The 113,184-nt window shown below is 67.5% G+C and carries 100 protein-coding genes and 1 riboswitch (1 of these 101 only partly in view); of the genes, 65 read left to right on the forward strand and 35 right to left on the reverse strand.

Going from position 1 to position 113,184, the window contains the following annotated elements:
* Window positions 1–142: 142 nt before the first annotated feature.
* The 7 genes from ybaL (at window position 143) to yihA (ending at window position 6,631) form a co-directional block, all read left to right on the forward strand.
* Window positions 143–2,083 carry a YbaL family putative K(+) efflux transporter gene (gene ybaL / locus V5F84_RS07165; RefSeq protein WP_394046041.1) on the forward strand — a complete coding sequence of 647 codons (1,941 nt, stop codon included), beginning with the start codon at window positions 143–145 and terminating at the stop codon, window positions 2,081–2,083.
* A 165-nt stretch (window positions 2,084–2,248) separates the two neighbouring features.
* Window positions 2,249–2,383 carry a 50S ribosomal protein L34 gene (rpmH, locus tag V5F84_RS07170; protein ID WP_348846609.1) on the forward strand — a complete coding sequence of 45 codons (135 nt, stop codon included), beginning with the start codon at window positions 2,249–2,251 and terminating at the stop codon, window positions 2,381–2,383.
* Between the two features lie 24 nt (window positions 2,384–2,407).
* On the forward strand, window positions 2,408–2,788 hold the full coding sequence (rnpA, locus tag V5F84_RS07175; protein WP_394046043.1) for a ribonuclease P protein component: 381 nt from the start codon (window positions 2,408–2,410) through the stop codon (window positions 2,786–2,788).
* On the forward strand, window positions 2,785–4,626 hold the full coding sequence (gene yidC / locus V5F84_RS07180; protein ID WP_394046045.1) for a membrane protein insertase YidC: 1,842 nt from the start codon (window positions 2,785–2,787) through the stop codon (window positions 4,624–4,626). Before rnpA ends, yidC begins: the two co-directional genes overlap by 4 nt.
* Before the next feature lie 160 nt (window positions 4,627–4,786).
* On the forward strand, window positions 4,787–5,353 hold the full coding sequence (locus V5F84_RS07185; RefSeq protein ID WP_509277176.1) for a YceI family protein: 567 nt from the start codon (window positions 4,787–4,789) through the stop codon (window positions 5,351–5,353).
* Window positions 5,350–5,919 (forward strand): cytochrome b, encoded by a 570-nt coding sequence (locus tag V5F84_RS07190; protein WP_394046049.1) that lies wholly within the window; start codon window positions 5,350–5,352, stop codon window positions 5,917–5,919. Before V5F84_RS07185 ends, V5F84_RS07190 begins: the two co-directional genes overlap by 4 nt.
* Window positions 5,920–5,974: 55 nt before the next feature.
* Entirely contained in the window at window positions 5,975–6,631 is a 657-nt protein-coding gene (gene yihA, locus V5F84_RS07195) for a ribosome biogenesis GTP-binding protein YihA/YsxC (RefSeq protein ID WP_394046051.1), read from the forward strand.
* Window positions 6,632–6,854: 223 nt separating this feature from the next.
* Here yihA and V5F84_RS07200 read toward each other — a convergent pair whose 3' ends face one another.
* Together V5F84_RS07200 and V5F84_RS07205 are read right to left on the reverse strand one after the other, a co-directional pair.
* Window positions 6,855–7,046: a hypothetical protein gene (locus tag V5F84_RS07200; protein WP_394046053.1), complete on the reverse strand. Its 192-nt coding sequence runs from the start codon at window positions 7,044–7,046 to the stop codon at window positions 6,855–6,857.
* A gap of 100 nt (window positions 7,047–7,146) precedes the next feature.
* Complete coding sequence (locus V5F84_RS07205; protein WP_394014807.1) at window positions 7,147–7,830, reverse strand: cold-shock protein; 684 nt, start codon at window positions 7,828–7,830, stop codon at window positions 7,147–7,149.
* Window positions 7,831–8,238: 408 nt separating this feature from the next.
* Between V5F84_RS07205 and V5F84_RS07210 the strand changes: the two genes are divergently transcribed.
* The gene (locus V5F84_RS07210; protein ID WP_394046055.1) at window positions 8,239–9,930 is read left to right on the forward strand and encodes a SulP family inorganic anion transporter; all 1,692 of its coding nucleotides are present in this window, start codon (window positions 8,239–8,241) and stop codon (window positions 9,928–9,930) included.
* 55 nt (window positions 9,931–9,985) lie between these two features.
* Here the strand turns inward: V5F84_RS07210 and V5F84_RS07215 are convergent, their stop codons facing one another.
* Window positions 9,986–10,888, reverse strand: coding sequence for a LysR family transcriptional regulator (locus V5F84_RS07215; RefSeq protein WP_394046057.1), 903 nt, complete (start codon window positions 10,886–10,888; stop codon window positions 9,986–9,988).
* 186 nt (window positions 10,889–11,074) lie between these two features.
* Here V5F84_RS07215 and wrbA point away from each other — a divergent pair, with 186 nt between their 5' ends.
* The gene (wrbA, locus tag V5F84_RS07220; protein ID WP_394046059.1) at window positions 11,075–11,674 is read left to right on the forward strand and encodes an NAD(P)H:quinone oxidoreductase; all 600 of its coding nucleotides are present in this window, start codon (window positions 11,075–11,077) and stop codon (window positions 11,672–11,674) included.
* Window positions 11,675–11,721: 47 nt separating this feature from the next.
* Here the strand turns inward: wrbA and V5F84_RS07225 are convergent, their stop codons facing one another.
* A complete protein-coding gene (locus V5F84_RS07225; RefSeq protein WP_394046061.1) occupies window positions 11,722–12,702 on the reverse strand; it encodes an aldo/keto reductase in 981 nt (326 codons plus the stop codon).
* A 343-nt stretch (window positions 12,703–13,045) separates the two neighbouring features.
* Window positions 13,046–13,648 carry a CarD family transcriptional regulator gene (locus tag V5F84_RS07230; protein WP_394046063.1) on the reverse strand — a complete coding sequence of 201 codons (603 nt, stop codon included), beginning with the start codon at window positions 13,646–13,648 and terminating at the stop codon, window positions 13,046–13,048.
* A gap of 502 nt (window positions 13,649–14,150) precedes the next feature.
* On the opposite strand from V5F84_RS07230, the gene ahcY reads away from it, so the two are divergent.
* The 3 genes from ahcY to V5F84_RS07245 all read left to right on the forward strand — a co-directional run bounded on the left by ahcY (window position 14,151) and on the right by V5F84_RS07245 (window position 19,070).
* A complete protein-coding gene (gene ahcY, locus V5F84_RS07235) occupies window positions 14,151–15,548 on the forward strand; it encodes an adenosylhomocysteinase (protein WP_394046065.1) in 1,398 nt (465 codons plus the stop codon).
* Between the two features lie 404 nt (window positions 15,549–15,952).
* Window positions 15,953–17,839 carry a potassium transporter Kup gene (locus V5F84_RS07240; protein WP_394046067.1) on the forward strand — a complete coding sequence of 629 codons (1,887 nt, stop codon included), beginning with the start codon at window positions 15,953–15,955 and terminating at the stop codon, window positions 17,837–17,839.
* A gap of 193 nt (window positions 17,840–18,032) precedes the next feature.
* A complete protein-coding gene (locus V5F84_RS07245) occupies window positions 18,033–19,070 on the forward strand; it encodes a putative bifunctional lysylphosphatidylglycerol flippase/synthetase (protein WP_394046069.1) in 1,038 nt (345 codons plus the stop codon).
* A gap of 81 nt (window positions 19,071–19,151) precedes the next feature.
* On the opposite strand, the gene V5F84_RS07250 is transcribed toward V5F84_RS07245, so the two are convergent.
* The gene (locus V5F84_RS07250) at window positions 19,152–19,607 is read right to left on the reverse strand and encodes a hypothetical protein (protein ID WP_394046071.1); all 456 of its coding nucleotides are present in this window, start codon (window positions 19,605–19,607) and stop codon (window positions 19,152–19,154) included.
* 48 nt (window positions 19,608–19,655) lie between these two features.
* A complete protein-coding gene (locus tag V5F84_RS07255) occupies window positions 19,656–20,309 on the reverse strand; it encodes a hypothetical protein (protein WP_394046073.1) in 654 nt (217 codons plus the stop codon).
* Window positions 20,310–20,672: 363 nt separating this feature from the next.
* Between V5F84_RS07255 and V5F84_RS07260 the strand changes: the two genes are divergently transcribed.
* From V5F84_RS07260 to phoB, 7 genes are all read left to right on the forward strand, one after another.
* A complete protein-coding gene (locus V5F84_RS07260) occupies window positions 20,673–22,010 on the forward strand; it encodes an ATP-binding protein (RefSeq protein ID WP_394046075.1) in 1,338 nt (445 codons plus the stop codon).
* Between the two features lie 126 nt (window positions 22,011–22,136).
* Window positions 22,137–23,180 (forward strand): phosphate ABC transporter substrate-binding protein PstS, encoded by a 1,044-nt coding sequence (pstS, locus tag V5F84_RS07265; protein ID WP_394046077.1) that lies wholly within the window; start codon window positions 22,137–22,139, stop codon window positions 23,178–23,180.
* A gap of 574 nt (window positions 23,181–23,754) precedes the next feature.
* Window positions 23,755–24,732, forward strand: coding sequence for a phosphate ABC transporter permease subunit PstC (gene pstC, locus V5F84_RS07270; RefSeq protein WP_394046079.1), 978 nt, complete (start codon window positions 23,755–23,757; stop codon window positions 24,730–24,732).
* A 17-nt stretch (window positions 24,733–24,749) separates the two neighbouring features.
* Window positions 24,750–25,583 carry a phosphate ABC transporter permease PstA gene (gene pstA, locus V5F84_RS07275; RefSeq protein ID WP_394046081.1) on the forward strand — a complete coding sequence of 278 codons (834 nt, stop codon included), beginning with the start codon at window positions 24,750–24,752 and terminating at the stop codon, window positions 25,581–25,583.
* Window positions 25,584–25,683: 100 nt separating this feature from the next.
* Window positions 25,684–26,508, forward strand: a complete 825-nt coding sequence (gene pstB, locus V5F84_RS07280) for a phosphate ABC transporter ATP-binding protein PstB (protein ID WP_394046083.1) — start codon at window positions 25,684–25,686, stop codon at window positions 26,506–26,508.
* 19 nt (window positions 26,509–26,527) lie between these two features.
* Window positions 26,528–27,256, forward strand: a complete 729-nt coding sequence (phoU, locus tag V5F84_RS07285) for a phosphate signaling complex protein PhoU (protein ID WP_394046085.1) — start codon at window positions 26,528–26,530, stop codon at window positions 27,254–27,256.
* A 5-nt stretch (window positions 27,257–27,261) separates the two neighbouring features.
* A complete protein-coding gene (gene phoB, locus V5F84_RS07290) occupies window positions 27,262–27,963 on the forward strand; it encodes a phosphate regulon transcriptional regulator PhoB (RefSeq protein WP_348844464.1) in 702 nt (233 codons plus the stop codon).
* A 521-nt stretch (window positions 27,964–28,484) separates the two neighbouring features.
* On the opposite strand, the gene V5F84_RS07295 is transcribed toward phoB, so the two are convergent.
* Window positions 28,485–28,997, reverse strand: a complete 513-nt coding sequence (locus V5F84_RS07295; RefSeq protein ID WP_394046087.1) for a GcrA family cell cycle regulator — start codon at window positions 28,995–28,997, stop codon at window positions 28,485–28,487.
* A gap of 336 nt (window positions 28,998–29,333) precedes the next feature.
* Between V5F84_RS07295 and V5F84_RS07300 the strand changes: the two genes are divergently transcribed.
* From V5F84_RS07300 to V5F84_RS07310, 3 genes are all read left to right on the forward strand, one after another.
* Complete coding sequence (locus tag V5F84_RS07300; RefSeq protein WP_394046089.1) at window positions 29,334–30,542, forward strand: aspartate aminotransferase family protein; 1,209 nt, start codon at window positions 29,334–29,336, stop codon at window positions 30,540–30,542.
* A complete protein-coding gene (argF, locus tag V5F84_RS07305) occupies window positions 30,539–31,468 on the forward strand; it encodes an ornithine carbamoyltransferase (protein WP_394046091.1) in 930 nt (309 codons plus the stop codon). The genes V5F84_RS07300 and argF overlap by 4 nt, the downstream gene beginning before the upstream one ends.
* Window positions 31,469–31,590: 122 nt before the next feature.
* Window positions 31,591–32,661 carry an Hsp33 family molecular chaperone gene (locus V5F84_RS07310; RefSeq protein ID WP_394046093.1) on the forward strand — a complete coding sequence of 357 codons (1,071 nt, stop codon included), beginning with the start codon at window positions 31,591–31,593 and terminating at the stop codon, window positions 32,659–32,661.
* A gap of 43 nt (window positions 32,662–32,704) precedes the next feature.
* Here V5F84_RS07310 and V5F84_RS07315 read toward each other — a convergent pair whose 3' ends face one another.
* From V5F84_RS07315 to V5F84_RS07325, 3 genes are all read right to left on the reverse strand, one after another.
* Entirely contained in the window at window positions 32,705–34,201 is a 1,497-nt protein-coding gene (locus V5F84_RS07315; RefSeq protein ID WP_394046095.1) for a TrkH family potassium uptake protein, read from the reverse strand.
* Window positions 34,202–34,213: 12 nt separating this feature from the next.
* Window positions 34,214–34,606 carry a Co2+/Mg2+ efflux facilitator ApaG/CorD gene (gene apaG / locus V5F84_RS07320; RefSeq protein ID WP_394046097.1) on the reverse strand — a complete coding sequence of 131 codons (393 nt, stop codon included), beginning with the start codon at window positions 34,604–34,606 and terminating at the stop codon, window positions 34,214–34,216.
* 144 nt (window positions 34,607–34,750) lie between these two features.
* The gene (locus tag V5F84_RS07325) at window positions 34,751–35,947 is read right to left on the reverse strand and encodes an O-succinylhomoserine sulfhydrylase (RefSeq protein ID WP_394046099.1); all 1,197 of its coding nucleotides are present in this window, start codon (window positions 35,945–35,947) and stop codon (window positions 34,751–34,753) included.
* Window positions 35,948–35,999: 52 nt separating this feature from the next.
* Window positions 36,000–36,079, reverse strand: a riboswitch (SAM riboswitch).
* A 78-nt stretch (window positions 36,080–36,157) separates the two neighbouring features.
* Here V5F84_RS07325 and V5F84_RS07330 point away from each other — a divergent pair.
* Window positions 36,158–37,270, forward strand: a complete 1,113-nt coding sequence (locus tag V5F84_RS07330) for a 2'-deoxycytidine 5'-triphosphate deaminase (RefSeq protein ID WP_394046101.1) — start codon at window positions 36,158–36,160, stop codon at window positions 37,268–37,270.
* Between the two features lie 20 nt (window positions 37,271–37,290).
* Window positions 37,291–37,773, forward strand: coding sequence for a DUF6790 family protein (locus tag V5F84_RS07335; RefSeq protein WP_394046103.1), 483 nt, complete (start codon window positions 37,291–37,293; stop codon window positions 37,771–37,773).
* 55 nt (window positions 37,774–37,828) lie between these two features.
* Here the strand turns inward: V5F84_RS07335 and V5F84_RS07340 are convergent, their stop codons facing one another.
* Together V5F84_RS07340 and V5F84_RS07345 are read right to left on the reverse strand one after the other, a co-directional pair.
* Window positions 37,829–40,072, reverse strand: a complete 2,244-nt coding sequence (locus tag V5F84_RS07340; protein WP_394046105.1) for an FUSC family protein — start codon at window positions 40,070–40,072, stop codon at window positions 37,829–37,831.
* Between the two features lie 132 nt (window positions 40,073–40,204).
* A complete protein-coding gene (locus V5F84_RS07345) occupies window positions 40,205–40,513 on the reverse strand; it encodes a hypothetical protein (protein WP_394046107.1) in 309 nt (102 codons plus the stop codon).
* A 318-nt stretch (window positions 40,514–40,831) separates the two neighbouring features.
* Between V5F84_RS07345 and zapE the strand changes: the two genes are divergently transcribed.
* The 9 genes from zapE to lpdA all read left to right on the forward strand — a co-directional run bounded on the left by zapE (window position 40,832) and on the right by lpdA (window position 52,158).
* Window positions 40,832–42,013, forward strand: a complete 1,182-nt coding sequence (gene zapE / locus V5F84_RS07350; RefSeq protein ID WP_394046109.1) for a cell division protein ZapE — start codon at window positions 40,832–40,834, stop codon at window positions 42,011–42,013.
* Window positions 42,014–42,407: 394 nt separating this feature from the next.
* Window positions 42,408–43,373: a malate dehydrogenase gene (mdh, locus tag V5F84_RS07355; protein WP_394046111.1), complete on the forward strand. Its 966-nt coding sequence runs from the start codon at window positions 42,408–42,410 to the stop codon at window positions 43,371–43,373.
* Between the two features lie 131 nt (window positions 43,374–43,504).
* A complete protein-coding gene (sucC, locus tag V5F84_RS07360) occupies window positions 43,505–44,707 on the forward strand; it encodes an ADP-forming succinate--CoA ligase subunit beta (RefSeq protein ID WP_509277177.1) in 1,203 nt (400 codons plus the stop codon).
* Complete coding sequence (gene sucD, locus V5F84_RS07365) at window positions 44,707–45,591, forward strand: succinate--CoA ligase subunit alpha (protein WP_394046902.1); 885 nt, start codon at window positions 44,707–44,709, stop codon at window positions 45,589–45,591. Before sucC ends, sucD begins: the two co-directional genes overlap by 1 nt.
* Before the next feature lie 342 nt (window positions 45,592–45,933).
* Window positions 45,934–48,888 (forward strand): 2-oxoglutarate dehydrogenase E1 component, encoded by a 2,955-nt coding sequence (locus tag V5F84_RS07370; protein WP_394046119.1) that lies wholly within the window; start codon window positions 45,934–45,936, stop codon window positions 48,886–48,888.
* A 51-nt stretch (window positions 48,889–48,939) separates the two neighbouring features.
* Window positions 48,940–50,172 (forward strand): 2-oxoglutarate dehydrogenase complex dihydrolipoyllysine-residue succinyltransferase, encoded by a 1,233-nt coding sequence (gene odhB, locus V5F84_RS07375; RefSeq protein ID WP_394046121.1) that lies wholly within the window; start codon window positions 48,940–48,942, stop codon window positions 50,170–50,172.
* 22 nt (window positions 50,173–50,194) lie between these two features.
* Window positions 50,195–50,446, forward strand: a complete 252-nt coding sequence (locus tag V5F84_RS07380; protein WP_394046123.1) for a DUF4160 domain-containing protein — start codon at window positions 50,195–50,197, stop codon at window positions 50,444–50,446.
* Window positions 50,443–50,733, forward strand: coding sequence for a DUF2442 domain-containing protein (locus tag V5F84_RS07385; protein WP_394046125.1), 291 nt, complete (start codon window positions 50,443–50,445; stop codon window positions 50,731–50,733). The genes V5F84_RS07380 and V5F84_RS07385 overlap by 4 nt, the downstream gene beginning before the upstream one ends.
* Window positions 50,734–50,754: 21 nt before the next feature.
* Window positions 50,755–52,158 (forward strand): dihydrolipoyl dehydrogenase, encoded by a 1,404-nt coding sequence (gene lpdA / locus V5F84_RS07390; protein ID WP_394046127.1) that lies wholly within the window; start codon window positions 50,755–50,757, stop codon window positions 52,156–52,158.
* Between the two features lie 67 nt (window positions 52,159–52,225).
* Here the strand turns inward: lpdA and V5F84_RS07395 are convergent, their stop codons facing one another.
* Together V5F84_RS07395 and V5F84_RS07400 are read right to left on the reverse strand one after the other, a co-directional pair.
* Window positions 52,226–52,408 carry a hypothetical protein gene (locus V5F84_RS07395; RefSeq protein WP_394046129.1) on the reverse strand — a complete coding sequence of 61 codons (183 nt, stop codon included), beginning with the start codon at window positions 52,406–52,408 and terminating at the stop codon, window positions 52,226–52,228.
* Between the two features lie 264 nt (window positions 52,409–52,672).
* Complete coding sequence (locus V5F84_RS07400) at window positions 52,673–53,080, reverse strand: VOC family protein (RefSeq protein WP_394046131.1); 408 nt, start codon at window positions 53,078–53,080, stop codon at window positions 52,673–52,675.
* Between the two features lie 187 nt (window positions 53,081–53,267).
* Here V5F84_RS07400 and V5F84_RS07405 point away from each other — a divergent pair, with 187 nt between their 5' ends.
* Window positions 53,268–53,828: a hypothetical protein gene (locus tag V5F84_RS07405; RefSeq protein ID WP_394046133.1), complete on the forward strand. Its 561-nt coding sequence runs from the start codon at window positions 53,268–53,270 to the stop codon at window positions 53,826–53,828.
* A 4-nt stretch (window positions 53,829–53,832) separates the two neighbouring features.
* Here the strand turns inward: V5F84_RS07405 and V5F84_RS07410 are convergent, their stop codons facing one another.
* Window positions 53,833–54,816, reverse strand: coding sequence for a tyrosine recombinase XerC (locus tag V5F84_RS07410; protein ID WP_394046135.1), 984 nt, complete (start codon window positions 54,814–54,816; stop codon window positions 53,833–53,835).
* 139 nt (window positions 54,817–54,955) lie between these two features.
* On the opposite strand from V5F84_RS07410, the gene V5F84_RS07415 reads away from it, so the two are divergent.
* On the forward strand, window positions 54,956–55,573 hold the full coding sequence (locus V5F84_RS07415; protein WP_394046137.1) for a PadR family transcriptional regulator: 618 nt from the start codon (window positions 54,956–54,958) through the stop codon (window positions 55,571–55,573).
* Between the two features lie 332 nt (window positions 55,574–55,905).
* Here the strand turns inward: V5F84_RS07415 and V5F84_RS07420 are convergent, their stop codons facing one another.
* The gene (locus tag V5F84_RS07420) at window positions 55,906–56,415 is read right to left on the reverse strand and encodes a YaiI/YqxD family protein (RefSeq protein ID WP_394046139.1); all 510 of its coding nucleotides are present in this window, start codon (window positions 56,413–56,415) and stop codon (window positions 55,906–55,908) included.
* A gap of 89 nt (window positions 56,416–56,504) precedes the next feature.
* On the opposite strand from V5F84_RS07420, the gene V5F84_RS07425 reads away from it, so the two are divergent.
* Window positions 56,505–57,305: a phosphatase PAP2 family protein gene (locus V5F84_RS07425; RefSeq protein ID WP_394046141.1), complete on the forward strand. Its 801-nt coding sequence runs from the start codon at window positions 56,505–56,507 to the stop codon at window positions 57,303–57,305.
* A gap of 60 nt (window positions 57,306–57,365) precedes the next feature.
* Here the strand turns inward: V5F84_RS07425 and V5F84_RS07430 are convergent, their stop codons facing one another.
* The 5 genes from V5F84_RS07430 to lgt form a co-directional block, all read right to left on the reverse strand.
* Window positions 57,366–58,298: a ribose-phosphate pyrophosphokinase gene (locus V5F84_RS07430; protein WP_394046143.1), complete on the reverse strand. Its 933-nt coding sequence runs from the start codon at window positions 58,296–58,298 to the stop codon at window positions 57,366–57,368.
* 110 nt (window positions 58,299–58,408) lie between these two features.
* Window positions 58,409–59,086: a hypothetical protein gene (locus tag V5F84_RS07435; RefSeq protein WP_394046145.1), complete on the reverse strand. Its 678-nt coding sequence runs from the start codon at window positions 59,084–59,086 to the stop codon at window positions 58,409–58,411.
* Window positions 59,087–59,194: 108 nt separating this feature from the next.
* Window positions 59,195–59,962, reverse strand: a complete 768-nt coding sequence (gene pgeF, locus V5F84_RS07440; protein ID WP_394046147.1) for a peptidoglycan editing factor PgeF — start codon at window positions 59,960–59,962, stop codon at window positions 59,195–59,197.
* Complete coding sequence (locus V5F84_RS07445) at window positions 59,959–61,098, reverse strand: class I SAM-dependent methyltransferase (protein WP_394046149.1); 1,140 nt, start codon at window positions 61,096–61,098, stop codon at window positions 59,959–59,961. The genes pgeF and V5F84_RS07445 overlap by 4 nt, the downstream gene beginning before the upstream one ends.
* Window positions 61,095–61,934 (reverse strand): prolipoprotein diacylglyceryl transferase, encoded by an 840-nt coding sequence (gene lgt, locus V5F84_RS07450; protein WP_394046151.1) that lies wholly within the window; start codon window positions 61,932–61,934, stop codon window positions 61,095–61,097. Before lgt ends, V5F84_RS07445 begins: the two co-directional genes overlap by 4 nt.
* Before the next feature lie 199 nt (window positions 61,935–62,133).
* On the opposite strand from lgt, the gene V5F84_RS07455 reads away from it, so the two are divergent.
* The 5 genes from V5F84_RS07455 to V5F84_RS07475 all read left to right on the forward strand — a co-directional run bounded on the left by V5F84_RS07455 (window position 62,134) and on the right by V5F84_RS07475 (window position 65,290).
* Window positions 62,134–62,451, forward strand: a complete 318-nt coding sequence (locus tag V5F84_RS07455; protein ID WP_394046153.1) for an accessory factor UbiK family protein — start codon at window positions 62,134–62,136, stop codon at window positions 62,449–62,451.
* A 290-nt stretch (window positions 62,452–62,741) separates the two neighbouring features.
* Entirely contained in the window at window positions 62,742–63,242 is a 501-nt protein-coding gene (locus tag V5F84_RS07460; RefSeq protein WP_394046155.1) for a type III secretion system chaperone family protein, read from the forward strand.
* 64 nt (window positions 63,243–63,306) lie between these two features.
* Window positions 63,307–64,143: a pyrroline-5-carboxylate reductase gene (gene proC, locus V5F84_RS07465; RefSeq protein ID WP_394046157.1), complete on the forward strand. Its 837-nt coding sequence runs from the start codon at window positions 63,307–63,309 to the stop codon at window positions 64,141–64,143.
* A gap of 70 nt (window positions 64,144–64,213) precedes the next feature.
* Window positions 64,214–64,879 carry a TetR/AcrR family transcriptional regulator gene (locus tag V5F84_RS07470; RefSeq protein WP_394046159.1) on the forward strand — a complete coding sequence of 222 codons (666 nt, stop codon included), beginning with the start codon at window positions 64,214–64,216 and terminating at the stop codon, window positions 64,877–64,879.
* A 48-nt stretch (window positions 64,880–64,927) separates the two neighbouring features.
* Window positions 64,928–65,290, forward strand: coding sequence for a tRNA-binding protein (locus V5F84_RS07475; RefSeq protein ID WP_394046161.1), 363 nt, complete (start codon window positions 64,928–64,930; stop codon window positions 65,288–65,290).
* Between the two features lie 52 nt (window positions 65,291–65,342).
* On the opposite strand, the gene fae is transcribed toward V5F84_RS07475, so the two are convergent.
* Entirely contained in the window at window positions 65,343–65,852 is a 510-nt protein-coding gene (gene fae / locus V5F84_RS07480; protein ID WP_394046163.1) for a formaldehyde-activating enzyme, read from the reverse strand.
* Window positions 65,853–66,056: 204 nt separating this feature from the next.
* Window positions 66,057–67,337: a glycoside hydrolase family 2 TIM barrel-domain containing protein gene (locus tag V5F84_RS07485; protein ID WP_394046165.1), complete on the reverse strand. Its 1,281-nt coding sequence runs from the start codon at window positions 67,335–67,337 to the stop codon at window positions 66,057–66,059.
* A 161-nt stretch (window positions 67,338–67,498) separates the two neighbouring features.
* Here V5F84_RS07485 and V5F84_RS07490 point away from each other — a divergent pair, with 161 nt between their 5' ends.
* The 5 genes from V5F84_RS07490 to V5F84_RS07510 all read left to right on the forward strand — a co-directional run bounded on the left by V5F84_RS07490 (window position 67,499) and on the right by V5F84_RS07510 (window position 72,914).
* On the forward strand, window positions 67,499–68,866 hold the full coding sequence (locus V5F84_RS07490) for an NAD(P)H-dependent oxidoreductase (protein WP_394046167.1): 1,368 nt from the start codon (window positions 67,499–67,501) through the stop codon (window positions 68,864–68,866).
* A 97-nt stretch (window positions 68,867–68,963) separates the two neighbouring features.
* Complete coding sequence (locus tag V5F84_RS07495; protein ID WP_394046169.1) at window positions 68,964–69,884, forward strand: metallophosphoesterase family protein; 921 nt, start codon at window positions 68,964–68,966, stop codon at window positions 69,882–69,884.
* A gap of 149 nt (window positions 69,885–70,033) precedes the next feature.
* Complete coding sequence (locus V5F84_RS07500; protein WP_394046171.1) at window positions 70,034–70,603, forward strand: Spy/CpxP family protein refolding chaperone; 570 nt, start codon at window positions 70,034–70,036, stop codon at window positions 70,601–70,603.
* A gap of 367 nt (window positions 70,604–70,970) precedes the next feature.
* A complete protein-coding gene (locus V5F84_RS07505) occupies window positions 70,971–72,281 on the forward strand; it encodes an MFS transporter (protein WP_394046173.1) in 1,311 nt (436 codons plus the stop codon).
* Between the two features lie 360 nt (window positions 72,282–72,641).
* A complete protein-coding gene (locus V5F84_RS07510; RefSeq protein ID WP_394046175.1) occupies window positions 72,642–72,914 on the forward strand; it encodes a hypothetical protein in 273 nt (90 codons plus the stop codon).
* 54 nt (window positions 72,915–72,968) lie between these two features.
* On the opposite strand, the gene V5F84_RS07515 is transcribed toward V5F84_RS07510, so the two are convergent.
* On the reverse strand, window positions 72,969–73,976 hold the full coding sequence (locus tag V5F84_RS07515; RefSeq protein WP_394046177.1) for a LysR family transcriptional regulator: 1,008 nt from the start codon (window positions 73,974–73,976) through the stop codon (window positions 72,969–72,971).
* A gap of 97 nt (window positions 73,977–74,073) precedes the next feature.
* On the opposite strand from V5F84_RS07515, the gene V5F84_RS07520 reads away from it, so the two are divergent.
* The 7 genes from V5F84_RS07520 to V5F84_RS07550 all read left to right on the forward strand — a co-directional run bounded on the left by V5F84_RS07520 (window position 74,074) and on the right by V5F84_RS07550 (window position 85,657).
* Window positions 74,074–74,496 (forward strand): DoxX family protein, encoded by a 423-nt coding sequence (locus tag V5F84_RS07520; protein ID WP_394046179.1) that lies wholly within the window; start codon window positions 74,074–74,076, stop codon window positions 74,494–74,496.
* Window positions 74,497–76,014: 1,518 nt separating this feature from the next.
* Complete coding sequence (locus tag V5F84_RS07525) at window positions 76,015–79,623, forward strand: beta strand repeat-containing protein (RefSeq protein WP_394046181.1); 3,609 nt, start codon at window positions 76,015–76,017, stop codon at window positions 79,621–79,623.
* Window positions 79,624–79,707: 84 nt separating this feature from the next.
* The gene (locus V5F84_RS07530; protein ID WP_394046183.1) at window positions 79,708–80,442 is read left to right on the forward strand and encodes a SapC family protein; all 735 of its coding nucleotides are present in this window, start codon (window positions 79,708–79,710) and stop codon (window positions 80,440–80,442) included.
* Window positions 80,443–80,543: 101 nt separating this feature from the next.
* Window positions 80,544–81,287, forward strand: a complete 744-nt coding sequence (locus V5F84_RS07535; protein ID WP_509277178.1) for a SapC family protein — start codon at window positions 80,544–80,546, stop codon at window positions 81,285–81,287.
* Between the two features lie 2 nt (window positions 81,288–81,289).
* Window positions 81,290–82,531: a glycosyltransferase gene (locus tag V5F84_RS07540; protein WP_394046187.1), complete on the forward strand. Its 1,242-nt coding sequence runs from the start codon at window positions 81,290–81,292 to the stop codon at window positions 82,529–82,531.
* Window positions 82,532–82,571: 40 nt separating this feature from the next.
* On the forward strand, window positions 82,572–84,335 hold the full coding sequence (locus tag V5F84_RS07545; protein WP_394046189.1) for a type I secretion system permease/ATPase: 1,764 nt from the start codon (window positions 82,572–82,574) through the stop codon (window positions 84,333–84,335).
* Window positions 84,335–85,657, forward strand: a complete 1,323-nt coding sequence (locus V5F84_RS07550) for an HlyD family type I secretion periplasmic adaptor subunit (protein ID WP_394046191.1) — start codon at window positions 84,335–84,337, stop codon at window positions 85,655–85,657. The genes V5F84_RS07545 and V5F84_RS07550 overlap by 1 nt, the downstream gene beginning before the upstream one ends.
* Window positions 85,658–85,945: 288 nt before the next feature.
* On the opposite strand, the gene V5F84_RS07555 is transcribed toward V5F84_RS07550, so the two are convergent.
* The 4 genes from V5F84_RS07555 to V5F84_RS07570 form a co-directional block, all read right to left on the reverse strand.
* On the reverse strand, window positions 85,946–88,396 hold the full coding sequence (locus tag V5F84_RS07555) for a hypothetical protein (protein ID WP_394046193.1): 2,451 nt from the start codon (window positions 88,394–88,396) through the stop codon (window positions 85,946–85,948).
* A complete protein-coding gene (locus V5F84_RS07560; RefSeq protein WP_394046195.1) occupies window positions 88,393–90,840 on the reverse strand; it encodes a glycosyltransferase in 2,448 nt (815 codons plus the stop codon). The genes V5F84_RS07555 and V5F84_RS07560 overlap by 4 nt, the downstream gene beginning before the upstream one ends.
* A 35-nt stretch (window positions 90,841–90,875) precedes the next feature.
* Window positions 90,876–91,373, reverse strand: coding sequence for a methyltransferase domain-containing protein (locus V5F84_RS07565; protein ID WP_509277179.1), 498 nt, complete (start codon window positions 91,371–91,373; stop codon window positions 90,876–90,878).
* A 387-nt stretch (window positions 91,374–91,760) separates the two neighbouring features.
* Window positions 91,761–93,602 (reverse strand): tetratricopeptide repeat protein, encoded by a 1,842-nt coding sequence (locus tag V5F84_RS07570; protein WP_394046223.1) that lies wholly within the window; start codon window positions 93,600–93,602, stop codon window positions 91,761–91,763.
* Window positions 93,603–93,816: 214 nt separating this feature from the next.
* Between V5F84_RS07570 and V5F84_RS07575 the strand changes: the two genes are divergently transcribed.
* Both V5F84_RS07575 and V5F84_RS07580 read left to right on the forward strand, forming a co-directional pair.
* On the forward strand, window positions 93,817–94,686 hold the full coding sequence (locus tag V5F84_RS07575) for a 4-(cytidine 5'-diphospho)-2-C-methyl-D-erythritol kinase (RefSeq protein WP_394046199.1): 870 nt from the start codon (window positions 93,817–93,819) through the stop codon (window positions 94,684–94,686).
* On the forward strand, window positions 94,683–95,003 hold the full coding sequence (locus V5F84_RS07580) for a YnfA family protein (RefSeq protein WP_394046201.1): 321 nt from the start codon (window positions 94,683–94,685) through the stop codon (window positions 95,001–95,003). The genes V5F84_RS07575 and V5F84_RS07580 overlap by 4 nt, the downstream gene beginning before the upstream one ends.
* 4 nt (window positions 95,004–95,007) lie before the next feature.
* Here the strand turns inward: V5F84_RS07580 and V5F84_RS07585 are convergent, their stop codons facing one another.
* Together V5F84_RS07585 and V5F84_RS07590 are read right to left on the reverse strand one after the other, a co-directional pair.
* The gene (locus V5F84_RS07585; protein WP_394046203.1) at window positions 95,008–97,971 is read right to left on the reverse strand and encodes a DUF4114 domain-containing protein; all 2,964 of its coding nucleotides are present in this window, start codon (window positions 97,969–97,971) and stop codon (window positions 95,008–95,010) included.
* Window positions 97,972–98,143: 172 nt separating this feature from the next.
* Complete coding sequence (locus tag V5F84_RS07590) at window positions 98,144–99,151, reverse strand: polyprenyl synthetase family protein (RefSeq protein ID WP_394046205.1); 1,008 nt, start codon at window positions 99,149–99,151, stop codon at window positions 98,144–98,146.
* A gap of 113 nt (window positions 99,152–99,264) precedes the next feature.
* Here V5F84_RS07590 and V5F84_RS07595 point away from each other — a divergent pair, with 113 nt between their 5' ends.
* The 8 genes from V5F84_RS07595 to V5F84_RS07630 all read left to right on the forward strand — a co-directional run bounded on the left by V5F84_RS07595 (window position 99,265) and on the right by V5F84_RS07630 (window position 106,629).
* Complete coding sequence (locus V5F84_RS07595; RefSeq protein WP_394046207.1) at window positions 99,265–99,486, forward strand: putative signal transducing protein; 222 nt, start codon at window positions 99,265–99,267, stop codon at window positions 99,484–99,486.
* Between the two features lie 112 nt (window positions 99,487–99,598).
* Window positions 99,599–100,366, forward strand: coding sequence for a tRNA1(Val) (adenine(37)-N6)-methyltransferase (locus tag V5F84_RS07600; RefSeq protein ID WP_394046209.1), 768 nt, complete (start codon window positions 99,599–99,601; stop codon window positions 100,364–100,366).
* Window positions 100,367–100,464: 98 nt separating this feature from the next.
* Window positions 100,465–100,809, forward strand: coding sequence for a hypothetical protein (locus V5F84_RS07605; protein WP_394046211.1), 345 nt, complete (start codon window positions 100,465–100,467; stop codon window positions 100,807–100,809).
* Between the two features lie 8 nt (window positions 100,810–100,817).
* Window positions 100,818–102,044, forward strand: coding sequence for a S1C family serine protease (locus tag V5F84_RS07610; RefSeq protein ID WP_394046213.1), 1,227 nt, complete (start codon window positions 100,818–100,820; stop codon window positions 102,042–102,044).
* Window positions 102,045–102,132: 88 nt separating this feature from the next.
* The gene (locus V5F84_RS07615) at window positions 102,133–103,023 is read left to right on the forward strand and encodes a S49 family peptidase (RefSeq protein ID WP_394046215.1); all 891 of its coding nucleotides are present in this window, start codon (window positions 102,133–102,135) and stop codon (window positions 103,021–103,023) included.
* Between the two features lie 22 nt (window positions 103,024–103,045).
* Complete coding sequence (locus tag V5F84_RS07620) at window positions 103,046–103,258, forward strand: hypothetical protein (protein WP_394046217.1); 213 nt, start codon at window positions 103,046–103,048, stop codon at window positions 103,256–103,258.
* A gap of 120 nt (window positions 103,259–103,378) precedes the next feature.
* Window positions 103,379–104,599 (forward strand): efflux RND transporter periplasmic adaptor subunit, encoded by a 1,221-nt coding sequence (locus tag V5F84_RS07625; protein WP_394046219.1) that lies wholly within the window; start codon window positions 103,379–103,381, stop codon window positions 104,597–104,599.
* A 104-nt stretch (window positions 104,600–104,703) separates the two neighbouring features.
* A complete protein-coding gene (locus tag V5F84_RS07630) occupies window positions 104,704–106,629 on the forward strand; it encodes a MacB family efflux pump subunit (RefSeq protein ID WP_394046221.1) in 1,926 nt (641 codons plus the stop codon).
* A 102-nt stretch (window positions 106,630–106,731) separates the two neighbouring features.
* Here V5F84_RS07630 and V5F84_RS07635 read toward each other — a convergent pair whose 3' ends face one another.
* The 3 genes from V5F84_RS07635 to moaA all read right to left on the reverse strand — a co-directional run bounded on the left by V5F84_RS07635 (window position 106,732) and on the right by moaA (window position 110,337).
* Entirely contained in the window at window positions 106,732–107,691 is a 960-nt protein-coding gene (locus V5F84_RS07635; RefSeq protein ID WP_509277093.1) for an IS110 family RNA-guided transposase, read from the reverse strand.
* Window positions 107,692–107,975: 284 nt separating this feature from the next.
* Window positions 107,976–109,067, reverse strand: coding sequence for a DMT family transporter (locus tag V5F84_RS07640; RefSeq protein WP_394044198.1), 1,092 nt, complete (start codon window positions 109,065–109,067; stop codon window positions 107,976–107,978).
* Between the two features lie 229 nt (window positions 109,068–109,296).
* Entirely contained in the window at window positions 109,297–110,337 is a 1,041-nt protein-coding gene (moaA, locus tag V5F84_RS07645) for a GTP 3',8-cyclase MoaA (RefSeq protein WP_394044197.1), read from the reverse strand.
* A 149-nt stretch (window positions 110,338–110,486) separates the two neighbouring features.
* Between moaA and V5F84_RS07650 the strand changes: the two genes are divergently transcribed.
* Complete coding sequence (locus V5F84_RS07650; protein WP_394044196.1) at window positions 110,487–110,864, forward strand: gamma-butyrobetaine hydroxylase family protein; 378 nt, start codon at window positions 110,487–110,489, stop codon at window positions 110,862–110,864.
* 19 nt (window positions 110,865–110,883) lie between these two features.
* Here V5F84_RS07650 and V5F84_RS07655 read toward each other — a convergent pair whose 3' ends face one another.
* Complete coding sequence (locus V5F84_RS07655; RefSeq protein WP_394044195.1) at window positions 110,884–112,614, reverse strand: formate--tetrahydrofolate ligase; 1,731 nt, start codon at window positions 112,612–112,614, stop codon at window positions 110,884–110,886.
* A 411-nt stretch (window positions 112,615–113,025) separates the two neighbouring features.
* On the opposite strand from V5F84_RS07655, the gene V5F84_RS07660 reads away from it, so the two are divergent.
* A protein-coding gene (locus V5F84_RS07660; protein WP_394044194.1) for a 3-hydroxybutyrate dehydrogenase crosses the window boundary here: on the forward strand, window positions 113,026–113,184 show its beginning. It continues 624 nt past the right edge of the window; the window shows 159 of its 783 coding nt (coding positions 1–159); the start codon lies at window positions 113,026–113,028; the stop codon falls past the right edge of the window.

Below are 113,184 nucleotides of genomic sequence, written 5' to 3' on the forward strand. Positions count from 1 at the left end.
TGCGGTCGAATTTTCATCCCGCTCGTCCCTGTGTCGCCATACCGTTTGGGCTAAGCTGAGGGCGGGTCCTCTCCAGGCCTCCCATCGCCGCCCGTCCGGGCGGTTCCTCGCACCATCAATGCCTTAGCGCCGGAGCCCGAACGTGCCGCACGCCACTCCCCTGATCGCGACCATTGTGATGGCCTTCGTCCTGGCCTTCATCCTGGGGGCGGTGGCGCAACGGCTGCGGGTGTCGCCCCTGGTCGGCTATCTGCTCGCCGGCATCGTCGCGGGTCCGTTCACGCCCGGTTTCGTCGCCGACCAGCATCTGGCGACCGAGCTCGCCGAGATCGGCGTGATCCTGCTGATGTTCGGCGTCGGCCTGCATTTTTCGCTGAAGGACCTGCTGTCGGTGAAGGCCATCGCCATTCCCGGCGCGGTGGTGCAGATCGCGGTGGCGACCATCCTCGGCATGGGGCTGGCGCATCTGATGGGCTGGAGCCTCGGCGGCGGGCTGGTGTTCGGCCTCGCCTTGTCGGTCGCCAGCACGGTGGTGCTGCTGCGGGCGCTCCAGGAACGCCGCCTGCTGGAGAGCGAGCAGGGGCGCATCGCGGTCGGCTGGCTGATCGTGGAGGACCTTGCCATGGTGCTGGCGCTGGTCCTGCTGCCGGCCATGTCCGGCGCGCTCGGCGGGCGCAGCGTGGCCAATGGCGAGGCGCTGGCGCTCTTCGGCTCGTCCGATATCGAATATACGCTCGGCCTGACGATCGGAAAGGTCGCGGCGTTCGTGGTTCTCATGCTGGTGGTGGGCCGGCGGGTCATTCCCTGGATCATGCACTGGGTCGCCCACACCGGGTCGCGCGAACTGTTCCGCCTTGCCGTTCTGGCGATCGCGCTGGGCGTCGCCTATGGGTCGGCTTTGCTGTTCGGGGTGTCGTTCGCGCTCGGCGCCTTCTTCGCCGGCATGGTTCTGAGCGAATCCCCGCTCGCCCATCGCGCGGCGGAAGAAACCCTGCCGCTGCGGGATGCGTTCGCGGTGTTGTTCTTCGTGTCCGTCGGCATGCTGGTGGATCCCACCATCCTGCTGCGCCAGCCGCTGGAATTGCTCGGGACGTTTCTTGTGGTCATCGTCGGCAAATCGGTGGCGGCCTATCTGATCGTGCGGGTGTTCGGCTATGAGAAGCTCACCGCCCTGACGATTTCGGCGAGCCTTGCGCAGATCGGCGAATTCTCCTTCATCCTCGCCGCGCTGGGCGTGGATCTCGGCCTGATGCCGGCGGCGGGCCGCGACCTGATCCTCGCGGCGGCGATTCTCTCCATTCTCATCAATCCGTTCTTCTTCTTGACCCTGGACCGGCTGCGGCCGCGCCTGACGCGCAAGACGGCCGAGCCGGCGGTGGAGCGCCGCCCCAAGGACCAGCCGGCGGCGCTCGTGCCCACGCATCAGAGCGGGCACACGGTGCTGGTCGGCTATGGACGGGTGGGCCGGCTGATCGCCGAGGGGCTGCGCGGCGGCGGCATCCCCTTCCTGGTGATCGAGGACGGCGGAGACGCCGTGGAATCGCTGCGGCGCGCGAACATCGAGGTGCTGCCCGCCAATGCGGCGGCGCCGGAAGCGCTCGCCTCCGCGAATCTGCCGGGCGCCCGGCGGCTGATCCTGGCGATTCCCGATGGCTTCGAGGCCGCGAGCGTCCTGCGCAAGGCGCGCGCGCTCAATCCGGGGCTGGAAATCATCGCCCGCGCCCATTCCGACGCGGAAGTGGAGCATCTGCGCCAGGGCGGGGCCGGCTTTATCATCATGGGCGAACGGGAGGTTGCGCGCGGCATGCTCGCCTATGTGCTGCGCGACGGCACCGACGATGCGCCCTCCAGCATCGGCCCGCTGCCCGGCGGCCCGGTCCCGCCGGACTCAGCCGCGCCCCTTGGTGGCGCAGAAGAAAATGCCGCCGCTGCGGCCGCGCCCACGGCCGAAAGTGGCCCTGCCCCGGTGGCCCAGAATCCCGAGGCGGAGGGCGCGCCGGCCCCCGCCGAGACGCGCGAAACCGCCGTGGATCCGGCATCGCCAACCGGGGACAGTGCCGGGCAACCGTCCCAAGGGCGTTGACGCGCAGCCCTTCGCCGCCTATAAGCCGAGCCCGAACTCGGGCGGCTCCGGCTCCTGGGACCTTGCCTTATACCCGATTGACATCGGGTGGGCGCCAAAGGCTTCGGCCGATGGAAAGGGTTCAGGATAGCGGATGTCGCCGTCAAAACTCCGGAGACAAGAACCGTGAAGCGCACCTACCAACCGAGCAAGCTCGTGCGCAAGCGTCGGCACGGCTTCCGTGCGCGCATGGCGACGATGAATGGCCGCAAGATCATCGCTGCCCGCCGGGCACACGGCCGCAAGCGCCTTTCGGCGTGATCTGCGCCTGCGGAGCTGTTCATCTTGGATCGGCTCCTCAAGCGGCGTGATTTTCTAGCCGCGGCAAAGGCAGAACGTGCCGGTGTCGCGGGCTTCCTGTTGCAGGGGCGTGACCGCAAGGACCAGGGCGAAGCCCGGATCGGCCTGACGGTCACCAAGAAGGTTGGCAATGCCGTCGTGCGCAACCGCATCCGCCGCCGACTGCGGGAAGTGGCGCGGCAGGTGTTGCCGGCAAAGGCCCGCCCGGGCTTCGATTATGTGATGGTGGCGCGCCTGCACGCCTTGCACGCGCCCTTTCCGGATCTGGTGCGCGATCTTGAGCGCGCCGTGTCCCGGCTGCATGGCGCCGGAAAGCCAAGAACCAAAGAAACGTCCGCCCCCGCCGACGGAGCCCGCCCGGCATGACCGACAATCGCAATATGTTCATCGCCATCGGCTTGTCCCTGGCGATCCTCCTCGGCTGGCAATATTTCATCGGCATTCCGCAGGCGGAGAAACAGCGGCAGGCCGCCGAGCAGCAGCGTGTGCTTCAGCAGGCGCAGCAGCAGGCCGAGCAGCAGAGCCAGACCCCGGCCGCCTCCGCGACCCCGGGCCCGGATGGCGTGACGGCGCCGGCGAGCCACGCGGCCGGTGCCCCCGGCCGGGCGCTGACCCGCGAGCAGGCGCTCGCCCTTTCGCCCCGCGTCGCCATCGACACGCCGCGCGTGAAGGGCTCCATCTCGCTGAAGGGCGGCCGCGCGGACGATATCTCGCTGGCCGAGTATCACGAGACCGTGGATCCTACGAGCCCGATCATCGTGCTGCTTTCCCCTTCCGGCGCGCCCAATCCCTTCTATGCGGAATTCGGCTGGACCTCGGCGCCCGGCGCCTCGGTGACGCTGCCCGGTCCCGATACGGTGTGGACCGCCCCCGCCGGCGCGACGCTGACGCCCAATGCGCCCCTCGTGCTGACCTATGACAACGGCCAGGGCCTGATCTTCAAGCGCACGTTCGCGATCGACGAATTCTACATGTTCACGGTGAAGGACGAGGTGGTGAACAATGCCGCCGCCGCCGTGACGCTCTATCCCTACGCTTTGGTGTCGCGCCACGGCATTCCCCACACCCAGGGCTTCTATATCCTGCATGAAGGCCTGATCGGCGTGCTGGGCGATGCCGGCTTGCAGGAAGTCACCTACGCGAAGATGGACGCGGCCAAGCCGAACCTGTTCAAGTCCACCGGCGGCTGGCTCGGCATCACCGACAAATATTGGGCCGCGACCGTCATTCCCGACCAGAGCGTGGCGGTGGATGCGCGCTTCTCCACCTCGACGGTCGGCAATGTGCCCACCTTCCAGGCGGATTATCTCGCTGCCGCCAAGACCATCGAGCCCGGCACCACCGCAGCGTCCGAGTCGCGCCTGTTCGCCGGCGCCAAGGTGGTCGCGGTGGTGGACGGCTATGCCACCCGCTATGGCATCGACCGCTTCGACCGCCTGATCGACTGGGGCTGGTTCTATTTCATCACCAAGCCGCTGTTCCAGGTGATCGACTGGATCTTCCACGTGGTCGGCAATTTCGGCGTCGCCATCCTGATCGTGACGGTGCTGCTGAAGGGGATCTTCTTCCCCCTCGCCAACAAGTCCTACACCTCGATGGCCAAGATGAAGGCCCTGCAGCCCGAGATGGTCGCCATTCGCGAGCGTTTCGCGGATGACAAGGTCAAGCAGCAGCAAGCCACCATGGAGCTGTACAAGAAGGAGAAGATCAATCCGATCGCAGGCTGCCTGCCGATCGTGATCCAGATCCCGGTCTTCTTCGCGCTCTATAAGGTGCTGTTCGTGACCATCGAAATGCGGCACGCGCCGTTCTTCGGCTGGATCCGCGACCTGTCGGCGCCCGATCCGACCACCGTTTTCAACCTGTTCGGCCTGATCCCGTGGGATCCGAGCAGCGTGCCGGTGGTCGGCTCCTATCTGATGCTCGGCGCCTGGCCGCTGATCATGGGCGTGACCATGTGGGTTCAGATGAAGCTGAACCCGGCTCCGCCGGATCCGACCCAGCAGATGATCTTCAACTATATGCCGATCATCTTCACCTTCATGCTGGCCCATTTCGCGGCAGGCTTGGTGATCTACTGGGCGTGGAACAACACCCTCTCAGTGCTCCAGCAGACGGCGATCATGAAGCGCAACGGCGTCAAGATCGAGCTATGGGACAATATCCGGAGCGTCTTCAAGAAGAAGGCGCCAGCCAAAGGATAAGCACCAGATCCTTCCGGCCCTGTTCCGTGTAAGACCTGAAGCGCTCCACCTGGCGGTGGGGCGCTTCACTCATGTTTGATGCCCGCTGCCGCCGATGGCACGCTTACGCCTTAGATCCGCACGCTGGAAAGGTATGGTCCGTCCATCGCGAATGAAGGGCATGATGATGCTGAAGGTTCTCGGATGTATAGGCCTTCTGCTCTGCGCGGCCCCCGCGGCCGCGGCGCCCGTCGCCTTTTCCGTGGATCCGGCGGCGACGCGGATCGGCTTCGAGGTCGGCGCCAAGGGATATCCGGTGACCAAGGGGGTATTCCGCACCTTCTCCGCCGACCTCAACATCGATTTTGACATGCCGGCGCGCAGCAAGGTGATGTTCCGCGTGGGCGCGAACTCGCTGGATACCCAGGCACCGGCGCTGGACGAATATGTGCGCGGACCCGGCTTCCTGGATTCGGCCCGCTTTCCCGACATCACCTTCGTATCCACGCGCGTGCGCAAGCTCGACGACACGACCGTGGAAGTGGTCGGCAATCTCACTTTGCTGGGCGTGACCCGCGAGCAGGCGTTCGACGTGAACGTGGCGCAGCACCACGCCGGCAGTCGCGATGGCTTCGCCTTCCAGGTGGAAGGGGCGATCCATCGCTCGGATTTCGGCATGACCGGCGGCTTGCCGCTGGTGTCGGATGACGTGCGCATCACGGTCTATGCGCAGGCCGCCGCCCGATGAGCGGGCAGGGGGCTTCGGCGGCGATGCCGGAGCGGTGGAGCCTGCCGCTGCGGTGGCTGCATTGGGCGATGGCCGCGCTGCTGATGGCGCTGCTCGGGCTCGGCCTGGCCATGGCCTATGGCACGTTCGATCTCGGCCAGACCTTCGCCTTGTACCAATGGCACAAGTCCCTCGGCGTCCTGATCTTGCCGCTGGTGGCGCTGCGGCTCGCACTGCGCCTCGGAACGAGGGGTCCTCGCGCAGCGCCACGCGGGAGCGGCCGCGCGCGCCTCGAAGCTGCGGCCGCGCGCATGGTGCATACGCTGTTTTATGTGCTGATGGTCGGCGTGCCGCTCACGGGCTGGCTGGTGGTCTCTTCATCGCCGCTGCATCTGCCGACGCGGCCGTTCAATCTTTTCACCTTGCCCGATCTCGTGGCACCGAATGCGGATCTGTACGCGACGGCGAGCCTGCTGCACGCGGTCTTTGCCTATCTGCTGCTGGCGGCGCTCCTCCTGCATGTGGCCGGGGCACTGAAGCATCGGTTCGTGGACCGCGACGCCACCTTGCATCGCATGAGCCTGTGACGGCCATTGCGGCGTGAGGCTTGCGAAACCCGCCGGTCCGGCGGATAAGCCGTGCATGACCGAGCCTTCGACAGACCTGGACGCGCAATTCCTCGAACAGGGGCGGCTGTTGTTCGCCGCCGAATGGAATTTCCTCACCGCCGCGCCGACGGTGGAATTCCTGCCGCCCATGCTGGGCCTCGAGATTGCCTTCGCGGGCCGGTCCAATGTGGGCAAATCCAGCCTCGTCAATGCGCTGACGGGGCGCAAGACCCTGGCGCGCACGTCGGTGACGCCGGGGCGCACGCAGGAGCTGATCTTTTTCCGCGTGGGCCCGCAACTGACCATGGTGGACATGCCGGGCTACGGCTTCGCCAAGGCACCCAAGGAGAAGGTCGAGGCCTGGACGCAGACCATTCTCGACTATCTGCGCGGGCGGGTGAACCTGGCCCGCGTGTTCGTGCTGATCGACGCGCGCCACGGCATCAAGCCGGTGGACGAGGATGTGCTGAACCTGCTGGACAAGGCGGCGGTGTCCTATGCCATCGTGCTCACCAAGGTGGACCAGGTGAAGCCCAGTGCCTTCCCGGAACGCCTCGCCGAGACCGAGGCGAAGATCCGCAAGCGGCCGGCGGCCTATCCGCATGTTTTCGCAACCTCCAGCCATACCGGCGCCGGGCTTCCGGAATTGCGGGCGGCGGTGGCGAAGCTGCTGGTGGAGCGGGCGAGCTGAGGCATCCGCCGGGTCCGGCGCAAGCGTTCCATGGGGCTGGGAAGTGCCGGTACCCGTTCGGCCGAGAGGGGGGCGCTGATGGCGCGCCGTGAGGGACGACCCGCCGCAGGGTCGGCCTCGTCAAATTCGCGGAACATGCCCGCAATCGGCCGGCCCTTTATCGAGCCGGTTGCCGGAGGCACACCACGGGTAAGGTGAGAGTGCCATGCCCGGCGGGTGTCGTTCAACGCCTGGGTGCGGTTTCCTGAAGCAGCGCTTCGGTTGCGGCGATGGCGCCTTCCAATTCGGAAATCTTGCGCAGTGCGCCGTCCGAGGGAAAGGTCGCGGACCGGGCGGCGTTAAGAAGAAGCTCGCGCTGGGCCGTCTTCAATTTATCGAGGAGCCCCTGGAGGTCTGCCTCGGCTTGCTGCGCCATTTTTACGCTGTATCCCTTGCATATGCGATAACGGGCGCGACCTCACAGGTCACGCCCGTCTCGAAAAGCGAGGCGGGAGATCCCGCCTCAAATTCTGTGATCAGTCGGCGACTTCGATGCCGCGGGCTTCGGGGCCCTTGGGGCCCTGACCCACCTGCACCACGACGCGCTGGCCTTCGGCCAGATCGGCCAGGCCGGAGCGGGACACGACGGTCACGTGGACGAACACGTCCTTGCCGCCGCCTTCGACGGCGATGAAGCCGAAGCCCTTATCGGGATTGTACCACTTCACGGTGCCGACGCGCTCTTCCGTGGGGCCGGAGGCCGCACGCGGACCGGCACCGGCGCCAGCGCCGAAGCCGCCCGAACGGGGCGCGCCACCAAAACCGCCCGTGCGTTCACGGCGGGGAGGGGCTGCCTCGGCGGTCGAGGTGTCGACTTCGAGCACTTCGGTGACCTGGCGGCCCTTCTGGCCCTGGCCGACGCGAACGCTCAGCTTGGAGCCCGGAGGAACGCTTTCCTGGCCGGCGGCCTCGAGGGCCCGGGCATGCAGGAACACGTCGCCGGAACCGTCGGAGAGCTCGACGAAGCCGAAGCCCTTCTCAGGGTTGAACCACTTGACGGTGGCGTCGATTGGCGGACCAGACGGAGCCGGAGCACTGAAGCTGCTGCTCGGCGAAGAAAAGGGGCGGTCGCCCCCTCCAAAACTGCTGCGCGGCGGGGCGGCGAAGTCGTCATCAAAGCCACGACGGCGCGGCTCTCGGAAGTCTCGGTTACGGCTCATGTGTATTTCCGTTGAGGTCAGGTCGCCAATACTGGCTAGGGCCATCCACCATTGCTAAACTTGCTGATGCGTGCTGAACACGTTTTGGAACAACTCAAAAGAAGTTTCAAAACACCCTCAAGTCCGCTACCCGTTTCTCGCCTCGCAGCCTAATGGACACAGCCAAATTGCTTCACGGACCGTTCTAGATGCGCGCTACAAATCGGCATTCTAAACACTAACACACTTCTGTGACGATTTGGTACATGAATGTTTACCCCACCGCGCCCAAACTTAGTGCTAGGGAGCCGTGTTCCTGCCTGGGCCGCGCTTCGAGGCCTCGACGGGCATTGATGTTGCCCCGATTTCCCGCCGGCGTGCGCTCGTTTTCTCGCATACCGGCCCCGGGGCCGATATGGGGAACATGAGATGACCGATGTGGCAGGGCCCGTTGCCGGCCAGGGAAGGCGGTCCCAGAGGCAGGGTTTCGTTCCAAAGCTCGTCACCGCGCTGGCGCAGGGATATCGTTTCGCCGACCTGCGGGCCGATGCGGTCTCCGGCCTCACCGTCGCCATCGTCGCGCTGCCGCTGGCCATGGCGCTCGCCATCGCTTCCGGCGCGAGTCCCGACAAGGGCCTGATCACCGTGGTGGTGGCCGGCTTCATCATCTCGGCCTTCGGCGGCAGCCGCTATCAGATCGGCGGCCCCACCGGCGCGTTCGTCGTGGTGGTGGCGAACGTGATCGCCGCCCATGGCTATGACGGGCTCATCATCGCCACCCTCATGGCCGGCATTATCCTGATGGTGGCGGGATTTGCCCGGCTCGGCAATTTCATGCGCTATATCCCCGAGCCGGTGGTCACGGGCTTCACCGCCGGCATCGCGGTCATCATCTTTTCCAGCCAGGTGAAGGATTTCTTCGGCCTCACCATCGCCCATCTGCCGGCGGAGTTCATCGGCCAATGGACCGCGCTGATCACCGCGGCGCCCACGGTTTCGATCGCCACGGCGGCCTTGTCCGTCGCCGCCCTCGCCCTCATCCTCATTCTGCGGCGCGTGGCACCCAAGGCGCCGGGATTCCTCATCGTGGTGCTGCTCGGCTCGCTCGCGGTGATGTTCCTGAAGCTGCCGGTGGACACCATCGGCTCGCGCTTCGGCGGCATTTCCGGCGCGCTGCCGGCGCCGAGCTTCCCGACGATCACGTTTGCGCGCATCGGCGACCTGCTGCCGAGCGCCCTGACCATCGCCTTCCTCGCCGGGGTCGAAAGCCTCCTGTCCGCCGTGGTGGCGGACGGGATGACCGGCGGCCGCCATCGGCCCAATGCGGAGCTGGTCGCCCAGGGCCTCGCGAACACCGCCTCCGCCCTGTTCGGCGGCCTGCCGGCGACGGGGGCCATCGCGCGCACCGCGACCAATATCCGCGCCGGCGCCCGCACCCCGGTGTCCGGCGTGATGCATGCGGTGTTCGTGCTGGCGGTGATGCTGCTGCTGGCGCCGCTCGCGGTCTATGTGCCGCTGGCGAGCCTTGCCGCCATCCTCATGGTGGTGGCCTGGAACATGAGCGAGATCGGCAAGATCCGCCATCTCATGAGCGCCCCCATCGGCGACCGCCTGCTGCTGCTCTCCACGCTCGGGCTGACGGTCGCGGTGGATCTCACGGTGGCGATCGCGGTGGGCGTGGTGCTGGCGGCGGTCATCTTCATGCATCGCATGGCGGAAATGACCCGTGTGGAGGCCTTTTCCGGCGCCGAGGAGGGCGAGGGGGACGTGCGCGCCCTGCTGCCGCCGGGTGTGGAGGCGTTCGATGTCAGCGGCCCGCTGTTCTTCGGCGCGGCGGCGCACCTCTCCGAGGTATTGGACCAGATCGGCCAGATGCCGCGCGCGTTCATCCTGCGCATGGAAGAAGTGCCGATGATCGACGCCACCGGGGTCGGCGCCATCGTCGAGTTCGTCCGCCGCTGCCGGCATGGGGGGACGCAGGTGATCCTGTGCGGACTGGCGCCGCAGACGGAACAGGTGCTGCGCCGCATGGGCCTCGCGCCGGATGGCGACGCCGTGCGCTGGGCGGCGAATTTCGAGGCGGCGCTCGCGATGTCCCAGCCGGTGGCCGCCGCGGCCTGACGGTGCGGAATGATCGCGCCGCCGCACCTGCCCGGCGGCGCGCGTGCACGCGCGTCTAGCCCTGCCGCGCCTGCTGTTCGAACCGGGCGATGAGCCACGCGCCGGCGGGACCCGGCGGCGTATCGGTGCGGTAGATGGCTTGCAGGGCATAAGGCGCGCCCTGGGCGTCGGGCATGTCCAGCTTCACCAGCCGGCCGGATGCCAGATCCTCCCGCACCAGCGGCAAGGGCATGTTGCCCCAGCCGATGCCCTCGCGCAGCAAGGTGTGCTTCGCGCCGAGATCGGCGAGCCGCCACGTGCGGGTGCCGATGACGCCGAGGTCCATGCCCTCCGTCAGGGGGGAGCGGTCGGTCAGCACCAGCTGGACATGGTCCCGCCCGGCGCCCGGCGGATTGTGCCGCGCCTGCGCCAGCGGATGGCCGGGCGCCGCCACCGGCACCAGATCCACCGCGCCGATGCCGATCCGCTCCAGCCCGTCGAGGCCGAAGTCGAGCGGGCCGCTCACCCCGATGCTCGCCTGCCGGGTGAGGACCATCTGCGTCACGGCGCCGAGCGCTTCCACATAGAGGCGCAGCGTCACGGTCGGGAACGTCGCGTTGAAGGCCTTCAATGCATCCACCACCCGCGCGGCGGGAAGCATGACGTCGAGCGCGAGATGGATTTCCGATTCCAGCCCGTGCAGCAAACCCTTCACCTTGGCGCGCAGGGCGTGGACGCCATTGGCCAGCGCACGCGCCTCGCCGAGCACGGTGCGTCCCGCCTCGGTGAGCCTGGGCTTCTTCGTGGTGTCGCGATCGAACAGGGAAACGCCGAGCTGGGCTTCCAGATTGGCGATGGAATAGCTAATGACCGAAGTCGCCCGGCCGAGCTTGCGCGCCGCCCCGGCGAAGCTGCCGGTTTCGACCACGGCGAGGAACACCGCCAGCTGGTCGAAGGTCGGTGTGCCGGGATCGGCCATGGCATGTCCTCGCTCCGGCGTCGCGCATCCTTGCGACGGGCATGGCACGGCCGGGCCGCGACGGGATGCTATTCGAGAATCTCGATCATTATCGTTCAGATTATTCGGCTAGATCCAGAAGTTTGAGAGTGCGAATGTGCGGCCACTTTCCGCGGCACGCGCCGCTTTCCGCCTCTGGAGGCCGAGATGGCTAAGGTTCTGGTTCTCTATTATTCGTCCTACGGCCATATCGAGACCATGGCCCATGCCGTGGCCGAGGGGGCCCGCGCCGCCGGCGCCCAGGTGGACGTGAAGCGCGTTCCGGAGACCGTGCCGGAAGAGATCGCCAAGGGTGCCCATTTCAAGCTGGACCAGGCGGCCCCGGTCGCCGCCGTGGCTGACCTTGAGCATTATGATGCGATCATCATCGGCACCGGCACGCGCTTCGGCCGCATGTCGTCGCAGCTGGCGGCGTTCCTGGATCAGGCGGGCGGCCTGTGGGCGCGCGGCGCGCTGAACGGCAAGGTGGGCGCGGCCTTCGTTTCCACCGCTACCCAGCACGGCGGCCAGGAGACCACCTTGTTCTCCATCATCACCAATCTGCTGCATTTCGGCATGGTGGTGGTTGGCCTGCCCTACAGCCACCAGGGGCAGATGAGCGTCGACGAGATCGTCGGCGGCGCGCCCTACGGCGCCACCACGATCGCCGCCGGCGACGGTTCTCGCCAGCCCTCCGAGATCGATCTTGCCGGCGCCCGCCACCAGGGCGAAATCGTCGCCAAGACCGCCGCCAAGCTGTTCGGCTGATCCGATGCGGGCGGCGGTCGAAACCGGCCGCCGCCCCTTATTCGAGCCTATTGGAAGCCGGCCACCCGGTGCGGCACGTAGGGCGCTTCCAGCGTGGCGATTTCCGCCTCGGTGAGGGCGAGCGACAACGCCGCCACCGCATCCGTGAGGTGGTTGGGCTTGGACGCGCCGATGATGGGCGCGGTCACGCCTTTCTTCTGCGCGAGCCAGGCGAGCGCGACCTGGGCGCGGGGTACGCCGCGCGCCTTGGCGATCGCCTCGACCGCCTCGACCACCTGCCGGTCCGCCTGGGCGGTGTGGGCATAGAGATTCTTGCCGACCGCGTCGCTTTCCTGCCGCTCGCTGGTCTCGTCCCAGGCGCGGGTGAGGCGGCCGCGGGCGAGGGGGCTCCAGGGAATCACCGCGATGCCCTGGTCGGCGCACAGGGGCAGCATTTCGCGCTCCTCCTCCCGGTACAGCAGGTTCAGGTGATCCTGCATGCTGACGAACGGCGTCCAGCCGTTCGCCCGCGCGGTGTAGAGCGCCTTGGAGAATTGCCAGGCATGCATGGAGGAGGCCCCGATATAGCGCGCCTTGCCGGCCTTCACGATGTCATGCAGCGCCTCGAGGGTCTCCTCGATGGGTGTCGTGTAATCCCAGCGGTGGATCTGGTAGAGATCCACGTAATCCGTACCGAGGCGGCGCAGGCTGGCGTCGATCTCGTCGAAGATCGCCTTGCGCGAGAGGCCGGCGCCATTGGGGCCGGGCCGCATGCGATTATAGACCTTGGTGGCGAGCACCACATCCTCGCGCCGCGTGAAATCCTTGATGGCCCGCCCGACGATTTCTTCCGAATGACCGTCGGAATAGGTGTTGGCGGTGTCGAGGAAGGTGATGCCGAGCTCCAGCGCCTGGCGGATGAGCGGGCGGCTCTGCTCTTCATTCATGGTCCAGGCGTGGTTCCCGCGATCGGGCGCGCCATAAGTCATGCAGCCGAGGGCGAGGCGCGAGACCTCAAGTCCCGTGCGTCCGAATTTTACGTAATCCATGGTGCCGCTCCTGTCGCCGCCGTGCTGTCCGAAGCGTAGCGGCGGCGATGCTAATCGATGAGCCACGAAATTCGGGATACCCCTTGAAGGCGCGCCAACAGATCGCCGGCATCGCCGCCACCTGCTGAAACAGAGGATTGGCTCAGCGGAGGTTTTCAGTCCCGACCTGTGATGGGGGTAGGCGAGTGTGAATCGCCGGGGCGCGATTGTCCATTGTGCCGCAGCGGCAAGGCGCATGCATCGAGCCGGGCCCGACGGGCGTCGGCCCAAAAGAAAAGGCCCGGCGGATGCCGGGCCTTGATGTTCGATACGCGGGGCGCGAACGCAAGCGAGGCCGCCGCGCTCAGGCGGCTTCTTCGGCCTCAAGGTCGGTGTCCGCGTCGGCTTCAGCCTCCACGTCGGCTTCCTCGCCCTTGGCAGCGCCGCGGCGGGGGCCCTTCTGGAGATTCTGCTCGATCATCTTCACCGCTTCGGTGTCGGTGATGTTCTCCACCGCCGAAAGCTCGCGCGCCATGCGGTCCAGAGCGGCTTCATAAAGCTGGCGCTCGGAATAGGACTGCTCGGGCTGGGCATCGGAGCGGTAGAGATCGCGCACGACCTCGGAGATGGCCAGGAGATCGCCGGAATTGATCTTCGCTTCATATTCCTGGGCGCGGCGGCTCCACATGGTGCGCTTGACGCGCGCGCGACCCTTGAGAATTTCCAGCGCCTTGGCGACAACGGGAGCCTCGGACAGCTTGCGCATGCCCACCGTGGCCACCTTGGGCACCGGCACGCGGAGCGTCATTTTGTCCTTCTCAAAAGATATGACAAACAGCTCGAGTTTGAAGCCAGCGACTTCCTGCTCCTCGATGGCCATGATACGACCGACGCCGTGCGAGGGGTACACGATGTGCTCGCCCGTCTTGAAACCAAGGCGGGCCTGGGCGCTCTTTTTTGTCGACATGCTCTTGACCACTCCTGACCCGGCCAGCGGCCGGATCGTGTTGGCGCGCGAGCGCTCGTTTCCGGTATGACCCGGGCGATGGCGCACCTTGCGCTGGCGACTGGGCCGCGGCCGGTACGCCCGACGGCCCGCTCATGTCAGTCGATGACTACAACCTCGCGTAAGCACCCAAACCGCCTTCGCGGCCGGATGCCTGATATCTCGCCCCAATGTTCCCGAGAATGCGCTATTAAATGCACGCGCGACGCGGCTGGTTGGAAAAGCAATCGACTGTAAAGGCTTGTATAACACAAAAACCGATGAAATCAAAGCGCTGCGCCGGCTTTCGCGGCCCGCCTCGCGCAAGGCACGCATGCGATGCCTTAAGGCGGTGGCCGATCTGGCTTTTCTCACATATAAGCATTTCTTTATATGTTGATTGCCCATCGGTGGCGCCCGTGCTAGAGGGCTGCCCATAAGATGAGACGCCCTGCACCGGCAGGTCGCAGCACGGAGAGACGACATGACCGCCGATTATGTGGTGAAAGACATCAATCTTGCCGACTGGGGCCGCAAGGAACTGGACATCGCCGAGATCGAGATGCCCGGCCTCATGGCCACCCGCGCCGAATACGGCCCGAGCCAGCCCCTCAAGGGCGCGCGCATCGCCGGCTCGCTGCACATGACCATCCAGACCGGCGTGCTGATCGAGACGCTGAAGGCGCTCGGCGCCGATGTCCGCTGGGCCTCGTGCAACATCTATTCGACCCAGGACCACGCCGCCGCCGCGATCGCCGCCGCCGGCATCCCGGTGTTCGCCGTGAAGGGCGAGAGCCTGGAAGACTATTGGGAATACACCCACCGCATTTTCGAATGGGCCGATGGCGGCGCGCCGAACATGATCCTGGACGACGGCGGCGACGCCACCCTCCTGGTTCACCTCGGCAAGCGCGCGGAAGCGGGCGACACCGCCTTCCTCGACGGCGCCACCAATGAGGAAGAAGAAGTGCTGTTCGCGGCCATCAAGCGCCGCCTCAAGCACAAGCACGGCTGGTACACCCAGCTCGCCAATTCCATCCGCGGCGTGACGGAAGAGACCACCACGGGCGTGCATCGCCTCTATGAGATGCAGAAGAAGGGCACGCTGCTGTGGCCCGCCATCAACGTGAACGACAGCGTCACCAAGTCCAAGTTCGACAATCTCTACGGTTGCCGCGAGAGCCTGGTGGACGGCATCCGCCGCGGCACCGACGTGATGATGGCCGGCAAGGTCGCCATGATCGCCGGCTTCGGCGACGTGGGTAAGGGCTCGGCCGCCTCGCTGCGCAATGCCGGCTGCCGCGTGATGGTCTCCGAGGTCGATCCCATCTGCGCCCTTCAGGCCGCCATGGAAGGCTATGAGGTCACCACGATGGAGGATGCCGCCACGCGCGCCGACATCTTCGTGACCGCCACCGGCAACCTCGACGTGATCACCGTGGACCACATGCGGGCCATGAAGGACCGCGCCATCGTCTGCAACATCGGCCATTTCGACAGTGAAATTCAGGTTGCCGGCCTGAAGAACTTCAAGTGGCACAATGTGAAGCCGCAGGTCGACGAGGTGGAGTTCACCGACGGCAAGCGCATCATCCTGCTGTCCGAGGGCCGCCTCGTGAACCTCGGCAACGCGACCGGCCATCCGAGCTTCGTGATGTCGGCCTCGTTCACCAACCAGACCCTGGCGCAGATCGAGCTGTTCACCAAGCCGGGCGTGTACGACAAGAAGGTCTACACGCTGCCCAAGACCCTGGACGAGAAGGTCGCTTCGCTGCATCTCGAGAAGATCGGCGTGAAGCTCACCAAGCTGTCCGACCAGCAGTCCGCCTATATCGGCGTGCCGCAGGAAGGCCCCTTCAAGCCCGAGACCTATCGCTACTGAGCGCGGTTCGGCCGGCGCCTCGGCGCCGCGCCGCCATGCGTGCGTGATCATGCATGCGTGATTCTGTGCCCCGGTGCTCGCGCGAGCCCCGGGGCACAGGCGTTTCTGGGGCTTGCGCCATCTTGTCGCCGCCGGCCGGCGGGCCGCGCGCGGTGCACCTGCTCCAATTGGGATTTATTCGCAGCCCTTAGGGCAGAGACCCGCATTGTCATCATTCGCGAAGAGAGCTAGGTGTGAAGCGGCTGCGGCTCGCTGCGGTCGCGCGCTGCTGGGGGGCTGCCTTGGACGGTTATGACCATCGATCGCGGCGCGCGGGGTGGCGCCGAAGCGGCTGTTCGGGCTGCTGTCTGCGCCGCTGTTCCCTTCTGTCCCGGCCCCCTCGTTAAGCGCGCGGATCCAGCGACATGTCCCTGAGTGTGAGCCGCGAACGAAAACGTATTCTGCCCTTCGCCGCCGAGATCGGGGCGCTGGGCGTGGTGTTCGGAGACATCGGCACCAGCCCCCTCTACGCCCTCAAGCAGGGCGTTCTGGCCGTGGGCGGCACCAATTTCCTGCCCGACGACGTGCTCGGCCTGCTCTCGCTCATCACCTGGAGCATCATTCTCTCGGTGACCGTCAAATATGTCATGCTGGTGCTGCGCGCGGACAATGACGGGGAAGGCGGCATCCTTGCCCTGGTCACGCTGCTGGACCTGCACCGCAGCGCGCTCGGCCTGCGGTGGTATCTGCTCGCCGCCGGCCTGCTCGGCGCGGCGATGCTGATCGGCGACGGCGTTTTGACCCCGGCCATGTCGGTGCTCTCCGCCATCGAGGGGCTCGGCGTCATCGCCCCGCAACTGAACCAATGGGTGGTGCCGCTGACCGTGGCGGTGCTGCTCGGCGTGTTCCTCTCCCAGCGCGCGGGCACCGACAAGATCGCCAGCTTCTATGGCCCGATCATGCTGATCTGGTTCAGCGCCATCGGCATTCTCGGCATCTATGGCATCGTGCGCGCGCCCGAGGTGCTGGTGGGGCTCGATCCGCGCCACGGCCTGCGGCTGCTGATCGAGCATCCCGGCCTTGCGGGCGTGATCCTCGGGGCGTGCTTTCTCGCCATCACCGGCGGCGAGGCGCTCTATGCCGATCTCGGGCATTTCGGCCGCAAGGTGATCGCGCGGGCCTGGCTGGTGGTCGCCATGCCGGCGCTGCTGCTGAACTATTTCGGCCAGGGCGCGATCCTGCTCACGGATCCGAGCGCGGTGCGCAATCCCTTCTTCGACCTGTGCCCCGACCCGCTCGACATCCCGCTGCTGCTGCTCGCCACGGCGGCGACGGTGATTGCCTCGCAATCCATCATCACCGGCGTGTTCTCGCTGGCGAAGCAGGCGATCGAGCTTGGCTATCTGCCGCCCATGCGCATCCGCTACACCAGCGAGCACAATGAGCAGCACATCTATGTGGGGCGCCTCAACTGGCTGCTGATGATCGCCTGCATCGCCGTGGTGCTGGGCTTCGAGGCGTCCGACCGCCTCGCCTCCGCCTATGGCATCGCGGTCGCCTTCGCCATGGTGACCACCTCGATCCTGTTCATCGCCCAGGTGAGCCGTGCCTGGGGCTGGCCGAAGCCGGCGGTGATCGCGCTCGGCGTCTGCCTGCTCTCCCTGGATGCCGCCTTCGCCACCTCCAACCTCACCAAGCTGCATGACGGCGGCTGGCTGCCGCTGACCATCGCCGGCATCGTGATTTTCGTCATGGTGAGCTGGCGGCGCGGCCTGGAATCCGTGGTCGCCCAGCAGGTCCGCTTCACCGAGCCGCTCGACGGCTTCGTGGCGCGCAAGGAACGCGCGAGCGACGGGGTGAGCCCGCGCACCGCCATCTTCCTGTCCCGCGCGGGCGCCATGACGCCGGTGGCGCTCTCGCGCATGGCGGACGTGATGAAGATCCGCTTCAACCGGGCGGTCGTGGTCTCCGTGTGGATCGTCGCCCGCCCGCGCGTGTCGCTGGAGGAACGGGTGCGCGTGACCCTGCTGGATGGAACCTTCGTGCAGGTGGATCTGCGGTTCGGCTACATGCAGCAGATCGACGTGCCCTCGGTGCTCGGCCCGGCGCTCAGCGCGCGCGGCATCGACCCGGACGAGGCGATCTATGTCATCGGCCACGAGCGCATCATCCCGCCGGACGAGATTTTCCGCCTGCGCGACGTGGTCGCCCATGTGTTCGCGTTTCTCGCCCGCAATGCGGAGCGCTCGGTGGATCGCTTCGGCCTGCCGCGCGGCCGCACCATGGAAATCGGCTATCCCGTAAAATTGTGACCGCAGCCTGGGCTTGCCTTGGACCGGCCGTGTTGCCGGATTAGGAAATGCTTGCCCGCGCTCCAAACTCGGCAACAAGGCATAGCCGCGAAACGCGTTCCGACGTAAGGGAAAGAGGCCTGAAAGAAACGCACCGCGGGCCGGCACCCCGTGGATGCGGAACAAGAAGTGGCCGGCGGGGAAATGGTGTTTCATGCTTCATGTGAAAATCTGGCGTTTCCTTCGGGACAAAGTGGGCCTGCACGGGCTCGGCTTCATCGCGAGCCTTGTGGTCATCGGATTTGCCGCCGTCGTGCTCTACCGGATGCTGCACAAGCTGAAGTTCGATCAGGTCGTGCTGGCGCTGAAGGAGAAGGACCCGCGGTTCGTCTTCGCCGCTTTCGTGCTGGTGGCGTGCGCGTATCTCACCCTGACCCTGTATGATTTCTTCGCCCTGAAGACCATCGGGCGCACGCGCATCCCCTATCGCGTGGCGGCCATGGCGGGCTTCTGTTCCTATTCGGTCGGCCACAATGTGGGCTTCACCGTCTTCACCGGCGGCTCGGTGCGCTACCGCATCTATTCGGCCTGGGGGCTGACGGCGGTCGATGTGGCGAAGATCTGCTTCATCGCCGGGCTCACCTTCTGGCTCGGCAATATCGCGGTGCTCGGCCTCGGCATCCTGATCCATCCCGATGCCGCCACCGCGGTCGATCAATTGCCGCCGCTGGTGAACCGGCTGATCGGCGCGACCGCCCTCATCGGCCTGTTCGGCTACATGTATTGGGTGAGCGCGGCGCCGCGCAAAATCGGCCGCTCCACCTGGTTCGTCACCTTGCCGGCCGGCAAGTCGACCGTGATCCAGGTGGGCATCGGCATTCTCGATCTCACCTTGTGCGCGGCGGCCATGTACATGCTGATGCCGGCCTCGCCTTATATCGATCCGGTTTCGCTGGCGGTGATCTTCATCACCGCGACGCTGCTCGGCTTCGCCAGCCATGCGCCCGGCGGCCTCGGCGTGTTCGACGCGGCGCTGCTGATCGCGCTGCCGCAGTTCGACAAGGAGGAGATGGTGGGCGCCCTGCTGCTGTTCCGCCTCTTCTATTACATCGTGCCGTTCGCCATCGCCCTGACGATTCTCGGCTCGCGGGAATTGTGGCTCGGTGCCTTGCGCCGGCGCCTGCGCCGGGAAGCGGCGGCGGAGCCGGTCCATGGGCGCCTCCCTACCGGACTGGAATCCCGCGACGGCTGAATTGCAGCCGGCGCGCGGCCGCTCGCGCCACGGCCGCGCCTCGCCTCGGCGATGACACGGCCGGATGCCGCGTCACGTCTCTCAGGGCGCGAGCGCGGGTCCGACGCCGGGCGTGGGCAGCAGGCCGCCGCCGTTCGGCATCTTCATCGTGCGCGTGCCCGGGGGCAGGCGGAACAGGTCGGGATCCTGGGGGCCGCGCGTCAGCGAGAGCACCTCGAAGGCGAGGTGGGCCTTGCCCTGGATCTCCACTTCGGTGCGCAGCACGATGCCGTCCTCGGTGATGCAGGCGGTGGCCGGGCCGGTGAGCTGGGCAGCCTTCTCCACCTGCCAGAGGGTGCAGCGTTCTCCCGCGACTTCGGAGGTCCCGCCGCGCGTGCCCTCGCCGGCGAGCGACGCGATCTGGAAATCCGCCGGAAGATCGGTCTCGATCCCCATCTTCGGCAGGCTGGGGGAGACCAGGACCACCTTGCGGGTGTCGACATTGAGGAAGCCGAGCAGAGTTCCCGGCACCGCCGGATTGCTGATCTCCATGCGCATCCGGGCCTCGCCTCGGCGATGACACGGCCGGATGCCGCGTCACGTCTCTCAGGGCGCGAGCGCGGGTCCGACGCCGGGCGTGGGCAGCAGGCCGCCGCCGTTCGGCATCTTCATCGTGCGCGTGCCCGGGGGCAGGCGGAACAGGTCGGGATCCTGGGGGCCGCGCGTCAGCGAGAGCACCTCGAAGGCGAGGTGGGCCTTGCCCTGGATCTCCACTTCGGTGCGCAGCACGATGCCGTCCTCGGTGATGCAGGCGGTGGCCGGGCCGGTGAGCTGGGCAGCCTTCTCCACCTGCCAGAGGGTGCAGCGTTCTCCCGCGACTTCGGAGGTCCCGCCGCGCGTGCCCTCGCCGGCGAGCGACGCGATCTGGAAATCCGCCGGAAGATCGGTCTCGATCCCCATCTTCGGCAGGCTGGGGGAGACCAGGACCACCTTGCGGGTGTCGACATTGAGGAAGCCGAGCAGAGTTCCCGGCACCGCCGGATTGCTGATCTCCATGCGCATCCGGTTGCCCTGGCGGGCCATATCCACCTGCACCCGCCCGCCGAGCCTGGCCTTGAGCGCGAAATCCACGCTGGGGGTCGGAAGGGGCTCCGCCGCGACGGGAGTCCGTCCGGCCAGCATTCCGGCAAGGGCGAGAAGGCTCGCCGCGGCCCAGGTGCGGAGCGACGGGGCGTCGCCGTGCCGCTTGACCAATTTCATAAGAACTCGCCCCTCCTCGATACCGCCTGAATGCACGCGATACCATTCCGCGGCACGTGCGGGAAGGCGCGCGCCGCGCGCGAGCGCATCGATCTGATAAAGCCAAAGAAAAAAGCTGGAGGAATGCGCGCGAAAGCGCGCTGGGGCCTCCGCTGTCTTATTGTCTTCGTGCAGCCGCTACAGCATATGCCACCGGGATCGCTGCGTCGGACCTCAAAATTGTCTTGGGCAAATGTCGCGGGAGGAAACGCGCTTCATGTCTCGCCTGCCACTGCCGAAACGGCACGTGCTCTTCCGTCCCTCGGTGCCGGCGGTTTCCGCCCGGCGCGGCGCGGGGCGGCGGCCCCTGGAACGGTCGGGCTCATGATGCGCGGCGCAAGGCCGGGCCGCGCGGGCGCGGCGTCCTGGTTCACCTCCCTCGGCGTGCTGGTGGCGCTGTGCGCACTGTTCGGCGCCGGAGCGGCCTTCGATCTGATCGCGCCGCCGTTCGCGGCGCTCCTGGTGGTGTTGTTTTCCGCCTGTGCCTTCGTGGCGCTGCGGGCGCGCGCGGCGCCGCCGCCGATGCCCGCGGAGCCGCCGCGGGACGAGCCGCCCGCGCCGCCCCGCGTCGATCCGCGGGTGGAAGCGGTGGTGGCGGCGCTGCCGGAACCGGCGCTTTTGCTCACGCCGGGCGGCGAGATTCTCACCGCGAACCAGCGGGTCGCCCTCTCTGTGGGACCGGCCAAGGTGGGCGATCCCCTGTCGTTCCTGGTGCGCGTGCCCGAGGTGCTGGAGGCGGTGCGCGCGGGGGCGCAGGACGGCATCCCGCGCCGGGTCGAGTTCGGCGAGCGGGTGCCTCTCGACCGCTGGCTGGAGGCCCATGTGGTGCCGCTGCGTCTCGAGCCGGCGCGTCGCGGTCCGACCGCGCGGGACGATCGCACGCCCGATACGGTGCTGCTCACGTTCCGCGATCTGACCCACCAGCGCCGAATCGAGCAGATGCGCGCGGACTTCGTGGCCAATGCCAGCCACGAGCTGCGCACGCCGCTGGCCTCGCTCCTGGGCTTCATCGAGACGCTGCTCGGCCCGGCCCGCAACGATGTTGCGGCGCGGGAGCGTTTCCTCGGCATCATGGCCGCGCAGGCGCGCCGCATGTCGCGCCTGATCGAGGATCTGCTGTCGCTGTCCCGCATCGAGCTGAACGCCCATGTGCGGCCGGAAACCCCGGTGGAGCTGGGCGGCATCGTCGCCCATGTGTGCGACACCCTTGGCCCGCTGGCGCAGGACCGGGACGTGACGATCGAGGTCCGCCGTCCGCCGGAGCCGGTCTATGTCCTTGGCGAACGGGACGAATTGATCCGCCTGTTCGAAAATCTGGTCGAGAATGCGCTGAAGTACGGGGCCAATGGGCACCGCGTGGAAGTGGCCGTGGGCATCGAGCGGGCCGGAGCGCCGGCGGCGGTGGTTTCGGTTCAGGATTTCGGCCCGGGCATCTCGCCCGAGCACCTTCCGCGCCTCACGGAACGCTTCTACCGGGTGGATGTGGCGGTGAGCCGGGACCAGGGCGGAACCGGGCTGGGCCTGGCGATCGTGAAGCATATTGTGGCGCGTCATAGAGGGCGCCTGGGGATCGAGAGCCGGCAAGATGCCGGTGCAACTTTTACGGTCAGGTTCGATCTCGTGGATGTACCCGAAAAAATCGCTGTAAAATCAAAGGTGTGAAGCGTCATCGCGCTGTCACGTTGGGGTCATAGAACCGTGTCGCCGGACCGTTACAGTTAACCGGCCCAATGTTGCGTCGCGGCAGACAGCCGACGGGCGACACCTATTGGTCAAGGAGAGAACCCCGTGAAGCTCACCACCGCTCTTGGCGCAGCGATTGCTGTTGCCAGCTCCCTTTTCGCTGGCGGCGCTTTCGCCATCGATATCAATGGCGCTGGCGCGTCGTTCCCGGCCCCCGTCTACCAGACCTGGGGCGCCAAGTATAAAGAGAAGACCGGCAACGGCCTGAACTATCAGTCCATCGGCTCCGGCGGCGGTCAGAACCAGATCGTCAACCGCACGGTCGATTTCGGCGCTTCGGATGCTCCGATGGCGTCCGACAAGCTCGCTTCCGCGAACCTGCTCCAGTTCCCGGCCGTGATCGGTTCGGTTGTCGCCACCGTCAATCTGGACGGCGTCGAGACCAACCAGCTCAAGCTCACCGGCCCGGTGCTCGCCGACATCTATCTCGGCAAGATCACCAAGTGGGACGACAAGGTCATCGCCGACCTGAACCCCGGCCTGAAGCTGCCCTCCACCGCGATCGTTCCCGTCTATCGTTCGGACGCTTCGGGCACGACCTACATCTTCACCAGCTACCTTTCGGAAGTCTCTCCGGAATGGAAGTCCAAGGTGGGCGCTGCCACCTCGGTTCAGTGGCCCACGGGCGCTGGCGCCAAGGGCAATGAAGGCGTGACCGGCAACGTGAAGAACACCAAGGGTGGCATCGGCTACGTGGAGTTCATCTACGCCGCCGCCAACAAGCTCGTGGTGACCCAGCTGCAGAACAAGGCCGGCAAGTTCCTGTCGCCCGAAGTTCCCGCCTTCATCGAAGCCGCTGCCGCGGCCGACTGGGCCGGTTCCAAGGACTTCGCCGCTTCCATGATCAACACCGCCGGCGCCGGCGCGTGGCCGATCGTGAGCCCGACCTACATCCTTCTGCCGAAGAACCCCACCAATGTGGACGCTTCGCGCGAAGTGATGAAGTTCTTCGACTGGGCCTACGGCAAGGAAGGCAGCGAGATGGCCGAGAAGCTGCACTACATCCCGCTTCCCGAAGCGGTTGTGGAGCGCGTCAAGGCGGCTTGGAAGTCTGAAGTGAAGGCTCCGGACGGCAAGCCCGTTTTCTGATCCCTGATCGCGAGGCCCCCGCCTTTTCCGTGAGGAAGAGGCGGGGGCTTTGCCCGGTTCAAGCTGCCGGTACGGCAGCCTCGGTGAACGGTGCGTAGGATTTCCACTGTTTAGGACGTCCGCCAAGGCGGCCGGGCACCGGTTTCTCGGAAAGCTGCGCCGAAGGCGCGGCCGGCTCGACACGTCGCCTGCTGAAGATTGCCGGCACGAAGATGCTGGTCAGGCGCTCGATGCAGGGCATTTGGCGGGCCGGCGGCATCGGGTGCGGCAATTTTGGTGCGGTAATTTTGGTGCGGTAATTTTGGGTGCGGTAACGCGGGTGTGGGGCGCGGGCGGTTCGGCCCGGTGCGAGCCGCAGGACGGTGCGCCGGGGGCTGGTTCGCGGCGCGTATCCCTGTGACGGGCACAGCCCGGCACAAAGCGAATTCGATCGGGGTCCGGCATCCGGCCGGCATCCTGGAAGTGATGGATTTCGAGGCGATGGTGCGCGCGGCAGCCGTGCGCGTGTCGCCTGCGCGATCTGTTTTCATGAGCGCGAGCTGTGCGGCGCGCGGGATTTGGGGATCATCGGGCGATGGACGCAACGGTCGATAAACTGAGGTCGGACGGGATCATTCCCATCGGCGAGGCGAAGGGCGTCGGGGCAATCGCCGATCGCATCTTCGTCGCCGCCCTGTGGGCGAGCGGGTTCTTCGTCCTGATCCTGCTGGGTCTGATCATCGCCCAATTGTTCGAAGGCGGCCTTCCCGCGCTTCAGCATTTCGGCCTGGAATTCCTCTGGTCGTCCGCCTGGAACCCGGTGACCGAGAATTTCGGCGCCCTGGTGATGATCTACGGCACGATCTTCAGCGCCGTGATCGCGGTCATCGTCGCCCTGCCGCTTTCGTTCGGCATCGCCTTCTTCCTCACCGAGATCGCCCCGCAGCCCCTGAAGCGCCCGATCGGCGTCGCGGTGCAGCTGCTCGCGGCGGTGCCCTCGATCATCTACGGCATGTGGGGCTTCTTCGTGATCGTCCCGCTGGTGGCCGCCTATGTGCAGCCGCCGCTGATCGAATGGCTCGGCCCCCTGCCGGTCATCGGCGCCCTGTTCATGGGGCCGCCGCTCGGCTCGGGCATGCTCACCGCCGGCGTGATCCTGGCCGTGATGATCATCCCCTTCATCACCGCCATGTTCGTCGAGACGCTGGAATCCGTGCCTCCGATGCTCAAGGAATCCGCCTACGGCGTCGGCGGCACCACCTTCGAGGTCTATAAGAACGTCTCGGTGCCCTACGGCAAGACCGCCATGGTCGGCGCCGTGATGCTGGGCCTCGGGCGCGCGCTCGGCGAGACCATGGCCGTCACCTTCGTGATCGGCAATGCGACCCGCCTCTCGGCCTCCCTGTTCGCGCCCGGCGCGACCATCGCCTCCACCATCGCGAACGAGTTCCCCGAAGCGTCGATCGGCTCGCTGAAGCTGACCTCGCTGCTTCAGCTGGGCTTCATCCTGTTCGTGATCTCGTTCATCGTCCTTGCCCTGTCCCGTGCGCTCGTGCGCTCGCGGCTTGATTGATCCGGGAGGCAAACGTCATGGCATCCCTCGCAGCACGCCGCGCCAAGGACTATACGGTCAAGGTCGTCTCCACGGGGTTCGCGGTGTTCGCGATCTTCCTGCTGGCCTGGATCCTGTGGACCCTGATTTCCCGGGGTCTTCCGGCCCTCAACCTCAATGTGTTCACCAAGGTGACGGCGCCTCCCGGCCAGGGCGGCGGCCTGCTGAATGCCATCGTCGGATCGCTGATCCAGATCGGCATCGCGCTGGCCATCGGCGGTCCCATCGGCCTGTTCGCCGGCACCTTCCTTGCCGAGAACGGCAAGGGCACGAAGATCGGCTCCGCCGCCCGCTTCGTGAACGACATCCTGCTCTCGGCGCCTTCGATCCTGGTCGGCCTGTTCATCTACCAGTTCCTGGTGGTGCCGTTCGGCGGCTTCTCCGGCTGGGCGGGTGCCATCGCGCTGGCGATCCTGGTCATTCCCGTGATCGTGCGGACCACCGAGGACATGCTGAACCTGGTTCCGGTGGGCCTGCGCGAAGCGGCGTTCGCGCTCGGGGCGCCGCAATGGAAAGTGGTCATCATGATCACCTGGCGGGCGGCGCGCGCCGGCATCGTCACCGGCATCCTGCTGGCGATCGCGCGCGCGGCCGGTGAAACGGCGCCGCTGCTGTTCACCTCGCTCGGCAATAATTCCTGGTCGACCGATCTCAGCAAGCCCATGGCCAGCTTGCCAATCGCGATCTATCAATATGCCGGAAGCCCGTTCGACGACTGGGTGTCGCTGGCCTGGGCCGGTGCCCTGCTCATCACCGTGGGCGTTCTGGTTCTGAACGTCGTGTCCCGCCTGGTGCTGGCACGCACGCACTGAGCCGGCACCCTGAGATCACCGCCCAGAGGGCGCCCAAGATCACCGCCCGGGCCGGCAGCAGGCCGGCCCACCGGGCGACCAGAGACCGAATGAGGCTGACATGAACTCTGCAGTGGATCCGACCTTCAATATCTCCTCTTCCGTCTCGGCCAAGCCCGATGCGGTCCAGGCGCCGACCAAGATCAAGGTGGAGAAGCTCGATTTCTATTACGGGCAGAACCACGCGCTGAAGAACATCAATTTCGAGATCCCCGAGAAGCGCGTGACCGCGATGATCGGGCCCTCGGGCTGCGGCAAGTCCACCTTGCTGCGCGTGTTCAACCGCATGTACGACCTTTATCCCGGCCAGCGCGCCGAGGGCGGCGTCATGTTCGACGGCGTGAACATCGTCGGCAAGGAGCTGGACCCCACCGTCGTGCGCACGCGCATCGGCATGGTGTTCCAGAAGCCCACGCCGTTCCCCATGTCGATCTATGACAACATCGCCTTCGGCGTGCGCCTGCACGAGAACCTCAACAAGGCGAAGATGGACGAGCGGGTGGAAAGCTGCCTGCGCAAGGCCGCCATCTGGGAAGAAACCAAGGACCGCCTGCACACCTCGGCGCTCGGCATGTCCGGCGGCCAGCAGCAGCGCCTGTGCATCGCCCGCACCATTGCCGTGCAGCCGGAAGTGATCCTGCTGGACGAGCCGACCTCCGCGCTCGACCCGATCTCCACCTCGAAGATCGAGGACCTGATCGACGAGCTGAAGCAGGATTTCACGATCGTCATCGTGACCCACAACATGCAGCAGGCGGCGCGCTGCGCCGATATCACCGCCTTCTTCTACCTGGGTGAGCTGGTCGAGGTCGCGCCGTCCGACGTGATCTTCACCAACCCCAAGCAGATCAAGACCCGCGATTACATCACCGGCCGCTTCGGCTGACCGAGCAAGGATCTGCCAGATGTCCGACCATACCGTCTCGGCCTTCGACGCCGAGCTGAAGGAGATCGGCCGCAAGGTCGTCGAAATGGGTGGCCAGTCGGAGCGCATGGTGGCTGACGCCGTCAATGCCCTGATCCGCCGCGACACCGCTTCCGCCCAGCGGGTGATCCTGCTCGATGCGAGCGTCGATCACCTCCAGCGGGAGATCGAGGAAAAGGCCATCATCTGCATCGCCAAGCGCCAGCCGGTGGCCAGCGACCTGCGCGATGTGGTGGCCTCGATCCGCATCGCCTCCGACCTGGAGCGCATCGGCGACCTCGCGAAGAACGTGGGCAAGCGCGTCCTCGCCATCGAGGGGGAATATCACCCCCAGAAGCTGGTGCGCGGCGTCGAGCACATGTCCGACCTGGTGCTGGAGCAGCTCAAGGAAGTGCTGGACGCCTACGCCAGCCGCGACCAGGCGAAGGCCGTGGACGTGTGGGTGCGCGACAGCGGCATCGACACCATGTACACGTCCCTGTTCCGCGAGCTCCTCACCTATATGATGGAAGATCCGCGCAACATCTCGGTGTGCACGCATCTTCTGTTCTGCGCCAAGAATATCGAGCGCATCGGCGACCACGCGACCAATATCGCGGAAACCATCTATTACATGGTTTCGGGACAGATGTTGTCCGAAGAGCGCCCGAAGGCGGATGTCTCCAGCGAGACGACCGTCGCTTTCCCGGGGCATAGCCTTCAGGGGTAAAATCCGTGCCTGCGCGTATCTTGATTATCGAGGACGAGGAACCGCTGACCCTTCTGCTCCGCTACAATCTGGAGTCGGAAGGCTATTTCGTCGAGAGCGTCGGACGGGGCGATGAGGGCGAGACCCGGTTGCGCGAAAGCGTGCCGGACCTCGTCATCCTCGACTGGATGCTGCCCGGATTGTCGGGCATCGAACTGTGCCGCCGCCTGCGCACGCGCCCGGAAACCGAGCGGCTGCCGGTGATCATGCTCACCGCCCGCGGCGACGAGACGGAACGCGTGCGCGGCCTCGCCACCGGGGCCGACGATTATGTCGTCAAGCCCTTCTCCGTTCCCGAGCTTCTGGCGCGGGTGCGGGCGCTGCTGCGGCGGGCGAAGCCGGAGCATGTGGCGACCCTGCTGCGGGCCGGCGATATCGAGCTGGACCGGGAGACCCACCGGGTCCACCGGTCGGGGCGCGAGGTCCATCTCGGGCCGACGGAATTCCGCCTGCTGGAATTCCTGATGCAGAGCCCCGGACGGGTGTTCTCCCGCGAGCAATTGCTCGACGGCGTCTGGGGACAGGACGTCTATATCGACGAGCGCACGGTGGACGTGCATGTGGGCCGCCTGCGCAAGGCGATCAACCGGGGCCGGCAGTCCGATCCGATCCGCACCGTGCGCGGCGCCGGCTATTCCTTCAACGAGATGTTCGCCCGCGTGCATTGAGCGCCAGGGGCCAGACGCGGCGGGCGCCGGCAGGTCGATCCCTGTCGCGCTCGCACCCCCGGCAAGCCGCCGGATGCTCTGCGGCGCACATCGCCAAGATCATTATTTCGCGAAAAGTGATGGCGCGCAGGCGCCGGCCCACAGGCGGGGGGCAAGGCGCAAATCCTGGCCCGGCCGATGCGCCTGGCCGGCTGTCCGTTTCGTATGATGCGATCTTCGCGCAAATCGGGTCGCTGCGGCTGGTCGCCCATCGCGGCACGCCATCTCGCGCGGCGGGCAGGGCCCCTTTGGCGTTTCAGCAGGGCCCAGCCGGTCGCTGGCAGACCCTAAAATGGCTTCGACGCCCGGGCGAGCGGCGCGCCCTTCTCGAAAGACCCGCTCCGGGAACGCCTTCCCCGATTGGGCCGAGGCCCACGCCGGTCGTTCCCCGCCTCGCATGCCCGGCGATCTGCTCCGGGGTCCTTCCTTGCATGTGCCGGCAAACGCTTGCGCCGGCACATGTCGTTCCCGGTGCGCGCCGCTCAGATGCGGGCGACGCGACGGTCCCGGCGGCGATCCTGCGTGGGCTGGTAGGCCATCCGCGCATGGGTCGTGCAATAAGGCATGCCGGTGAGGCTGCGCCCGCCGCAGAAATAGAAGCTTTCCGTGCCCGGCTCACCGATCGGCCAGCGGCAGGTGCCCTCGGTGAGGTTCATGATGGTGCAGCGCTGGCCCATGGCGACCACATTGCCGGCGGAGGCCGGGCGCGGCGCGGGCTCGGGCGCCACGAAGGCTTCCAGCGCGGGGGCGAGCGCGGTGTTGCCGATGGTCTGCGGCTGAGGCGCGGGCTTGTGTGCGGGCGCTTCCGGCCGCGCCTTGCGCGGGCGAGCCGCGGGAACCGTTGATTTCGCACGGCCGGAGAGGCCGAGGCGGTGCACTTTTCCGATCACCGCATTGCGGGTGATGCCGCCCAGCTCGCCGGCGATCTGGCTTGCGGAAAGCCCTTCGCCCCAGAGCTTCTTCAAGAGTTCGACGCGCTCGTCGTTCCAGCTCATCGCTCTCCTCCTTCGACTCTTCTCCCGCACCCAGGCGCGCCATTGCACGCGGGTTCGCAGGGCCCAACGTCACTTGGGGAACAGGCCTGCACGACATGTCGTGGTCGGCCACGAGCAAACTACAATATGCACGCACCCGCGCACAGAGTCGGAATGCATTCCCGCGCCGTTGTCCCCAAGTCGTTACAATCAGGTTAACGGCTGCGCTCTGTTGACCTCACGCGCGCGATCATTAGAATCCCTTTTTGTCGGGCCGCCCCGCGAGGGCGGCCTTTGGCGTTTCTGATGTCCGGCGAGACGCTGTGCGTTTCGCCCCACCCCAAGAGGAGGGGTTCCGTGATCACCCCCGTTCTGCCGACCTACGCGCGCATCGACCTCGTTTTTGAAAGGGGAGAGGGCTGCTGGCTCGTCACGACGGACGGGCGACGTTTTCTCGATTTCACCGCCGGCATTGCGGTCAACATCCTCGGGCACGCCCATCCCTATCTGGTCTCGGCCCTGACCGAGCAGGCGGGAAAGCTCTGGCACACCTCGAACCTGTTCCGCATCGTCGGTGGCGAGCGCCTGGCCGAGCGGCTGAAGGCCGTGACCTTCGCCGATACCATGTTCTTCACCAATTCCGGTGCGGAAGCGCTGGAGTGCGCCATCAAGATGGCGCGCCGCTACCAATATGTGATCGGCGCTGAGGCGAAGAACCGCATCATCGCGTTCGAGGGCGCGTTCCACGGGCGCACGCTCGCGACCATCGCCGCCGGCGGCAATGCCAAGTATCTGGAAGGCTTCGGCCCCAACATGCCGGGCTTCGACCATGTGCCGTTCGGCGATATCGCGGCGGTGAAGGCCGCCATCGGGCCGGAGACCGGGGCGATCCTGGTGGAGCCGATCCAGGGCGAAGGCGGCGTGCGCGTGCCGCCGGCGGATTTCCTGCCCCAGCTGCGGGCGCTCTGCGACGAGCATGGCCTGCTGCTGATCCTGGACGAGGTGCAGTGCGGGGTCGGGCGCAGCGGCACCCTGTTCGCCTACCAGACCTCCGGCATCCTGCCCGACATCATGGCGGTGGCGAAGGGCATCGGCGGCGGCTTCCCCATGGGGGCGTGCCTCGCCACGGAGAATGCCGCCCGCGGCATGACGCTCGGCACCCACGGCTCCACCTATGGCGGCAATCCGCTCGCCATGGCGGTGGGCAATGCGGTGCTGGACGTGGTGCTGGCGGACGGTTTCCTCGACCGGGTGCAGGCGGTCTCCGCGCTGCTCGTGCGCACCCTGAACGAGATCAAGGACCGTCATCCCGCGGTCATCGCCGAGGTGCGAGGTGAAGGGCTCCTGCTTGGCGTGAGGGCGCAGGGCCCCGCCGCCGAGCTGGTGCTCGCCCTGCGCGACGAGGGCCTGCTGGCCCCCGGCGCCGGAGACAATGTGGTTCGACTTCTGCCGCCTCTCATCCTCAGCGAGGAGGAGATCGCCATTGCCGCCGAGAAAATCGAGGCCGCCTGCCTGCGGATCGAGAACGGCCTTGCACTGGCGTCGGCGAAGGGAGCCGCCGAATGAAGGACAATGGCGTGCGTCATTTTCTCGATCTGTCCGACATCCCCGCGGTGGAGCTGCGGCGGGTGCTCGAATTGTCGAAGGATCTCAAGGCCAAGCGCAAGGCCGGCACGGCGGAGCGGCCGCTTGCCGGCAAGTCTCTTGCGATGGTGTTCGACAAGCCGTCCACGCGCACCCGCGTGTCGTTCGATCTGGCCATGCGCCAGCTCGGCGGCGACACGGTGATGCTCACCGGCGCGGAAATGCAGCTCGGGCGCGGCGAGACCATCGCCGATACCGCCCGCGTCCTGTCGCGCTATGTGGACGCCATCATGATCCGCATCCTCAGCCATGAGGACCTGGTGGAACTGGCGACCCATGCCACCGTGCCGGTCATCAACGGGCTGACCCGGGTCTCCCATCCCTGCCAGGTGATGGCCGACGTGATGACCTTCGAGGAGCACAAGGGCCGCATTGCCGGGCGAAAGGTGGCCTGGACCGGGGACGCGAACAATGTGCTCGCCTCCTGGATCCATGCCGCCCATAGCTTCGATTTCGAGCTGAACGTGGCCACCCCGAAGGAATTGTCGCCGCGCCAGGCGCTGAAGGACTTCGTCAAGAAGACCAAGGCCCGGGTGAAGTTCACCCGCGATCCCGAAGCGGCGGCGGAGGGGGCGGACTGCATCGTCACCGATACCTGGGTCTCCATGGGCGACAAGGAGGCGGAGCGGCGCCACAATCTCCTGAAGCCCTATCAGGTGAACCGCGCCCTGATGGCGCGCGCGGCGCCGGACGCCATCTTCATGCATTGCCTGCCCGCCCATCGCGGGGAGGAAGTGACCAATGAGGTGATGGACGGCCCGCAATCGGTGGTGTTCGACGAGGCCGAGAACCGCCTGCATGCCCAGAAGGGCATTCTGGCCTGGTGCTTCGACACGCCCGCAGCCTGAGTCGCGGTGCCGGGGGAGGGGAAAGCCCTTCTCCCCCGGCCGGGCGCGCGCGGCGCCCGAGAACATCCAAGCGGCGGCGGTCGAAGGCCCGGCCCCTGGCCGGGCGGTGGGAATGAGGGACCATGACCAAGGACACACATCCCGAACCGCGCCTGGAAGCGCCCGACAATTCGGTGCTTCCGTTCCAGGTGGACGCGCTCGATATTCGCGGCCGCGTGGTGCGCGTCGGATCCATGCTCGACGCGGTGCTGGTGCATCACGATTATCCCGATGCGGTGAAGCGCGTGGTCGGCGAGGCCGTGGCCCTGACGGTGCTGCTGGGCTCCTCGTTGAAATTCGAGGGCCGCTTCATCCTCCAGACCCAGACCGACGGTCCGGTGGACATGGTGGTGGTGGATTTCGTCAGCCCCGACAAGGTGCGCGCCTATGCCCGCTTCGATGCCGAGGCGGTGGCGCAGGCGCAGGCCACGAACGCCGCCGCCCCGGCGGTGTTGATCGGCCGCGGGCATCTCGCCATGACCATCGACCAGGGCCTCTCCGCCAATCGCTACCAGGGCGTCGTGGCGCTGGAAGGCGACGGGCTGGAGGCCGCGGCCCATCAATATTTCCAGCAATCCGAGCAGATTCCGACCCGCGTGCGGCTCGCCGTGGGCGAGGAGATGCGGCCCGGCGGAGAGCCTTCGGCGTGGCGCGCGGGCGGCCTGCTGGCGCAATTCCTGCCCGCCGAGGCGGGCCGGGCGGCGCAGGGCGACCTGCATCCCGGCGACGCGCCCGAGGGCACGGAACAGCCGGACGTGCCCCTCGATGATGCCTGGATGGAGGCGCAATCGCTGGTCGGCACGCTGGAGGACGTGGAATTGCTGGACCACGCCCTGCCCAGCGAGGCCCTGCTTTATCGCCTGTTCCACGAACGCGGCGTGCGGGTGTTCGAGCCCCAGCCCATCGTCGCCCATTGCACCTGTTCGCGGGCGCGGGTGTTCGGCGTGCTGTCCTCGTTCAGCCGCGAGGAGCGTGCCGGCATGGTGCAGGAGGACGGGCGGGTCTCGGTCACGTGCGAATTCTGCGGCCGCGCCTATGGGTTCCGCGCCGAGGAAGTGCTGGCAGGAGACGAGGCCGCCGGCGCGCCGTCCCCCGGTGAAGCATCCCCCGGTGAATCATCCTCCGGCGCTGCTTCGGACGACCTCGCGTCCTGATCCGGCGCCGGCCCCGCGCCGCGGGCGGCATCGCCCTGCGCGGTCAGCGCACCCAGAAGCGCGGCAGCAGCAGCACCAGGACGGTGAGGATTTCAAGCCGGCCGAGCAGCATGGTCGCGGTCAGCAGCACCACCGCGCTTTCCGGCAGGCTGGAATAATTGCCCGTGGGGCCGACGATCGGGCCGAGCCCCGGCCCCACATTGGCGAGGCACGCCACGGTGGCGGAAAGCGCCGTGCGCACATCGAGGCCGATGCAGTTCAAGGTCGCCGCGACGATGATGAAGGTCGCGAAATAGAGGAAGACGAAGCCGAGCACCGAGGCGACGATATCGTCCGCCACCGGCGCGCCGCCATAGCGCAGGGGAAACAGCCCGTTCGGATAGGAAATCCGCTTGAGATGCTGCCGCACCGCCTTCGCCGTGATGGCGATGCGCAGCGCCTTCAGCCCGCCGGAAGTGGAGCCGGTGCATCCGCCCACGAACATCAGCACCAGGAACAGGGCGTCGGAGAGCGATCCCCAATTGGTATAGTCCACGGCCATGAAGCCGGTGGTGGAGATCAGCGAGGCGACCGTGAACAGGGCGCCGCGAAACGCCGTCTCCCCATGGGCCACGCCCTGGAAGGTCTGCTGGGCGAAGGAGGCGAGGGTGAACACCGCGACGACGCCCAGGAACAGGCGCACCTCGGGATTGGTGAACAGCCGCGTCGGATCGCCGGAAAGCGCGCGGATGTAGAGCGGGAAGGGCAGGCTCGCCAGCAGCATGAAGACGACCGCCACATAATCCACCGCCGGGTCGGCGAACACGACCAGCGAGGAATCGGAATTGGCGAAGCCGCCGCTCGACATGGTGGACATGCCGATGGTGAAGGAATCGAACAGATCGAGGCCCGCCATCTTGTAGCTGGCGATGCACAGGATGGTCAGCAGCACATAGGCCAGCAGCAGGCCCTTGGCCACGGCGCCGGCGCGCGGCAGGAATTTCTCCGATTTGTCGGAGGATTCCATGCGGAACAATTGCATGCCGCCGACGCTCAGCATGGGCAGCACGGCGATGGCGATCACCACGATGCCCACTCCGCCGAACCAGTGCAGCAAGGCCCGCCACAGCAGGATGCCCGGCGTCTGCGCATCGAGCCCGGTCATCACCGTCGCGCCGGTGGTGGTGAGGCCGGACATGGCCTCGAACATGGCGTGGACCGGCGTCAGCCCGGCCTTGCCCCACATGAAGGGCAGGGCGGCGAAGATGGTCAGCACGATCCAGACCGAGGTGGTCAGCAGGAAGGCCTGGCGCAGGTCCAGCCGGCGGAAGTTGGCGCCGCGCCCGATGACGCACAGCAGAACCCCGACGAAGATGGTGACGGCCGAGGTGCCGACGAACACGTCCTGCTCGCCCGAGCGCACCGCATAATCCACCAGGGCGGGCAGCAGCATGGCCGCGCCGAGGATCACCACCACCGCGCCGAGCGCCGCGGCGATCGGCCGGGCGTCGAGCGGCTGGCCGGCTTCGGCGTGGATGGCGGGTGCCTTGGCCGCTTGCATGGGGGCTGCCACTCAGTTGAGAACGCGGCGCATGTCCGGCGTATCGAGGGAGAATGCGGGGATTTCCACCGAGAAGGATTCGCCCGTCTCGGTCAACATCTCGTAGTGCCCGCTCATAATGCCCATGGCGGTCGCGAGCGGCACGCCGGAGGTGTATTCAAACCGCCCGCCGGGGGGAAGCACCGGCTCCTCGCCCACCACGCCGGGCCCGCGCACTTCCTCCACATGGCCGTGGGCGTCGGTGATGACCCAGTGGCGCGCCTTGAGCTGCACGACATCGCCGCCCAGGTTCACCACCTCGATGGTGTAGGCCCAGAAGAAATTGCCCTGGTCCGGGTCCGAGCGCTCCGCCACATAGCGCGGCGTCGCCGTCACCTGGATCTGGCGCGTCGTCGCCCGATACATCCGATCCCCCTTATATTTCACTGCCTGCGCACACAGTGAACCCGCGATGCGGGCACGGCGCAATGGGGTCCCGGCGAGAACCGTCGCGCTGCGGCGTCGCGGGTGGGGCGAAGGCGCGCCGCGGTCCGGCGGCGCGCCTTGCGCTCACACCTTTTCCAGCGCCTGGGTGAGGTCGGCGATCAGGTCGCCGGCATGTTCCAGGCCGACGGAAAGGCGCACCAGCCCGTCGGAAATCCCCATCTCGGCCCGCGCCTCGGGGGTGAAGCGCTGATGGGTGGTGGTCGCGGGATGGGTCAGCAGGCTCTTGGAATCGCCGAGATTGTTGGAGATGCGGATCAGCCGCAGCGCATTGGCGAAGCGGAACGCGCCGTCCTTGCCGCCGCCCACAACGAACGTGGTCAGCGTGCCGCCGCCCTTCATCTGCCGGCGCGCGAGCGCCGCCTGGGGATGATCGGCACGGAACGGATAGATCACCTTTTCCACCTTGGGGGAGGCCGCGAGGGCATCGGCGATGGCGGCCGCGCTCGCCTGCTGGCGCTCCACGCGCAGCGCCAGGGTTTCCATGCCCTTCAGCAGCACCCAGGCGTTGAAGGGCGAGATGGAGGGGCCGGTCTGGCGCAGATAGGTTTGCAGGCCCTCGGTGATGAAGGCGTCCGAGGCGAGGATCACCCCGCCGAGGCACCGGCCCTGCCCATCGATATGCTTGGTGGCCGAATAGACCACCACGTCGGCGCCGAGTTCGAACGGCTTCTGCAGCAGCGGGGTGGCGAACACATTGTCCACCACCAGCCGCGCGCCGGCCGAATGAGCGATCTTCGCCACCGCGGCGATGTCGATGATTTCCAGCGTCGGGTTGGTGGGGCTCTCCAGGAATAGCACCTTGGTGTTGCCCTTCACCGCCGCCTGCCAGGCCTCGAGGTTCGTGCCGTCGACGAGCGTCGTCTCGACGCCGAAGCGGGGCAGGAAATCCTCGATGATCCAGCGGCAGGAGCCGAACAGGGCGCGCGCCGCCACCACATGGTCGCCCGCCTTGAGCTGGCAGATCAGCGCCGCATTCACCGCCGCCATGCCGGAGGCGGTGGCGCGGGCGGCCTGCGCGCCTTCCAGCAGGGCCATGCGGCTTTCGAACATGGCGGTGGTGGGATTGCCGTAGCGCGAATAGATGAAGCCCGGATCCTCGCCCTTGAACCGCGCCTCGCAGGATTCCGCGTCGTCATAGACGAAGCCCTGGGTGAGATAGAGCGCCTCCGCAGTCTCCCCATAAGGCGAACGGGTGGTGCCGCCCTGCACGAGCAGGGTATCGGGATGGAGGGTGGAGAAATCCGGGGGGATGTGCGCCAAGGTCTTCGAGCCTCAAATGAGGCCGAGGACGCGTAGGAAGGGGCGCGCATGCCCCGTACGATCCCCGGCCTTTTAGCGATTTATTTAGCGTGGCAGCAAGCCGGCCGGCTCAAATTCACCACGGAACGGCTCAGTTAAAGCGCGTGGCACACTTGGCGTCAAGGGATGCGTCCGTTAAACCGAACGGTGGGACAGGGAGGCGGAGTGCAGGTGGACCAGCTGAAACCGGGCATCTTGCCGTCACAGGCCATTGCCGCGCTGCACGAGGCCGGCGGCATCGTCACGAAGCGGGCGTTCGACGACGACCAGATCCAGCCGGCCAGCCTCGATCTGCGGCTCGGGCGCACGGCCTGGCGCATCCGCGCCAGCTTCCTGCCGGGTGCCGGCACAAGCGTGAAGCAGCGGCTGGAGGATCTCGCCCTCCACAAGCTCGACCTGGCCGATGGCGCCGTGCTGGAAACCGGCTGCGTCTATCTGGTGCAATTGTTCGAGAAGCTCAGGCTTCCGGCGGATGTCTCCGCCGCCACCAATCCGAAAAGCTCCACCGGCCGGCTCGATGTGTTCACCCGCGTGATCACCGACGGCGCGCGCGCCTTCGATGCCATCCCCGCCGGCTACGAGGGGCCGCTGTTCCTGGAAATCTCGCCCCGCACCTTCCCGATCCTGGCGCGCACCGGCTCGCGCCTGTCGCAGGTGCGGTTCCGGCGCGGCGTCTCGCGCCTGTCCGATCTCGAACTGCTGACCCTCCAGAGCGCCGAGCAATTGGTGAATGCGCAAAAGCCCGACGTGGTGGGCGGCGGCATCGCGGTCGGGGTCGATCTGGCGGGCGAGGCCTGGGGCGGGCTCCTGGGTTTCCGGGCCAAGCGGCACACCGGGGTGGTCGACGTGGATCGCCGCAACGCGCTCGATGTCGAGGATTTCTGGGAGCCGATCCGGGCGCGCGGGCGCACCAGCCTCGTGCTGGACCCCGACGCCTTCTACATCCTCGCCTCCCGCGAGGCGGTGCAGGTGCCGCCGGCCTTCGCCGCCGAAATGGTGCCGTTCGACCCGCTGGTGGGCGAATTCCGCGTGCATTACGCGGGTTTCTTCGATCCCGGCTTCGGCCATGCGGCGGCCGGCGGCAGCGGTGCGCGCGCGGTGCTCGAAGTGCGCTCGCGCGAGGTGCCGTTCATCCTCGAACACGGCCAGACCGTGGGCCGTCTCGTCTATGAGCGCATGGCGGCGCGGCCGAAGGCGCTCTACGGGGAGGGGCTCGGCTCCAACTACCAGGGGCAGGGCCTGAAGCTCTCCAAGCATTTCCGCGCCTTCGTGCCGGAGCACTGAAACGGGGAGGGGGAGCGGCCATGATTGACGCTTCGATTGCGTTCGTGCTGAAAAATATCCCGGAGATCCTGTTCGTTGCCGCCTTCGTGCTGGCGGCGGTGACCCGGAGCCCGGCCTATTTTCCCGCCCGGCTGCTGGGTTGGCTGCTCCTGTCGGCCGGTCTCGCTTATGCGTGGGCGGGTTTTTTTCACATTTTCTTTCCGCACCTTGCGGCGTCGAGCATCGGCTGGGCGGTCAGCCCGTTCCAGTTTGAGATCGGCGTGGCGGACGCCGCCATCGGCGTCGTCGCGATCCGGTCCTTCTGGCGCACCTTGGACTTCAAGGGGCCCGTGGTCGGCTATCTCTCGCTGTTTTCCATCGGCGTCGCCTACGGCCATATCCGCGACGCGATCTCTGCGGGAAACCTCGCGGCCGATAATTTCGGGCCGCTGCTGGTGGTCACGCTGGTCCATGCTTTGCTGCTGCCCGTGCTGTACCTGCTGGCCCGCAGGAACGGCGCCTGAGCCTGGGCATCGTCCTGCGCCATCCGCGGCAGACGCCGCTGAATGTCGGTCGGGCCTACGCCGCCTCCAGCGCCTTGCGGGCGGCGGGCTTGGGCGCGTGGGCCTGGGCGGGATTGAGCAGCGCCCGCAGATCGGCGAGCGGGCGCAGCACGGCTTCGGAAAAGCTCAGGTAATCGGCCACGAAGGGCAGCAGGCGGCGGGTGCCATGGTCGCTCGCCATTTCCAGGGCGATCGACACGGCCGCGTCGAGTTCCGGGGCCGCGCCGGAATGCATGGTCGGTGTCGCGAGCCCCAGCGCCTGGTCGAAGGCCGCGAGCGTGCGGGCGCGCGCCGCCTCCAGGATGGTGACGGTCTCCGGCGGGGGCGAGAGCGTATCGAGCCGGTGCGCCACATCCTCCAGCAGGGCCAGATAGGTGATGAGGATTTCCAGGGTGGACACCAGCGTCACCACATCGCCGGCCGAGCGGTGGCCGAGCGAGGTTTCCGCGCCGATATGCGGCAGGCGTTCCGACAATTGCCGCAGGTCGGCGGAGAGCGCGGCGGTGACATTGCCCATCTCGCCGGGAATGCTGCCCTTGCGCGGCCAGCAATTGGCGAATGCCGCCCGGCACTGGCTGACCATGCCGACCACCTGGTTGCGGATCTGGTCCGCCACATAGACCGGAAGCACCACGAACGAGACCACGAGCGCGATGATGGCGCCGATCGCGGTCTCGTAGATGCGCGCGATCATGCCGTCGGCGCCGAGCCCGGTGACGAGGTGCAGCCCCACCACCACCGAAAGGCCGGTGGCGGCGGAGGCGACGTCGTACCGGTCGCGCTGGGTGACGAGGCCGATCATCTGCGCGATCAGGCAGGCGGCGGCCAGCAGCCAGATATTGCGGTCCAGCCCCACCACCAGCGCGATGCCGATGACCGCGCCGGCCAGGGTGCCCACGGTGCGATAGCGCACCCGCACATAGGTTTCGCCCAGGCTGTTGCCCAGCACGAACATCACCGTCATGGTCGCCCAATAGGCATGGTCGAGCCCCACCACGAGATCGAGCGTGGTGGTGATGGCGGTGGCGATCAGGCCCTGGATGGCGACCTTGGTATAGAAGGGCATCCCCGCGGAGGCCGCGGGGGCGACGGGCGCGCCGGGGGGCGGCGGGCCCGGTGTGATCAGTCCGGCGGCGGCCTCCGGCGGGACGTTCCAGCGCGCGGTATCGACGCTTTCCAGGCGCGACAGGTCGGTGACCACGAGGAACAGGCGGTCGAAGGCCGTGACGGCGCGCAGCAGCGCCAGTTGCTCCTTGGCGGAAATGTCAGGCCGCATGGCGGCTTCGCGCAGCCGCCCGATGGCGCCGCGCATGCGCTCGGGATCGTGGAACGGCTGCCGCAGCCCGGCTTCCAGGTGACGCGCCAGCTGGTCGGCGCAGGCGGCCAATGGGGCGCGCCACGCCCCGTCGGACCCCTGCGGATCGGGAATGCAGTCGCCCAGCAATTGGGTGGCCACGCGCAGGCGGTACACCAGCGAGCGCACCGCCTCGATATATTCGCGCGCCTGGGGATCCTCGGCCGCGGCGTTCACCAGCGCGGCGCGCACGCGGATCTTGATGCGGTCCAGCATCTCCGCCGGAGGCGGCGGCACGCGCACCCCGGAGCGCACGCAGGTGCCGAGCAGGTGGAGGTATTCACCAACCGTCGCTCCGGCTTCCACCACGGAATTTGAATACACCTTCAGCGCCGACGGCCGCGCGAGGGTGAAGCGGACGAGGAAGGTCACGATCCCGCCTTGCACCGCCGCCAGCAGCAGCCAGGCGGCCTGCTCGCGGGTCGGGTGAAGCACGGCGGCGACCGTGGCGATGATGATGAGCGCGATGCCCATCCGCTGGCCTTCCATGCCGAAGCGCCGCAGATAGAGCGCGATGCAGGTGAGCGGCACCAGCAGGAGCTTCATCGCCAGTTCGTTGGCCGGCGCGTTCCCCGGCGCCGCGATCACCACGGCGATGAGCAGGGCGATGGTGAGGGCGAACAATTTGCCGAAGCTGATGGCTTCCGCCCGGCGGCTGGCCGATGGCGTGAAATTGATCAGCACCAGCGCCGTCATCGCCCCGGCCATGGGGAAGACGACGTCCAGGTTCAGATGAAAGGCGCGGGAGGTCGCGTAGCCGAGGCAGATGACCAGAACGAAGGAGACGGCGAGATGGAGCGCGCGCGTGCTGTCGATGCCGCCGGGATCGTGGTCCGACAGCCAGCGGGCGAGCCGTCCCACCAGGGTCCTCCGCTCATCGAATGCGCCGACCTGCGGATCCTGCATCGCTCCATCCCTTTGCGATTCAAGGCGTCGGATCGCAAAGGTTCATGGCGCGCGGCAAAAGTCCAGATGCCGCCCGCCGGTGTCCCGCGCGGCGCACGGCCCGAGGACCGGCACCGCGCGGGGGAACGGGACTTATTGGACCACGTAGCCGCCCTCCGGGACGATGGTCACGGGGGCCGGCGCGACCGGATAGACCGGCACATAGACCCGCGGCGCCGGTACGATCATGGTGGAATTGCGCCCCCCGACCGACTGGGACTGCTGGTCCTGGATCAGCATGTAGCCGCCGTGGGCGCGCAGATAATCCATCTGGCGCAGCTGCACCTGGCTGTCATTGACCTGATTGATGGAATCGTCGGCGCGCGCGGCGGCGGACATGCCGGACGCGGCCGCGAGGGTGAGTGCGACGAGGGCGGTGCCGGTGGCGATGAACTTGTTCATGGCGAACTCCTTCAAACGTGCGCACGTCCTCGTTCGCGAGGAACCGCGCCGGCGCGGGGGTGGCCCGCGAGGTGAGATGCGATGTGCGGGCCCGGATGCAGCGCGCCGCGCTCGGTCCGGGCCGGTCTGTGAAGGAAACGCACAGGTGCGCGCTTGGTTTCCTCGCCCCTGCGCATTTCGCCGGCTGCGCGACCCGGGACCCGGCCGGAGGGGCCTTTCGCGGTGCGAAAGCGCGTGCGAAAAAGCGTTCAAATTTTCCCGCGCATGCTCTAAAGCGGCGCACGGTGCCGCGCGTCACGCCTGGCCCCTGGAGGAGACATGATGGCGGCTGGCGCGCGCGTTCTTTCCCGCTACGAAGCCATGGTGCGCGCCGGGGAGATCACGCCCGATCCCGCGCAGGCAGCCGTGATCCAGGCGTTCGCCCGCCTGGAAGTCGAACTGCGCGATCGGCTGCTCGCCCGCAAATCCTCCGCGCTCGGCTGGCTGTTCCACCGCCGCACCCCCACCGCGCCGCGCGGCCTCTACATCTATGGCGAGGTCGGGCGCGGCAAGACCATGCTGATGGACCTGTTCTTCGAGAGCGTGGAGGTGCGCGCCAAGCGGCGCGCGCATTTCCACGAATTCATGGCGGACGTCCACGACCGCATCTTCGCTGAGCGGCAGGCGCAGAAGCGCGGCGAGCGCAAGACCTCGGACCCGCTCCAGCCGGTGGCCGACGATCTCGCCAAGCAGGTGCAGCTTCTGTGCTTCGACGAATTCCACGTCACCGACATCGCCGACGCCATGATCCTCGGCCGGCTGTTCCAGAAGCTGTTCGCCGACGGCGTGGTGGTGGTCGCCACCTCGAACGTGAAGCCGGACGATCTTTATGCCGGCGGCCTCAACCGTTCGCTGTTCCTGCCCTTCATCGCCATGATCGACGAGAAGATGGAGGTGCTGAACCTCGACGCGCGCACCGATTATCGCATGGAGAAGCTGGAAGGCCTGCCGGTGTGGTACGAGCCGCTCGGCCCGGCCGCGCATGAAGCGCTGGATCGCGCCTGGGCGAAAATCGCCGGGCCCGAGGGCGGGCGGCCGACCGCGATCGCCAATCACAGCCGGCTCATCCCGGTGCCGCTGGCCGGCAACGGCGCCGCGCGCTTCAGCTTCGCCGATCTGTGCGAGCAGCCGCTCGGGGCGGGGGATTATCTGCGCATCTCGCGCGCCTTCCACACCGTCGTCATCGAGGGCATTCCGGTGATGGACGGGGACCATCGCAACGAGGCCAAGCGCTTCATCTCGCTGATCGATACCTTCTACGACGGCGGCGTGAAGCTGATCGCCTCGGCGGCGGCGGAGCCGGAAAAGCTCTATCTGGGCTCGCAGGGGGCGGAAGCGTTTGAATTCGCCCGCACCGTCTCGCGCCTGCACGAGATGCGCTCCACCGAATATCTCGGGCGCACCCACGGCCGGGCGGATTCGGCGGCCTCCGGCAACACCACCGGCCTGGTGGAGACCTGAGGCGCCTGTCTGGAAGTACCTGTCTGGAAGCGCCGGCCTGGTCGCTGCGCCGGGCCTTTGCGGCGCCCGTCTCGTCGAAAACCGGGTCCGACGCGCGGCATCGCGCCGGCCTCTTCTTCCGCCGGATCGCCGGAAATCCGCGACGGCCCGCAGCCGCCGATGTGCCGAACCGGCCGCGCGCGTCATCACGGTGTCGCGCGCGTCGGCGAACACTGCCGGCTGCTTGTTCGTCCTTGGACCAATTGGCAGCGTTGGGGCGATGTCTATAAGCAGAGCCGGGGTTCGGGCCGCGATTGCACGGCGCTGGCGTCTTGAACCCCCTGCCGGATGGGAGTAGTCAAGCCCCGCTCGGCCTTGGCCGCTCCTTTTTGCCCGTATCCGAGGATCCTCTCACATGGCGCGCAATAAGATTGCTTTGATCGGAGCCGGCCAGATCGGCGGCACGCTCGCCCTTCTTTCCGGACTGAAGGAACTCGGCGACGTGGTTCTGTTCGACGTGGCCGAGGGCACGCCCCAGGGCAAGGCGCTCGATCTGGCCGAGCTGTCGCCGGTGGAAGGCTTCGATGCCAAGCTGTCGGGCGCGAATTCCTATGAGGACATCTCCGGCGCCGACGTGGTGATCGTTACCGCCGGCGTGCCGCGCAAGCCCGGCATGAGCCGCGACGATTTGCTGTCCATCAATCTGAAGGTGATGGAGCAGGTGGGCGCCGGCATCGCCAAATATGCGCCCAATGCCTTCGTGATCTGCATCACCAACCCGCTCGACGCCATGGTGTGGGCGCTGCAGAAATCCTGCGGCCTGCCCAAGGAGAAGGTGGTCGGCATGGCCGGGGTGCTGGACAGCGCCCGCTTCCGCTACTTCCTGGCTGACGAGTTCAAGGTCTCGGTGAAGGATGTGACCGCCTTCGTGATGGGCGGCCACGGCGACACCATGGTGCCGCTGATCCGCTATTCCACGGTGGCGGGCATCTCGGTTCCCGACCTCATCAAGATGGGCTGGACCACCCAGGAGCGCATCGACACCATCATCCAGCGCACCCGCGACGGCGGCGCGGAGATCGTGAACCTGCTGAAGACCGGCTCCGCCTTCTATGCCCCGGCCGCCTCCGCCATCGCCATGGCCGAGAGCTACCTGAAGGACAAGAAGCGGGTGCTGCCGGCGGCGGCCTATCTCTCGGGCGAATACGGCCTTAAGGACATCTATGTGGGTGTCCCGGTGGTGATCGGCGCCGGCGGCGTCGAGCGCATCGTCGAGGTCGAGCTGGACCGCACGGAGCGGGCGAATTTCGACAAGTCGGTATCGGCCGTTCAAGGCCTGGTGGATGCTTGCCTCAAGATCGCGCCCGATCTGAGCAAGTGAATGAAGTGCGCGACGGCGGTCCTCGGGCCGCCGTTTCCTTGTCGGGCGGGTCCAACCGCCGGCTTTGACACTCCGAAATGTTCCACTCCATCCGGGGTGGGTCACTTCGAAACCCTTAGGGACGAAGCCCCATGAACATCCATGAGTACCAGGCGAAGGCGCTGCTGAAGAGCTACGGCGCGCCGGTTTCCCGCGGCATCGCGGTGTTTAGCCCGGACGAGGCCGAGAAGGCCGCGACCGAGCTCGGCGGCCCGCTCTGGGTCGTGAAGTCCCAGATCCACGCCGGCGGGCGCGGCAAGGGCAAGTTCAAGGAAGCCGCCGCGGGCGAAAAGGGCGGCGTGCGCCTCGCCAAGTCGGTGGAGGAGGTGAAGGCCTTCGCCGCGCAGATGCTGGGCAACACCCTCGTCACCATCCAGACCGGCCCGGTGGGCAAGCAGGTGAACCGCCTCTATATCGAGGACGGCTCCGACATCGAGAAGGAATTCTACCTCTCGCTGCTGGTGGACCGCACCACCTCGCGCGTGTCGTTCGTCGTGTCCACCGAAGGCGGCATGGACATCGAGGACGTGGCCCACAACACCCCTGAGAAGATCGTCAGCTTCTCGGTCGACCCGGCCACCGGCGTGCAGCCGTTCCACGGCCGCAAGGTCGCCGACGCGCTCGGCCTTGCCGGCGACCTCGCCAAGCAGGCGGGCAAGCTGACCGACGTGCTCTACAAGGCGTTCGTCGCCACCGACATGGAAATGCTCGAGATCAACCCGCTGATCGTCACCAAGGACAATCGCCTGGTGGTGCTCGACGCGAAGGTGTCGTTCGACGGCAACGCCCTGTTCCGTCATCCCGACCTGGTCGAGCTGCGCGACCTGACCGAGGAAGACGCCAAGGAGATCGAAGCCTCCAAGTATGACCTCGCCTATATCACGCTCGACGGCACCATCGGCTGCATGGTGAACGGCGCGGGCCTCGCCATGGCGACGCTGGACATCATCAAGCTGTATGGCGAGAGCCCGGCCAACTTCCTCGACGTGGGCGGCGGCGCCAGCGAGGAGAAGGTGACGGCGGCGTTCAAGATCATCACCGCGGATCCCAATGTGAAGGGCATCCTGGTGAACATCTTCGGCGGCATCATGAAGTGCGACGTGATCGCGCGCGGCGTCCTGGAGGCGGTGAAGACCGTCGGCCTGGAAGTGCCCCTGGTGGTGCGCCTGGAAGGCACCAATGTTGAACTGGGCAAGCAGATCATCCGCGAAAGCGGGTTGAATGTGATCCCCGCCGATGACCTCGACGACGCCGCGCAGAAGATCGTGGGCGCGGTGAAGAAGGAAGCTGCGTGATGTCCGTGCTTATCGACGCCAATACCAAGGTCATCACCCAGGGTTTCACGGGTAAGAACGGCACCTTCCATTCCGAGCAGGCGGTCGCCTACGGAACCAAGATGGTCGGCGGCACCTCGCCCGGCAAGGGCGGCACCACCCATCTCGGCCTGCCGGTGTTCGACACCGTGATCGAGGCGCGCGAGGCCACCGGCGCCGACGCCAGCGTGATCTATGTGCCGCCTCCGGGCGCCGCGGACGCGATCCTGGAAGCCATCGACGCGGAAATCCCGCTCATCGTCTGCATCACCGAAGGCATCCCGGTGCTGGACATGGTGAAGGTGAAGCGCGCGCTCTCCGGCTCCAAGTCGCGCCTGATCGGGCCGAACTGCCCGGGCGTGATGACGGCCGGCGAATGCAAGATCGGCATCATGCCGGGCAACATCTTCAAGCAGGGTTCGGTGGGCGTGGTCTCGCGCTCGGGCACGCTGACCTATGAGGCGGTGTTCCAGACCACGCAGGAAGGCCTCGGCCAGACCAGCGCGGTGGGCATCGGCGGCGACCCGGTGAAGGGCACCGAGTTCATCGACATCCTGGAGCTGTTCCTGGCGGACCCGAAGACGCAGTCGATCGTGATGATCGGCGAGATCGGCGGCTCGGCGGAAGAGGATGCGGCGCAGTTCATCGCGGACGAGGCCAAGCGCGGGCGCAAGAAGCCGATGGTGGGCTTCATCGCCGGCCGCACGGCGCCTCCGGGCCGCCGCATGGGCCATGCGGGCGCGATCATCTCGGGCGGCAAGGGCGGCGCGGAAGACAAGATCGCGGCCATGGAAGCCGCCGGCATCCGCGTCTCGCCTTCGCCCGCGCGCCTCGGCAAGACCCTGGTCGAAGTCCTCAAGGGCTGATCGATCCCGGCCCGGCAGCCCCCGCTGCCGGGCGACCGCTCCTTTTGCGGGCCTGCCGCGAATTTCGCCACGGCGGCGTGGCTTGCATGGGACGCCGTTCGGCCCTGCGGATAAAGCTGCCAAAAGGACGCGGATTGTCCCTTCCGTGCACCATGCGGCAGGTTTATGTACGGGGCGTCGATCGTCGCGCCTCCGGCCGAGCCGGAGGCCTTTCGGTCGAAAGGCTGGGATCTTAGCCGTCCCAGTCTCAACTTTGTGGCAGCGCTCGGCGCTTGGGGCTTGGTTTTCGGGGCGAGTTGCGCTCTTAAAGCCACGGCGCCAAGGCCATCCGGGATTAAGCCCATGTCGCGTGCGGACCAGAACGAACAGCTTCTCGCCACCTCCTTCCTGTACGGAGGTAACGCTCAGTGGATCGACGATCTCTATGCCCGCTACGAAGCTGACCCAGCTTCGGTGGATGCGCAGTGGCAGAGCTTCTTCGCCGCCCTGAACGATGATCCCGCCCAGGTTCGCAAGAATGCCGACGGGGCCTCCTGGAAAAAGCCGAACTGGCCGGTCCATGCCAATGGCGAACTGGTCTCGGCCCTCGACGGCAATTGGATCGAGGTCGAGAAGAAGGTCGCGGACAAGGTCCAGGCCAAGGCCCAGAAGGCCGGCATCGAATTCTCCTCCACCGACGTGCAGCAGGCGACCCGCGATTCCGTGAAGGCGCTGATGATGATCCGCGCCTATCGCATGCGCGGCCATCTGCACGCGGACCTCGACCCGCTCAAGCTCACCCCGCCGCGCGAGGCGCCCGAGCTCGACCCGGTGTCCTACGGCTTCTATGAGGCCGACCTCGACCGCAAGATCTTCATCGACAATGTGCTCGGGCTCGAATTCGCGACCGTGCGCGAGATGATCGCCATCCTGCGCCGCACCTATTGCCGCACCATCGGCGTCGAGTTCATGCACATCTCCTCGCCCGAGGAGAAGGCCTGGATCCAGGAGCGCATCGAGGGGCCGGACAAGGAAGTCAGCTTCACCCGCGAGGGCAAGCGCGCCATCCTCAACAAGCTGGTGGAGGCCGAGGGCTTCGAGAAGTTCCTCGACGTGAAATACACCGGCACCAAGCGCTTCGGCCTGGACGGCGGCGAGAGCCTGATCCCGGCGCTGGAGCAGATCATCAAGCGCGGCGGCAGCCTCGGGGTCGAGGACATCGTGTTCGGCATGGCCCATCGCGGCCGCCTGAACACGCTGACCCAGGTGATGGGCAAGCCCCACCGCGCCCTGTTCCACGAGTTCAAGGGCGGCTCCTGGGCCCCCGACGAGGTCGAGGGCTCGGGCGATGTGAAGTACCATCTCGGTGCCTCGTCCGACCGCGAGTTCGACGGCAACAAGGTCCATATCTCGCTGACCGCCAACCCCTCGCACCTGGAGATCGTCGATCCCGTGGTGCTCGGCAAGGCGCGCGCCAAGCAGGACCAGCTGAAGGACAGCGAGCGCGTCAAGGTGCTGCCGCTGCTGATCCACGGCGATGCCGCCTTCGCCGGCCAGGGCGTGGTCGCCGAATGCCTCGGCCTGTCGGGGCTGAAGGGTCACCGCACCGGCGGCTCGATCCATTTCATCATCAACAACCAGATCGGCTTCACCACCAATCCGCGCTATTCGCGCTCCTCGCCCTATCCCTCGGATGTAGCGAAGATGATCGAGGCGCCGATCTTCCATGTGAACGGCGACGATCCCGAGGCGGTGACCTTCTGCGCCAAGGTGGCGATCGAGTTCCGCCAGCGGTTCCACAAGCCGGTGGTCGTGGACATGTTCTGCTATCGCCGCTACGGCCACAACGAGGGCGACGAGCCTTCGTTCACCCAGCCGCACATGTATAAGGTGATCCGCCAGCACCCGAGCGTGCTCGACCTGTATTCCAACCGCCTGGTGGAAGAAGGCGTGCTGGAAACCGGCGAGGTGGACAAGCTCCGCGCCGCCTGGCGCGACCGGCTGGAAGGCGAATATGAGGCCGGTCAGGCCTACAAGCCCAACAAGGCCGACTGGCTGGACGGGCGCTGGGCCGGCTTCAAGGCGATCCACGAGGACGACGATCCGCGTCGCGGCGACACCGGCGTCGCGCTCGATCGCCTGAAGGACATCGGCGAGAAGATCACCCGCGTGCCGGAGGGCTTCACCGTCCATCGCACGATCCAGCGCTTCCTCGACAACCGCCGCAGCGCGATCGAGACCGGCGAGGGGATCGACTGGGCGACCGGCGAGGCGCTCGCCTTCTGCACCCTGCTGGAGGAGGGCAATCCCGTCCGCCTGTCCGGCCAGGACGTGGAGCGCGGCACCTTCTCCCAGCGCCATTCGGTGCTGACCGACCAGAACAACGAGGCGCGCTACAAGCCGTTCAACCATCTCACGGCCGACCAGGCCAAGTACGAGGTCATCAATTCGATGCTCTCGGAAGAGGCGGTGCTCGGCTTCGAATATGGCTACACCCTCTCGGAGCCCAACACGCTGGTTCTGTGGGAAGCCCAGTTCGGCGACTTCGCGAACGGCGCGCAGGTGGTGTTCGACCAGTTCATCTCCTCGGGCGAGCGCAAGTGGCTGCGCATGTCGGGCCTCGTGTGCCTGCTGCCGCATGGCTACGAAGGCCAGGGGCCGGAGCATTCCTCCGCCCGCCTGGAGCGCTATCTCCAGATGTGCGCGGAAGACAATATGCAGGTGGCGAACTGCACCACGCCTGCCAATTACTTCCACATCCTGCGCCGCCAGATGAAGCGCGAGTTCCGCAAGCCGCTCATCCTGATGACGCCGAAGTCGCTGCTGCGCCACAAGCGGGCGGTCTCCAGCCTGTCGGAACTGGCGGCGGGCACCAGCTTCCACCGCATCCTGTTCGACGATGCCCAGTCGCATCCGACCGCGGATTCGGTGAAGCTGGTGGCGGACGACAAGATCCGCCGCGTCGTGCTGTGCACCGGCAAGGTCTATTACGACCTCTATGAGGAGCGCGAGAAGCGCGGAACCAACGACGTGTATCTGATGCGCGTCGAGCAATTGTTCCCGTTCCCGCTCAAGACCCTGGTCCAGGAACTCTCGCGCTTCAAGAACGCGGAAGTGGTCTGGTGCCAGGAAGAGCCGAAGAACCAGGGTGCCTGGGCCTTCGTGCAGCCGTATCTGGAATGGGTGCTGGAGAATATCGGCGCCGCTTCCAAGCGTCCGCGCTATGCCGGCCGTCCGGCGTCCGCGGCCACCGCCACCGGGCTCATGTCCAAGCATCTCGCGCAGCTGAAGGCGTTCCTCGAGGACGCCCTCGCCTGAGGACAGGCTCTTCCGCTCGATAACCCGCCCCAACGAAAGAAGACGATCCCCATGGCCACCGAGATCCGCGTTCCAACGCTCGGCGAATCCGTGACGGAAGCGACCATCGGCAAGTGGTTCAAGAAGCCGGGCGAGGCGGTGAAAGCCGACGAGCCGCTGGTGGAGCTTGAAACCGACAAGGTCACCGTGGAAGTGCCGGCGCCCGCCGCCGGCGTGCTGTCCGAAATCGTCGCCAAGGATGGCGAGACGGTCGGGGTCGGCGCGCTGCTCGGCATGCTCGGCGAAGGCTCGGGCGCCGCCGCGGCGCCCGCGCCCAAGGCCGAGGCTCCGAAGGCCGAGGCTCCCAAGGCCGCCCCGGCTCCCGCCGCCGCCCCTGCGCCTGCGCCCGCCAAGGCGGCCGCCGCCGATGCCAACGGCCCCGCCGTCGCCCGCCTCGCGGCGGAGAGCGGCGTGTCGCCGGCCGGCGTGGACGGCTCCGGCAAGGACGGCCGCGTGACCAAGGGCGACATGCTCTCGGCCATCGCCGCCGTGCAGGCCGCACCCGCCCCGGTGGCCGCCCGCGCGCCCTCCTCGGCGAACGAGGCCGCGCGCGAAGAGCGCGTGAAGATGACCAAGCTGCGGCAGACCATCGCCCGCCGCCTGAAGGACGCCCAGAACACCGCCGCCATGCTCACCACGTTCAATGACGTGGACATGAGCGGCGTCATGGGCCTGCGCGCCCAGTTCAAGGATGCCTTCGAGAAGAAGCACGGCACGAAGCTCGGCTTCATGGGCTTCTTCACCAAGGCCGTGATCCAGGCGCTGAAGGACATCCCGGCGGTGAACGCCGAGATCGACGGCACCGATCTCGTCTACAAGAACTATTACAACATCGGCATCGCGGTGGGCACCGAGAAGGGTCTCGTGGTTCCGGTGGTGCGCGACGCCGACCAGATGTCGGTGGCGGAGATCGAGAAGGCCATCGCCGCCTACGGCCGCAAGGCGCGTGACGGCAAGCTCGGCATCGAGGACATGCAGGGCGGCACCTTCACCATCACCAACGGCGGCATCTACGGCTCGCTGATGTCCACCCCCATCCTCAACGCGCCGCAGTCGGGCATTCTCGGCATGCACCGCATCGAGGAACGGCCGGTGGCCATCAAGGGCCAGGTGGTGATCCGCCCGATGATGTACCTCGCGCTCTCCTACGACCACCGCATCGTCGACGGCCGCGAGGCCGTGACCTTCCTGGTGCGCGTGAAGGAAACCCTGGAAGATCCGGCGCGCCTCGTTCTGGATCTGTGAGGGCCCGCGCTCGAGCGCGAACATGCCCACGATCGCTGTCGTGGAGGGGATGAAGATCCTCGTTTATAGTAACGGGCACGGTGTTCCGCATTTCCATGTTCTTTATGCGGAGCACCGTGTCGTTATCGAGATTGAGACACTCGACGTTCTGGAAGGTGACCTGCCCCGCGCCAAGCTGCGGACGATCCTGGAGTGGGCGCAGCCGCGAAAGACACAGATTTTTCTCCAGTGGACCAATGCCACCACGGGGCTGCCGACCGAGAGGATTCCATGAATACGTTGCCACGTATCCGGACCGCGGAGCCCGTGATCAACGGCGTCATGAAGCTCGTGTTTCTCGATGGCTATGAGGGCGTCGTCGACCTGCGTCCCATCATCGCCCGCGGCAAGATCTTCACTTTTCTCCAGGAGCCCGAGAACTTCGCGAAGGTTCAAGTGGAGGAATACGGGCCCCACATCTTCTGGACGGATGACACCGGCAACGAAATCGACTTCGGTGCCGACCAGCTTCGCAAGGATTGCGAAAAGCAGGCGCAACTGCATCTGCTTGCCGCAAGCTGATCAATCGAGAGCAATTTCCCCATGTCCTACGATCTCATCGTCATCGGCACCGGCCCCGGCGGCTATGTCGGCGCCATCCGCGCGGCGCAGCTCGGCCTGAAGGTCGCCGTGGTGGAGAAGCGCGCCACCCATGGCGGCACCTGCCTGAACGTGGGGTGCATCCCCTCCAAGGCGCTGCTCTACGCCTCCGAATTCTTCGAGGAAGCCGGCCACAAGTTCGCCTCCATGGGCATCGGCGTCAGCGCGCCCACGCTCGATCTTCCCACCATGCTCGCCTTCAAGGACAAGGGCGTGGACGGCAATGTGAAGGGCGTCGAGTTCCTGCTGAAGAAGAACAAGATCGACGTGTATTTCGGCGCCGGCAAGATCCTGGCGCCCGGCAAGGTGGAAGTCACCCTCAATTCCGACGGCTCCAAGCAGGTGGTCGAGACGAAGAACATCGTCATCGCCACCGGCTCCGACGTGGCGCAGCTGCCCGGCGTGACCATCGACGAGGAGCGCATCGTCTCCTCCACCGGCGCGCTCAGCCTCCCCAAGGTGCCCGGCAAGCTGGTGGTGGTGGGCGCGGGCGTGATCGGCCTCGAGCTCGGCAGCGTGTGGCGCCGCCTCGGCGCGCAGGTGACCGTGGTGGAATATCTCGACCGCATCCTGCCCGGCATGGACGGCGACGTGGCGAAGTCGTTCCAGCGCATCCTCGCCAAGCAGGGCTTCGACTTCAAGCTCGGCACCAAGGTCACGGGCGTCGACACGTCCGGCGCGACGCTGAAGGTGTCCATCGAGCCCGCCGCCGGCGGCGCGGCCGAGACGCTGGAAGCGGACGTGGTGCTGGTGGCCATCGGCCGCGTCGCCTACACCGCCGGGCTCGGCCTCGCCGAGATCGGGGTCGAGACCGACAAGCGCGGCCGCGTGGTGGTGGATCCCCACTTCAAGTCGAACGTGGACGGCATCTATGCCATCGGCGACGTGATCGCCGGCCCCATGCTCGCCCACAAGGCCGAGGACGAAGGCGTCGCGGTGGCGGAGATCCTGGCCGGCAAGGCGGGCCATGTGAATTACGACGTGATCCCCGGCGTGGTCTACACGTTCCCGGAAGTGGCCTCCGTCGGCAAGACCGAGGAAGAGCTGAAGGACGCGGGCATCGCCTATAACGTCGGCAAATTCCCCTTCACCGCCAACGGCCGCGCGAAGGTGAACAACACCACCGACGGGTTCGTGAAGGTCCTGGCCGACGCCGCGACCGACAAGGTGCTCGGCGTCCACATCATCGGCGCCGAGGCGGGCGAACTGATCCACGAATGCGCCGTGCTGATGGAGTTCGGCGGCTCGTCCGAGGATCTGGCCCGCACCTGCCATGCCCATCCCACCCGCTCGGAAGCGGTGAAGGAAGCGGCCATGGCGGTGGAAAAGCGCGCCATCCATATGTGAGAATGAGGGCCGGCCTCCGCACCCCGGGGGCCGGCCCTTTTCGCGAAATCCGCTGCCGAAGCCCGCGTCAGGTGCGCTTGCTGGGGATGGGCGCCGAGACCGTCACGGTCGAATCCGTGGTGGTGACATCCGCCGCCGCGTCGGGCGGGCAATTGGCGAAGGCGGGAGCCGCCGGAGCGACGACGACGACGCCCACGGCCAGCAGGGCCATGATCGCGAACGCCCGCAGGGCGATAGCAGTCGGTCTCATCCGTCTCACTCCCGTTGTGGTCACGCCTTGAGGCTAGACCCGGGATTGCGAGCCGGCGAAGCCCGAATAAATCGCACTTGCCCGCGAAATCGGCAAAATGCGTGCCCCGCTGCGGCCGATCACGAAAAGGTGAGATCCAACGCTGGGTTGCGTTCCTTTCCCCCTCCGTTGACGTTACGGGCGTCTGGAGGCGGCTACGCGCCGGGCGAAGCGCCGGCCCCCGGGGGGAGCCGGCCCGTCGCATCCTGCCCCGTGGCGCCGTTCTCAGACCGGGCTGAAGGTCACCGCCTCGATCCGCCAGCCGTCCGGGTCGGTGAGGAAGCCGGCGTAATAGCTCGGCCCATAGGCCGGGCGCGGCCCCGGCGCGCCGTTGCAGGCACCGCCCGCGAGGAGGCCCGCCGCGTGAAACGCATGCACGCCGGCCCGCTCCGCCGCCTTGAAGCACAGGTGGGTGCCCGGCGGGCAGGAGATGGCCGCGCCCTTGCGCTCTTCCAACCAGAACGGCGGCGTGTCGTCCGGTCCGGCCGTGGCGGGGCCGAAGCCGGCGGAGCGGGTGCCGGTGGGCTCGTCATAGAGTACCGCGCGCACGATCCCGAGGGGAGCAAGCACGCTTTCGTAAAAGGCGAGGGAGCGGTCGAGGTCGGTGACGCCGATCGAGATATGGTCGAACATGAAACAGCGGTCTCCAGAAACACCCAGGACGGGGAGGCTGCGCCCCGGCGGGGACCGCGCGCAAGACGCATCGCGCGCCGCCCGCCCGCGGCAGCCTCGAGCGAAGCTTTAGCAATCCGCGCGCCAGTTGCCGGCTTGCCGCCACGCGGCCATTGAAACGCCACGGGCGATGGGCCATGTCTGGGCCATGGTCTCTTCCCCTCCGCCGCCCGAGGCGCGCAGCCGTTTGCATCCGCTGTTCGTGGTGCTCGCCGTGGTCTTCCTCGTGGAGGCGTGGCTGTGGCGCAAGCTGGCGCCCATGGTGCGCTGGTGCGCGGACCTCCTGCCGTTCGAGGCGTTCAAGGCGGCGCTGTCGCGCTGGGCCCATCGCCTGCCGCCCTATGGCGCGTTCGCCCTGTTCGTGGTGCCGCTGCTGTTGGTGGAGCCGCTTTACATCGTCGCGCTATGGGCCTTCGCCCATGAGCGCTGGTTCCTCGGGAGCCTGGCGGTGGTGATGGAAAAGCTGGTGGGCGTCGCGCTCATGGCGTTCCTGTTCGACGTGTGCCGGGCGCAGCTTCTGTCCATCGGCTGGTTCGCGCGCCTGTTCAACTGGCTGGTGCGGGTCAAGAACTGGGCCGAGGCCGAGGTGGAACCGGTGAAGCTGCGCATCCAGGAGATGATGGCGCGCATTCGCGCGGCGACGCCCGGCGGCGGCATCTGGCTGCGGGTGCGCGCCCTGCGGCGCCGCGCCTTCTCCTCGCGGTCGTAAGGCCTCAAGCGCGGGGATGGGCGGCGCGATAGGCCGCCATCAGATGGCTTTCGTCCAGCGCGGTATAGATCTGCGTCGTGGACAGGGAGGCATGGCCCAGCAATTCCTGGATGGCGCGCAATTCGCCGCCCCGCGCCAGCAGATGGGTGGCGAAGGAATGGCGCAGCGCGTGCGGCGTCGCGCTATCGGGCAGCCCGAGAGCGCCGCGCATGCGCTCCACCGCGAGTTGCACGATGCGGGGCGAGAGCGGGCCGCCGCGCAGGCCGACAAACAGCGGGCCGTCGGCTTCCAGCGGGTGGGGACAGGCTTTCACATAGGCGCGCACCGCGTCCACCACCGGCGCGATCACCGGCACCATGCGCGTCTTATTGCCCTTGCCGGTGACGATGATGTGGTCCACCGGCCCCTCGGGCGGGATCTGGCCGGCGGTGAGGCCGAGCGCTTCGGAAATGCGCAGGCCCGCGCCATAGAGCAAGGCGAGCACCGCCGCGTCGCGCACCAGCACCCACAGGTCCCTTTCTTCACCGGCGCGGGTCTGCGGATCGGTCAGCGCGCGGGCCGCTGCGATGCCGACGGGCTTTGGCAGGCCACGCGGCACCTTGGGCGCCCGGACCGCGGTGAGCGCGCCCACCGCGCCCTGGCCCTCGCGTTCCAGATGGCGGGCGAACGAGCGCGCGGCGGCGAGCAGCCGCACCAGGGTGCGCGGCGCGACCCCCTCGGCCTTGCGGCCGGCGAGCACGGCGCGCACGTCGGCGGGGGTGAGGGCGGCGAGATCGGCGAGCGTGGGCGCGCCGCCGAGATGCAGCGCGAGCCGGTTCAGCACCAAAGCGAGATCGCGCGCATAGGCTTCCAGCGTCTTGGCCGAGAGGCGCCGTTCGTGGGCAAGGCGGGCGAGCCAGGCTTCCACGGCCGCGCGCATCTGCGGGCTCAAGGGCGCAAGCAGGCCCTCGATGGCGCGCGCCGCCTTCTGCGCGTCGGTCATGGCCATGGCGGCTCTCCTCGCTGCATTCCGCTGCATCCTAACTTGCGCCCTTTAACGAAGGGCTGCACCCCCTCTTGCGAAAAAGATATATCTAACGATATAAAACGGCGTGGACCTATCTTTAGATATATCTCAGGAGTGCGGAATGTTTGGATGCAGACACCACGGCGGCGACCGCCGTTTCGCAATGGCCCGCGGCGATGACGGCGGCTTCGGCCGGGGCGGTCATGGACGCGGCCGGGGCGGCGGCGGCGATATGTTCCGCCTCGGGCGCATGCTCGCCCAGGGCGATCTCAAGCTGCTGGCGCTCGCACTGATCGCCGAGCAGCCGCGCCACGGCTACGAGCTCATCAAGCTGATCGAGGAGAAGACCGCCGGCTGGTATTCGCCGAGCCCCGGCATCGTCTATCCCACCCTCACCTTCCTGGAAGAGGCGGGCTATGTGACGGCCGAGAGCGAAGGCGCCAAGAAGCGCTATGCCATCACCGCCGAGGGCGAGGCCTATCTCGCGCAGAACCGCGATTTCGCCGATGCCCTGCTCGGGCGCCTCGCCGAGATCGGCAACAAGATGAGCCGCTTCCGCCGCTGGATGGGCCGGGGCGAGGGCGAAGGCGCCTCCCACGCCGAGCTGCCGCGCCTGGTGGAAGCCGCGCTGGAGAATCTGCGCGAGGTCTCCGGCCAGCGCCTGGACGCCAATCGCGGCGCCGAGACGCGGATCGTGGAAATCCTCGCCCGCGCCGCCGCCGACATCCGCGAAGCGTGATCGCAGAGGCCGCGGGGCGGAGGTATCGGCGCACTGCTCCGCCCTCGCGCGCAAGCGAGCGTCCCGGCCTCGCCGCCGGGACGCGGGGAAGCCGGCAGGGAGGCCGGCAGGGAGGCGGGCAGGGCGGCCGGCGGGGGAGAGGCGGGGGCGGTCCGCGCGGGGCGCGGAGTCATGCGTGCCGAACGTCCGGCCGAAATCGCGGTTAGGAGCGCCGCAGACCCACGGAGAAGCGCGGAGACGCGCCAGAAAATCCCGGTTCGTCTACGCTAAGTCATTGTTTCACGTGAAACATTTTTCGCGCATCCGGCCTCGGGCGCGCGGTTTCCCAAGGTCTATTTGCCGCCCGCCGCGACATAGCCGGCCCGTTTCAGCCGCACGATGGCGAGATCCAGCGCGGACAAAAATTGCGAGCGATCGCGCGGGGAAAACGGCGCCGGCCCGCCGGTGGTCGCGCCCGCCGAGCGCAATTCGTCCATGAGGTTGCGGGTCGCCAGCGCCATGCCGATGCTGTCGGTGGTGAAGGGCCGTCCGGTGGGGCTGATCACATCCGCCCCCGCCTTCACGCAGCGGCTGGCCAGCGGCACGTCGGCGGTGATCACCACATCGCCCTTCGACACCCGCTCGGCGATCCAGTCGTCCGCCACGTCCGGCCCGCTCGGCACCAGCACGCGCTCGATGTCCGGCGAGCGGGGCAAGGCGATGGGGCTGTTGGAGACCACGAACACCTTCAGCCCGTGACGTTCCGCCACGCGATAGATCTCCGCCTTCACCGGGCAGGCGTCGGCATCCACATAAAGCGCGATGGGGGCTTCCCGAGGGGCCGGTTTCGCTGGCACGATCATGGGCGCTGCATCGCATCCTTCCCCGCCCGCCGGAACCCGCCGCGCCAACGCGCGTTGACGGGCGGAGCGAACTTCTGCATGGGACCGCCATGAACCCGCTGCTGAGCGCCGTGCGCACCCGCCTTCACGCCATTCCGCTGCTCGGGCCCGTGTTCACCCGGGTGAGCGGGCTGGAGCGGACCACGCTCGCCATCGTCGGCCTCTCCGCCGCAGCGCTCTATTTCTTTCTCGCCTTGGCCGGCGAGGTGATGGAGGGGGAGACGCGCGGCCTGGATGAAACCATCCTGCTTGCCCTGCGCAATCCGGCGGACAGGTCCGATCCGCTCGGCCCGCCCTGGCTGGAAGAGAGCATGCGCGACCTCACCGCGCTCGGCGGCACAACGATTCTGGTGCTGGTGACCCTGGCGGTGATCGCCTATCTGCTGCTGGTGCGCCGGCGGCTGACCGCGCTGATGGTGCTCGGCTCCATCGCCGGCGGCGCCCTGCTGAGCAGCACCGTGAAGATCCTGTTCGACCGCGCCCGGCCGGATCTGGTGCCGCACGGCATGGCGGTCTATTCGGCGAGCTTTCCGAGCGGCCATTCCATGATGTCCGCGGTCGTCTATCTTACCCTCGGGGCCTTGCTGGCGCGCGCGCAGGTACGCCAGCGGGTGAAGGTGTATCTGCTGGGGCTGGCGGCCTTTGTCACCGTGATCGTCGGCCTGAGCCGGCTGTATCTGGGTGTGCACTGGCCGACGGACGTGCTCGGCGGCTGGGCGCTGGGCGCGGCCTGGGCCGCCGGCTGCTGGCTGGTGATGCTGTGGCTCCAGACCCGGGGCGAGATGGAGCCGGAAGCCGCGACTGCGGCAGAAACCGCAGAGGCCGACTCCGCCTCCGGGGCCGAGGCCTGAGGCCGGCTCTCAAACGCCAAGGGCGCCCGTGGGCGCCCTTTTTTCAGGGGGCGCGGCCGGTCAGTCGAACAGGCTGGAGACCGATTCCTCGTGCGCCGTGCGGGCCACGGCCTCGCCGATCAGCGTGCCGATGGACAGCACCCGAATGTTGCGCGCCACCCGCACCGCCTCGGTGGGCTGGATGGAATCGGTGATCACCAGTTCCTTGAGCTTGGAGGCGGTGATGCGGGCCACCGCGCCGCCGGACAGCACGCCGTGGGTGATGTAGGCGTGCACTTCCTTGGCGCCGCGCGCCAAAAGCGCTTCCGCCGCATTCACCAGCGTGCCGCCGGAATCGACGATGTCGTCCACCAGGATGCAGGATCGGCCGTCCACATTGCCGATCACGTTCATGACCTCGCTCTCGCCCGGCCGCTCGCGCCGCTTGTCGACGATGGCGAGCTGGGCATCGATGCGCTTGGCCAGCGCTCGGGCGCGCACCACGCCGCCGACGTCGGGGGAAACCACCATGACGTTGTTCAGGTCGAACCGATCCTTGATGTCCCGCACCATGACAGGCGCGGAATAAAGATTGTCGGTGGGGATGTCGAAGAAGCCCTGGATCTGGCCGGCATGCAGATCCAGCGTCATCACGCGGTCGGCGCCGGCGTGGGTGATGAGATTGGCCACCAGCTTGGCGGAAATCGGCGTGCGGGGGCCGGGCTTTCGATCCTGGCGGGCATAGCCGAAATAGGGCAGCACCGCCGTGATGCGCTTGGCCGAGGCCCGGCGCAGCGCATCGATGATGATCAGCAATTCCATCAGATGGTCGTTGGCCGGGAAGGAAGTGGACTGGAGGACGAACACGTCCTCGCCGCGCACATTCTCCTGGATCTCCACGAAGATCTCCATGTCGGCGAAGCGCCGGACCACCGCCTTGGTGAGGGGCGTGGAGAGATAGGCCGCGATGGCTTCGGAGAGCGCGCGGTTCGAATTTCCAGCCACAAGCTTCATGGATACAGTCTCGGTCGACAACGGCACGCCGTCCGCACGATGCAGTGGCCGCCTTAAGAATTCGGGCAACCTGTAGGCACCCGCCACGGCTTTTGTAAAGCCTCTGAAACTCAGTGCTGCGCGAACGCCAGTGTCGTCGCGGGCTGCGGCTCGCCCTGCGGCTCCGCCTGCGCGACGGGCGGGCCGTCGGTGCCGATCGGCGCGCCCGCCGGGGCGGCCGGTGCCGCCGCCGGGGCCGGATCGGCCGCCGCGGGAGCCGCCGTCTGGCTGGGCGTTGCGGGCAGGCCTGCGGAAACCCGGCCGCTGGCCGGCACGCCGAGGCTTTCGGCCAGGCCCGCCATGGACTTGCCCGCGATCTTGGCGAGCACGGCTTCGTCGCACACCGCCCAGGCATCGCCCTTGACGCGCTTGGTGGTCTCTTCGCCAGTGATGCGGGCGACGCGCTGCTTGTCGGCGTCGAACACGTCCCAGGCATAGGCCACCGAGGTGGTGGTCTTGTCGGAATGGACCGCGAGATAGCCGCGCACCCGGTAGGCGGCCTTATCGGTGCGGGAAACCACCGCCACCTGCTGCATGTCGGCTTCCGCGCTGAGGCGGGTCACGAGCTTGTCGAAGGTGGGCTTGGGCGGGCCGTCGATGGATTCGAACGACAGGGTGCGGCTGGCGGAACTGGCCGTGCCGCCGTCGGTCTGGCATCCGGCGAGCGCAAGTCCAACACCCAGGACCAGAAGGCGCGAACCCCAGCGCACCGTTTGCATCCAGCGTGTGTTGGTGCTTGCGTCCGGCATGCGGCGCTCCCCGTCTGTGATCCACAGGAGGGTTAGCGGCAATCCGGCATCAGGTCCAGAGAAACGGTTAAGGCATCGTTAACGGGCGTGAAAATCCTGTGCGCCGGCTCAAATCAGGGCGATCGCCGCCACCATTCGGCCGTAATCCGCCTCACGCCGATGGGTGGACCGGCGATAGCTGAAGAAGCGCTCGGGGTCGGAATAGGTGTCGAGTTCCAGGTCCTCCACCGCGCCCACGCCGGCGTCGGCGAGGCGGTGGGCGATGAAGCCGGGCAGGTCGAACAGGGCATGGCCTTCGCGCTCCGCCGCAATGAAGAAGCGGGCGAAAGACCGGTCCTCGTCGATGAAGCGGGCGATGAAATCCTCCCCCACCTCATAGCTCGGCTGGCGGATTAGCGGACCGATGGCGGCGCGGATGTTGGCCCGTGTCGCCCCCAGCTCCTCCATCCGGCGCAGGGTGGATTCCAGCACCCCGCCGAACGCGCCCTTCCAGCCGGCATGGGCCGCACCCACGACCCGTGCGATCGGATCGGCGAACAGCACCGGGCCGCAATCGGCCACCGTGATGGTGGCGCCGAGGCCGGCAACGGCGGTCACCACCGCATCGGCCTGGGGCGCATCCTCGCGGGTCCAGGGGGTGGTGAGGATGACCGCATCGGGCGAATGCACCTGCCAGCAGGCGACCAGCGCTTCCGGGGCGACGCCGATCTCGCGCGCCATGCGGGCGCGGTTTTCCAGCACGTTGGCGGGATCGTCCTTCGAGCCGAGGCCGCCGTTGAGGCTCTCGTAGAGCCCCTGGGAGACCCCGCCCCGGCGGGTGAAGAAGCCGTGGCGGATGCCCGGGAGGGCGGCGAGAGAGGGGGCTTCGACCTTCATGGGACAGTCTCCGCATGGGCTTCGGACGGGGCAAAGCCCGGCGGTGGATCGCGCGGCGCGGCGAAGGCCGGGCCGCAGATGCAGAGCACCTTGAACAGGGCGCCCATCTCCTTCTCCCCCGTGCCGGCGAGGCGGGCGAGGGCGGCGGCGATGGCGTCAGCCTGGAGGGGAGATGCGGTCGCCTGAAGGCGCTCGGCCCGTTCGCGCAGGCCGAGACGCAGCAGGAACTCGCCCTGCGGCACCGGCCCGAAGGCGCCGGCCCCGGCGGTGATTGCGTCGCGGGCGAGGGCCGCGAAATCCACATGGGCGGTGAGATCCGCTTCCCCCGGCTCGGCCAGGGGGTCGACGAAGGCGTGGGCCTTCATGGCCTGGAGCGTGTCGCCGAAGGCGCTTCGCCCATGGCCGTAATCGATCACCAGCGCCGCGCCGTCCTGGGTCGCGAGCCGGGCTGCGAGCGCGCGGGCGGCGGGGCTTTCCAGCCGCTCCAGGAGGACGCCGGGCGGATGCGGCGGCGGAATATGGCGCGCCAGCACCTCCACCAGGCGGGCGGGATGGGGGTCGACACCGAAGGTCAATTCGCCCGATGCGTCGAGCCCGACCCGCCGTTCGTGCCACCCGGCGCCACTGCGGATGAACTGGGAAATGGGAAGCGCATCGAAGAATTCGTTGGCGAGCACCAGGGCCGGGCCGTCCGGCACCTCCTCCAGCCGCGTGTGCCACGAGACCGGACGGGCCGTCGCCGTGTGTGCCAGGGTCGCCTGCTGACGCGCGCGCAGCACCGGGCTCATCTCCACGAGATGCACCCGCACGGCCGCGCCGAAGCCGGGCAGCAGGTGGGTCGCGCGCAGGGCATCGGCCATCAGCGTGCCCCGGCCGGGGCCGAGTTCCACCAGATGGACCGGATCGGGGCTGCCCATCTGCTGCCAGGCGGCGAGCGCCCACAGGCCCAGCAATTCCCCGAACATCTGGCTGATCTCGGGGGCGGTGATGAAGTCGCCGGCCGCGCCGAACGGGTCGCGCGTCATGTAATAGCCGTGGCGGGGATGGCCCAAGCACAGGTCCATGTAGCGCGCCAGCGAGATCGGCCCTTCGCTGGCGATCAGGGCCTTGATCTCCCGCGCCAGGGGGCTCGTCACCTCTGGGGCCCCGGGTCGAAACCGTGGACGGGCCGGCTCAGGGCATAGATCACGATGCCGAGGCCGGCGATTACCACCGGCAGGGAGAGGATCATCCCCATGGTGGTGCCGAAGGCGAGATAGCCCACCTGCGGGTCCGGCTCGCGGAAGAATTCGCCGGTGATGCGCCCGAGCCCGTAGCCGATGCCGAAGATGCCGGCGGCAAGGCCGGGACGGCGCAGGCCGCCGAGCCGGACCACCAGAAGCATGACCAGGAACAGGAGCAATCCTTCCATGGCGGCTTCGTAAAGCTGGCTCGGGTGGCGCGGCACATTGCCGCCGGTCGGAAAGATCACCGCCCACGAGGCGTCGGAGGGGCGGCCCCACAATTCCCCGTTGATGAAATTGGCGATGCGGCCGAAAAACAGCCCGATCGGCGCGACCACGCCCGCCACGTCCAGCAGCGAGGGCACGGGGATTCGCCGTGCGCGCGCGAACAGCACCAGCGCCAGGATGGTGCCGGCCAGCCCGCCGTGGAACGACATGCCGCCCTTCCAGACCATGACGATCTCGGCCGGGTGGGCGAGGAAATAGGGCAGGTTGTAGAACAGCACGTAGCCGATGCGACCGCCGAGGATGACGCCGAAGGTGGCCCAGAACAAAGCGTCGTCGAGATCCACCGGCTTCATGGGCGGGCGCCCGCCCCACAGGGCGTTGCGCGTCACCAGCCAGCGGGCGAGCTGCCATCCGATCAGCAATCCGGCGATATAGGCCAGGGCATACCAGCGGATGGCGAGCGGGCCGATTTCGATCAGCACCGGGTCCAGGGCCGGGAAGGGGATGGCGAGATTGATCATGAAACCCCCAGCAGGAGGTGGGCCGGACGGGCGTTCACCACGGACGGGCCGTTGCCCGCCGACCCGTGGCATGTGCCCGCAGGCGCGGCGTCCGTCAAGGTGACACAGGGTCGGTCTTGCAGTGCGGCGCGCCTATGCCCATTGTCATTCTAGGTATAAGGCATGCGCCGTGCGCGCAGTGGAACGAGAGTTTGCTCCCATGACCCAGACCACAGGCCGGATTTTCGACGAAATGGCGCGCCTGGTGAATGACGCGGCGGGCGTCGCCCAGGGAATGCGGCGCGAGGCGGAAACCGTGGCGCGCTCGCAGATGGAGCGGTTCCTGCGCGACATGGACCTCGTGAAGCGCGAGGAATTCGACGTCGTGAAGGACATGGTGGCCGCCGCCCGGCTGGAGAACGAGCGCCTGGAAAAGCGCCTCGCCGCGCTGGAGGCCAAGCTTGCCGCCCAGGCGCCCCATGCGCCGGCCGAGGGCGGTTTTTCCGGCACGCCGGGCGCCGGTCCGGGCCCGGTGTGAGCAAGCGTGTGGCCGAGGTTCCCGCAAAGCGTGAAGACGAAGCCACAATCTGTCGTAGCGGTGCCACGTTGCGCCGCGATATAGTGGGTCTATTGGCGATTCGTAGCCGGATCGTCGCGCAGGGCGCGACGGGGCGCAGCATCGTCAAGGCAAACCGGCCTCAGACGGTCGGTGCAGCCGCCGGTACGCTGCGTCGCGCAAATCCTGGCTGGCTTTGAGTGCCCTGGCTTTGAGTGTCGTTGCTGCCGTAACCGACCCTCTCCGCGTCCCTCAAACCGCGAGGTCGAGGCATGTCTCTCATCGACATCGAAGCTGAAGCTCCGGCTAACCCCGTGGATCTGGTGGAACGGCTCGCTGCCGTGCACGACTGGTCCTTCGAGCGTTCCGACGAGGACGAGATCACCCTCTCGCTCAACAGCCGCTGGACGGACTGCCATGTCTCGTTCCAGTGGATGGATGAGATCGAGGCGCTGCATCTCGCCTGTGCCTTTGACTTCAAGGTGCCGGACAACCGCCGCACCGAGGTGCTGAAGCTGCTGGCGCTTATCAACGAGCAGATGTGGCTCGGGCATTTCGACATTTGGTCGCAGGAAAGCGTCATCATGTTCCGTCACGCTTTGGTGCTGACGGGCGGCGCGACCGCGAGCGACCGCCAGTGCGAAGCCATTCTCGGCGCCGCCATCGATGCCGTGGAACGCTATTATCCGGCGTTCCAGTTCGTGGTCTGGGCCGGCAAGTCCGCCCGGGAAGCCATGGACACGGCGCTTTTCGATACGGTCGGAGAAGCTTAAGACTGGGCACCCACGATCGCGCGGGGAGCCGGGCACCGGCTCCCGCGCCCATGCAGGTGTGCCCATGTCGGTTGATCTTCTGAAGTCTTTGAACGGTCCCGTCGTCCTCGTGGGCGCCGGCAAGATGGGGGGGGCTCTGCTCGACGGCTGGTTCCGTCTGGGCCTCGATCCCGCCAAGGCGGTGGTGCTGGACCCCAATCTGCCGGGGCCGGCCGCCGCGGCGCTTCTGGCCTGCGGCGCCCATCCCAATCCCGAACTCTCGCAGATCGCCGATCCCGCCGTGCTGGTGCTGGCGGTGAAGCCGCAGGTCGCCCCGGCGGTGCTCGCCACCGTGCGCTCGCTGGTGAAGCCGGGTACGGTCGTGGTCTCCATCATGGCCGGCCGCACCCTCGGTTTCCTGCACGAGGCGCTGCCGCGCGGCACCGCGATCGTGCGCACGATTCCCAATACCCCCGCCGCCATCGGCCATGGCATCACCGTGGCCGTGCCCAATGCGGCGGCGAATGCGGCGCAGCGCGAGGTCGCGGCGGCCTTGCTCGGCGCCGTCGGCCCGGTGGAATGGATCGAGGACGAGGAACTGATGGACGCGGCCACCGCCGTTTCCGGTTCCGGCCCGGCCTATGTGTTCCTGCTGGCCGAGGCGCTCGCGAAGGCGGGCGTCGCCGCGGGCCTTCCGGCGCCGCTGGCTGATCGCCTGGCCCGCGCCACGGTCTCGGGCGCCGGCGCGCTGATCGCCCAATCGGGCATCGAGCCGTCCACCCTGCGCGAGAACGTCACTTCGCCCGCCGGCACCACCGCCGCAGCGCTCGGCGTGCTGATGGATCCTGCGACCGGCTTCGGGCCGCTGCTGGAGAAGGCGGTCGCGGCGGCGACGCGCCGTTCGAAGGAGCTGGCGAACTGATTCTCCGCCCGGCCCCTTGCCGCGCACCGGTGGAGGGGCCACTTCCGGTCTGGGCCTCAAGGAGCACGCCATGACTTGCGAGACCACACGGGACGCGTGCCTGCGGGCGTTTCTCGATCTCCTGGCGGATCGCTCCTTCGAGCGCGTCGCGCTCGCCGACGTGGCCGAGCATGCGGGCGTGCCGCTGTCGCAACTGCGGGTGGAGTGCGCTTCCACCTATGACCTTTTGGACGCATTCGCCCGGGCCACCGACCGTCACGTGCTGGCGGAAAGCGGTGCCGACCAGTCCGGGCCGATCGAGGGCGAGAGCGCGCAGGAGCGGCTGTTCGAGGTGCTCATGCGCCGGCTCGATGCGCTGGAACCCCATCGCGCCGCGGTCGCCTCCCTGCTGGCCTCGGCCCGCCGCAATCCGCTGCTGGCGGCACACCTGCTGAAGATCGGCACCCGGTCCCAGCATTGGATGCTCGCCGCCGCCGGCATCGACACCACCGGACTTGCCGGCGACGTGCGCGCCCACGGGCTGGCCCTGCTGTTCGCCCGTCTCCTCGACACCTGGCTGAAGGACGAGGATCCCGGCCTTGCACGCACCATGGCGGTGCTGGACCGGGAATTGGGCACCGGGGCGAAGATGCTGGACATGCTGGACGACCTCGCCTTCATCGCGCTGCCCTGGCGCAAGCGGCGGCGCGCGGCGATGGAGCCGCCGGCCCCCGGCGCCCCGGCCGACGCCGCTTGACCGTCCTTTGTGGCCCACGCTTAAGTTCGCGCACACCGGAGGCGGGCAATGAGCGACGACACGGCGGCCGGCACAGCGCCGATCACCTATGACGATTTTCTGAAGGTGGATATCCGCGTCGGCACCATCGTCGGTGCCGAGCCGTTTCCCGAGGCGCGCAAGCCGGCGATCAAGCTGCGCATCGATTTCGGGCCGCAGATCGGCATCAAGAAATCCTCGGCGCAGATCACCGTCTATTATGCGCCCGAGGAACTGATCGGCCGGCAGGTGGCGGCGGTGGTGAATTTTCCCCCGCGCCAGATCGGCCCCTTCATGTCGGAAGTGCTGACGCTGGGCTTTCCCGATCCCGACGGCGCGGTGGTGCTGATCGGCCCGAGCCACGTGGTGCCGGACGGCGGGCGGCTGTTCTGAAGAGGCCGGCAGCCCGGCGGACCGGGCTGCCGCGAGGGCTGGGACCCGCGCCTCAGGAGGCCGCGAACGGGTGGTGCGCGGTCTTGGCCCTGGCCACCACGTCGGCGGCCTTGGGCTCGCCGCTCACCGCGCGGGCGATGGCTTCCTTGGTGGCCTGATAGTTGAATTGCTGGATCTTCGCGTCGTCGGTGGCTTCCCAATGGATGAACACGCCGACGCAGATGAAGATGTCGTCCGCTTCCTCGGCCGGGATCGTTCCGTCCTCGACGGAATCGGTCACCGCCTTGGCCACCGCATATTGCGCCGGGCCGAACATCTGCACCGCCTGGCGCGCGTCCTTGATGGTCACCTTGTTGAACAGCACCGTATTGGGCTTGGCCAGCAGGTTCGGTTCCACCACCGCGAGCAGGGTGGTGAAGCCGTCCTTGTTGTTGGTCAGCGCATTGACGAAGGCGGTTTCGGCCGAGGAGCCGCGCGGGCCCATGATGAGGTCGATATGCGCCACTTCATTGCCGTCGCCGACGAGCGATTCGCCGACCAACAGCTTGTTGATCTTGGCCATGACAGCGTTCTCCATGCGTGAAAAGACCGAGACACCGCGCTTGGGTACGCGGTCCGTTGTGCCTCGGCTATCCTTGTTGCGGCGTTCGGCGTCGTGTCGAACCGGTTGGCCAGATAGCGCTTTGACCGGGCGAGCCTAAGCCCGCCGCGGGTCCGCGCGCAAGCCGCGCGCCTCGTGGGGGCGCCGCCCGGGGCCAGAAACGATCTATCTGACCTCGAAGGGAATATTGCCGGTCGCGGCGGCGCCGCGCCCATCGCGCAGGGTCACGAACACGCGATAATGTCCGGCGGCAAGGCCCTGGATCCGCACGCTGGTCAGCGTCGGATCGTGCAGCCCCTCGGGAAACAGCGGAGGCACCGGCTCGGCATCGCCGCCAACGCCGCGCACGGGGGTTTCGCCCATGATCTGCCATTCCACCTTCAGCGGATCCCCGTCGGGATCGGTCGCGGCCAGAGCCACCTGCACGCCGCCCGTGCCCTCGAAGCTGCTCGCGCCGCGCAGCTGAAGCGAGAGAATCCGTGGCGCGTGGTTGATGCCGATCGGCAGGGTGCCGTCCTGCCTGGCTTTCGGGTCCGCCGGCGGCTGGCCGCCCCAGGATTCGGCCATGGCCTCCACCGTCTCGGTCCATTCGCCGGAAGGCAGGAACAGGCTGTGCCAGGTCGGCGTCACCTCCTGCTTCTGGCCCCAATAGAAGGGCAGGGCCCCGGTGTGGCTCTGTTTGAGAACCGTGAGATAGCGCCGCACCTGGTCCGCCTTCGCGGTGGAGGTGGGCTCGATGGGCGCACCCCAGGCGGTCTTGCCGGCCTGCCACTGGCCGATCGCGCCGAGTTCGGTGACGATGATCGGGCCGGTCCATCCCTGCGTGCGGGCGCGGCCGACGATGGTGAGCAGGCTGTCGCCATAGGCATTGAGGCCGAGCACGTCGACGCTCGGGGCAAGGCGCTTCAGCGTCTCCACCTTGTCGGTGCCGGTGTCCGCCAGAACCGCCATGACCGGATGGGCCGGGTCCAACGTCTTGACCAGCTTCGCCGCCTGTTCGATGGCGGGCCACACCGGCTCTGCCGCGGCGGGGGTCAGCTCGGTCTCCACTTCGTTGCCGACGCCCCAGAGCAGCAGCGCCGGATGGGTGCGATAGCGCTCGACCATGCGCTGCAATTCCGCGAGCTGGCCTTCGGCGGCGGCGCGGTCGTCATAGTTGAAGCCGCGCCGGGGATGCTCCAGCCAGAAGCCGACGATGACCTTGAGCCCCGTGCGCTGGGCGCTGTCGAGAATCTCGCCCGGGTCCTGGCCGTAGGTGCGCACCACGTTTGCGCCGGTCGCCTTGAGATCCGCCAGCCGTTTCACGCCGGCCGCACCATTGGGCACGAAGGGCACGCCGTCCACCAGCAGTTCGGTGCCCCGCACCGTGACGCCGCTCGCGCTCGCCGGAGAAGCGCCCGCGAGTGCAAGCAGAAACGAAAGGGCGGACGCAAGGGTAAGACGCACGGGCGACTCCTGAGGAACGGGCGCTGTCTGGAGATAAGATCCATGACGCAGGGGAAGACAAGCGAAGCGACGTCACCTTATTGTGGCCGGAGCCGCTCTGCGCACGATGCAGACAAGACGGCAAAGGCTCGCATCGAGCCGAATAACAGGAGGACGCCTGCATGAATCTTGCCCGCAAACTCAAAGCCCGTGCGGCGGAAGGACGCCCTGTCCGGGTCGGCCTCATCGGCGCCGGCAAGTTCGGTTCGATGTTCCTGGCCCAGGTGCGCACGACGCCGGGCATGCATCTCCTCGGCGTCGCCGACCTTTCGGCAAGCCGGGCCCGCGCCGCCCTGACGCAGACCGGATGGGACGTGGACGCCGCTGTCGCCGCCGATTTCGACACCGCGCGCCGCACCGGCGGCACGGTGATCACCGAGGACGCGAACGCGCTGATTGCCGCCGACGGGCTGGAAGTGATCGTGGACGCCACCGGCAGCCCCGCCGCCGGCATCCGCCACGCACTCGCCGCCATCACCCACGGCCGCCATGTGGTCATGGTGACGGTGGAAGCGGACGTGCTCGCCGGCCCGCTGCTGGCGCGCCGCGCCGATGCGGCGGGGGTGGTCTACGCCGCCGCGTATGGCGACCAGCCGGCCCTCGTCTGCGACATGGTGGACTGGGCGCAGACCTGCGGCTTCCGGGTCGTGGCGGCGGGCAAGGGCACCCGCCACCTGCCGGCCTATCATCAATCCACGCCTGAGACGGTGTGGAAGAACCTCGCCATTTCCGAGGAGATGGCGCAGGCGGGCGGGATGAATCCGCAGATGTTCAATTCGTTCGTGGACGGCACCAAGTCGGCCATCGAGATGGCCGCCATCTCCAATATGACGGGGCTGAAAGCGCCGCGCGACGGCCTGCTGTTCCCGCCCTGCGGCGTCGACGACCTGCCGCGCGTCCTGCGCCCGCGGGCGGAGGGTGGCCTTCTGGAAGAGACCGGCATGGTGGAAGTGGTCTCCTCCCTGGAGACCGATGGGCGGCCGGTGTTCCGGGACCTGCGCTGGGGCGTCTATGTGGTTCTGGAGGCGGACCCCTCGCAGCGCGGAGATTATTCGCGGCGATGCTTCAAGGAATACGGAATGATCACGGATCCGTCCGGCCGCTATACTGCGCTTTACCGTCCGTTCCATCTCATCGGCATGGAGCTCGGCGTCTCGGTGGCGGCGGCGGCCTTGCGGCACGAGGCGACGGGAAGCGCCATCGGCTTCTTCTCGGATGTGGCGGCGACCGCCAAGCGCGACCTGAAGGCGGGCGAGATGCTCGACGGGGAGGGCGGCTATACGGTCTACGGGCGGATCATGCGGGCGCGGGATTCGCTGCGCGACGGGGTGCTGCCGATCGACCTCGCCCACCATGTCAAGCTCAAGCACGATATTCCGCACGGGCGGGCCGTGCGGTGGGCGGATGTGGAGATCGCCGACAGCGACACGGTGCGCTTCCGCCGCCAGATGGAGGCCGAGTTCGCCCTTGCGGAGCCGCTTCCGGCCTGAGTTTGCGGAACTTTCCAGGGCCGGCGCGAGTCCTGCTCGCGCCGGCGCGAGCGATGGTCTAAGCAGGGCGCCGCAAGGACCGGAAGGACCGCCCGCAATGTTCGTGCTCGCCCATCTCTCCGACCCGCACCTCGGCCCCATCCCCGAGGCGCGGCTCTCCGAAATCCTGGGCAAGCGTTTCTTCGGCCTCATGAACTGGATCGGCGCGCGGCGCCGGAACTTCGGCGCCACGACGCTCGCCGCGCTCATGGACGACCTCAAGCTCCAGGCTCCGGACCATATCGCCGTGACCGGGGATCTGGTGAATCTGAGCCTGCCGACGGAATTCGACACCGGCGCGACCTTCCTGGCCTCGCTCGGAACGCCGCAGACGGTGTCGGTGATTCCCGGCAACCATGATGCCTATGTCCGCTCCGCCCTGAGCTATCACCTTGAAAGATGGGCTCCTTTCCTGGCGGGTGACGATTCCTGCCCGGACACGCCGCTGGATGTAGGATCGTTTCCCTATGTGCGGCGGCGCGGATCGGTGGCGCTGGTGGGGGTCTCCACCGCCATTCCCACCGCGGTGTTCCTGGCCAGCGGGGAGGTCGGGGAGGCGCAGTTGCAACGGCTGCGGGCGATCTTGCTATCGCTCAAGAAGGAAGGCCTGTTCCGGGTGGTCATGATCCATCATCCCCCGGTCGGCGAGCGCCATTATCATCGCGATTTGCGCGATGCGGCGGCGTTCCGGCAGGTGGTGGCGGAGGCGGGCGCGGAACTCGTGCTCCATGGCCATGATCATCGCGCCTCGCTCGGCACGATCGAGAGCGTGGACGGCCCTGTGCCGGTCGTGGGGGTTCCCTCCGCGTCCGCCGGGCCGGAGGACGGGCGGGGGCCCGGCCGCTATAATCTCTATCGTATTTCGGGCGAACCCGGCGCCTGGCAGTGCCAGATGGAAAGCCGGGGTTATGCGGCCGGCGAGGCCGACGTCGCGCGGCGCGATCTGCGCCAGCTCGTGGGCGCCGCGCCGGCGCATTGACGGCCCGTCCGCGGGCCGCCTTTCCAAAGTGTAATGTTGATGAACATGTATTCAGTAACGTCTTAAGCATGGCTTTATTTAAGTTACCGAAGTTTAAGTTGCGAAATAACGCTGGGAATTTAAGAGTCGGCTCATCCCAGGAGGATGACATGAAGACCTCGATTATCGCCGCAGCCACTGCCGCCGTTCTCGCCAGCTCGCTTGCCGGTTTCGCGACCGGCGCTTCCGCGCAGAATGCCGCGCCGGCCGCGCCCGCGACCCAGGCGGCGCCCGCCGCTCCGGCGGGGAAGGCTCAGGCGCCCGGCTCCGAAGACCATGGCGGCTGGCGCCCGAGCCCGGCTGACCGCGCCGCGCTGACCGACGCCCGCATCGCCGCCATCAAGACGGGCCTGAAGCTGACCCCCGAGCAGGAGAAGCTGTGGCCGGCGGTGGAGACCGCCCTGCGGGACGTCGCGAAAGACCGCGCCGCCCGGTTCGCCGCCTTCCAGGCCGAGCGCAAGCAGGGCGCCAAGCCCGATGCGATCGAGCGTCTGCGGGAAGCGGCGAAGGGCCTCAATGCCCGCGCGGCCGATCTGCTGAAGATCGCCGATGCCGCCGACCCGCTCTACAAGACCCTCGACGACGGCCAGAAGCGCCGCCTCCAGATCCTGGTGCGCCAGGAAATGCCGCGGGGGCCGGGCCACAAGATGCATGAGGGCCGGCCGCACCAGCGGGGTTGACCTCGCGGCCGGTGCGGCGGCCGCCAGAACCCGCGCCACCCGGTGCGAGCGAACAGAAAGCGCCAGCCCCCACGGCTGGCGTTTTTGTTTTTCGCCCCCCGTCAGCCGGGCGGGCGGGCACCGGCGGTTTGCGGAGAGGTCTCGACGGTCCGGGCTGCAATTTCGGTCCCATCCAGCATTCATGAACGCCACGCATGGGCGAGGTGAAGAAGTTTGATTTTTCACAGGTTCCGCTTGGTCATAGTCTGCGCTAATCGGGAGATCGGCTTTCGCTGTCGTCGCGTGTGGCGTCGTCGCGCCGCAAGTCGCTCCGTTCTTGAAATCGCCGGGTCGGGGAGTATCCGCTCCCGCCCGCAGGTGACCGGCCATGCGCACGTCCACGCACTCTGACTCTCCGGCGCCTTCCCTCGCCGCCGCGCAAACCTCCGCCGGCCAAACGCCCGGCGCCCCGCGCAAGGGCGGCACGGCCGTGCCGGTGCTCCTGGTGCTGTGCGCGGGCTGCCTGATCGCCCTGATCTCGTTCGGCCCCCGCGCCACCTCCGGCTTCTTCCTGCTGCCCATGTCGAATCAGTTCGGCTGGGGCCGCGACGTGTTCGGCTTCGCGCTGGCCTTGCAGAACCTGTTGTGGGGCCTCGGCTCGCCGTTCGCCGGGGCGATCGCCGACCGCTTCGGCATCGTGCGGGTGATGTGCGCCGGCGCGCTCGTCTATGCGGCGGGCCTCGCCCTGATGTCGGTCGCGATCACGCCCGGCCTGCTCAATCTCAGCGCCGGGGTGCTGGTGGGCTTCGGCCTCTCGGCCTGCTCGTTCAATCTTGTTCTTGCGGCCTTCGGGAAGCTTCTGCCGGAGCGCTGGCGCTCGATCGGCTTCGGTGCCGGCACGGCGGCGGGTTCGTTCGGGCAATTCCTGTTTCCGCCCCTCGCCACCGGCCTGATTTCCCAGGTGGGGTGGCAGGAAACCCTGCTGATCTTCGCGGCGGTGCTTCTGCTCGTGGTGCCGCTCGCGTTCGCGCTCTCGACGCGCGGCACTGAGACGGCCGGGGGCGGCCCGGTGCCTGCCCCGCGCCAGTCGATTCGCGGCGCGCTCGGCGAGGCCTTCGGCCATCCGAGCTATGTGCTGCTGGTGCTGGGCTTCTTCACCTGCGGGTTCCAGCTTGCCTTCGTCACCGTCCATATGCCGGCCTATCTGGCGGATCACGGCATCACCGCCGGCGTCGGGGCTTCCACCCTGGCGCTCATCGGCCTGTTCAACGTCGTCGGCTCGCTGAGCGCGGGCGTGCTCTCGAACCGCTTCTCCCGCAAATATCTGCTCGCGGCGATCTATGCGGCGCGCGGCGTCGCCATTGCCGCGTTCATTCTCTTTCCCATCACGCCGCTCACCTGCCTGCTGTTCGGCGCGGCCATCGGCCTCCTCTGGCTCTCCACCGTTCCGCCCACGTCCGGGCTGGTGATGCTGATGTTTGGAACGCGCTATATGGCCATGCTCTATGGGTTCGCCTTCTTCAGCCATCAGGTGGGCGGCTTCCTGGGCGTGTATCTGGGCGGCGTGCTCTATGAGGCGTTCGGCTCCTATGACGTGGTGTGGTGGCTCTCGGTCGCGCTGTCCTTCGCGTCGGCGGTGATCAACCTGCCGATCCGCGAGCGACCCGTGGAGCGGGTGGTGGCGAGCGGCGCGCAATAGCCGCGCCAATCCAGTCGTTTTCCGGCGGTTTCAGGCACTTGCGCGGGAGAACCCGGTCGCGGCGCGCCCATTGCGGCGGCGCCGGGATGCGAAAGCCGGCTTTGTATCCTTGCCCCGGCCGGCCACTCGGGTGCATGGTCTTTGTTAACCAAAATCGCTTATCGAAGAGACATGCGAAGCATTTTCCTTGCGGCCGCCGGATGGACCTTGATCGGGATAGGGTCTGCTGGCGCTCAGAGCCTCAATCCCGATCAGGCGCGCGCCTTCGTCGTGGGGCGGACATTCGCGTTCAATTGCTTTGAAGGCACGACCGGTGCCGGCCGTATCTTCCCTGACGGTTCCGTTGCGGGAACCATTACCTTGCGTTCGCAGGGGCCGGCGCGCTATGTCCGTTTGCCGCCCAATACGGTGCGCGTGCGCGGCGAGAATGTGTGCGGCTTTATTGAGGGCATGACCTTCGAGCCGTGCTTCGAGGTCAATAAGACCGGCGCCGCCACCTTCCGCGGGTCGCTCGCCGGGGTCGACACCATGTGGTGCGAATTCACCCGCCTCGGCGCCGACACGCCGCAGGTCGCCTCCCGCCGCCGGCCCAAGGCGCGGGATAATGCGGTGGCGCAGACCTCCGCCGAATAGCTGCGGGCCTGAGCCCGGCCGGGCGCCGGGCCAGCCGATGCGGGCAGCGCCGCATCAATCCACATCTCTCGGGGTGAGCCCGTCTTCCGCATCCTGCGCCAGGTCCCAGGCGCCCGCGCTCCCTGCCGGCGATGATCGCTCCTCGGTCAGCTCGCTTTCCGGCGGCCGCGCCTCTTCCTTCCCCTCGATGGCGGAGCGGTGGCGCATCAGCTCGCGCCCCACATGATCCATGAAGGCGCGCACCCGCGCGGTGGCGCGCAGATCCGGATGGGTCACCAGCCACAGGCTCGCCACCATATCGGCATCCGGCGCAACGAGGCGCACGAGGCCCGGCGTCGCCGCACCGATGAAGCAGGGAAGCACCGCAAGCCCGATGCCTGCCGCCGCGGCTTCCGCAAGCCCGAGCACGGTGTTCACCCGATAGACGATGCGATCATCCCCCGCGCGCTCGCGCAGCCATTTCATGGCGCCGACCTGGGCGAAAGTCTCGCTGAGCCCGACCCAGTGATGGGCTCGCAGGTTGCCGGCATCGAACGGGGCATGGGCCAGGAGGTCCGGGCGCCCATAGACCCCCCAGCCGATACTGGCGATGCGCCGCCCCACCAGCGTGTCGCCCGGCCGGTCGCTGGCGCGGATGGCGATGTCCGCATCGCGCTTGGTGAGGCTGAGGGATTGGTTCGACACCAGCACCTCCAGCCGGATCTCGGGATAAGCGACGTGGAAGGAGGCGAAGATCGGCGTGAGCAGGTGCACCAGCAGCGTATCGTTGGTGGTCACGCGCAGCTCGCCCGAGGGCCGCAGGTCCTGGCCTGTGATCCGCCGTTCCACGGAGAGGATGTCCTCGGCCATGCGATCGGCGAGACGCACCATCTCTTCGCCGGTGGGGGTGGGGGCATAGCCGCTGCGCGCGCGCTCGAACAGGCGCGTGCCGAGCGTCGCCTCAAGCGTGCCGAGCCGGCGAAACACTGTGGAATGGTTCACGCCGAGCATTTCGGCGGCCCCGGCGAGCGAGCGGGTTTCGGCCACCGCCTTTACGAGGCGAAAATCATCCCACGCGATCATGTGTGCATCCGTGCAAGCGAAACTCGGCAATCCTGAGTATGGCTGTGCGCCAAAGGAAAAGCTACCTAGGGACCAGTTCAAATCTCTGGAGGTTCCAATGATCGATCTTCGCACGGCCCCTTATGGCCTTTTCCTCCTGCGTGTCGCCCTCGGCGGCATGTGGGTGTCCCATGCCCTCATCAAGTATTTTGTCTTCACCGTCCCGGGCTTTGCCGGTTACCTGGCGAATGTCGGCATGCCGAGCTTTCTCGCCCTGCCGGTGATCGGGGTCGAACTGATCGGCGGCCTGCTGATCATCGCCGGTGTGTACGCCCGTGCGGTGGCGCTGCTTCTCATCCCGGTGATGCTGGGCGCGCTTTCGGTGCATGTGGGCAACGGCTTCCTGTTCTCCAGCACCGGGGGCGGCTGGGAATATCCCGCATTCCTGGTGATCGTTTCGGTTGTGGTGGCCCTGGCGGGCGAGGGCGCTTTCGCACTGCGGTCGGCGCCGCTGGGCAAGCGTTTAAGTTTTGCCAGCTAAGGTCTAAAGGGTACCGGGCTAACGGAATCGATTCCCGACCCGATCCTCTTTTTGCTCCAAAATGGCGGCTTTCTCCCGCGCCGGAGGCAGCCGCCATTTTCATTGTGGCCGGCAGATCGGGAATATCGGTGATATCGTACCCACGTTTCCCGCCATTTTGAATGGCTTATGAGCCAATCTGGCCCTTGCCAAAAAAAGCGCCAAAAAAAATCACGTGCACAATTAGTGCTCTGCGGCATGAAACCTGCCGCCACATTTTACCCCTTCCTTCCGAATGACAAGGTGAAGTGCCTCCTGAATATGCCTCAATACCAGAATAAAATTCCGATTTTATTATTAGAATTCAGGAGAAAATAAGTCAAATTTCGTCAGACTGACGGATAACTAAAATCCGACTTAATATATTTGGAAATCTATCTCCAATTATATAACATATTTCAGATTTTTAACTTTATTTAACGTAACGATCGCGCAAGAATTGAGGCAGTCTTGTTGAGCTTGTGCGTTGCCGCGAAGCATTGGGTGATTGACGCCAATGCGACAGGTAGGCATAATTGTGACTGCTAAATTCCAGGGCTGAATGGGGGCTTCTGTGGCGGGTAAGGGCGACATCAGGCTGTCGAGCGTGATTGTGGAGCCGGGTCTCTACATTCTTCGCTATGCCTCGGGCGCCACCGCGCGGCCGTCTCCGCTCGTGGAAGTTGCGTGCGAGCCTAGCGCTCAGCAGTCCGTTTCCATCATATCCGATCCGCGATCTGCGGGTGGGCTGCTCGCGGCGCCGGGTGCGGCGCTGGTGGTTCGCGCCACGGCGCCGGCAAGCCTGCGCATAGCGGTGCGGGCGGCGGAGCGGGGTGGCTCGCTGGAGGCGCGGATTACGCTTGAGGCGGTGTCCCGGCCTGCAGGCGTATCGGCGCCGGTGCCGGATCTGGATGCACGGGCGCCGGCCGGTGTCATTCCCGCGCAAGCGGGTTCGACGCCTTCGGCGGCGGTTCAGGTGCTGGGTCATCTGTCGCGGCGCGGCGATGTCCGGGTCGGCTCGGGTGAATGGTTGGGTGGGCCGGCGTCTCCGCTTCCCATAGAAGGGATCGCGGTCGCGGGCGTGTCGCCGTCTCTTGGCCTTGAATATCAGGTGCGGAGTGGCGCCCGTAAGGTACAATGGTCGCCCTGGGTTCCGGCTGGCAGCTTTGCGGGGTCTCGCGGCCGGGCGACACCGCTTCTTGGTATTCGGTTCCGTCTCGGCTCCGCCGCGGCGGAGCTGCGGGCTGAGGCCCTGTTTCTCGGCTCACCGATCGTATCGCGTAGCGGGTCAGAGGTGGAACTGGTTGGGCTGTCGGATCGTGATCCGTTGGTCGGACTGTCTCTCTCCTTATCGGAAGCTGAATTGAGATACGCGGGTGAAGCTTCACCCGTGACGCGAGATGCAACGGCCAAGGTTCGTGTGTTCAGGGCTGGTGCTCTTTAAAACTTTAATTCTTGATTTCGTCACGCTGATGGCGAGCGGCGTGGTGGGGGTGTTTCATGGCAATCTATAATCTGACCGAAGCTCAGTTGGTAGACGGCGCGCCGGCGCAGGGGTGGGAGCCTCTGACCGACAGCGGAATTATTACCTCCGAGCAGCAGGAGCAGATCGTTGCCGCCCTGACTCAGGCGGGCGTCTATAGCGACACCGACCCTGCGGCCACGGCGAAGATCGAGGCCTTTACCTCTGGCGAGACCGGTATCATCCCGACCGATCCGTCGGTCAATGCCGTGATCTATGACACTTCCGACAATGTGGAAGTGAATATTCCTGCCTCCAATTCGCTGACCGATCTGGTTTATGTCACCGGTAGCGGTGACGATCTGCTGACCACCAGCGCCAATTCTACGGTGTTGATCGCCGGCTCCGGCGACGACTTCCTTGATGCGCTCTCCACGGGCAATGTCCTGTACGGTGATGACGGCGAGGATGGTCTGTTCTCCGAAGTCAGCGGCAACACGCTCTACGGCGGCGGGAACGACGATACCATCGTCACGACGGTCGGATCGAACCTGGTTTACGGCGATGCGGGCAACGACACCATCACGGGTGGCATCGCGGGTGACGCCGGCGTTGGCACCGACACGCTCTACGGCGGCGACGGTGTTGACGACATCACGGCTGTGGGAACCCACAGCGTGCTCTACGGCGACGCGGGCAATGACATCCTGCGCGGCTTCAGCGGTCAGGATACGCTCTATGGTGGCGCCGACAACGACACGCTGACCGTCGCTTCCGGCAGCAACCTTCTGTATGGCGACGCGGGCAATGACACGCTCAATGGCGGCTCCGGCGGGGGCGTCGACACGCTGTACGGCGGTGACGGCGATGATGCGCTGACCGCGATCGGCAGCCATGGCCTGCTTTACGGCGATGCCGGCGGGGATTCGCTGCGCGGCTTCAGCGGTCAGGACACGCTGTACGGCGGTGCCGACAATGATGCGCTGACTGTCGCCGCCGGCAGCAACCTTCTCTACGGCGATGCGGGCAGTGATACGCTGAATGGCGGCTCCGGGTCGGGCGTTGACACGCTTTATGGCGGCGACGGCGGTGATGCGCTGACCGCCAACGCCAGCCATGCCCTGCTTTACGGCGATGCCGGCGCGGATTCGCTGCGCGGCTTTAGCGGTCAGGACACGCTGTACGGTGGCGACGACGGTGACACTCTCTACGTGCTGTCGGGTTCCAACGCCCTTTACGGCGATGCCGGAAACGACAGCCTGATCGGCGGCTCCGGCGCAGCTCCCGGCGTCGGCAGCAACCAATATTATGGTGGCGACGGGAATGACCAGATCATTTCCATCAATTCCTATTCCTCGCTCTACGGTGGAAGCGGTGTCGACGCACTGACCGGCTTCAGCGGCCGGGATACGCTCTATGGCGGCGACGACGGCGACAGCCTGACCGTCGCGAACGGCAGCAATATTCTCTACGGCGACGCCGGCAACGACACCATGTCGGGCGGCACTTCGGGCGGCACGGACACGCTTTATGGCGGCGCTGACAATGACGCGATCTACGCGATCGGTTCGCACGGGCTGCTGTATGGTGACTCCGGGTCGGATACGCTGATCGGCTATAGCGGACAAGACACCCTTTATGGCGGTGACGACGGCGATAATCTGATCGTCGGAACGGGCGACAATATCGTCTACGGCGGGGCAGGGGTCGATACGATCCTCGGCGGCGCCAGCGGTGTGCCCGGCGTCGGCATCAACCAGCTCTATGGTGATGACGGAGCCGACACCATCACCGCGACGGCGGTCCATTCGTCCCTCTACGGCGGCACGGGCGGCGACACGCTGGTGGGCTTCAGCGGCCAGGACACGCTCTACGGTGGTGACGACAACGACAGCCTCGCGGTCGCAAGCGGCAACAACCTTCTTTATGGCGACGGTGGTGCCGACACCCTGAATGGCGGCAATGGCGGCGGTACCGACACGCTCTATGGCGGCGCCGGCATCGACAGCCTCTATGCGACCGGCTCGCACGCCGTCCTGTACGGTGATGCCGACGCGGACAGCCTGAACGGCTTCAGCGGTCAGGATACGCTTTATGGCGGTACCGAAAACGACACCCTGAACGTCTTCGCCGGCAGCAATCAGCTGTATGGCGGGTATGGCGACGACACGCTGCTCGGCGGTACGGGTGCGGCGCTGGGTGTCGGGAGCAACCTGTTCCACGGCGATGCCGGCAACGACACGATTACGTCGGTCAATTCCTACTCGCTGCTCTACGGCGATGACGGTTCCGATACCCTCACCGGCTTCAGCGGCCAGGATACGCTTTACGGCGGCGCCGACAACGATGCGCTTCTGGTCGCCAACGGCAATAACATGCTCTATGGCGATGACGGGGCGGACACGCTGAACGGCGGCAGTGGCGGCGGGACGGATACGCTGTATGGCGGCGCCGGCATCGACAGCCTCTATGCAACCGGTTCGCACGCGATCCTGTACGGCGATGCCGACGCGGACAGCCTGAACGGCTTCAGCGGTCAGGATACGCTCTATGGCGGTACCGAAAACGACACCCTGAACGTCTTCGCCGGCAGCAATCAGCTGTATGGCGGCTATGGCGACGATACGCTGCTCGGCGGTACGGGTGCCGCGCTCGGCGTCGGGACCAACCTGTTCCACGGCGATGCCGGCAACGACACGATCACCTCGGTCAATTCCTACTCGCTGCTCTATGGCGATGACGGCGCGGACACCCTGAGGGGCTTCAGCGGTCAGGACACGCTCTACGGTGGTGCGGACAACGACACCCTGGTGGTCGCGAACGGCAGCAACCTGCTCTCTGGCGATGCCGGCAATGATCTGATCTTCGGCGGCAACGGTGTCGGGACCAATACGCTCTTCGGCGGCCTTGGTGATGACCAAGTCTACACGGGCGGATCCCACGGCCTGCTCTATGGCGATCAGGGCAACGACGGCCTGCATGGCTTTAGCGGCGCCGATACGCTGTATGGCGGCGATGACAACGATACCCTGTCGGTCGTTACCGGCGGCAACCTGCTCTATGGCGACGGCGGCGCCGATACGCTGACCGGCGGCTCGGGTGGCACCACGGATCATCTGTTCGGCGGCTCCGGCGCGGACTATCTGACGGCGCTCGGAACCCATGCGGAACTGTATGGCGAGGATGGCAACGACAACCTGACTGGCTTCTCCGGCCAAGACACCCTGTTCGGTGGCGCCGGCAATGATCAGCTGGTGGTCGTGAGCGGCAATAACCTGATGTACGGAAACGAGGATAATGACTTCCTCACGGCCGGCTCGGGCAATGACACCCTGTTCGGCGGCTCCGGCAACGACCAGCTCAATGTGCTTGTGAACGGCACGTCGGGCCTCTACGGCGGCGACGGCAACGACGTGGTCTTCCTGGCCTCCCACGTGGGCAACCATACCCTTGATGGTGGCGATGGAAGCGATACGCTGTATCTCTTCGGGCGTGACTATAACCCCGCGGATGTCAGCACCAATCCGTCCACGGGACAGACCACGATCACCTTCTCGGATACGGGGCAGATCATCACCGTGGACAATGTCCAGGATGTGTATTTCGTGGGCTCGACCACCCAGCACATCACTCTCCCCGGCAACTGAGGCGCCGAGGCGCCTTCGTGCTCTTGACACTCTCAAGACGCCCCGGCATTGCCGGGGCGTTTTTGTTTCCGGAAAGACCGCGTTATGTTCGAGGGCCTCTATTCGCGCCTGTTGCCGCTGCAAGGCGATGTGGGAAGTCGCCGGATCTTCTCGCCGTGGGCTTACCAGCCGGTCCGCGAACAGCAGGCGGTCCCGATCGTCCATATGGAAGCGCTGGATCTGGCCGCCTGGTATCCCCTCGTGTGGCTGCGGGACGAGGGTGGCGCCGAGATGCTCGCGCTTCGCTCGTTTCTGCCCCACGGTGAGGGACATGCGCCGAATGCGCTGCGCATCGTCCGGGCGTTGCCGCTTCTGCTCCAGGCGTTTCCATTCGCCAGCCCACCCGACCAGCCGACCGGCAGCATGTTCGTGGACGACGCGGTCGCGGATGAGCCGGACAATAACGGCGCCACGATCCTGGCGCTGAACGGAACGCCCAGCAAAGCCGCAGCACAGCGCATGTATGCCGCCGCCTATTTCCGGTCCGCCTATGACATCACGCGGGAGATGAGCGCGCATCTGGATGCCGCCGGCCTGCTCGAGCCCTGGGTGATGGGCCTTCCCGAGGATCCCCCGCTCGGCCCGTTCCCCGCATATCTGATCCTGCGGCCAAGCGCCTTTGCCAGCGATGCGTTCCGGCCGTTTGTCCAGACGTTCGGCCTGGCCGGCATGCGCCTGCTGAATGCGCACGCCCTCTCCCTGTACCGCGCCAGCGTGCTGTACCAGAACGCCCGGCGTGCCCTCGCGCCGCGGCAGCTTGCGGGCCTTGCTTCGGCGTGAGAAGAGAAAACGTGGATCAAGATATCTTTGGCTTTAGGCCCATTCGGCAAAGCGAAACGAGCCACTGGTCTCGCCCGCGCAGCTTTGGCTTCACTGAAGCGATGGAGCGCGTCCCGCTTGCCGAATCCGAATTGCTCCAGGCAAGCCATCACCTCCCGGTCCTGGTGGAAACGGGACGCCAGAAAGTCCAGGTCGTCGCCGGCCTGTGCTCGCGCCTGTTGCGGCATCCGCTTCTGGATGGCGAGGGGCGCTGGTCGCGGCCCTATATGCCGCTGCGCCTGCGATGCCTGCCGTTCTCCATCGCGCTTGCGCCGGGCGAGGGCGAGCCCAAGGTGACGGTCCTGGTCTCCGATGCGCTCTTGTCGACCCAGATGCAGCCGGAGGGCACGCCGATCCTTGGAGAGGACGGCACCGCCACGCCGCCGGTCGTGGATTTCATGCGGCTGCTGCTGCGCGCCGAATCCGGCAGCGTTGCTCTGGCCGCTGCGGCGGAGCAATTGATCCTGGCCGATCTGCTGCTGCCCGTCGGTCCCTCGCCCGAGGGCGGCACGTTCTGGACGGTCGCGACGGAGCGCCTGGCGGCGGTGACGGCGGCGCGGGCGGCGCTGCTCGCGAAGCCCAACATGCTGGCCTCGCAATTGCTGTTCTGCCTTTTGTTCTCGCGCAGAATGCTGCATGCGAATCTCGGCATCGATGTGCATCGCATCGAGACGCAGGACGCCGGAACGCCCCAGGCCGTGCCCGCCGCCGATCCGACCAATCTCAGTGGCCTCAATTTCGCGATGGACGAGAGCGATCTCGTGCCCCTGGACGCCCTGGCCGCAACTGGGGCGGAGTCGAACTGAGCATGCCCACAGCCCTGTTTGTGCATAATAGCTTCCCGGCGCAATATCGGCATCTGGCCGCCGCGCTGGCGGCGCGACCGGGCTGGCGCGTGTTTGCCTTCGGCTCGAACACGGCTTTGCCCATGCCGGGCGTCACGCTGCTGAAGTATAATTTCGAACCCGAATTGCAGGGGGCGGAAGGGGTCCATCCGTTCGCGCGGCGCTTCAACAGCGAATGCTACCGCGCGGAGCAGTTGGTCTATCTTTCCAATGCGGTTCGCAGCACCGGCGCGGAACCGGACATCATCTACGCCCATCCCGGGTGGGGCGAGACATTGCCGTTGCGGACCATCTTCCCGAAGGCGAAGATCGTCATGTTCTGCGAATTCTTCTATCGCGCGCGCGGTGCCGACGTGGGCTTCGACACCGAATTCCCGCAGTTCGGCATGGACGGCCTGGTCCGCATCGAGATGAACAATGCCACGATGGCCTTGTCCCTGCTCCAGGCGGATTGCGGCGTGGCGCCCACCGAATGGCAGCGCAGCGTGTATCCCGCGGAGATGCACGGCAAAATCAAAGTCATTCATGATGGAATCGACGTGGATGATGCGGTTCCCGACCCGACCGCCCAGCTCACCCTCTCCGGCGGAGGCACGCTGCGCGCGGGCGAGAAGATCATCACCTATGTGGCGCGCAATCTCGAACCCTACCGCGGGTTTCACATTTTCATGCGGTCCTTGCCCGAGGTGCTCGCGGCGCACCGCGATGCCCGGGTGCTGATCGTCGGCGGCAACGACGTCTCCTATGGCCGGCGGTCGGTGGATGGGCGCAGCTGGCGCGAGGTCTTCACGAGCGAAGTCGCCGGGCGGCTGGACATGTCCCGCGTCTTCTTCCTTGGCCACGTGCCGCGCAAGGCCTTCCTGAAAGTGCTTCAGGTCTCGGCGGTGCATGCTTATCTCACCTATCCGTTCGTGCTGTCCTGGTCGCTGCTCGAGGCGATGTCGGCCGGCTGCCTCGTGGTGGGCTCGGACACCGCGCCGGTCCGGGAGGTGATCTGGGACGGTCGCACGGGGCTGCTGACCCCTTTCTTCTCGCCCCAATATCTGGCGCAGAGAATGATCCAGGTGCTCGACAATCCGCGGGCGTTCGATGGCATCCGGCGCGAGGCCCGCGCCAGCGTGGTACGCCGCTACGCGGTAGCCGATTGCGTCCAGCGTCAATTGGCCCTCACCGATGATCTGCTGACCTCACGCCAGGGTATATGAACTGCCATGCGCAGATGCCCCCTGACCGCAGCGCAGCAATGTGCTATGTTGCCTGCGTCGAAATCTGGGATTGCGTATGACCCGAGCGAATTCCCCAACGTTTATTGCGATCCGCGATCTCGTTCCGGCATATGTCGGCCTGTTTTTATTGAGCGCTTTTATTCCGATCTTTTTCCTCGTCGGACCTTTGTTCGGTTATCTGGTGAGTTCGCGGGTTCTGCCAAGCCGCAGCCTGAATTCCTTGGTTGTTCTTGCGATTATTGCGTTGTTCTTGATCGCAATGGGCGCCATCATCGATCATGTCCGAGAGAAGGCGCTGGGCCGTATCGGCATTGCGCTGGATGCGCGCCTCAGCAAGGCGTTCTTCGGAACGCTGCATCGCGAGGATACCGCCAACCGGCTGACGCCCACCACTTTGGCCGACCTGGATTTCGTACGGGAATTCCTCACGGGGCGCGTCGTGACGGGGGTCTTCGATGCCCTGTGGTCGCCCGTGCTCATCGCCTGCATGTTCATGATTCACTGGCAGTTCGGTGTCGCGGCCATCGGCGCCGTTGCGGTTCTGAGCGGCTTGTCGCTGTTCAACCAATGGGTGGTGCGCGAGGATAGCTCGCGGTACCTGCATGTGGCGAGCGCGACCAGCGAGTTCGGCGCCGCCCTGTCGCGCAATTCCGAATCGGCGCGGGCGCTGGGCATGATGCCGCCCCTGCGCGATCGCTGGCACCTGATGCATTCCGCGATGCTGGGCTGGCGCGAGGAGGCGGGTCGGCGCGCCGGGATCGTGCGATCGGCGTCGCGCTTCGTTCAAAACAGCCTGTATGTCGGGGTCTTCGTCGTCGGCGCCTTGCTTGTCATGGCGGAGGAAATCGATCAGGCCGCCATGTTCGTCACGCTCATGCTGATGATGCGTGGCGTTTATCCGATCGAAGCCCTGATCTCCCATTGGGAGACCATCAGCCGATTCGGCCCGGTACGACATCGGCTGGACGCCGCCTTGCTGGGCGCGGATCGGGCGCAGCGCATTTCCCTGCCGCGCCCGGATGGCCCGTTCGTCGTATCCCGCGTCTGGGGCGCGGCGCCGGGCAGCGACAAGGTGATTATCAGCGACGTGTCGTTCACGGTCTATCCCGGCCGGGTGCTGGCGATTGTCGGCCCCTCGGGCGCAGGCAAGTCCTGCCTGGCGCGACTGCTGGTAAATATCTGGGCCCCGCGTCGCGGATCCATTTCCCTCGGCGATCACGATTTCACCCATTGGAACCCGGACGAGCTTGGGCGGCTCGTGGGGTATGTTCCCCAGGACATCGATTTCATGCCCGGCACGGTGGCGCAGAACATCGCGCGCTTCGATCCGGTCCAGAGCGAGGACACACAGATGCTGGTGGAGGCCGTCGAGATCGCCGGCGTCCAGGACGTGATCCGCAGTCTGCCGGATGGCTTCAATACCCAGATCGGCCCCGGCGGCTACGTGCTGTCCGGCGGCCAGCGTCAGCGCATCGCCATGGCCCGCGCGGTGTTCGGCAATCCCTATCTCATCGTTATGGACGAGCCGAATGCGAATCTGGATTCGGTGGGCGAACAAGCGCTCGGAAGCGCCATCCAGCGCCTGCGTTCCGCCGAAAAGGTGGTGATATTGGTGACCCACCGCATGAGCTTGCTCGCGTTCTGCGATGACCTTCTGGTGCTCAACGCAGGCTCGGTCCAGGCCCATGGCGACCGGGACAATATCGTCAACCGCCTGCCCCGCCTGAAGGCCACGCCCGCCTTGACGGTGATCGGCGGCGATCGCGACAATCGGGAAGCCTGATGCTCGACAATTCCTATCTTCTGAAGGCGCCGGTGGCGCCGAGCGACTGGAAGGCGGCGCTTTCCTGGGGGTATCTGGTCGTCGCGCTCTCCCTGGCGGGCACCCTTGGATGGGCCACCTTTGCGCGCATCGACAGCGCGGTGATTGCCAGCGGTGTGGTCTCCGTGGAATCCAACCGAAAGACCATCCAGCATCTCGAGGGTGGCATCGTCGGCGAGATCCTGGTGCGGGACGGAAGCGTGGTGAACGCGGGCGACGTATTGCTGCGCCTCGATCCCACCCGTTCCGAGGCGACCACCCAGCTCTATCGCAAGCAATTGGCTCAGGCGCTGGTCCTGGAAGCGCGCCTGGAAGCACAGCGCAACATGGCGGAAAGCATCACCTTTCCGCCGGAAGTCGTCGCCATGATGAATGATCCGATCGTCGCGGATGCGGTGAACGACAACAAGAAGCAATTCGAGGCTCGCCGAGATTCCCTGCTCGGAACGCTTAATGTCAACGCTTCGCAGGCCCTGCAGGCGCAGCGGGATATCGAACAGGCCCAGATCCAGCGCGCCAACAACCAGGAGCAGCTGATTACGGTGAACCAGGAATTGGCGGCCCTGCGCGAGTTGAAGAGCAAGGGTCTGGTGTCGGTTCCCCGGATCGCGGCCACGGAGCGCCAGCAGCTCACCATGCAAGGGCAGATCGACGCCGCCACCGTTGCCGAAGCCAAAGGGCAGGAGCGGCTGCGCGAACTCAGTGCCCAGGCCGAGCAATTGCGCAAGGAATATCGGCAGGAGGCGGCCAATCTCGTCTCTGACGTGCGCAAGACCATCAGCGACGCGCGCCAGCAGATCGTTGTGGCCCAAGACAACCTGTCTCGCGTCGACATCAAGGCGCCGGTTTCGGGTGTGGTGCAGCAGATGAAGGCATTCACCATCGGCGGCGTGATCCGGGCGGGCGACCCGATCATGGATATCGTGCCTGCCTCCGACACGCTCGTCATCCGCACCAAGGTGCCGCCCGTTGACATCGACCGCGTGCTCATCGGCGAGGATGTTCAGATCCAGCTGCCGCAGTTCCAGTCTTACGGCAGCATGTCGATGAAGGGTAAGATCCGCACCGTGAGCGCCGATGCGCAACAGGATTCGCCCACAACGGCGTCTTATTATGCCGTAGAAGTGGATGTGGACCGCAAGTCGATCGCGCCCGAAATTAACGACAAGCTGATGCCGGGCATGAATGCCACGGCCATCATGCCGACCGGACGGCGCACGGTGATGCAGTATCTGTTGAGCCCGCTGATCGATCGTCTTTCCACCGCCCTGCGCGAGCGCTGAGCCCGACGCGCCTCGGCCGCACTCGGAGCTGGGACACATGGAAGGCGCGGGCCACGGTTCGCGTCTTCGCGCTGGCTCGGTTCGCTGGGCCGGCCTCCCGGCCGCGCTTCTGTGGCGCCCGGCCGTGCTTCCGTAGCGACCCGCCGCGACCTCCCCGCCGATTTGGCGGGCGCAAGCCGTCCTTTCCGGTTTCCCGGCGATCGCACAGGGTTCTAAAGGCTAAGGCCGCCGTGTGTTCCAGGGGGACCGGGGCAGCCTTACCCGCCGCGACGCCTTGCCCGTAGATCCTCAAAGTCCGGCGGGCCAGTCCTGCGGCGCCTGCGGCTCGGCGATCCGAGGGGCGAGGCGCACCGGCGGCCAGCACAGGCCGCCATAGGGCGTGCCCTCCCGCGTCAGGATGGGATTATAGAGCTGGTCGTCCGCGAGCGCGGCGCCCCAGCGCCCGCGCAGGCCGCGCAATTCCCGGGCCCGGGCGGCCGCCAGCGGCGAGCGGCCGAGCGCGGCTGTGCCGAGTCGTCCCGGCGCGAGGTCGCGCACCACGGCATTCGGGGTCATCACGAGGCGCTTGCCGCGCGCCCGCAGCCGCAAGCTGGCGTCGATGCCGGCGAAGAAGGTGGGAAACCGCAGCCCGTCCAATCCGCCGAGCTCACGCAACAGCGCCGGCCGCACGGCCACGCAATCGAAACTGAGGGCCGAGACCTCGTGCGCCACGCGCAGCAGGTCGCCATAGCCCGGGTCCGTGATCCGCCGGCCGGCGAAGGCGCGCGCCACATCGAAATGAGGGCCGAGCACATAGCCCGCGTCGCGGACATTGTCCTCCGCATCGATCACCAGCGGCGCCACGGCGCCGGTGTCGCGCCCCTCCAGCCGGCAGCGCAATTCGTCGAGCCAATCCTCGTTGAGCGGAGCCATGGCGCCGGACAGGAAGATCACCGATTGACCCTCCGCGCCCGCCACCGCCGCATTGAAGATTTCCGCGCCGCGCGGATTGGCGCGTTGCAGCACCTTCACCCGGGGCAGGGGGGAGAGCAGCGGCGCCAGGGCCGGGTTCACCTTGCCGGGCGGCAGGATGAGGATCAATTCCCCCTCGACGCGGCGCAGGGCCGGCAGAGCCGCCCGCAGGCAGCGTTCCGCCAATGCGGGAAAGGAGGCGGCGTCCACGACCAGATCGACGCGCTCGCGCGGCGGCGCCCGGGCAATGCGCACGGCGGGCAGGCATTCGCCGATGGCGATCGCCTGGCGGGCGACCTGTCTGGTGGCGGCGAGATGCTCGGCCGTGGCGCGGTTCAGGGCGGCATGTCCCCGCTTCAGGCAGGCCGCCGGCACCCGCGCCAGCGCGCCCGGCAGGTGAACGATGGCGCCGACCGGGAGCGGATGAAAATCATAGAGGAAATTCGCCAGCCGGAAGATGGAATTGGCCCCGCGCTTGAGGGCGGTGCGCAGCGCCGGGGTGCGCAGCACGAAGCAGCGGGCGGCGAATCCCTGCTCCAGGCTGCGCTCGTAATCGGCGGCGGGAAAGGCGAGCGGCCATAAGGTGCCGTCGGCCTCCACCACGTCCACGTCGGCGAACAGCATGATGGCGCGGGGCTGGTCCGCCAGCGCCTGGGCGATCCGCGCCAGTCCTCTGGGCAGGATGCGCGCCCCGGCGGGAAGGAAGGCGAAGGCGGTGCAGGTCCGCGCCTCGCCGACCATGAACGCGGCCAGGGGCGCGGGATCGAAATTCGCCTTGGCGCTGTCGCTCGGCACCGCGCCGCCCACCCATTGCCCGCCCTCGCCCTGGAGGGCGCCGAAGGAGGCGTCCAGCTCGTCCTCGCCGAGGAACACCAGGGCGAACTGGTCCGGCGCGGCGCCTTCGGGCAGGGCGAGCGCCGGCGCCGGCGGCTGCGCGGCGCACCAGGCCTCGTATTCCGTGAACGGAAGGGAGCGGGGAAACAACCTTTCGTACAGCGCGATGCGCACCGCCTCGGGATGCTTGTCCGACCCATCCTCGGGAAAGCGGTCCGCGAGAAGGCCGCGCAACGGATCGGCGAAGGCGAGGAAGGGCACAGCCCCGCCGCCCACCGGCTGTCCATTCCCGGACGCCGGCGCCCCGCCGGTCTCCCGCCCATTGCCCGTCAATGGGCCGGCGATGGTGAACACGGCCTGGTGCAGCCGCCCGTCGGCGAAGCGTTCCGGCAGTTCCAGATCGAAGCCGCGCACCGGCTGGAGCACGCCATCGGCGAAGGCCCCGCTCCAGCGGTCCGCCGGCGCATCCATCACCGTATCGCCATCCACCGCCACGAGAATGCGCGGCGTAGCGGCATCTTCCCCCGAGGCCGGCTGGCGCACCCAGCCGCGGAACCTGCGATTGCCGAGCCATTCCACCTGTCCGCGCGCGGCCTCGCCCGCCGGTTCGACCGGCTCGGTGAGGGGCAGCACCTCTTCCACATTGGCGAGGCGCGCCTCGAAGCGGGTGGCGCTGGCATGGACCGGGGCGGGGACGAGGAACTGGAAGCCGTAGCAGCCATCGCCGATCCCCGCCTCGGCGAGCACGGGATGGAACAGATCCGCGCGCGTCACCTGGATCGGCACGCCGTCCACCAGCAATTCGATCACATGGCGCCGCCCGAGGTGCTCCGGATCTACCACGAAGCCCGAAAAGCCGGTCTCGCCCGAGGCGCCGAACGCCGCCCGCACGCCGCACGCCAGGGGCACGCCGATCTCCACGGTTCCGGATGGGGCAGGCAGGGCGGAATTCATTGCGGGGGCAGGCTCCTGATCCAGCCAAGGATGTACCGGACAGCTTCGGGATTTGTCATGTCGGGCGCAAGGACCAGATCGCCGAGGGCGCCGGGGCCGACCCCGAAGAAGGCGCACGGCAGATCGCTGCGTCCGGCCGCCAGGGCCAATGGATGGCCGAGCCCCTCGCGGTCGGCGATGACGATGCGGCCGATCTCCAGCGCGGCCATCAGGTCCGCCGCCTCATGGGCCTGCACCGCGCCCAGCGCCACCAGCTCGGGAAGGCTGCCCAGGGCGCGGTCGTCGAGGCTGGAGCCGAGAACGAACAGCGCATTTCCGGCCCCGGCCGCCTTCAGCGCCAAAGCGAGCGCATGCACCAGCCCATGGGCGCGCGCCTCCGGATGGGGCAGCAGGAGGCCGACCGGCGCATCGCTCAGCGGCACGTTTGCCCGCGCGACGGTGCGGAACGGGCCCGCCGCATTGCGCACCTTCCACGGCAGCACGAGGCGCTGGTCGCGCACCGCCTGTTCGATCTGCTCGTGGGCCGGCAGCACGGCGACGATGGCCGGTTCGGCGAAGGCGGGCCAGAGCCGGGCGGCCGCGGCCGGGCGAACCCGCAGCGCACGGACATGGACCTCGATCGACAGGCCGAGGCCGCACAGAACGCGCCACAGCTCGTCCGGCAGCGTTTCATGGCCGAGCACCTCGATGCGGGCGAGCGGGCGCCGCGCGAGATCGGCGGCGAGCGCGAAAGCGCCGTCCCGGCTTGCAAGATCGAATTGCAGATTCTGCGGGAAGCCGCCGTCGACGGCTGAAAGATGCAGGCGCCACGCGCCGGGGCGGCCCTTCAGCTCGGCCCGCAGCACCGGCGCCGCTGCGGCTGCGGCAGGCTCGTGCAGCAGCGCATCCGCGGTGTCGGCCAGGCTCGGCCCGTGCACCAGCAGGCGCATGGGGCGGCCGTCGGGCGGCAGGTCCGCTTCGATGGCGGCGCGGACGCCGCGCAGGGGATCGGCGGCAACGAAGCTGCCGCACGCCGCCTCATAGGCGGGGAACGCGGCGCCGAGGCGCTTGAGGTTGCGCACCACGAGGCCGCGCTTCTCGCCCTTGAAGGAGCGCGTGCCCTCGTGCCCCACATAAACATCCGCCGCGCACACGTTGCGCCAGCCGAAGGCGCGGGCACGCAGGCAGAAATCGGCATCTTCCAGATAGCCGCGCCCCCACCCCCCCGACAGATGGCCGACATCGTCGAGGCAGCGGCGGGTGATGTAGAGACAGAAGCCGATGCCGCTCGGCAGGTCGATCACCATGCCGCCATTCGCCCGCTCGGCGCTCGCATCGATGCGCGCCAACAGGTTCGCGTCGGGCAGGGGATTGGCGCGGAACGGCACCGGCAGGCTCACGAACTCCCCGTTGTTGGAGAGCGGAACCACGGTCCCGATATCGTCGGCACCATAGGCGGCGGCGCGCAGCCGTTCGGCGAACCGCGCCGGCAGCACCGTATCGGCGTTCAGCAGCAGGATGTCGCCGCGCGGGATCGCCGCGATCCCGCGATTGACCGAGCGCACGAAGCCGAGGTTGAGCGGATTGTCCAGGATTTCGAGGTGGGGCGCCGAAAGCCCCGCCAGATAGGCGCGCAGCGCCTCGTCCGGCGGATCGTCCGCCACCAGCAGAATACGGGTGTCGATCGCGGGGCGGTGCGCCATCACGCTTTCGATGCAGCGCTGCGTTGCCGCCGCATCGTCATGGACCGGAATGAGGATGGTCAGCTGTTCGCCTTGTCCCGCCTGCGGGGCGGGCGCGCGGCGGGCGGGGGTCGGCTCCGGCGCGGTCTGCCGCACCAAACCATATCGCCGCCCGCCGATGCTGACGAACACGTGGGCGTCCGCCGGCGGCAGGGAAAGGTCGATCTCGGCCGCCTGCCCGAACGGGTCGGCAAAGGGATGATCGTCCTGCGGGTCGAGCGCCCAGCTCTCCTGCCCGTCCGGGGTGAGGAAGACCAGGGACGCCGTGAGGCCCGCCGGCCAGGTGGCAAACCCGTGCAGGCGCCCGGCGGACCATTCGAGATGGGCGAATGCGGCGTGTCCCATCGCCCTCAGGGCGCGCAGGGCGGTGCCGCGCAGGCCGGGGTCGGTCGCGGTGCCCGCGAGGCGCGCGGCGGCCTGCTCCCGCTCGTCGGCGGTGCCGTGGCTGAACAGAATGGCCGCGGCGCTCGCATCGCGCGGATCGAGCGCGATCAGCCGGCGCGCGGCCCGCAGGGCGCCGCCGGGCCGGCCCAGCATCAGATAGGCATGGGCGAGGCGCAGCAGGTCGGCCGGCTCGTCCACCGCTTTGGCGCGATCGTCGCGCTCGGCTTCCGCAAGCGCGATCAGGGGACGCGCCGCCGCTTCGAGGGCATCGGCTTTCTGGCCGAGGAGAAGGGATCCGCGTGCGGCTTGCGGCCCCGCGCGCGGGGCGGGCTGGTCCACGGTCCCGATCACCGGCGCGGGCCCATGGGCGGGGCCTAGGCGGTGCGAGCGCGGGGCGCTATTTCGCGGGGGTCTTGCAGCAGCCCTTCCTGCGGCGTTCCGGCCAGGCAGGATTTTGCCAGCTCCATGCCGCCGACGAGGGCCAGCACCCACAGGTCGTAGGCGCCGCCCTTCATGGCGCGCACTTCCCGGAAACCGGCGGCCACCAGCTTGTCCGCCAGGCGCCGCAAGGTGAAGCCGGTGTTATGGGCCATATGGGTCTGCCCCGCCGCGACCGAGGCGGAATGGCCGAACATCATGTCCAGTGCCGTGATGGGTCCCGCCGGGGAGACGTAGGCGACCTCTTCCAGCCGGCCGTCCACCACCAATTGCGCGATGCTGGCGATATCGGGGCAGGTGATCAGGGCAAACCCGTCGCCGCGCAGAACCCGGCGGAACTCCGCCATGGCCAGCGGCACTTCGTGGGCGTGCAGGTGCTCCACATTGTGCGAGGACCAGACGGCGTCGAAGGTGGCGTCCTTGATCTGCGGCATGGAAACCATGCTGCCCACGATATCGGGCGCGACGCGCGGCTCGATGTCGAGGCGAATCTCGGTCCACTCAGGGCGGTGAAAAGCCGAATGAAGCCCCTTGCGTGTTGCAGGACCGGATCCGACGTTCAGGACCCACCTCTGCAGGCGCTCCGTTTCATTCGCCGGCAATTATCGTCTCCCTTGCCACCCTGCGGCAGCCCTTGCTTGCATTACGCTGGGATCTTACGCCCCGCTTTATATCACCTGGAAGTCAGATCACCTCGACACATCAATAACATGATGTGAGGAACACTGCCAGACCCGGGCCCGCCGCGCCCTGTCCGGGCCCCGGTACCGTGGCCGCGCCGCCGGTTTCCGGACGGTCGCGACCCGGCACGCGGAGTGCCGTCAATTGGCTTTCTGCCCGCCCGTCTCAGGCGCGCCGGGCTTGGGCGCATCGGCATTCGGCGCATCCGCCTTGGGGGCGTCGGCCGGCGCGGGCGCAACCACCGAAGGTATGTCCACACCAGCCTTGGCATCCACAGGTTTTGCATCGGCGGCGGGGGTGTCTTCCGCCTTTTTCACCGGCGCGTCGGCCGGGGAGGCGGCTGCGGGCGCGGCGGTGTCAAGCCCGTCCTTGATCTTCTTGACGATCCTGTCGAGGTCTTCCGGCTCGGGCTTCAGGTCGCGGGCATGGTTCCACTGGAACGTGGCTTCCAGGCGCCGGCCCACCTTCCAATAGGCGTCCCCGAGATGGTCGTTGATGACCGGATCCTGGGGCTTCAGCTCCACCGCGCGCTCCAGGTCGGCCACCGCGTCGTCATAGCGGCCGAGCTTGAAATTGGCCCAGCCCAGGCTGTCGACGATGTAGCCGTCGTCGGGCCGCAGTTCCACGGCCTTGCGGATCATGGCGATGCCCTCGTCCAGGTTGGTGCCCTGGTCGACCCACGAATAGCCGAGATAGTTCAGCACGTGGGGCTGGTCGGGATAGAGCTGCAGCGCCTTCTTCAGGTCAGCCTCGGCGGCCGGCCAGTTCTTGCTGCGCTCGTTGCAGATGCCGCGGAAATAATACAGCGCCCAATTGGCACGCGTCGGGTCCGGCAGCAGCGCGACGGCCTTGCTGTAGGTGGCGGCGCATTCGGCGAACATCTTGCGGCCCCGCTCGATGCCGGCGAGCGCGACCAGCGCCTCGAGGTCCTTCGGATTGGCCTTGATGAGCGCCTCGAGATGCTTGCGCGCCTCGGCGGTCTTGTCGGTGGCGTCGAGATTGATCGCCAGCTGCACCTCGGCATTGCGCTTCAAGGGCGAGGAGGCGGGGATCTTGTCATAGACCTGGATCGCCTTCTCCGGCTGCTTGAGCTGCTCGTAGAGGTCCGCGAGCGAGAGGCCGGCCAGCGGGTGGTCGGGATCGAGCCACAGGCCGAGTTGCAGATAGACCAGGGCGAGGTCCTCGCCGCCCTGGCGGGCGAGCGCCGCGCCGAGGCCGTAGAGCACCTCGGCCGCCCCCTCCTGCGGGGTGCGCACCAGCGGCGGCAATTGGCGCCCCGCCTCCAGCTCCGCCAGCGCCGCTTCCACCAGCGGGTGGCGCGGCATCAGCTTGTCGAAATTCTTATAGGCCGCGATGGCCGCCTCGGTCTCGCCATTGCGCGAGGCCCAGCGGGCATAGGCGTCGATCGCGCGCAGCGTGACCGGCTCGGTCTTCATCGCCAGTTCGAGGCGCTTGCCGGCTTCCTTCTTGTTGCCGCTGACGTCGAGGATCAGCCCGGCATGAAGGTTCTTGAAGCTGGCGTACCAATCCGGCCCCTGCAGGCGGTCGATCATTTCGACGCCGGCCTTGGGCGTGCCGGAGCCCACCATGGTCCAGGCGGCCAGCAAGGTGGCGGTGAGATCGCCGATCGGGCCGCGCACAGACAGGGAGAGATTGGTCCGGGCGGTGGTGTATTTGCCGGCCTTGATGGCGCGCGTCGCCAGGGCGAGGCGGGCGATGCGGTGCGAGCGGTCCACCTTCACCAGACGGTCGGCGAGCGGCATGGCCTCTTCGACGTCGCCGTCCACCAGCATGGCGAAGAAGGCGCGTTCCACCACCTCGTCATTGCGCGGATCGAGCTTGAGCAGCGCGCGCAGATAGGCCACGGCGGCTTCGGTGTCGCGTTCCGAGCCGGCGAGGCGCGCCGCGAGGTAACTGCCCGAGAGGGTGGCATCGGAGATGGGCGGGAAATCCGCCCGTGCGGCGCCGGGCGCCACCGTCATCAACGACACGCAGAAAGCGGCCGCGATGGCCAGGGGCGAGCGAATGAGCGAAATCTTCACCGGGCAGAAATCCTGGAAGGAGCGTGGGGCTGAGAGAAACCGCGCCACATGGCGGGAGGATGGCGACTTTCCACAAACCTCGCAAGTTACGTCAGCGGTTCTGTCTTTCGACGCCGCTTGCGGTTCGCGGGCCGGCGCGCCATAAGCCAAAATCATGCAAAAGCTTGTGGCGCGCGCTCCGGCAAAGGTCAATCTGACATTGCGCGTCCTGCGCCGGCGCGCGGACGGGTTTCACGATCTCGCGAGTCTCGTGAGCTTCGCAGGGGCAGCCGACCTGCTTTCCCTAACGCCAGATGTGGCGTTCGGCCTCGAAGTCACGGGACCCACGGCGCCGGCCGCCGGTCCCCAGGACGAGAATCTGGTGATCCGCGCGGCCGATGCCCTTCGGGAACGGGTCAGCGGCCTGCGGCTCGGGCGGTTTCATCTGGTGAAGCGCCTGCCGGTGGCGGCGGGCATCGGCGGCGGTTCCTCCGATGCGGCGGCCGCCTTGCGCCTGCTGGCCCAGCTCAATGCCCTCGATCCGGAAGATCCCCGCCTTCTCGACGCCGCGCGGGTGGTGGGCTCGGACGTGCCGGTCTGCCTCGCGCCGCGCGCCCGCATGATGCGCGGGGTGGGCGACCGGCTCTCGCCCGCGCTCGATCTGCCGCCGTTGCCGGCGGTGCTGGTGAATTGCCGGGTGGCGGTGCCGACCGCGCCCGTGTTCCGCGCCCTCGGCCTGCAACCGGGCGAGGACCTGCCCGGCACGGCCCATGCGGATACGGTGCCGGCGGGGCGCGCCGCGCTGCTGGATTTTCTCGCCCGCACCCCCAATGATCTGGAGCCGCCGGCGCAGATCGTGGCGCCGCAGATCCTGGGCGTGAGGGCCATGTTGCACGCAGATCCCCGCGCCCGGTTCGTGCGCATGTCCGGCTCGGGCGCGACCGTGTTCGCGCTCACCGACACCTGCCGCGATGCCGCCGGCCTCGCCAAGGCCGTGAGCGCGGCCCATCCCGATTGGTGGGTGCGCCCCACGGTGCTGCGATGACCCTGCTTGCCTATATCGTCGCGGCGATCGCCGAGATCGCCGGCTGCTTCGCCTTCTGGCACGTGGTGCGCGGCGATGGTTCGCATTGGTGGCTGGTGCCGGGCTTCGCGAGCCTCGCGGTCTTCGCCGGCGCGCTGACGCTGGTGGATTCGGCCGCCGCCGGCCGGGCGTTTGCCGCCTATGGCGGCATCTATATCGTCGGCTCGCTGGCCTGGATGTGGGGCGTGGAGGGCGTGCGGCCGGACCGGTTCGACGCCATCGGCGCCGGCTTGTGCCTCGCCGGCGCGGCGGTGATCGTGTTCGGCCCGCGCGGCTGAGCGCTCAGATCAGCCAGCCGTCGCCGCTCGTGCTGGTGAAGTCCAGCTGCACGATCAAATCATTGTAATCGCGGTCGCCGCCGCCCGCGAGATCCTCCCAGCCCCAGGTGTTGAGCCCGTAGCTCCACAGATGGGTGACCCCGGCCCCGCCCACCTGCTCGTTGGCCTGGGCGAACGCCCAGAAGGTGTTGGCGCCGTTGGTGAGCTTCATGGCGATGATGTCGCCGGCATTGACGCCGGAAATCTCGGTCTGGGCATAATTGCCCCAGCCCGGGCTGTCGATGGCGGTCTGGCCGTCGACGGTGTGATAGGCGCGGGCCTGCGCCGCCTCGGCATAGCCGGCCGAGCCCGGCGCAAGGGCGCCGATGTCGCCGTTGAGGTCGTCCACCTTGTAGAGGGTGAGGTGGGTCTCGTCGGCGCCGTTCTGGCGCACGCGCACCACCGCGTGCTGGTCATCGGCGCCGCCGGCCGTGTCGGCGATGGCGACCGGGCGCGCGAGGGTCACGCTGCCGTCCTGGGTGCCGAAGGAGGCGAAGCCGAAGGCCGAGGTCAGCGCGGCCTGATACAAGGCCAGCGCGTCGCCGCCCGCGGAGGCGGAGAGGGCGGCGCCGCTCGCCGCATGGATCGAGCCGGGCGTCGCCTGGGCGATGCCGTCGAACGCGCGCACGAGGGCGGGATCGAAATCGCTTTGCAGGGATTGCTGGGCGAGCCGGCTGGTCCAGGCCAGATCCCCGCCGCCGCCCATGCCCGTGACGCTCTGCCCGCCGACGGAGAGGGCGAAGCTGCCGTCCAGCCCGGAGGATTGCACCAGCAAGGTCTGGGCCGCATCGCTTACGGCATGGGTGGCATCCAGGATGCCGAGCACCGGCGGCGCCTCGGAATGAAACTCCGTATGGGCGATGGCGGTGAGCGCCCGCGCCAGCAGCAGCCCGTTGGGCGAGCCCAGCCCGGTGGTATAATCATAGCCCGTCTCGGCGTCGAAGCCGAGGCCGGTGGGGATGACATAGGTGTCCGACGCCTTGTCGTAGACCGCGCCGGGGGTGCCTTCCGGCACCTGGTAATAAGTGGAGATGTTGTCGCCCAGCGAGATGTCGTTGAACGATCCCGGCGCGATGGCGGCGGCGATATAGAGCAGGTCGTTGTAATAGCCGAGACGCGGCAGGCCCTGGTTGTGGAAGATCGCGTCGATCTGGGCGGTGAGCGAGGCCCAGAGCGGCGTCGCGGCGCTGGTGCCGCCATCGCCCTGGGTCAGGTTCTCGGGCGCGGGGTCGACGACGTAATAATTGTTCAGCACGAAATAATAGGCATTGCCCGAGGCGAGCGCCGAAACGTCCGGCGAGCCGCGTCCGGCCTGCGCGACGGTGCCCATGGTGCTGGTGGGCGTAAGGCCGAAGTCGGTCTGGTAGGCGGGCGTGCCCTGGGTGATGTCCACGCCGCCGCTGCTGGCGTCGTTGGACGTATAGCCCGGGTCGAACGTGCCGAGGCCGTCCTTGTTGTAATTGATGTAATAGGCGTTCCAGGTGGTCTCGAACAGGCGGATCAGCGGGTCGGTGGGCGTCTGGTCGTTGTTCGCCACCATGTTGGTGGGCAAGGTCTTCAGCCCGGCGGCGGTCATCGCCATCAGCAGGTCGAGATTGGGATCGGGCGTCATCACCTGCGCCACCAGGTCGGTGGCGGGGTCGCCCGTCGCGAGCGTCGGGTCGGACTGGGCCGAGGCGAGCGTGCTGATGGAGGTGCCGCCCACCACGATCGCCGTGGAGACCGTGTGGGAGGGCCGCACCATGGGCATGCCGTTGCCGTATTGATCCTGCGAGCCGCCGTCGCCCGAGGACAGGAAGATCGACATGTTGCGCAGCGCGCCGTCGGTCAGCAGGTCGCTATAGGCCTGGTAGAAGGGCGAATCCGGGCTCGCCTGGGCATATTCCGGGAAGGACGAGGTGAGGATGCCCGGATCGTTGGCGAAGTCCCAGATCGCCTGCTGATAGGCGGTGAAATGCGTGCCGCCGAAGAAGCTGTAGAGGAGTTGCGTGCTGTTTGGCGCGGCGGCGGCCACCACCGAGATGTCGAGCGCGGTTTCCTCGATCACCCCGGCTCCGGCGGAGGGATCGGCCCCCGGCAGCACCTGGAACTGCTCCGCCGTCAGCGGCGCGAGATTCAGCGACTGGCGGTAGGCGTTGAGCGCGCTCAGCAGCGCCGCCGGGTCCTGGATGCCGGGCTCGATCAGCGCGATCGCCGGCGTGTGCGTGCCGTGGGGCGGGAAATTATAGGTGTCGCCGATCACCGAGGGAGCGGAGGTCTGCTCGATGCCGCCGTTTCCGGTGCCCTGATAGCCCTCTTGCGGCGTATAGGTGCCGACGCCCGAGGCCACCGCCGGGGTCTCGACGATGATGTTCTGGTCCACCCACAGGCCGGCCACATTGGCGGAGATCGCCGCGGGCAGGGAGAGATTGCCGCTCCAGGCCATGAAGGGCGCGCCGCCGGAAACGTCCACCTTGAGCATCGGCGTGCCGAACAGCGCCCCGAACTGGCTCGGCGTGAGCTGGAGCCAGATGGTGCGCGACTGCGCGGAGGAGATGTAGTCGGCGCCGGTCAGCAGCGCGCCCGGCCCGAGGCCGTTGGCGGGATCGGTGATGTAGTTCAGCACCGACTGGTAGACCGCCGGATCCGCGCCATAGGTGTTCCAGACGCTCGCCTGGTCGGCAAGGGCGAGCTGCCGCTCGGCCCACGGACTGTTCAGCAGGGCCTCGACCTGCTGGTCGGGAACGGTGCGGTTCAGGGTGAGGGCGACGTTCAGCAGCGGGGCGGTGCCGGTCGCGTCGGTGACCGAGGTCGCGCCGAACAGCGACCCGAAGATGCCGGCGGTGTTGAGCCCGGCACGGGCGTCGGCGAATTGCTGGTCGGTGGCGAGCTGGAACGCATTGGTGTCGAGGAAGCTCGAATCCCCGACCGGAGCATAGACGGTTGTCATGAATCGCGCGGCCCCATGTCCTCCGACATAGTATCATCCTGCCACCCGCACGGGGCGCGCGGAACCGCGTTTTCAGCGGCGCGCGACGGGGGCGCCGTGTTTCACGGCCCTGTGACGCCGGCGCGGCCCGCTCCGGCTGCCGGGCGCCGCCCGCGCCAGAGGGCCGCGCGCCTCAGTGGGCGCGGGAAATGCAGAAATCCACGGCTTCCATCAGCGCATCCTTGGCCCCGCCCGGCGGGAACAGGGCGAGCGCGTCCTTGGCGATGGCGCCATAATGGCGCGCCCGCTCGATGGTATCCACCAGCGCCCGATGCTTGGTGAGCAGGCCGATGGCCTGGTCGAGCTGGGCATCGTCGCAGGCATTCTGCTCCAGGCTGCGCTGCCAGAACGCGCGCTCCTGCGCATCGCCGCGCCGGAAGGCGAGCACCACCGGCAAGGTGATCTTGCCCTCGCGGAAGTCGTCGCCGACATTCTTGCCGAGCTTGGCCTGGCTGCCGCCATAATCCAGCGCGTCGTCCACGAGCTGGAAGGCGATGCCGAGATTCATGCCGTAGGAGCGGCAGGCGCTCTGCTCCGGCTTCGGGCGCGCGCCCAGCACCGCCCCGACCTCGCAGGCGGCGGCGAACAATTCCGCCGTCTTGCCGCGGATCACGGCGAGATAATCGTCTTCGGAGGTTTCGGTGTTCTTGGCGGCGGCGAGCTGCATCACCTCGCCCTCGGCAATCACGCAGGCGGCATTGGAGAGGATGTCGAGGCACTGGAGCGAGCCCACCTCCACCATCATCTTGAACGCCTGCCCGAGCAGGAAGTCGCCCACCAGAACGCTCGCCTCATTGCCCCAGAGCTTGCGGGCGGCGAGCTTGCCGCGCCGCATGTCGCTTTCGTCGACCACATCGTCATGCAGCAGGGTGGCGGTGTGCATGAACTCCACCGAGGCGGCGAGCTTCACATGGCCTTCGCCGCGATAGCCGCTGAGCGCGGCGCAGGCGAGGGTCAGCATGGGGCGCAGCCGCTTCCCGCCGCCCGAAATGAGGTGGTTCGCCACTTCGGGGATCATCGCCACGTCCGAGCCGGTGCGGGCCAGAATGGTGGCGTTCACGCGCTCCATGTCCCCCTTCACGAGGCGGACGAGGGCGTCGATGGATGGATCGGTCGGCTCGAACGGAAGGACGACGGCCAAGAAACGCTCCCGCTTGTCATTCTGTGGGCGGCACCATAGGGATGGCGGAGGGTGCCGTGCAAGCGTGAGGCGTACCCGGAACGCCGCCGCGGCGCAAATCCGACGGAGAATTGATGCGCGATCTGGTGCGGACCAATGATCTGGTGCTGATTTCCGCCATCGAGGCGCTGCTGACCGCCGCCGATATCGGCCATATGGTCGCGGACAGCTATGTGAGCGCGCTCGAAGGCTCCATCGGCGTCATTCCCCGCCGGGTCCTGGTGCTGGACGAGGATCTCGCGCAGGGGCGCCGCCTGCTGCGAGATGCGGGCCTCGGCGACGTGCTGTGCGACTAGCGCGTTGGTGCGCGACGCGGATGCCGGTTTACGTAAAGAAAACGCGCCTGAACAATGAGATGGGGTGTTTGCCCGTTCCCCCGAACGGGGGATGCGCCTTAGGCTGCGCCGCATGAGCCCCGAGCATTTGCCACCCGCTGTGACACAGGACCGCGTGCTGGGCGGGCGGCTCGTGCTGTGCCAGCCGGAAAAGGGCCATCGCGTCGGCCATGACGCCATCCTGCTCGCCGCCGCCGCCCCGCGCGAGACCCGCCGCCTCGCGGATTTCGGCGCCGGCGTGGGCAGCGCGGGCCTCGCCGCTCTGCTGCGCCTGCCGCATGCCGAGGCGGTGCTCGTGGAGATCGATCCGGCGCTTGCCGACCTCGCCGGGCGGAACGCGGCGGCGAACGGCTTCGCGGCGCGCTGCGCCGTGGTGTGCGCCGATGTTCTCGCCCTCGCGCGTCCCGGCGGGCCGCCGCTTCCCCTGGCCGAAAGCCTCGATCTTGTCCTGGCGAACCCGCCGTTCAATGCCACGGACGCCCACCAGACCTCGCCCGATGCGGGCCGCGCGCGGGCGCACATGGCGCAGTCGCACACGTTGAGGGATTGGGCGACGGCCGCCTATCGCTGCCTCGCGCCGGGCGGCACGCTCGCCATGATCCTGCGGCCCGAGGATCTTTCCACGCTACTCGCGGCACTGGAGGGCCGGCTCGGCGCCGTGCGGCTGCTGCCGGTCCATCCCCGGCCCGAGGCGCCGGCGGTGCGGCTGATCGCCCGCGCCATCAAGGGCCGCCGCACCGCGCCGGCAATCCTGCCCGGCCTGATCCTCGCCGGGGCGGACGGCGCCCCCACACTCGAGGCCGAGGCGGTGTTGCGGGAGGGGCAGGCGCTGCTGGCGTGAGCGGATCCGGATCTGGATGCGGTGGAAATATTCTGCAACCCCGAAGAAGTCCCTTACGTGGCGTCCGGGCCGTCGCTATCATTCCGTTCAGCATATGTGTGGCCAGCTGGGCGGGGGCGAGAGCCATGTCGAAGAGCAACCCCTTGAAGTGGAAGTGCGGGAAAGTCGTTGCCTTAGCTTTCGTTCTCGGCGTCTCGCCGATGATGCATGCCCCGGCCTATGCGGATGCGCGCCGCACTGCGCTTGGCGTCATGGGCGCCGTCATGGGCGCGGCGATGCTCGGCGCCATGGCAGGGGCGGGCACCGCTGCGCCGAAAAAGCCGAAATCCGCGAAGGCCAAGACCCAGAAGTCGAAATCCGCGCCCGTTGCGGATGTTGCGGCGGTCGATGAAGATCCGTTCGCCGGCAAAGGCGGCTCGATCCCGACCGCGAGTAAGCCGTGAGCCGCGCCGTGCTCCGGTGGGTCCGCGATCGTGCGCGCTGGATCGCCCTCTTCGCTGTGCTCTGGCTCGGCTGGGCCGGGGGAGCGGGGCAGGCGCAGGCAGGGGCCGCCCTCAATATCGATGAGGTGATCGGCAAGACTAGAGGCTGGACCATCGGGCTCAGCACCGGCATGGGCGGCTGCATCGCCGCCGCCACCTATGAAGACCGCACGACGGTCTGGATGGGCTTCGGCAGCACCAAGAGCAAGGCCTTCTTCGGCCTTTCCAATCCCAAGTGGAAATCGATCGTTCCCGGCGATCAGTATGAATTGCAGCTGACGGCACGGGGCGAGGGCCGCTGGCGGGGCGATTTCAAGGGGGTTCAATTGGCCCGCGAAAACGCTCTGCTTGCGGAGGATCTGGTCCGCGAATTCGTAGTGGATATAGCCCGCGCCGGCGCGCTTTATGTGATTTATGGTCGTAAGACCATCGCTCAGCTTTCACTGTCCGGCTCCATGGCGGCGATCGAGGCGCTGCTCGATTGCCAGAAGGATCTGGCCGTCGCGGCGCGCGCGGAAGGGCGCCCCGCCGAAGCCGCGGGCAATACGGGGCGGGATGGCTCTAAATCCGACGAGCCGAAGAGCTCCGGCACCGGCTTCTTCGTGTCCGAACGCGGATACATGTTGACCAACAATCATGTGGTGGAGGGCTGCAAGGCGCTCAAAGTGGTGGCGGTCGGTGATGCCGCGCGTCCCGCCCAGCTGATCGCGCGCGACGCGACGAATGATCTCGCCTTGCTCAAGGTGGATGCCGCGCCGAAGGAAGTGCCGGCCTTGAATCCACGTCCACGCGTCGGGGACAGCGTGTTTGTGTTCGGCTTTCCGCTCTCGCGCCTGCTGGCCAGCAATGGCAATTTCACGGTCGGCAACATCACGGCCGCCGCCGGCCTCTCGGACGACACGCGCATGCTCCAGATCTCCGCGCCGGTGCAGCCCGGCAATAGCGGCGGGCCGGTGCTGGATCAAAAGGGCAATATCGTGGGCGTTGTGGTGTCGAAGCTCGATGCGCTGGTGGTCGCCTCCGCTATTAAGGATATACCGCAGAACGTCAATTTCGCCATCAAGAGCGCGATTGCCCAGAACTTCCTCGACGCCAACGGCATCGAGACCCGATCCGACCTCAAAGACAAGGCGTTAGAGCCGTCCGCCGTTGCCGATCTCGCCAAGAATTTCACCGCCCGCATCGAATGCCGTTGACCCGTCTTTGCGGCAACACGGGCGATTGCCCTTGCTGGCGCGACCGCGCACCATGAATTCACCGGAATGTGCCCCGACACAGGTGTTCATGGACGATTCCTTTCTTGCCTCCCTGCAAAGCGGCTTTCGCCGCCTTCTGCCCGCCCGCTGGCGCGATGACCTGACGACGGTGCCGGTGGTCCGCCTCTCCGGCACCATCGGCATGAACGCGCCGTTCCAGCAGAGCCTCACGCTCGCCGGGGTCGCCAAGACCCTGGAGCGCGCGTTCGCGGTGAAGAGGGCGCCCGCGGTCGCGCTCATCATCAATTCGCCGGGCGGGGCGCCGGTTCAGTCCCACCTCATCCACAAGCGCATCCGTGCGCTGGCGGAGGAAAAGGAGAAGCACGTCTTCGCCTTCGTCGAGGATGTGGCGGCCTCCGGCGGCTATATGATCGCCTGCGCGGCGGACGAGATCTTCGTCGATCCGTCCTCGGTGGTGGGATCCATCGGCGTCATTTCCGCCGGCTTCGGCTTCGACAAGCTGATCGAGCGCATCGGCGTCGAGCGGCGCGTGCACACCGCCGGCACCCGCAAGATGATGCTCGACCCCTTCCAGCCCGAGCGGGAAGAGGATGTGGAGCGCCTGAAGGCCCTGCAGCGCGAGATCCACCAGATGTTCGCGGACCTGGTGCGTCGGCGGCGCGGCCCGGTGCTGTCGGGCGAGGACGAGATGCTGTTTTCCGGCGAGTTCTGGGCGGGCGCGCAGGCGCTCTCGCTCGGGCTCGCGGACGGCATCGGCGATCTGCGGGAGATTCTCCAGGCGCGTTACGGGCGCGCGGTGCGCACGCCCCTCGTCACGGCGCCGGGCGGCTGGCTCGGCCGGCGCGTGCCGGGGGTGGGCAGTGCGCTCCCCTCCGCCGGCGCCGCCGGTGCCGGGCTCGCCCAGGGGCTCGCGGGCGTTGCGGAAGAACGGGCCCTGTGGGCGCGCTACGGGCTGTGATCGTCAAGCAAGGGGAAAGGCCATGCCTGCGTTTCTGATCGTGCTTCTCGGCGCCGTGGGCGCGGTGGCTGCGGCGCGGTTCCTGGCGCGCGAGGGGCGGCGCGTCAGCGAGACCATGGATGCCCATCGCGCGGCCGGCGGCCAAGGTCCCGCCGCCGCGCAGGCGGAGCAGGACAAGGTCCAGGTGCTGGTGCGCGATCCGCAGACCGGCACCTATCGCCCCCGCCAAAGCTGAGGCGTTCGGACATACGCGGAAACGTTTCTGCCCTAACGTTACAGGGAATTCACTGAACCTAACGTCACCTGCCGTTTATCCTGCCTGAAGTCGGGTTTGGGGCCGCGTGGCGGATTGGTGATGCTTCAGAAATCGGAAGAGGCGGGGGTGTTCGCGCCACCTGCCGGCAAGCGGCGCGCGCGGCGCGCCTGGTGGATCGCGGGGGCGCTCGCGGCGCTGGCGGCGGCGGGCGGCTATTATGCCTACGGCCTCACCGGCGCGACCGCGACACCGGGCCTCGCCACGGTGCCGGTGGTGCGCGGCGACATCGAGCAGACGGTGACCGCGCTCGCCACCATCAAGCCCAAGACCTATGTGGACGTGGGCACCCAGGTGTCCGGCCAGCTGCGCAAGGTCATGGTGGCCATCGGCGACGGCGTTGAGAAGGGCCAGCAGGTCGCGCAGATCGATCCCACTGTCTACCAGACCAAGGTGATCGGCGACCAGGCGCAGCTCGACAATCTGAAGGCCCAGCTCGCCCAGCAGCGCGCCCAGCTCGACCTCGACAAGCTGCGCGACGACCGCGCCTCGCGCCTGCTCGCCGTCAAGGCCGGGAGCCAGGACACGGCGGACGCCGCCGCCGCCACCGTGCGCATCGGCGAAGCCAAGATCGCGGCGCTGGAGGCCCAGATCAAGCAGACCCAGGCGACCCTGGACGGCGATATCGCCAATCTCGGCTATACCAAGATCTTCGCGCCGATCGGCGGAACCGTGGTCTCCATCACTTCGGTGGAGGGCCAGACGCTGAACGCGAACCAGACCGCGCCCATCATCCTGCGCGTCGCCGATCTCGACACCATGCAGGTGTGGGCGCAGGTGGCCGAGGCGGACATTCCCAAGGTGAAGGTCGGCATGGAGGTGTATTTCACCACCCTCGGCATGCCGGACCGGCGCTTCACGGCCAAGGTGGTGCAGATATTGCCCACGCCCGACACGGTGAACGACGTGGTGCTCTACAACGTCCTGATCGACGTGCCGAACCCCGAGCGGCTGCTGATGACCTCCATGAGCGCGCAGGTGTTCTTCATGCTCGGCGGCGCCAAGGATGCGCTGCTGGTGCCGCCGAGCGCGGTGCGCCCGGTGGCCCGCGGCGGCGGCCGGCGCGAGGCGCGCAACGAGGCCACCGTCCGCGTGCTGGTGAACGGCGAGGTGCAGACCCGCGCCGTGAAGACCGGCCTTTCCAGCCGCAGCCAGGTGCAGATCACCGAAGGGCTCAAGGAAGGCGAATTGGTCGTCACCTCGGCCGATCCCTCGGCGCAGCGCGTGACGCGCGGCCCCGGCATGCCCCCGGCGCCGTTTTGAGCATCGAGGCGCGCGCCGGCGCTCCGGCAGGACCCCTTGGCGCGGCCGCGGCCGCCCCTTGCGCGGATATCCCCGCGCCCTCGGGCGAAGGCGCGGACGCGCCGGTGCTCGACCTCGCCCACGTCAGCCGCATCTATCCGAGCGGGGAGAGCGTGGTGCGGGCGCTGGACGACATCTCGCTCGCCGTCCGGCCGGGCGAATATGTGGCCATCATGGGCCAGTCCGGCTCCGGCAAGTCCACCTTGATGAACATCATCGGCTGCCTGGACCGGCCGGATCGCGGCAGCTATCGCGTGCTCGGCCGCGACATCGCGGAACTGGACGCGGACGAGTTGGCGGCGCTGCGCTGCCGCACCTTCGGCTTCGTGTTCCAGCGCTACAATCTGCTGCCCGCCATCTCGGCGGAGGAGAATGTGGAGATCCCGGCCATCTATGCCGGCCGTCCCAAGGCGGAGCGGCTCTCCCGCGCCAAGGCCCTGCTGGCGCGGCTCGGGCTCGCGGAACGGGCGGGCCATCGCCCGTCCCAGCTCTCCGGCGGCCAGCAGCAGCGGGTCTCCATCGCCCGCGCGCTGATGAACGAGGCGCCGGTGATCCTCGCCGACGAACCCACGGGCGCGCTCGACAGCCATTCGGGCGAAGAGGTGCTGCGCCTGCTGAAGGACCTCAACCGCGAGGGCCGCACCATCTTGCTGATCACCCATGATCCGCAGGTGGCGGCCCATGCGGACCGGGTCGTCCGTCTCCAGGACGGGCGCATCGTCTCCGATGAGCGCACCGCCCCGCCGCCGGCGCCGCCGCCGCTCGCGAGCCATCGCATGAAGGTGCGCAACCATTTGCTGCCCGACCTCGGCGAGGCGGTGAAGATGGCGTTCCGCTCCATGCACGCCAATCTGTTCCGCACCCTGCTGACCTTGCTCGGCGTGATCATCGGGGTGGCGGCGGTGATCGCCATGCTGGCGATCGGCCAGGGCAGCAAGCAGGCGGTGCTGGACCGCATCGCCTCCATGGGCACCAATCTGCTGGTGGTGCGGCCGGGGGCGCCGGGGGTGCGCTCCACCGGCGCCAACGCCTCGCTGACCTATGAGGATGCGCTCGCCATCGCGGCCGACATTCCCAATGTTCTGGCGGTGTCGCCGGAACGCTCCACCACCGCCACGGTGCGCGTCGGCAATATCGATTATGCGACGCAGATCCAGGGCACCGGGCCCGGCTACACCGCCGCGCGCGACTGGGCCATGCGCGACGGCGCCATGTTCACGGATGCCGACGTGGAGGGCTATGCGCCGGTGGTGGTGCTCGGCGCGACCGTGGCGAAGGTGATGTTCGCCGGTGTGGCGAACCCGGTGGGCCGTTACATCCTCATCAAGAACGTGCCGTTCGAGGTGGCGGGTGTGCTGGCGCCGCGCGGCGCGAATGCCTTCGGCATGGACCAGGACGATCTCGTCCTGATGCCCATCTCGACCGCCTTCATGCGGGTGTTCGGCCGCAGATTCCTCGGCGCCGTCACGGTGGCGGTGGAGGATGTGGCGCGCATCGACGAGACGCAGGAGGCGATTTCCGTGCTGCTGCGCCAGCGCCATCGCGCCGAGGATTTCCAGATCCGCAACACCTCCTCGATCCTGGAGATGGCCACCGCCACCGCCGACACGCTGACCCGCCTGCTGGGCTCGGTGGCGGCGATCTCGCTGCTGGTGGGCGGCATCGGGGTGATGAACATCATGCTGGTGAGCGTCACCGAGCGCACGCGCGAGATCGGCATCCGCATGGCGACCGGCGCGCGGCGGGCCAACATCATGCTCCAGTTCAACACCGAGGCGCTGGTGATCTGCGGCGCCGGCGGGCTGGTGGGCGTGGTGCTGGGGCTCGGCACCGCGCTGCTGCTGAAGGCCTTCGGGGCGCAGGTGGCGTTCTCCGCCGGGCCGCCCCTGCTGGCGTTCGGCTGCGCCTTTCTCACCGGCCTGCTGTTCGGCTATCTGCCGGCGCGCAAGGCCTCGCGGCTCGATCCCGTGGCGGCGCTCGCCTATGAGTGAGGGCGGCGCAGACCCGCGGCTCCTTACGGCAGGTGTGCGCAATCGTCTTCGTCTGCCGGTCGTCATGGCCGGGCCCGTCCCGGCCATCTCCCGTGATGGGCGTCAAGTGCCGGAATGAGCCCATGGCTGGTTGTCGCGGGCGATGGCGTTGAGAGTGACGAGCAGTTTACGCATGACTGCGGTTAGAGCGACCTTCCCCGGTCGCTTATTGTGCGTGACGAGGCGCTGGTAGAAGTCTCGCATGACGCCGTTCCAGCGGATGGCGGACCGAGTTGCGTTGAACAGCACGCGGCGGACGCCGGGTCGTCCGTGGCCTGTGGTGGCGCGAGCGGAGCGCTTGCCGCTTTCGCGATTTCTGGGCGCAAGGCCAACCAGGGCAGCGATCTCCTTGCCGGTCAAAATGCCCAGCTCTGGCAGTTCAGCGATCAGGGTATGAACTGTCACCGGGCCGATGCCTTTCAGTGTGCGCAAGTTTGCCGCTCGCTGGGCCAACTCCGCATTGGCAGCGATGCGCTCGGCAATCGCCGCCTCGATGGCATCAAGGGAGGCTGCGAGTGCGCCGACGATCGCGGCTATGTCGGCGCGCACCGCTTCAGCCTGCGCAATGGCGGCGCGGCACCGCTCGGCCTGCAGCAGATCCACAAGCTGGCGGCGGTGCACGGTCATTTCGCGCAAGGCAAGGTCTCCTTCCACACAGCACCCCAGCGCGCGGCGGGAGAGTTCGCGCGCGGCGAACTCAGCCAACAACAGGGCATCGCGGGCATCGGTCTTAGCTTTGACGCCGCAGCGGGTGCGGAAAGCCCCCACTTCATTGGGGTGGACACGCACGAACGGCAGCTTGGCTGCGACCAACTCCTGGCGCAGCCCCCGTTCGTACCCGCCGGTGGGCTCGAAGGCGACCAGGCCGATCTGAGCCGGTTCGAGGGTGTCGCTCCAAGCCGCCACGGCCGCCGGGGTATTGGCAATGCGCAGGCCCCGTCCAACGGCTTGCCCGCCATCGTGGCTCGCGATGTCGAGCCAGTCCTTGGACACGTCGATCCCGATGTAGAGCTTGCCGTCCATGGCACCCTCCGGCATGTTTGAGCGGTGGTCTGCACGCCGGATTGCATTCGGGCGAAAGCCCCCAACTCCCGTACGCGTGTGCGACCGAAACGCCGGCGGGTCCGAGATGACCACGGTCGACAGACCCGTCCACGCATCGGAGTGCCCGCCGGCGTCCCCATCCTAACAGGACGGGCAGACGCAACATGCAATCCACGCCGGGCCGTTGGCGTGGGCCTGGAACGCCGGCACCAATGGTGCCGCGTGGATGCACGGGACAGGCCCGTGCAGGACGATGCTCCGCTTTAGGAGTGGGGGCACTCGCGGGTGATGGCGGCGGGCTGGGGCGCGCCGCCCTTGGGGGCCTTGGCGGGCGGGGCATCGTCATTGGCCGGGGGCGAAAGGCGGGCCGCGACGGCGCTGCCGGCAGCCGCCGGGATCGGCGAGGCGACGGGCGGCATCACTGGGGCGGCCGTGGCCGCCGCCTGCGATGCCTTGAGCGCCGCGGCGTCCCGGTCCGCCTTGCGGCTGCGCGCGGCTTCCTGCTGGATCGAATAGAGCCCGGCGCCCACCACCAGGATGGTGCCGATGGTGGCCCAGCTGTCCGGCACATGGCCGAAGATGAAATAGCCGTAGATCAGCGCCACCGGCACCATCACATAGCGCAGCGGCGAAACCACCTGCACCGGGGCGTGGCGGAACGCATAGACCAGCAGCAGGTTGCCGAAGGCGAAGGTGGCGCCGGCCGCGACGATCAGCGCGCCGCCGGCGAGCGTCGGGACGCTCCAGGGCTCCCAGGCCGCGAACGCGGCGCCGGTCACGCCGAGCGCGACCGTGCTGGAGAGCACCACCACGCCGCCCGGCACATTGGCGCCGATGCCGCGGGTGACGATGTCGCGCAGCGACCCGCAGGTGGCGGCGATCAGCGGCAGGATGGCGAACAGGGAGAAGGTCGCCGGGTCGGGATGGGCGACGATCACCGCGCCGGAGAAGCCGATGGCGATGGCGATGGCGCGTTTCAGCCCCACCTTCTCGCCCAGCAGGGGCACCGCAAGCGCGGTGGTGATGAGCGGAGCCGCCATATAGATGGTGGTGGTGGTGGAGATGGGCAGCACCGCCAGCGCGATCACATAGATGAAAGTGGTCGCCGAATCGAGGCTGGAACGGGCGATCACCTTGGGCTTGAAGGCGCCCAGCGCATGGCGCAACTCGCCGGTGGCGGCCAGCAGGCCGAGCACGAACAGGGTGGCGAACACCGAGCGCACGCCCAGCACCTCGCCCACGGGCAGATGCTGGGTGGCGAGCTTCAGCATCATGTCGTTGGTGATGAACAGCATCATGGCGGCGATCATGGCCGCGATGCCGCGCATGGTGGGAGACATCAGGCGCAAGCTCATGCCGCGTCTCCCGCGGGGCGGGGCTGTCGCGCCGCGCGGGCGGCGGAGCTGGCGAATTCGCGGGCGGTCTCGGAGCGGCTCGGCATTTCTGCCTCGTTCGTGGGCATTGCCCCCAAGACCTAACCGATTTGACCTTTCCGCGCCGTTGCCGATTGCGCGGAGCGCAGCGTCAAGTCCCTCGCCACAGGCATGGGTGCGCCATGCCGGTGCCGCAATAGGAAATGCTTTCCTAACCGCCGGTGGTGCTCATGTGCCGATGGACGGCGGGCTGGCGGGTCGTGCGATCGATGACGAAGTCGTGGCCCTTGGGCTTGCGGAAGATCGCCGCATCGATGGCGGCCTGGAGCACCCCGTCGTCCGGCGAGGCGCGCAGGGGCGCGCGCAGGTCCGCGGCATCTTCCTGGCCGAGGCACATGAACAGCGTGCCGGTGCACGTGACGCGCACGCGATTGCAGCCCTCGCAGAAATTATGGGTCAGCGGGGTGATGAGCCCGAGCCGGCCGCCGGTCTCCTTCACCTCCAGATAGCGCGCCGGGCCGCCGGTGCGATAATCGATGTCGGTGAGCGTGTAGCGCTGGGCCAATTGTTCGCGCACCTGGGAGAGGGGAAGATATTGGTCCACCCGCTCCGTGCCCACTTCGCCGAGCGGCATCACCTCGATCAGGGAGAGGTCGTGGCCCTCGCCGTGGCACCATTCCATGATGGCAGCGATCTCGTGCTCGTTCACGTCCTTGAGCGCGACCGCATTGATCTTCACATGCATGCCGGCGGCCTTGGCGGCCTTCACGCCCTCCAGCACCTTGCCGAGATCGCCCCAGCGGGTGATGGCACGGAACTTCTCCGCATCCAGCGTGTCGATGGACACATTGATGCGCTTCACCCCGCAGGCGGCGAGATCGGCGGCATAGCGGGCGAGCTGGGAGCCGTTGGTGGTGAGGGTGAGTTCTTCCAGCCGGCCGGTGTCGAGATGGCGCGAGAGCGAGCGGAACAGGGTCATCACGTCGCGCCGCACCAGCGGTTCGCCGCCCGTGAGGCGCAGCTTGCGCACCCCGCGCGCCACGAAGGCGGTGCACAGCCGGTCCAGTTCCTCGAGCGTCAGCAGATCCTGCTTGGGCAGGAAATTCATGTGCTCGGACATGCAATAGACGCAGCGAAAATCGCACCGGTCGGTCACCGAGACCCGCAGATAGGTGACCGCGCGGCCGAAACTATCCACCAGCGGCGAAAGCGCGCTGCCGGCGGCGCTGCCGCGGTCGCTGATATCTCTCAAGGCTAGGCTCACGCTCTGCTCCACTTCCCCACGCCTTTATGCCCGGCCGGTCTGACGCCGGCCTGAACCTCCATTATATCGTATGCGAGGCACCAAATCATAGGCCCCGGCGATCATAGCCGCGACACGGGCCGCGAGAGGAGAGCGACATGACATCCGCCGACCCGGCCGCGCCGGAGATATGGCCCACGGAAGTGCGGCTGATCCACGACAAGCATGCCCTTCAGGTGAGCTTCGACGATGGCTCCAGCTTCACCTTGCCGGCCGAATATCTGCGGGTGGAAAGCCCTTCGGCGGAGGTGCAGGGCCACGCGCCGCACGAGAAGATCACCGTGCCCGGCAAGCGCGCGGTGCGCATCGTCGCGGTGGAGCCGGTGGGCAGCTATGCGGTGCGACTCGGCTTCGACGACGGCCACGGCACCGGGCTCTACACCTGGCCGCTGCTGCGCACGCTGGGCCTGGAGCAGGAGCAGCGCTTCGCGGCCTATCTCGAAGCCTTGAAGGCGCAGGGGCTTTCGCGGGGGTAGGGCGCGGGACGGCGGTCTCTCAGGAGAGCCCGCCGATGACGCCGTGCGCATCCACGAAGATGTGCTCGGCCGCCGGAACCGAGGGCAGGCCCGGCATGGTCATGATGTCGCCCGCCAGCGCCACCACGAAGCCGGCGCCGGCGGAAAGGCGCACCTCGCGCACCGGCAGGATGTGGTCGCTCGGCGCGTTGCGCGCCTTCGGGTCGGCGGAGAAGCTGTATTGCGTCTTCGCCATGCACACCGGCAGGCGGCCGAAGCCCGCCGCCTCCAATTCCGCGAGGCGCGCGGCGGCGGTGGCGCTGAAGCTCACGCCGCCGGCGTGGTAGATGCGCTTCGCCACGGTTTCGATCTTCTGCGCCAGGGGCATGTCGTCGGGATAGAGCGGGCTGAACGCGTTCGGGCGCGCGGCGAGCGCCACCACCTCGTGCGCCAGGGCTTCCGCACCGACGCCGCCGTCCGACCAATGGGTGCACACGTGCACATTGACGCCGAGCGCGGCGAGGGTGGAGCGCACCACCTCCACCTCGCCGGGGGTGTCGGAGGTGAAGCGGTTCAGCGCCACCACCACCGGCACGCCGAAGCCGCGCATGTTCTCCACATGGCGCACCAGATTGTCGATGCCGGTGTGCACGGCGGCGAGATTCTCGCCGTTGAGTTCCTTCACCGCGACGCCGCCGTGCATCTTCAGCGCCCGGATGGTCGCGACCACCACCACCGCGTCGGGGGCAAGGCCCGCCTGGCGGCACTTGATGTCCATGAATTTTTCCGCGCCGAGATCCGCGCCGAAGCCGGCTTCCGTGACGACGTAATCGGCGAGCGCCAGGGCGCTGCGGGTGGCGATCACGCTGTTGCAGCCGTGGGCGATATTGGCGAACGGCCCGCCGTGCACCAAGGCCGGCGTGTGCTCCATGGTCTGCACGAGATTGGGCTGGAACGCATCGCGCAGCAGCGCCACCATGGCGCCGATGCCCTTGAGTTCGCCCGCCGTCACCATGCGCCGGCCCCGGGTCTGGCCGATCACCATGCGGGCGAGGCGCTCTTCCAGCTCCGGCAGGGACTTGGCGAGGCAGAAGATGGCCATCACCTCGCTCGCCACGGTGATGTCGAAGCCGTCCTCGCGGGGAAAGCCGTTGGGCGCGCCGCCGAGGCCGGTGACGATGGCGCGCAGGGCGCGGTCGTTGAGGTCCAGCACCCGCCGCCAGGTGATGCGCCGCGCGTCGAGGTCGAGCGCATTGCCCCAATACATGTGATTGTCGATGAGCGCGGAGAGCAGGTTGTGCGCCGCGCCGATGGCATGCAGGTCGCCGGTGAAATGCAGGTTGATGTCCTGCATGGGCACGATCTGCGCCCGCCCGCCGCCGGTCGCCCCGCCCTTGGAGCCGAAACAGGGGCCGAGGGAGGGTTCGCGCAGGCACACGGCGGTGCGCTTGCCGATGCGGGTGAGGGCATCGCCGAGGCCGATGGTGGTGGTGGTCTTGCCCTCGCCCGCCGGGGTGGGGCTGATGGCGGTGACGAGAATCAGCTTGCCCGGCTTGGCCCCGGCGCGGCTCGGGGCGATGGCGCCGTCGCCGTCCGTGAGGGTGCGCACGAAATCCTGGGAGAGCTTCGCCTTGTGCGGGCCGTAGCGGAACAGCGCGTCGGCGGGAATGCCGAGCTTTTCGCCCACCTGCTCGATCGGCAGGGGCACGACGCTGGCGGCGATGGCGGCATCGCTGGTGGGGTCGATCTGGCGTGCCGTCGTCTGATGCATGCGGCTTTATCCTCGGTGCGCGCGGCGCAAATCCGGCGGTCCTGCCTCTGGCAGGGCCGGCCCATCCGACAGGGCCGAGGGCACCGCACACCCGCGCTGCGCGCCGGTTCGCCATCCCCCGGTTGCGCTGAGCGCAGCCTGTCCCTGGTCCTGCTCTAGCGCGGGGGCTGCGAGGCGGCAAGCCTTCGGGTCCGCGAACCCCCGGGGCGGTGCGCGCACTCTCTGCCGGCGTGCGCGGACCGGGCGCCGCGTCATGTCTTCGTTTGCATTGCACCGCGACGGCGGAGGGAGCAAGGTCGGCCCGCGAGGACCGTGAACGCCGGCGTGACGCCAGCGTCACACCGCCCCGCTAAACCATCGCCATCGGCCCCCGTTTCGCGTGCGGCCGCATCGAGCTTGAGGGATAGAACCATGCTGAAGGGTAAGGTCGCTGTCGTCACTGGGTCCACCAGCGGTATCGGGCTCGCTTATGCGCGCGCCTTCGCGGAGCAGGGCGCCAACGTGGTCATCAACGGCCTCGGCGATGCCGCCGCCATCGAAGCCGAGCGCGCCAAGATCGAGAGCGACTTC

Origin of the sequence: Roseixanthobacter liquoris (assembly GCF_043195135.2) — a bacterium.
GTDB lineage: Bacteria > Pseudomonadota > Alphaproteobacteria > Rhizobiales > Xanthobacteraceae > NCEH01.

What these genes read in the sequence shown, in the direction of transcription:
- V5F84_RS07505 (WP_394046173.1), top strand. Translation starts at nt 70,971, where the DNA reads ATGCGCACGTCCACGCACTCTGACTCTCCGGCGCCTTCCCTCGCCGCC.
- V5F84_RS07405 (WP_394046133.1), top strand. Translation starts at nt 53,268, where the DNA reads ATGGTCTCTTCCCCTCCGCCGCCCGAGGCGCGCAGCCGTTTGCATCCG.
- V5F84_RS07200 (WP_394046053.1), bottom strand. Translation starts at nt 7,046, where the DNA reads ATGGCGCAGCAAGCCGAGGCAGACCTCCAGGGGCTCCTCGATAAATTG.
- proC (WP_394046157.1), top strand. Translation starts at nt 63,307, where the DNA reads ATGTCGGTTGATCTTCTGAAGTCTTTGAACGGTCCCGTCGTCCTCGTG.
- V5F84_RS07655 (WP_394044195.1), bottom strand. Translation starts at nt 112,614, where the DNA reads ATGCATCAGACGACGGCACGCCAGATCGACCCCACCAGCGATGCCGCC.
- V5F84_RS07420 (WP_394046139.1), bottom strand. Translation starts at nt 56,415, where the DNA reads ATGATCGTGCCAGCGAAACCGGCCCCTCGGGAAGCCCCCATCGCGCTT.
- V5F84_RS07315 (WP_394046095.1), bottom strand. Translation starts at nt 34,201, where the DNA reads ATGCAAGCGGCCAAGGCACCCGCCATCCACGCCGAAGCCGGCCAGCCG.
- V5F84_RS07555 (WP_394046193.1), bottom strand. Translation starts at nt 88,396, where the DNA reads ATGAATTCCGCCCTGCCTGCCCCATCCGGAACCGTGGAGATCGGCGTG.
- V5F84_RS07600 (WP_394046209.1), top strand. Translation starts at nt 99,599, where the DNA reads ATGAGCCCCGAGCATTTGCCACCCGCTGTGACACAGGACCGCGTGCTG.
- V5F84_RS07225 (WP_394046061.1), bottom strand. Translation starts at nt 12,702, where the DNA reads ATGGATTACGTAAAATTCGGACGCACGGGACTTGAGGTCTCGCGCCTC.
- V5F84_RS07185 (WP_509277176.1), top strand. Translation starts at nt 4,787, where the DNA reads ATGATGATGCTGAAGGTTCTCGGATGTATAGGCCTTCTGCTCTGCGCG.
- V5F84_RS07475 (WP_394046161.1), top strand. Translation starts at nt 64,928, where the DNA reads ATGAGCGACGACACGGCGGCCGGCACAGCGCCGATCACCTATGACGAT.
- zapE (WP_394046109.1), top strand. Translation starts at nt 40,832, where the DNA reads ATGATGGCGGCTGGCGCGCGCGTTCTTTCCCGCTACGAAGCCATGGTG.
- V5F84_RS07340 (WP_394046105.1), bottom strand. Translation starts at nt 40,072, where the DNA reads ATGCAGGATCCGCAGGTCGGCGCATTCGATGAGCGGAGGACCCTGGTG.
- V5F84_RS07580 (WP_394046201.1), top strand. Translation starts at nt 94,683, where the DNA reads ATGACCCTGCTTGCCTATATCGTCGCGGCGATCGCCGAGATCGCCGGC.
- wrbA (WP_394046059.1), top strand. Translation starts at nt 11,075, where the DNA reads ATGGCTAAGGTTCTGGTTCTCTATTATTCGTCCTACGGCCATATCGAG.
- V5F84_RS07435 (WP_394046145.1), bottom strand. Translation starts at nt 59,086, where the DNA reads ATGCCGGACGCAAGCACCAACACACGCTGGATGCAAACGGTGCGCTGG.
- V5F84_RS07210 (WP_394046055.1), top strand. Translation starts at nt 8,239, where the DNA reads ATGACCGATGTGGCAGGGCCCGTTGCCGGCCAGGGAAGGCGGTCCCAG.
- V5F84_RS07240 (WP_394046067.1), top strand. Translation starts at nt 15,953, where the DNA reads ATGTCCCTGAGTGTGAGCCGCGAACGAAAACGTATTCTGCCCTTCGCC.
- V5F84_RS07500 (WP_394046171.1), top strand. Translation starts at nt 70,034, where the DNA reads ATGAAGACCTCGATTATCGCCGCAGCCACTGCCGCCGTTCTCGCCAGC.
- V5F84_RS07585 (WP_394046203.1), bottom strand. Translation starts at nt 97,971, where the DNA reads ATGACAACCGTCTATGCTCCGGTCGGGGATTCGAGCTTCCTCGACACC.
- V5F84_RS07260 (WP_394046075.1), top strand. Translation starts at nt 20,673, where the DNA reads ATGATGCGCGGCGCAAGGCCGGGCCGCGCGGGCGCGGCGTCCTGGTTC.
- V5F84_RS07490 (WP_394046167.1), top strand. Translation starts at nt 67,499, where the DNA reads ATGAATCTTGCCCGCAAACTCAAAGCCCGTGCGGCGGAAGGACGCCCT.
- yihA (WP_394046051.1), top strand. Translation starts at nt 5,975, where the DNA reads ATGACCGAGCCTTCGACAGACCTGGACGCGCAATTCCTCGAACAGGGG.
- apaG (WP_394046097.1), bottom strand. Translation starts at nt 34,606, where the DNA reads ATGTATCGGGCGACGACGCGCCAGATCCAGGTGACGGCGACGCCGCGC.
- V5F84_RS07255 (WP_394046073.1), bottom strand. Translation starts at nt 20,309, where the DNA reads ATGAAATTGGTCAAGCGGCACGGCGACGCCCCGTCGCTCCGCACCTGG.
- V5F84_RS07425 (WP_394046141.1), top strand. Translation starts at nt 56,505, where the DNA reads ATGAACCCGCTGCTGAGCGCCGTGCGCACCCGCCTTCACGCCATTCCG.
- V5F84_RS07625 (WP_394046219.1), top strand. Translation starts at nt 103,379, where the DNA reads ATGCTTCAGAAATCGGAAGAGGCGGGGGTGTTCGCGCCACCTGCCGGC.
- V5F84_RS07230 (WP_394046063.1), bottom strand. Translation starts at nt 13,648, where the DNA reads ATGTCGACAAAAAAGAGCGCCCAGGCCCGCCTTGGTTTCAAGACGGGC.
- V5F84_RS07540 (WP_394046187.1), top strand. Translation starts at nt 81,290, where the DNA reads ATGCCCACAGCCCTGTTTGTGCATAATAGCTTCCCGGCGCAATATCGG.
- V5F84_RS07525 (WP_394046181.1), top strand. Translation starts at nt 76,015, where the DNA reads ATGGCAATCTATAATCTGACCGAAGCTCAGTTGGTAGACGGCGCGCCG.
- sucD (WP_394046902.1), top strand. Translation starts at nt 44,707, where the DNA reads ATGTCCGTGCTTATCGACGCCAATACCAAGGTCATCACCCAGGGTTTC.
- V5F84_RS07620 (WP_394046217.1), top strand. Translation starts at nt 103,046, where the DNA reads ATGCCTGCGTTTCTGATCGTGCTTCTCGGCGCCGTGGGCGCGGTGGCT.
- mdh (WP_394046111.1), top strand. Translation starts at nt 42,408, where the DNA reads ATGGCGCGCAATAAGATTGCTTTGATCGGAGCCGGCCAGATCGGCGGC.
- lgt (WP_394046151.1), bottom strand. Translation starts at nt 61,934, where the DNA reads ATGATCAATCTCGCCATCCCCTTCCCGGCCCTGGACCCGGTGCTGATC.
- V5F84_RS07370 (WP_394046119.1), top strand. Translation starts at nt 45,934, where the DNA reads ATGTCGCGTGCGGACCAGAACGAACAGCTTCTCGCCACCTCCTTCCTG.
- V5F84_RS07310 (WP_394046093.1), top strand. Translation starts at nt 31,591, where the DNA reads ATGACCAAGGACACACATCCCGAACCGCGCCTGGAAGCGCCCGACAAT.
- V5F84_RS07380 (WP_394046123.1), top strand. Translation starts at nt 50,195, where the DNA reads ATGCCCACGATCGCTGTCGTGGAGGGGATGAAGATCCTCGTTTATAGT.
- V5F84_RS07385 (WP_394046125.1), top strand. Translation starts at nt 50,443, where the DNA reads ATGAATACGTTGCCACGTATCCGGACCGCGGAGCCCGTGATCAACGGC.
- V5F84_RS07415 (WP_394046137.1), top strand. Translation starts at nt 54,956, where the DNA reads ATGTTTGGATGCAGACACCACGGCGGCGACCGCCGTTTCGCAATGGCC.
- pstA (WP_394046081.1), top strand. Translation starts at nt 24,750, where the DNA reads ATGGCATCCCTCGCAGCACGCCGCGCCAAGGACTATACGGTCAAGGTC.
- V5F84_RS07515 (WP_394046177.1), bottom strand. Translation starts at nt 73,976, where the DNA reads ATGATCGCGTGGGATGATTTTCGCCTCGTAAAGGCGGTGGCCGAAACC.
- yidC (WP_394046045.1), top strand. Translation starts at nt 2,785, where the DNA reads ATGACCGACAATCGCAATATGTTCATCGCCATCGGCTTGTCCCTGGCG.
- V5F84_RS07570 (WP_394046223.1), bottom strand. Translation starts at nt 93,602, where the DNA reads ATGACGGTGGCGCCCGGCGCCGCACGGGCGGATTTCCCGCCCATCTCC.
- V5F84_RS07565 (WP_509277179.1), bottom strand. Translation starts at nt 91,373, where the DNA reads ATGCCGCAGATCAAGGACGCCACCTTCGACGCCGTCTGGTCCTCGCAC.
- V5F84_RS07495 (WP_394046169.1), top strand. Translation starts at nt 68,964, where the DNA reads ATGTTCGTGCTCGCCCATCTCTCCGACCCGCACCTCGGCCCCATCCCC.
- V5F84_RS07190 (WP_394046049.1), top strand. Translation starts at nt 5,350, where the DNA reads ATGAGCGGGCAGGGGGCTTCGGCGGCGATGCCGGAGCGGTGGAGCCTG.
- V5F84_RS07245 (WP_394046069.1), top strand. Translation starts at nt 18,033, where the DNA reads ATGCTTCATGTGAAAATCTGGCGTTTCCTTCGGGACAAAGTGGGCCTG.
- V5F84_RS07250 (WP_394046071.1), bottom strand. Translation starts at nt 19,607, where the DNA reads ATGCGCATGGAGATCAGCAATCCGGCGGTGCCGGGAACTCTGCTCGGC.
- V5F84_RS07410 (WP_394046135.1), bottom strand. Translation starts at nt 54,816, where the DNA reads ATGGCCATGACCGACGCGCAGAAGGCGGCGCGCGCCATCGAGGGCCTG.
- pgeF (WP_394046147.1), bottom strand. Translation starts at nt 59,962, where the DNA reads ATGAAGGTCGAAGCCCCCTCTCTCGCCGCCCTCCCGGGCATCCGCCAC.
- V5F84_RS07460 (WP_394046155.1), top strand. Translation starts at nt 62,742, where the DNA reads ATGTCTCTCATCGACATCGAAGCTGAAGCTCCGGCTAACCCCGTGGAT.
- V5F84_RS07345 (WP_394046107.1), bottom strand. Translation starts at nt 40,513, where the DNA reads ATGAACAAGTTCATCGCCACCGGCACCGCCCTCGTCGCACTCACCCTC.
- V5F84_RS07575 (WP_394046199.1), top strand. Translation starts at nt 93,817, where the DNA reads ATGCAAAAGCTTGTGGCGCGCGCTCCGGCAAAGGTCAATCTGACATTG.
- odhB (WP_394046121.1), top strand. Translation starts at nt 48,940, where the DNA reads ATGGCCACCGAGATCCGCGTTCCAACGCTCGGCGAATCCGTGACGGAA.
- V5F84_RS07215 (WP_394046057.1), bottom strand. Translation starts at nt 10,888, where the DNA reads ATGGCCGATCCCGGCACACCGACCTTCGACCAGCTGGCGGTGTTCCTC.
- V5F84_RS07400 (WP_394046131.1), bottom strand. Translation starts at nt 53,080, where the DNA reads ATGTTCGACCATATCTCGATCGGCGTCACCGACCTCGACCGCTCCCTC.
- ahcY (WP_394046065.1), top strand. Translation starts at nt 14,151, where the DNA reads ATGACCGCCGATTATGTGGTGAAAGACATCAATCTTGCCGACTGGGGC.
- V5F84_RS07595 (WP_394046207.1), top strand. Translation starts at nt 99,265, where the DNA reads ATGCGCGATCTGGTGCGGACCAATGATCTGGTGCTGATTTCCGCCATC.
- phoU (WP_394046085.1), top strand. Translation starts at nt 26,528, where the DNA reads ATGTCCGACCATACCGTCTCGGCCTTCGACGCCGAGCTGAAGGAGATC.
- V5F84_RS07520 (WP_394046179.1), top strand. Translation starts at nt 74,074, where the DNA reads ATGATCGATCTTCGCACGGCCCCTTATGGCCTTTTCCTCCTGCGTGTC.
- pstB (WP_394046083.1), top strand. Translation starts at nt 25,684, where the DNA reads ATGAACTCTGCAGTGGATCCGACCTTCAATATCTCCTCTTCCGTCTCG.
- V5F84_RS07650 (WP_394044196.1), top strand. Translation starts at nt 110,487, where the DNA reads ATGACATCCGCCGACCCGGCCGCGCCGGAGATATGGCCCACGGAAGTG.
- V5F84_RS07640 (WP_394044198.1), bottom strand. Translation starts at nt 109,067, where the DNA reads ATGAGCTTGCGCCTGATGTCTCCCACCATGCGCGGCATCGCGGCCATG.
- V5F84_RS07335 (WP_394046103.1), top strand. Translation starts at nt 37,291, where the DNA reads ATGATTGACGCTTCGATTGCGTTCGTGCTGAAAAATATCCCGGAGATC.
- V5F84_RS07295 (WP_394046087.1), bottom strand. Translation starts at nt 28,997, where the DNA reads ATGAGCTGGAACGACGAGCGCGTCGAACTCTTGAAGAAGCTCTGGGGC.
- V5F84_RS07430 (WP_394046143.1), bottom strand. Translation starts at nt 58,298, where the DNA reads ATGAAGCTTGTGGCTGGAAATTCGAACCGCGCGCTCTCCGAAGCCATC.
- fae (WP_394046163.1), bottom strand. Translation starts at nt 65,852, where the DNA reads ATGGCCAAGATCAACAAGCTGTTGGTCGGCGAATCGCTCGTCGGCGAC.
- sucC (WP_509277177.1), top strand. Translation starts at nt 43,505, where the DNA reads ATGAACATCCATGAGTACCAGGCGAAGGCGCTGCTGAAGAGCTACGGC.
- V5F84_RS07205 (WP_394014807.1), bottom strand. Translation starts at nt 7,830, where the DNA reads ATGAGCCGTAACCGAGACTTCCGAGAGCCGCGCCGTCGTGGCTTTGAT.
- V5F84_RS07530 (WP_394046183.1), top strand. Translation starts at nt 79,708, where the DNA reads ATGTTCGAGGGCCTCTATTCGCGCCTGTTGCCGCTGCAAGGCGATGTG.
- V5F84_RS07635 (WP_509277093.1), bottom strand. Translation starts at nt 107,691, where the DNA reads ATGGACGGCAAGCTCTACATCGGGATCGACGTGTCCAAGGACTGGCTC.
- argF (WP_394046091.1), top strand. Translation starts at nt 30,539, where the DNA reads ATGAAGGACAATGGCGTGCGTCATTTTCTCGATCTGTCCGACATCCCC.
- V5F84_RS07550 (WP_394046191.1), top strand. Translation starts at nt 84,335, where the DNA reads ATGCTCGACAATTCCTATCTTCTGAAGGCGCCGGTGGCGCCGAGCGAC.
- V5F84_RS07470 (WP_394046159.1), top strand. Translation starts at nt 64,214, where the DNA reads ATGACTTGCGAGACCACACGGGACGCGTGCCTGCGGGCGTTTCTCGAT.
- pstC (WP_394046079.1), top strand. Translation starts at nt 23,755, where the DNA reads ATGGACGCAACGGTCGATAAACTGAGGTCGGACGGGATCATTCCCATC.
- V5F84_RS07615 (WP_394046215.1), top strand. Translation starts at nt 102,133, where the DNA reads ATGGACGATTCCTTTCTTGCCTCCCTGCAAAGCGGCTTTCGCCGCCTT.
- V5F84_RS07535 (WP_509277178.1), top strand. Translation starts at nt 80,544, where the DNA reads ATGGAGCGCGTCCCGCTTGCCGAATCCGAATTGCTCCAGGCAAGCCAT.
- V5F84_RS07395 (WP_394046129.1), bottom strand. Translation starts at nt 52,408, where the DNA reads ATGAGACCGACTGCTATCGCCCTGCGGGCGTTCGCGATCATGGCCCTG.
- V5F84_RS07455 (WP_394046153.1), top strand. Translation starts at nt 62,134, where the DNA reads ATGACCCAGACCACAGGCCGGATTTTCGACGAAATGGCGCGCCTGGTG.
- lpdA (WP_394046127.1), top strand. Translation starts at nt 50,755, where the DNA reads ATGTCCTACGATCTCATCGTCATCGGCACCGGCCCCGGCGGCTATGTC.